Source organism: Salmonella sp. SAL04196, assembly GCF_046550835.1.
GTDB lineage: Bacteria > Pseudomonadota > Gammaproteobacteria > Enterobacterales > Enterobacteriaceae > Salmonella > Salmonella enterica.
Genome location: NZ_JBGDXE010000005.1, coordinates 229,535 through 344,877, shown reverse-complemented (window position 1 = coordinate 344,877; position 115,343 = coordinate 229,535). Strand labels below are relative to the sequence as shown.

Here is a 115,343-nt window from a genome sequence, read left to right as displayed (position 1 = left end):
CATGTTAATACCGAAGGAAACCTGTAGCTGGGTCTGGGAGTAGAGATTATTAAGCACCACCTCGCCCACCGCATCGCGTTTCACTTCAATCACGATGCGCATCCCGTCTTTATCGGATTCGTCACGCAGCGCGCTGATGCCTTCCACGCGTTTATCTTTCACCAGCTCGGCGATTTTCTCGATCAGGCGCGCTTTGTTCACCTGATAGGGAATTTCATGGACGATGATGGTTTCGCGGCCCGTTTTGGCGTCAGCTTCAACTTCCGCGCGGGCGCGGATGTACACTTTGCCACGACCGGTACGGTAGGCTTCTTCGATACCACGACGACCGTTGATGATCGCGGCGGTCGGGAAGTCCGGACCCGGAATATGTTCCATCAGCCCTTCAATGCTGATGTCTTCGTTGTCGATATACGCCAGGCAGCCGTTAATCACTTCCGTCAGGTTGTGCGGCGGGATATTCGTCGCCATACCTACTGCGATACCGGAAGAACCGTTCACCAGCAGATTCGGAATTTTGGTCGGCATGACGTCCGGAATTTTTTCCGTACCGTCATAGTTATCCACGAAATCCACCGTCTCTTTTTCGAGATCGGCCATCAGTTCGTGGGCGATTTTCGCCAGACGGATCTCCGTATAACGCATTGCCGCCGCGGAGTCGCCGTCAATAGAACCGAAGTTACCCTGACCATCCACCAGCATGTAACGCAGCGAGAATGGCTGCGCCATACGAACGATGGTGTCATACACTGCGGAATCGCCGTGGGGATGGTATTTACCGATTACGTCACCAACGACACGGGCAGATTTTTTATAGGCTTTGTTCCAGTCATTGCCCAATACGTTCATGGCGTAAAGTACGCGACGGTGTACCGGCTTCAGGCCATCTCGGACATCCGGCAGCGCACGGCCAACAATGACCGACATCGCATAATCCAGATAGGAGCTCTTCAGCTCTTCCTCAATGTTGACCGGTGTAATTTCTCTCGCAAGGTCGCTCATCTAACCGCTATCCCTCTACTGTATCCCGGATTCAAAGGTCGCAAATTATAACACATTCGCCCACGTACTGGTAAACGGAATGCAGCCAGACAATGCTTTATTCGGGTGCCGCATGCTCTCTTCATTTATAAGCGTGGTCTCGGCGTTTATCGGCGATCGGCTTCAGAGGCGACACAGGGGAGATCGGGGCCTGGCCAGGAAGAGGCTGGAAAATCAATACCTCCCGCGTATACCCGTCATACTTCAAGTTTCATGTGCGTTGGCGGCAAGTTACTCGGCCCATCCCTGGGCCTCGCCCCGTCGGGGTTAGCGCAAGCGCTGTTCAAGACGGTTAACCATTTTATCCTGCAACTCGAATTATTTAGGGGATATGCCGGGAGGCATAAACCATAATCAGTATCACCAGATGCTATTTAATCACATAGGCCAGGTATTCTTTCACTACCTGATCGTTTAATTCCTGACCCAATCCGGGCTGTTCCGGCGCGACATAATAGCCATTTTCCGGCTGATAATCGTGGGTACAAAGTTCCCGAATAGATGCTTTCATCGCATTAGTATGATGCTCATGAATAATAAAGTTGGGAATTGCTGTTTCCATATGCAGCGCGGCTACCGTGGAAACAGGACCGCCGCAAACATGCACCTGTACAGTGGTGTCATAAATATTAGCATAGTCACAGATTTTCTTTCCTTCGGTAATTCCGCCGCAGAGACACAAATCAGGTTGTGCTACGGCAATAGACTGCTTCTCCAGTAATTCCCTGTATCCCCATCTTGTGTAGGAACGCTCGCCAGTGGCGATTGGAATCGTTGTTGAACGGGAAACTTTCTGCATATTATCAGAATTTAATGGATGAATCGGTTCTTCATAAAGAAAGATACGATACTTTTCTATCGCCTTCGCAAATTGAATAGCTGAGTTTGTACCGAGAAGAGAATGGATTTCCACGATAATATCAGCATCATCCCCCATTGCTTCACGCATAGCGGCAATTCGCGCTTCCCCCATTTTTAATTGATCGGCCAGTAACAATCCTGAATAGTTACGATTTTTATTCTGAAAAACACAGTCATCGCCATTACGATCGATTTCGAGTGGATCCACTTTAATCGCATCATATCCATCGTCAAGAGCCGCACGCGCCGCCTCAGCATATTCATCAGGTGTCACTAATATCTGGCGTTTATCCCCCCAGCCAAATTGTAACTGACTAGCATAGGTTCTTAATTTTTCATTAGTTTTCCCACCAAGGAGCTGATAAACAGGTACACCTAAATATTTACCTTTGATATCCCAAAGTGCAATATCAATAGCGCTCATTCCGGCATAAAAAACGTTTCCGCCCCCCATCCCCCAAAAAGTCTTTCTGAAAAAGAACTCCCAAATTTTTTCGATATTTAATGGATCTTCACCCACAATCAATGGCGCCAGATCTCTGATGATCCCTACGCCAGCTTTAGCGCCTGCGCCATAGGCCAGTCCTACTTCGCCAATACCACTTAATCCTGAGTCGGTATTCACCCGAATAAGTACTGGATTATAGGAGGACATCGTTTGATCTCTTTTTTTTAATTCACAGTCAAAAACTTCAATAGACGTAATTTTCATAATTTCTCCATTTTTCAGGTTCGTGATACAACATTTGTTTGTTGGCTTTTTTCTTTTTTCACATCAATTTTCATTAACGCCAGAACGGCTACCGCAGCGAAGCAAAGTATTGCCTCTACAATAAATATTCCTGTCGCACCATAATGAGTAGAAACGAATCCCAGTGATTTATTAATCAGGAATCCGCCAAGACTTGAACATGAGTTAATAAACGCAATGCTGATAGCCAACCCTGACGGCGACAATAATGCAGAAGGCAGCGCCCAGTAAGGTCCGTAATAGCTGAGGATCCCAACACCATAGAACGTTAGCCCCAGCATTCTCAACGACATTGAGGGGACAAGAGCAATCATCAGAAAACCACAGCCCGCCAGAAACATGGGTAATGCAGCATGCCATTTTCGTTCATTCTTTTTATCGGAATGCCAGCCCCACCAGGGCATGCTGAACATAGCGAAAATAAACGGAATACTCATGATTAAACCAACGTCAGTATCCGTAAAATCAGCTGAAAATCCCTTCACCAACCCCGGCAACCAGTAGTTTGCCGCCAGAGCAGCCGCCTGAATCAACATGTAGGCGAAAGAAAGCTGAAGCAAAACTGGATTTTTGATTACGGAAAGAAAGGATGAGTTGGTATTTTTATTTAATGCAGCTGCGGTTTCATTGTCAGTGCGTAATTTATTAACTAAGGCCGATATCTGCTGTGGCGTAAGCCATTTAGCCTTTTCTGGACTGTCAGGCAGTAAATAAAATGTCAGGATGCCAAGGAATACGGTTGGGATACCTTCAATAGCAAAAAGCCAGCGCCAGCCTTCATAATCCGGGGTATTCAAATGCTCGATGATCCAACCAGACATCGGTGCAGCCAATACCGATGCAACAGCAATAGATAACATGAAGAAACTATTGACTTTTCCGCGTTCACGAGCCGGGAACCAGCATGCAAGATAATAAACCATGCCCGGGAAAAAGCCAGCTTCAAATACCCCCAAAAAAATGCGAGCCAGCAAAATATGTTGAGTATCTTTAGCAAAAAAAATCAGCCCAGTTACCGCTCCCCAGCCGATAATAATGGAACTAATCCATTTTCTTGCGCCAAGCTTTTGCAAGCCAATGCTACTCGGAATTTGAAAGATTAAATATGATATGAAGAATATAGAAGAAATATTAGCGAAATCCTCAGGCGTAATACCAAGAGATTCATTCATGCGTAATGCAGCAAACCCAATATTGACACGATCCATATAGTTAAAAAAGTAAAGAATAAAGGCCAAAGGAATGATTTTCCTTTTTACAATACGAATTGCATCGTATAAATTTTCTTGTGGACTACTCATTTTGCATCACCTTTTATGATTCAATGAATAAGGGTATTGACCGGAATCGATGTTACGTAAAAAACAATACAATTCAAAAGCTAATGTGTCATATCTAATATATCAGCAAGCAAACTTAATGAAATATACAATAACAACAATAAAGTATGTAAATTTTCTTATATCTGATATATTAGATCCGTTAATTTTGAATAAATTAATTACAATGGAGCCGGGTTTAACCATGGAGGAGAAGAAAATGAAAAATAGATTAAAGCGTGACTTTAGTCACATATCAATTGAAATACCCAAATCCATCACCCAGGTGATTAAAGAGAAAATAAGGGAGATGATTATCCATGGCGATTTCGATCTTGGGCAAGCGATCAGTGAAAATGAACTATCAAATATTCTGATGGTAAGTAAAACACCAATTCGTGAAGCTTTTATTTGGCTGAGCTATAATGAAAACCTGGTCAACATCATTCCCCGCAGTGGGACATTTGTTTTTTCTGTCACCGACGAGGATATCAATGATCTCATCAAAATGAGAGTTATCCTTGAACAGGGCGCAATTCGTGAAGCGATGGAGAAAAATGCTAACAATGTCATAGTCGAATTAAGCAATATTTTATCGAAGTCAGCAAAAATTAATGCAGAGCGAGATACGCAAGCTTACCTCAAACTGGATCATGATTTTCATTATGTTTTTGTGAAATATGCCGATAATAAATACATTTCGCAAGCACACCTGTTGATCTCAGCACGTTTATTGGCAATTCGCTACAGACTGGATTTTACCGCTGAATATATCACCAGCTCTAACCGGGGACATGCCACTATTTTGGATATGTTAAAAAACAACAACGTCGAGGGCGTCTGTAATTTTATCACGCACCACATCGGTAGCGGTTTTACAGAACGCGCAAGAAAACTTCTTGCGCTGAAAGCGTAATAAAGACGGCAGTAGATATAACGCAGCGACTTTGCACCTGCTATACTGCCCCGATAGATCAATAGCGGAATCTCATGTACTCATGAACACTGAAAAACCGTCGGTAGCTCACAACGTTGACCATAATGAAATCGCCAAATTCGAAGCCGTCGCGTCGCGCTGGTGGGATCTGGAGGGCGAATTCAAGCCATTGCATCGCATCAACCCTCTACGCCTTGGCTACATTACTGAGCGCTCAGGCGGCCTGTTTGGTAAAAAGGTACTCGACGTCGGCTGCGGCGGCGGTATTCTGGCGGAGAGCATGGCGCGTGAAGGCGCAACCGTCACCGGGCTGGATATGGGCTTTGAGCCTTTGCAGGTCGCCAAACTGCATGCGCTGGAAAGCGGCATCGAGGTAGAGTACGTGCAGGAGACGGTTGAGGAACATGCGGCAAAACACGCTCAGCAATACGACGTCGTCACCTGTATGGAAATGCTGGAGCACGTTCCCGATCCGCAATCGGTCGTCCACGCCTGCGCCCAACTGGTTAAACCCGGCGGTGAGGTGTTCTTCTCAACGTTGAACCGCAATGGGAAATCCTGGCTGATGGCAGTCGTCGGCGCTGAGTATATTCTGCGCATGGTGCCAAAAGGCACGCACGACGTGAAGAAATTCATTAAGCCTGCTGAACTGTTAAGCTGGGTAGATGAAACCGTCCTGAAAGAGCAACATATCACCGGGCTGCACTACAACCCGATAACCAATACTTTCAAACTCGGTCCCGGAGTAGACGTTAACTACATGTTGCATACCCGCGCTAAAAAAGCCTGACATCAAAGAATTTTCCTATAAGGGTTGCGTTAGATCATCGGGCGCAACCTTTCTCTTCGATGAAGAAATCAGCATTCGATCAAATTTTGATTTTTTTTTATGAATTGTTGACATCCTCTCCAGGCCTTATCAGACGCGCATTTAGCGATTCTTACGCTTTTACAACCGCAATTTAACGCCAAAATCAACTCTTGTACTCAAAAGAATCCCTACTAGAATACTCACCATATAGCGTTTCACTTATCGATCACCCCCTATATATAGTATTTATCCACAGAGTTAGTCACAACGTGACGTTGTGGATAAGCGGGGGGATATTTTTCTTTCACGGACAGGTAAACAGGTAGAAAACCACATGAATCAGAGTCTGCTGGTGACAAAGCGTGACGGCCGTACTGAGCGCATCAATCTCGACAAAATTCATCGCGTGCTTGATTGGGCGGCAGAAGGACTGAATAACGTATCGGTTTCTCAGGTCGAGCTACGCTCGCATATTCAGTTTTATGATGGGATTAAGACCTCCGATATCCATGAAACTATCATTAAGGCCGCCGCAGACCTGATCTCTCGCGATGCGCCGGATTATCAATACCTGGCTGCGCGTCTGGCGATTTTCCACCTGCGTAAGAAAGCCTTCGGCCAGTTTGAGCCGCCCGCACTTTACCACCATGTGGTAAAAATGGTTGAGCTTGGCAAATACGACAATCATCTGCTGGAAGACTACACGGAAGAAGAGTTCAAGCAGATGGATTCGTTTATCGTTCACGATCGCGATATGACCTTCTCCTACGCTGCCGTTAAGCAGCTGGAAGGGAAATATCTGGTGCAAAACCGCGTGACCGGCGAAATCTATGAAAGCGCACAGTTCCTCTACATTCTGGTAGCGGCCTGCCTGTTCTCGAACTACCCGCGTGAAACGCGTCTTGACTATGTAAAACGTTTTTACGATGCGGTCTCTACGTTCAAAATCTCGCTGCCGACGCCCATCATGTCCGGTGTGCGTACCCCGACCCGTCAGTTCAGCTCCTGCGTACTGATCGAGTGTGGCGACAGTCTGGATTCCATCAACGCCACCTCCAGCGCTATCGTGAAATACGTTTCTCAGCGCGCCGGTATCGGCATCAACGCTGGCCGCATTCGTGCGCTGGGCAGCCCGATTCGCGGCGGCGAAGCGTTCCACACCGGCTGTATTCCGTTCTACAAGCACTTCCAGACGGCGGTGAAATCCTGCTCGCAGGGCGGCGTGCGCGGCGGCGCGGCGACACTGTTCTATCCGATGTGGCACCTGGAAGTGGAAAGCCTGCTGGTACTGAAAAACAACCGTGGCGTGGAAGGCAACCGCGTACGTCACATGGATTACGGCGTACAGATCAACAAACTGATGTATACCCGCCTGCTGAAGGGCGGCGACATTACGCTGTTCAGTCCGTCCGACGTGCCGGGGCTGTATGATGCGTTCTTCGCCGACCAGGACGAATTCGAACGCCTGTACGTGAAATATGAAAACGACGACAGCATCCGCAAACAGCGTGTGAAAGCGGTCGAACTGTTCTCGCTGATGATGCAGGAACGCGCCTCTACCGGTCGTATCTATATCCAGAACGTTGACCACTGCAATACTCACAGTCCGTTCGATCCGGTTGTCGCCCCGGTACGCCAGTCTAACCTGTGTCTGGAGATTGCCCTGCCGACCAAACCGCTGCACGATGTCAACGATGAAAACGGCGAAATTGCGTTGTGTACGCTGTCTGCATTCAACCTGGGCGCCATTAAAACTCTGGACGAGCTGGAAGAACTGGCTATTCTGGCAGTACGCGCTTTGGATGCTCTGCTCGATTATCAGGATTACCCGATTCCGGCTGCCAAACGCGGCGCAATGGGCCGTCGTACGCTGGGCATTGGCGTGATTAACTTCGCCTACTGGCTGGCGAAAAACGGTAAGCGTTATTCCGACGGCAGCGCCAATAATCTGACGCATAAAACCTTTGAAGCCATTCAATACTATCTGCTTAAAGCGTCCAACGAACTGGCGAAAGAGCAAGGCGCCTGCCCATGGTTCAACGAAACCACCTATGCAAAAGGCATTCTGCCGATCGACACCTACAAAAAAGATCTGGATGCGATCGTCAACGAACCGCTGCACTACGACTGGGAACAGCTGCGTGAATCGATCAAAACCCACGGTCTGCGTAACTCCACGCTATCGGCGCTAATGCCGTCGGAAACGTCGTCCCAGATCTCCAACGCCACTAACGGCATTGAGCCGCCGCGCGGCTACGTCAGCATCAAGGCCTCGAAAGACGGTATTTTGCGTCAGGTCGTGCCGGATTATGAGCATCTAAAAGACGCTTACGAACTGTTGTGGGAGATGCCGAACAACGACGGTTATCTGCAACTGGTGGGTATCATGCAGAAGTTTATCGATCAGTCGATTTCCGCCAATACCAACTACGATCCGTCACGTTTCCCGTCAGGAAAAGTGCCGATGCAGCAACTGCTGAAAGATTTGCTCACCGCGTATAAGTTTGGCGTGAAAACTCTGTACTATCAAAATACCCGCGACGGCGCGGAAGATGCGCAGGACGATTTGGCGCCTTCTATTCAGGACGATGGCTGCGAAAGCGGCGCTTGTAAGATCTGATGAATAGTGCCGGGTAGCGCTATGCTTACCCGGCCTACGATTGTACGGTTTGTAGGCCGGATAAGGCGCTTGCGCCGCCATCCGGCGCTCATCCCATAAAGGATTCACTTCAATGGCATACACCACTTTTTCACAGACGAAAAACGATCAGCTCAAGGAACCCATGTTCTTTGGCCAGCCGGTCAACGTTGCACGCTATGACCAGCAGAAATATGACATCTTCGAAAAACTGATCGAAAAACAGCTCTCTTTCTTCTGGCGTCCGGAAGAGGTCGACGTCTCCCGCGATCGTATCGATTATCAGGCGTTGCCGGAGCACGAAAAACATATCTTCATCAGCAACCTCAAATACCAGACGCTGCTGGATTCCATTCAGGGACGTAGCCCGAACGTCGCCCTGCTGCCGCTCATTTCCATCCCGGAGCTGGAGACGTGGGTAGAGACCTGGGCGTTTTCTGAGACGATTCACTCACGATCCTACACCCACATTATTCGTAACATCGTCAACGATCCGGCGGTCGTGTTTGACGATATCGTGACCAATGAGCAAATTCAGAAGCGCGCCGAAGGGATCTCCGCCTACTACGACGAACTTATTGAGATGACCAGTTACTGGCATCTGCTCGGTGAAGGCACCCATACCGTTAATGGCAAAACGGTTGTCGTAAATCTGCGTGAGCTGAAGAAAAAACTGTATCTGTGCCTGATGAGCGTGAACGCGCTGGAAGCCATCCGCTTCTACGTCAGCTTCGCCTGCTCTTTCGCATTTGCCGAGCGTGAACTGATGGAAGGCAACGCCAAAATTATCCGTCTGATCGCCCGTGACGAAGCTCTGCATCTGACCGGCACGCAACATATGCTGAACCTGTTGCGTAGCGGCGTGGACGACCCGGAGATGGCGGAAATCGCCGAAGAGTGTAAACAGGAATGTTATGACCTGTTCGTGCAGGCGGCGCAGCAGGAAAAAGAGTGGGCGGACTATCTGTTCCGCGACGGTTCGATGATCGGCCTGAATAAAGATATCCTGTGTCAATACGTTGAATATATTACTAATATTCGTATGCAGGCAGTAGGGCTGGATCTGCCGTTCCAGACCCGCTCCAACCCAATCCCGTGGATCAATACCTGGCTGGTGTCCGATAACGTTCAGGTCGCGCCACAGGAAGTGGAAGTTAGCTCTTATCTGGTCGGACAAATCGATTCGGAAGTCGATACCGACGATCTGAGTAATTTCCAGCTCTGATGGGACGCGTCACGCTGCGTATCACTGGCACACAGCTGCTGTGCCAGGATGAACACCCTTCTCTGCTGGCCGCGCTGGAATCGCATAACGTTGAGGTGGAGTATCAGTGCCGCGAAGGTTATTGCGGCTCCTGTCGAACCCGGCTGGTTGCCGGTCAGGTTGACTGGATTACGGAACCTTTAGCGTTTATCCAGCCGGGAGAGATTTTGCCCTGCTGCTGCAGGGCAAAAGGCGATATCGAAATCGAGATGTAACTCAGTGCAACTCGCTGGTGGAAACCAAAGGCATCACGCCACGTTTTTTCATCTGCACGGCATACAGTGCGCCAGCGAGTACCACCAGCACCGCGCCAGCAACATAAATCATACGATAGCCAACCGACTCAACCATCATTCCCATGATAAAGGCGCCAATCGCCATTCCGGCGTCCATCGCGTTAAAGAACAGTGAATTCGCCACGCCGATTTTATGCGGTTCAACCGAGCTGATAATTTGCGTCTGGAAAACCGGCGTGACCGAACCGTAGCCGATACCGATGAGACCGCCGGAAATAATCATCATGATGCTGCCATTGGTGTAGCCCAGCGCCACCAGACCGATGGTAAAAGCCAACAGGCATGGGAAAACAACATATTTCGGCCCTTTTTTATCACAAATATTCCCGGTGAAGGTACGGCATATCATCAGGAAAATCGCGTAGCACAGCAGGAAATTACTGGCCGCCGCCATTAAATCCAGCTCACGCGCATACAGCGCCAGGAAAGCCGATACGCCGGCATAGGAGAAAGTCATAAAAAAGGTGACCAGCGCAAAAGGCAAGGCGGCGCGGTCAAACATCGCGGCAAAACCCAGATTCGGCTTCGAACCATCGGCATGACGAATTACCGGAGGGACCGTCACAATCAGGGAAAGCACAATCCCTAACGCCGCTACAGCGGAACAAAGCCAGAATGCGGCAGTGAACGCGTTCCAGCGGGCCATATTCAAACCGATCCACGGTCCTACGACCATCGCCAGGCCCATCGCTAAAGAGAAAAAGCTGGTGCCCTCTCCACGTCGGGAGGCCGGAATTAACCGCGCTGAAATAGTTCCTTTTACCGTGGTAATAACACCAAACGTAATCCCATGAAGTACGCGGATAAAGAGCAGCGACTCGATAGAATGGCAAACCGGATACAGCGCGGTAATCACCAAAAAAGCCAGAGAAGAGAGCACCAGAATCTTTTTATTCGAATATTTTCCCACCCATTGTCCGGCAAATGGCCGAATAACAATTGCCGCGGCCAGGAAACATGTCACTAACAGCCCGGCCTTATCTGCAGAAGCATGCAGGCGGTCAGCGATATAAATGGGTAATAAAGTTAGCAGTACATAAAAAACAAAAAAGATAATAAAACTGACTATGGTGATTGCCCAAAAATCCTTCGTCCATAATTTTTCTTTCATTCTTAACGACCCGTTCAGATGGCGCACGCAGGCAACGCTCAGCTCAACTGAACACCTATCAGGTGCGTCAAATGTGATGTATTCGATAGAATCACAGTATAAACAAGTGCACTCTATTAGAAAAATTAATCGTTTTAATTATATTGATTAGGTTTTACTAATGACGCTAACCCAAATCCACGCCCTGCTTGCCGTACTGGAGTGCGGCGGATTTACCGAAGCCAGCAAACGGCTATACATGACGCAATCCGCCGTCAGCCAGGCCATCTCCGCGCTTGAGGAGGAGCTCGGCGTTGACATATTGATTCGTGAGCGTCGTAAAGAGATTGAGCTTACCGCCGCCGGTAGCCGCATCGTCAGGCACTTACGCGCGATCCAGCGCGACGTCAACGCGGTAAAAGAGATTGCCGAACAAGAAAAAAAGAACCCGGCCCGTACGCTACGGATTGGCTGTTTTCCCAGCGCCTGCGCCTGCATTTTACCCGGCGTCATTCGCTATTTTGAAAGCCATCATCCAAATGTAAAAATTATCCCCTATGAAGAGAATAGTACGGCTATTATTGATTCGCTGCAGGACGGAAGTATTGATGCCGGTTTCGTTCCTTTTCCGGTCAACGGTATGTATTGCGTCCCCATTTACCGGGATAAATTCACCGTAGTGGTGCCTGAAAATCATCCCCTGGCGGCCAATAGTACAGTAACGGTTGAAGAACTGATGGACGAACCCCTTATTGTCAGTAAAGGTCGTTATGAATTAAGCATTATGGCGTTGTTTAAAGAAAAGGGTATTGAGCCGATATTTAAATATGAATTTAACCATCCCGATACTGCGCTGAATTTTATTCGCCAGGGATTAGGTATCGCCTTATTGCCAGAATTAACCTTAAAAGCCACGACAGGAAAATTATGCTCCGTGGCGCTGGAACCCACCTTTTATCGACAAATTTCCCTGTTAGCAAAAGAACCGCCGGTAGAAGGAAGTCCGCTATTTTTATTACAAAAATGTATGGAAACACTGACCGATGAGGGGTTGCTATAAAACAACCCCGCCTGATGGCATTGCGTTTACCAGACTTACGCTGGCAAACGTTGCGCCAGGCCGGATGAGGCGTTTATGCCCTCATCCGGCGCGTCACTTCTACTATGGCAAACCTTTAGTCATTTTTTTGCAGGAACATGACCGCCTTATCCGGGAAGTCAGTGAACAGCCCGTCGACGCCCGCCTTGTTATACAGGATGTCGTACAACTGATTAACGTCTGTGGCATAGTCCGGCAATTGATCGGCACGCACAGTGTAAGGATGCACTACCATCTTATTCTGATGTGCGTCTTGCACCATTCCAGTCAGCTTGATATTCCCTTTCGTTGAGCCTTCCGCGACCAGCATATGGTAATCCGGACCAATACCGTCCGCATATTCCGCCACCTGCTTCATAGCGCCCGGCTTAAACATCCAGTCGTAGTTGTAATTTACCCAACGACCGTCCGGCTGTTTCTGCTGTGTTTCATTCCAGTCGGTATACGCAATAAGTTGAACCAGATTGAGATCCATCCCCATTTTGGGTTCCAGTTCATTCTTAATACGTTTCAGCTCAGCGACATCAAAACACTGCAAATAGACATTGTCCTGCTTGCCGGTGTAACCATACTTCTTCAGCACTTCCAGCGTTTTCGCGGCAATATCTTTCCCTTCCTGATGATGGAACCACGGCGCTTTAATTTCCGGATAAATACCGATATTTTTACCGGTAGAGTGATTTAATCCCTGAACGAATTCAATTTCCTCTTCAAAGGTATGAATGCGGAAATCAGATTTTCCCATCGGGAAACGGCCCGGATAAGTTTGTACTTTTTTGCCGTTTTCAATATCAAACCCTTCGGTAAACTTCAGGGATTTAATTTCATCCAGCGTAAAATCGATAGCGTAATAGCGCCCATCTTTACGCGCCCGGTCCGGAAAACGGTCAGCGACGTCAGTCACCCGGTCAAGGTAGTGGTCATGGAGGACGACCAGATGGTCGTCCTTTGTCATCACTAAATCCTGTTCCAGATAATCTGCCCCTTGCGCATACGCCATCGCTTTCGCTGGTAGCGTATGCTCCGGCAGATAACCGCTGGCGCCACGGTGGGCGATAACGACTTTTTCAGCCGCCACGGCGCCGCTTCCGATGGCCATTCCTGCCAACATCAACGCCACGCTAAGGTTTTTCAGTGTGGTTTTCATGTTATTAGCCTCCGTTGCGTTTTAACTGCAGCTCATCATGATGGCGTTTTTCACCAATCATCACGACCACCAGCAGGATTACCGCCAGAATGCTGCCGCCAATCATCACCATAAAGCCGCCATCCCAACCGAAGAAGTCAACGGTATAACCCACAATGGCACTTGCAGCGACAGAACCGCCCAGGTAACCAAACAGACCGGTAAAGCCCGCCGCCGTACCCGCCGCTTTTTTCGGCGCCAGTTCCAGCGCGTGCAGACCGATCAACATTACCGGGCCGTAGATCAGGAAGCCGATGATAATCATACAAGCCATATCAACGTTCGGGTTTCCTGCCGGGTTCATCCAGTAAACGATGGTCGCGATAGTCACCAGGGTCATAAAGAACACGCCGGTCGCACCGCGGTTGCCGCGGAAGACTTTATCCGACATCCATCCACACAGCAGCGTGCCCGGAATACCCGCGTATTCATACAGGAAGTAGGCCCAGGAGGATTTATCCAGTGCGAAATGCTTCACTTCTTTCAGGTAGGTCGGCGACCAGTCGAGGATGCCGTAGCGCAGCAGATAAACAAACACGTTGGCGATAGCGATGTACCACAACAGTTTGTTTGGCAGTACGTACTGCATGAAGATCTGCTTCGCAGTCAGCTCTTCTTCCGCTTTTTCGTTGTAGTCGTCCGGATAGTCGTTTTTATACTCTTCGATAGGCGGCAGACCGCAGGATTGCGGCGTATCGCGCATCATTGCGAAAGCGAACAGCGCCACCACAATCGCGCCAAAGGCTGGCATATAGAGCGCCGCTTTCCAGTCGTTAAACCACGCCATCCCCAGCAGGAATAGCAGTGGCGGGATCCCGCCGCCGACGTTATGCGCGCAGTTCCAGACCGACACAATGCCGCCGCGTTCTTTCTGCGACCACCAGTGAACCATCGTACGTCCGCACGGCGGCCACCCCATCCCCTGGAACCAGCCGCAAAGGAACAACAGTACAAACATCACGGCGATGCTGGATGTCGCCCACGGTACAAAGCCCATAAACAACATGACTGCTGCGGCCAGAATCAACCCTGCCGGCAGAAAAACGCGCGGATTCGAGCGATCGGACACCGAACCCATTATAAATTTCGAAAAACCATAAGCGATGGAAATCCCGGACAGCGCAAAGCCCAGATCGCCGCGTGAAAAACCCTGTTCTACCAGGTAGGGCATCGCGAGGGCAAAGTTCTTGCGCACCAGATAATACGCGGCATAGCCAAAGAATATCCCCAGGAAAATCTGCCAGCGTAATCGGCGATAGGTCGGATCAATCTCCGCCGCTGGCAAGCGCGCTTTATGCGGCGCTGGTTTAAAAATACTCAACATATTGTAGCCTCCGTGGCCCGTATTTTATTTAGAGGTAAACACCGCAGTTTGTTCAAACAACCCCGCTGCTCCCAGTGTGGCCGCGATGTTAAGTAAAGATACGTCACGTTAATGTGAATTACAGCACATATTGTTACAGTTTTATGACTAATGTTCAGAAAGGCGCACGAAATCACGTTTCATTTTCGAATAGTGAGCGATTATGCGCGAAATCAAACATTCCATATGATTTGTATGGCTAAATGATAAAAAACGAACTGTGAGGAAAAACAATGAAAACTCGCGACTCGCAAGCAAGTGACGTGATTATCATTGGCGGTGGAGCAACAGGCGCAGGGATCGCCCGCGACTGCGCGCTGCGCGGTTTACGTGTCATTCTGGTGGAGCGGCATGATATAGCGACCGGCGCAACCGGGCGTAACCACGGGCTGCTGCACAGCGGCGCTCGTTATGCGGTTACCGATGCGGAATCCGCGCGCGAGTGCATTAGTGAAAACCAGATTTTAAAACGGATCGCCCGCCATTGCGTCGAACCGACGGATGGTCTGTTTATTACGTTACCGGAAGATGATCTTGCGTTTCAGGCCACCTTTATTCGCGCCTGTGAAGCGGCGGGCATTCGCGCTGAAGCCATCGATCCGCAGCAGGCTCGCATCATCGAACCTTCCGTTAACCCTGCGCTCATCGGTGCGGTAAAAGTGCCGGATGGCACCGTGGACCCTTTCCGCCTTACCGCCGCCAATATGCTGGATGCCAGAGAACATGGCGCAATCGTGTTAACGGCGCATGAAGTGACCGGGCTCATTCGTGAAGGCGCAACGGTCTGCGGCGTCCATGTGCGCAACCATCTCACTGGCGAAACCCAGACGCTTCACGCGCCGGTGGTGGTCAATGCGGCTGGTATCTGGGGGCAACGGATCGCCGAATACGCCGACCTGAGTATTCGCATGTTCCCGGCGAAAGGCTCGCTGTTGATCATGGACCATCGGATCAACCAGCATGTCATTAACCGCTGCCGGAAACCATCGGATGCCGACATTCTGGTACCTGGCGATACAATTTCACTGATCGGCACTACCTCTACCCATATTGATTACAATGAGATAGACAGCAACCGCGTCACCGCAGATGAAGTCGATATCCTGCTGCGTGAAGGGGAAAAACTGGCCCCTGTCATGGCGAAGACGCGTATTCTGCGCGCGTATTCCGGCGTCCGCCCGCTGGTGGCCAGCGATGACGATCCCAGCGGTCGTAACGTCAGCCGCGGTATTGTGTTGTTCGACCACGCCGAACGCGACGGGCTTGATGGCTTCATTACCATTACCGGCGGGAAGCTAATGACTTACCGCCTGATGGCGGAATGGGCGACCGACGCCGTGTGCCGCAAGTTGGGCAATACTCGCCCCTGCATCACGGCGGATACGCCGTTGCCTGGCTCAAAAGAGTCTACGGAACATACGCTGAAACGCATTATCTCGCTTCCCGCGCCGCTACGCGGATCGGCGGTTTATCGGCATGGCGATCGCACGCCGGGGTGGCTGAGCGAAGGCCGCCAACACCGTAGCCTGGTCTGTGAATGCGAGGCCGTCACGGCGGGAGAAGTGCAGTATGCCGTCGAAAACTTAACCGTGAATAGCCTGCTGGATCTGCGTCGTCGCACCCGCGTAGGGATGGGCACTTGCCAGGGCGAGCTGTGCGCCTGCCGCGCGGCCGGGCTATTGCAGCGTTTTAATGTGACGACCGCGGCGCAATCTATTACGCAACTCTCTGAATTTCTGAATGAGCGCTGGAAAGGCGTACAACCTGTCGCCTGGGGAGACGCGCTGCGCGAAAGCGAATTCACGCGCTGGGTTTATCAGGGATTATGCGGTCTGGAGAAGGAGCACCAGGATGAAATTTGATACGGTTATTATGGGCGGCGGTCTCGCCGGTTTGCTGTGCGGACTGCAACTCCAGCAGCATGGATTACGCTGCGCCATCGTCACCCGCGGACAAAGCGCACTGCATTTTTCCTCCGGCTCGCTGGATCTACTCAGCGCCCTGCCCGACGGCCAATCGGTGACCGACATTACCGCCGGGCTTGATGCGCTGCGCCGCCAGGCACCTGAACATCCTTATTCACGTTTGGGCGCGCAAAAAGTCCTTACGCTGGCGCAACAGGCGCAAACGCTACTTAACGCCAGCGGCGCGCAGTTATACGGCGACGTACAGCAGGCGCACCAGCGTGTCACGCCGCTTGGCACATTGCGTTCAACCTGGCTTAGCTCGCCGGAAGTACCGGTCTGGCCGTTATCCGCACAGCGAATTTGCGTCGTCGGCGTTAGCGGATTACTGGATTTCCAGGCGCACCTTGCGGCAGCGTCGCTGCGTCAACGCGATCTCAACGTGGAAACCGCAGAAATCGACCTTCCGGAACTGGACGTACTGCGTGATAACCCGACGGAATTTCGCGCGGTCAATATTGCGCGTCTGCTTGATAACGAAGAAAAATGGCCGCTGCTGTACGACGCGCTGTCGCCAATAGCGACAAACTGCGACATGATCATCATGCCCGCCTGTTTCGGGCTGGCGAACGATACGCTGTGGCGCTGGCTTAACGAACGTCTGCCCTGCGCGCTCACGCTGCTGCCGACGCTGCCGCCATCGGTGCTCGGTATTCGTCTGCACAATCAGCTCCAGCGCCAGTTTGTCCGTCAGGGCGGCATCTGGATGCCGGGCGATGAAGTGAAGAAAGTCACCTGCCGTCGCGGTACCGTGAGCGAAATATGGACCCGCAACCATGCCGATATCCCACTGCGCCCGCGTTTTGCCGTACTTGCCAGCGGTAGCTTCTTTAGTAGCGGTCTGGTTGCCGAGCGCGAAGGGATCCGCGAACCTATTTTAGGGCTCGACGTACAGCAAACGGCCACCCGCGCCGAATGGTATCAACAACATTTCTTCGACCCACAGCCCTGGCAGCAGTTTGGCGTCGTGACGGATGACGCTTTCCGCCCCTCCCTTGCGGGCAATACGGTAGAAAATCTGTATGCAATAGGTTCTGTGCTGGCGGGATTCGATCCTATAGCTGAGGGATGCGGCGGCGGCGTCTGCGCAGTCAGCGCCCTCCAGGCCGCGCACCATATCGCTGAGCGAGCAGGAGAACAGCAATGAGCGACACACGTTTTGAAAGTTGTATTAAATGTACGGTGTGCACCACCGCGTGCCCGGTCAGCCGCGTTAATCCAGGCTACCCTGGCCCTAAACAGGCCGGACCGGATGGCGAACGCCTGCGTCTGAAAGACGGCGCCCTGTATGACGAGGCGCTGAAATATTGCATTAACTGCAAACGGTGTGAGGTCGCCTGTCCGTCGGACGTGAAGATTGGCGATATCATCCAGCGCGCCCGCGCGAAATACGATACGACGCGCCCGTCATTGCGTAACTTTATTCTCAGCCATACCGATCTGATGGGCAGCGTTTCAACGCCGTTCGCGCCGGTGGTCAATACCGCCACCGCATTAAAGCCAGTGCGCCAGTTGCTTGATTACGCGCTCAAAATCGATCATCGCCGCACCTTACCAAAATACTCTTTCGGCACCTTCCGCCGCTGGTATCGTAGCGTGGCGGCGCAGCAGGCTAAATACAAAGATCAGGTCGCCTTTTTCCATGGCTGTTTTGTGAATTACAACCATCCGCAGCTCGGAAAAGATCTGATTAAGGTGCTGAACGCAATGGGTACCGGCGTACAGCTACTGAGTAAAGAGAAGTGTTGCGGCGTACCGCTGATCGCTAACGGTTTTACGGATAAAGCTCGCAAGCAGGCTATCAGCAATGTGGAGTCGCTACGCGAGGCGATTGCCGTCAAAGGTATTCCGGTCATCGCCACGTCATCCACCTGTACGTTTGCGTTGCGCGATGAATATCCTGAAGTGCTGGACGTGGACAACGCCGGGCTGCGCGAACATATCGAGTTGGCCACCCGCTGGCTATGGCGCAAACTGGATGCCGGGAAAACGCTGCCGCTTAATCCTTTGCCGCTGAAAGTGGTCTACCATACGCCGTGTCATATGGAAAAAATGGGCTGGACGCTTTACACGCTTGAACTATTGCGGCAAATTCCGGGGCTTGAATTGACGGTACTTGATTCACAGTGCTGCGGCATTGCCGGTACGTATGGATTTAAAAAGGAAAACTATCCGACATCACAGTCCATCGGCGCGCCGCTGTTCCGCCAGATTGAAGAGAGCGGCGCCGACATTGTCGTCACCGATTGTGAAACCTGTAAGTGGCAAATTGAGATGTCTACAAGCAAACGCTGCGAACACCCCATTACGCTACTGGCCCAGGCGCTCGGCTAAGTAAAAAGCGCCGGAGCCCCTCCGGCGCCATTACCCTACTCACCAGGGCCGATTTTCCATCAGACATATACCCTTCATACTTCAAGTTGCTTATGTGTTGGCTACGGATTATTTTGGGTATAAACGCGGATGTCTCTTTGCAATAACCTGCCCTATTTGGTTAACCATGACCGCTAACCCACGGTGGCATGACAGATAACGACGTTACTGTTTATAGAGCAATATCTCTTGTATCGACGCGTTACCAGCCCCCTTTAAATAGGGGGGATAACTGAATATCCCAATAATAATTGAATGTTATGTGAATAATAATAAAATCAGGTCTATGCCTGATTTAATATATCCCCCACTAACAATAATATTTTTACAAATAATTATAAATTACATCATATTCGCTACTTTCACCTACCAGGAAACAGAGCAAAATGAATATATGTGTAAATTCACTTTACCGATTGAGCACACCGCAATTTCACAGTTTATATGCAGAAGAGGTGAGCGATGAGACGCTTGCGTTGTTGATTGGCGAAGTAGAGAATGGTAATCAGAATTGTATTGATCTGTTATGCAATCTTGCGTTACGCAACGATGACCTGGGACATAAAGTTGAGAAATTACTTTTTGATCTCTTTAGCGGAAAAAGATCGGGATCTCCAGATATAGACAAAAAAATCAATCAGGCTTGCCTTGTATTACATCAAATCGCCAATAACGATATAACAAAAAATAATACTGAGTGGAAAAAGCTACATGCCCCTTCCAGATTACTTTATATGGCCGGTTCCGCGACAACCGACCTTTCTAAAAAAATAGAAATAGCACATAAAATTATGGGCGACCAGTTCGCTCAGACAGATCAAGAACAGGTGGGAGTTGAAAACCTTTGGTGTGGTGCGCGAATGATGTCGTCAGATGAGCTAGCAGCTGCAACGCAAGGTCTGGTTCAAGAATCACCTTTTCTCTCGGTAAACTATCCTATTGGGCTGATTCATCCTACCACCAAAGAAAATATATTAAGCACTCAGCTACTTGAAAAGATTGCTCAATCAGGATTATCTCACAATGAAGTCTTCCTGGTAAATACAGGAGATCACTGGCTTCTCTGTTTATTTTATAAACTTGCAGAAAAAATAAAATGCCTTATATTTAATACTTATTATGATTTAAATGAAAATACTAAGCAAGAGATTATAGAAGCAGCAAAAATTGCAGGCATATCAGAAAGCGATGAGGTTAATTTTATTGAAATGAATTTACAGAACAATGTACCCAACGGCTGTGGTCTATTTTGTTACCATACAATTCAACTCTTATCGAATGCCGGACAAAACGATCCTGTTACCACACTACGAGAATTTGCGGAAAATTTCTTAACGCTTTCAGTAGAGGAACAAACACTATTTAACACCCAAACCCGGCGACAAATATATGAATACAGTCTCCAGTAATGGTGAGTACTTAGAGCCTATCCCATTAGGCTATTTTATTCGCCATTTTGGGACCGGGCAGTGCTCAAAATCCTCACGTACTACGTGTACGCTCCGGTTTCTGCGCGCTGGCCGGCCCCAAACTGGCTTTAACAATTACGCCTGGTGGGATAGGCTCTTATTCTGAAATGATGCTCTGCGAAAAATTTATAAGTATATAAGAGTGGGAAGGCCAGGCCTTCCCACTAAAAGTTCTATGCCGTCAATGATTCAACCACGTCTATCCAGCCATGCTCGCTGGTAATGTCCTCGCCATTAAGCCAGCGGCGCAGCATATTTAGCGCCATCATCGCACAGACCTCCTGACGTATTGCCAGACTATACCGATTGGCGCTAAAACGCACGCGTAAGGCATACGTGCCATCCGGCGTCGCCAGCGCGAAATTAAGATGTTCGTTTTCCAGCCCCGACACGGCCAGCGCCAGACCGGCATAATGATTGCTGCGCCGTTCTGTCGTCCAGTGCGCCGTTTGCGCCAGCGTCTCTTCCTGAGAGGGAACGACTTCGCTGGCAAGAACCGGCGCCCCGGCGCGGGAAAGCTGTAGCGCCAGTAAGCCGCTGGTGTATTGCTCGCTCAACGTCAGACTCAACTGCCTTTCCTGCAGGCGGCGGGCTATTTGCGCCGGCAGGTTTTCCGTACCTTCAAAAATCAGGTTCTGCCCGGCAACCCGTTTGACCTCTGGCCATAACGCCAGCATCGCCTCCCGTTGCGTCGCCGGGCCGGTCAACTTCAGTTCAATGATAGGCATTGATGAGCGATACCCCATCGTCACGCCGGGCGGCAACGGCAGTGCGTCGAGACGCTGCGCCAGGTCGCTTTCTGAACGTCCAAAAGTCGTTAACCGCAGGCAAAGCGGCGGCTCCGGCAGCGAAAAACGCGCGCGTAACCGCGGTAAGATTTCCTTCTCCACCATAACCTTAAATTCAGACGGTACGCCGGGGGTGAAAAACATCAGGCAGCGGTTGAGCTGTAGCGCAAATCCACAGGCAGTGCCGACCGGATTATTAATAAACTCCGCGCTGGCAGGCAGTTCCGCCTGTTTACGGTTGCTCGGCGCCATCACACGACCGCGCTGCTGAAAATAACGTTCCATTTCGGTCAGCCACGCCTGGTGCAGTACTAATCCTTCGCCTTTTGCCGTTGCCGCGGCGAGCGCGCTTAAATCATCGCTGGTCGGCCCTAACCCGCCATTAACAATCAAAACATCAGCATGTTGACTGCGTTCACGCAAGATAGCGACCAGACTGTCCAGATTATCGCCTACCGTATTTCGCCGTGATAACGGAACGCCCTGATGAAAGAAAAAATCAGCCAGCCAGGCGGCATTGGTGTCAACGATTTGTCCGTGCAACACCTCATCCCCGGTGGATAGCATTTCCACATTTAGCATTGTGTTCTCCTGCTCTTATGATGAAAACACTATAACGCAAAGACGAATATGACGTGGAAAGAAGAATGACGGGAAAAGGAGGAATATGGCGCGACGATTGCCGCGCCGTTAGCATCAAAAGCTGGCGTTTACGCCAACATAAGGGCCGTCAGCAATCGCATTATCGCGGTTGCCGTCTTTACCCGCCAGGTTCAGGTAACGATAACCGGCTTCAATGCTCAGCGGGCGCATAATGGTGAAACGCGCGCCTGCATTCGCTTCTTCATAACTTTCGATACCGCTGGACAGCGAATCTGGTGAATAATAATACTCGCCGAACAGACGGAAGCTGTCGCCGATTTTCCATTGTAACCCACCGCCGACAGCCGCCGCATAGCCTTCATCACTGTCTTTCGGATTGGTATAAATACCTTTACCGCCGACCGTCGCCAGCAGCGGTCCCACCGGAATGTTCAGCCCCAGGCCCACGCCCGCAGCATCGCCATCATCATCGTTGTGCATCCAGTTACCGCTTAGCGCCAGTCCCGTCGATTCCGTACCAAAACCCACGCCAATGTTGGTGTAATCTTCGCCCGCCTGGCCGCTAATACTGATAGCCTGCGCCGATGCAGAAACGAACAGCATTCCGGCAAAACCTAATAATATGCTTTTTTTCATTTTTACCCTTTCCAGCAAGCACATAAAGAAAAACTCCCCAAAACGGCAGAATTGTACTGCCAGACGCTGAGGAATCAATGCACTAAGAAACCATTCCAAAAACATATTGTAACGAAATACTACTTTCGCCATGACGCATCATTGCGCCATCACATGGCGACGCCTGCATCAACAAAATTAACCAAAAACGCAGTCTGCGTTATCGCTTCCATTTTTCACAAAGAATTTCGCAGAATGATTTGTTAAGCTGATGTCCTGGTGGTTTAAGGAAGCGACTTATGCGTCAACGAACTATAGTTTGCCCATTAATTCAAAATGATGGCTGTTATCTGCTGTGCAAAATGGCCGACAACCGCGGCGTCTTTCCCGGTCAGTGGGCGCTGTCGGGCGGCGGGGTCGAGCCGGGCGAACGCATTGAAGAGGCGCTGCGTCGGGAGGTTCGGGAAGAACTCGGCGAACAACTGATTCTGAGCGATATTACGCCATGGACCTTCCGCGACGATATCCGTGTTAAAACCTACGCTGATGGCAGACAAGAAGAGATTTATATGATTTATCTCATCTTCGACTGTGTTTCCGCTAATCGCGATATATGTATTAACGACGAATTTCAGGACTACGCCTGGGTCAAGCCAGAAGAACTGGCGCTGTATGATTTGAATGTAGCGACACGCTACACATTAGCATTGAAAGGGTTATTATAATGACGACAGCCGCTTCAGGCTGTCTTTACGCTTTTAACATACGGCTAGCCGGGAACAAATTCACCATCTAAAAAGAGTTTTCCGTTTTCCGCATGCATAACGAGCGCATCAAGATAGTCCGGATCAAACTTTACGCCGCGCTTATTTTTTGCAATATACGTCAAACAATGATTATGGGTAAAAATGACTATATTTTTATTCTGCGACTTTTTCAGCAACGTATTGATTGAAGCATAAATACCGCTGCCGCAATCCATCATTTTTTTATCCACCGTAAGCGACCTGCCCGCAGAAAACCAGGTTGCCGACTGGATGGTGCGCACCGTATTACTGGAATAGAGATTGTAATTTTGTATATCGGCACTAAAGGCTTTACCCAGCGCTCTGGCGTCTTGCGCACCGTTGACCGTAATCCCCGTGCTGTCTGACAGGCAGGTATTATCGGAACGATCGCACCGCTCGGCATGGCGGAATAACACGACTACCGGATGCTGTTTCGCCAGCGCCGCCAGCGCTTTACCGTTAATCTGCGGTAGACCGTTACCACTCCAGGCATGTTGTGAGGTCAACCCGGCGATAATAACCAACGCCCCCGCCAGAGTCGCGAGATAGCGTTTGTTTTTAATAAAGCGTAGGGTAAATGCCAGCACATTAACCTCTCAGGCAGACAGTGCAGCTAACTTAATAGCAATACGATTAAAATGAAATTCCGCAACGGAAGACCAGGCCAGAAACATAAAAACAGCTTTTGGGCATGCATAAAATGCCTTAAACTTTCGGCGAAAGCAAAGCATAATTCCGTTAAAAATTATCTTTTTACTTCACCTTAATTTCTTAATGTTAATTTAATATTCATCCAGTAGGGTTCAGTTAAATGCGTTAAAAAATAAGCCCTTTTCTATTCCCGAAATATTTGAAAAGCGGCTTTCAATGGCTGAAGGAAAAATGATGTCGGACTTTTTGCCTTTCTCTCGTCCGGCGATGGGCGCGGAAGAGCTCGCTGCCGTTAAGACCGTACTGGACTCAGGTTGGATAACAACCGGCCCGAAAAATCAGGAACTGGAAGCGGAGTTTTGTCGGCTAACAGGCAATCAATATGCCGTTGCCGTCAGTTCAGCCACTGCCGGTATGCACATCGCGTTGATGGCGCAGGGCATTGGTGAAGGCGACGAGGTCATTACACCGTCAATGACGTGGGTTTCTACGCTAAATATGATCGTTTTACTCGGCGCGAACCCCGTCATGGTCGATGTCGATCGCGATACGCTGATGGTCACGCCTGAACATATTGAAGCCGCGATTACGCCACAAACCAAAGCAATTATCCCCGTCCACTACGCTGGCGCGCCCGCCGATCTGGACGCTATTTACGCTCTTGGCGAGCGTTATGGCATTCCGGTGATTGAAGACGCGGCGCACGCGACAGGAACCAGCTACAAAGGTCGCCACATTGGCGCCCGGGGCACCGCGATTTTCTCCTTCCACGCCATTAAGAACATTACCTGCGCTGAAGGCGGTATCGTCGTCACGGATAACCCGCAATTCGCCAATAAACTGCGCAGTCTCAAGTTTCACGGGCTTGGCGTTGATGCCTGGGATCGACAGAGCGGAGGACGCGCGCCACAAGCGGAAGTCCTGGCGCCGGGCTACAAATATAATTTGCCCGACCTCAACGCCGCTATCGCGCTTGCCCAGTTACAGAAACTGGATGCGCTTAACGCTCGCCGCGCCGCCATCGCAGCGCAGTACCACCAGGCAATGGCAGACCTGCCTTTTCAGCCTCTGAGCCTTCCGTCGTGGGAGCATATTCACGCCTGGCATTTATTCATTATCCGGGTCGATGAAGCTCGCTGCGGTATTACCCGGGATGCTCTGATGGCATCGCTGAAAGCGAAAGGCATCGGCACAGGGCTGCATTTCCGCGCCGCGCATACGCAAAAATATTATCGCGAACGTTTCCCAACGCTCACGCTGCCTGACACCGAGTGGAACAGCGAGCGGATCTGCTCACTGCCGCTCTTCCCGGACATGACCGAGAGTGACTTTGATCGGGTCATTACCGCCCTTCATCAGATAGCAGGACAATAAGCATGTTTGACGCCGCCCCCATAAAAAAAGTCTCGGTGGTTATTCCTGTCTATAACGAACAGGAAAGCCTGCCGGAATTGATAAGACGCACCACCACCGCCTGCGAGAGTCTGGGCAAAGCGTGGGAGATTTTATTGATAGATGATGGTAGCAGCGATAGCTCGGCGGAGCTGATGGTTAAGGCGTCCCAGGAGGCCGATAGCCATATCATCTCTATTTTACTCAACCGTAACTACGGTCAACATGCAGCGATTATGGCGGGGTTTAGCCATGTAAGCGGCGATCTTATCATTACGCTGGATGCCGATCTGCAAAACCCGCCGGAAGAGATCCCGCGCCTGGTGGCGAAAGCCGATGAAGGGTTCGATGTGGTAGGCACCGTGCGACAGAACCGACAGGACAGCCTGTTTCGCAAATCGGCGTCAAAAATCATTAATCTGCTGATCCAGCGCACAACGGGCAAAGCGATGGGCGATTACGGCTGCATGTTACGCGCCTATCGCCGCCCTATTATCGATACCATGTTGCGCTGCCATGAACGCAGCACCTTTATCCCTATTCTGGCCAACATTTTCGCTCGTCGGGCTACCGAAATCCCGGTGCATCACGCTGAACGTGAATTTGGCGACTCTAAATACAGTTTTATGCGTCTCATTAACCTGATGTATGACCTGGTGACCTGTCTGACGACGACGCCGCTGCGCCTGTTGAGCCTGCTGGGCAGCGTTATCGCCATCGGCGGGTTTAGCCTGTCGGTATTGCTTATTGTACTTCGCCTGGCGCTGGGACCGCAGTGGGCGGCGGAAGGCGTATTTATGCTCTTTGCCGTTCTGTTTACCTTCATCGGCGCGCAATTCATCGGTATGGGACTGCTGGGCGAATACATTGGTCGCATTTATAACGATGTCCGCGCCCGCCCCCGCTATTTTGTTCAACAAGTTATCTACCCGGAAAGCACGCCGTTTACTGAGGAAAGTCACCAATGAAAGCCGTTATTTTTGCCTATCACGATATGGGATGTCAGGGCGTGCAAGCCGTACTGGATGCCGGGTATGAGATTGCCGCGATTTTCACTCATGCCGATAATCCTGCGGAAAACACCTTTTTTGGCTCCGTCTCCCGGCTGGCGGCAGAATTAGGTATTCCGGTTTATGCGCCGGATAACGTAAATCATCCTATCTGGGTCGACCGCATCGCTGAACTTGCGCCGGATATTATTTTTTCGTTCTATTACCGTAACCTGTTAAGCGAAGAAATTCTGCACCTCGCCCCGGCTGGCGCGTTCAATCTGCACGGTTCTCTATTGCCTGCCTATCGTGGCCGTGCGCCGCTAAACTGGGTTCTGGTTAACGGCGAAAGCGAAACGGGCGTAACGCTACATCGTATGGTCAAACGTGCCGACGCCGGAGAGATTGTCGCCAGTCAACGCGTCGCTATTGCGCAGGACGATGTTGCGCTTACCCTGCATCATAAGCTATGTCAGGCCGCGCGCCAGTTGCTTAATAGCATCCTGCCCACCATGAAATGCGGCGATATACCTTCTGTTCCTCAGCGTGAGTCTGACGCTACATATTATGGTCGCCGCAGGCCGGAAGATGGCCTTATTGACTGGCACAAACCGGTTTCCACGGTGCATAACCTGGTGCGGGCGGTAGCCGCCCCCTGGCCCGGCGCGTTCAGCTATAACGGCTCGCAAAGATTCACTATCTGGTCTTCCCGAATTTGTCCGGATGCGCAGGGCGCGCTTCCCGGCTCGGTAATTTCGGTCTCTCCGCTGCGGGTCGCCTGCGCCGATGGCGCGCTGGAGATTATTACCGGCCAGGCCGGAGACGGTATTACTGTACAGGGCTCGCAGCTTGCACAGACGCTTGGTCTGATGGCGGGCGCGCGTTTGAACCGTCCACCAGCGACCAGCGGTAAACGTCGCATTCGCGTTCTCATCCTCGGCGTCAACGGTTTTATCGGCAATCATTTGACCGAACGGTTACTGAATGAAGAGAATTACGAGGTCTACGGTATGGATATCGGCAGCAACGCCATTAGCCGGTTCCTGCTCCACCCTCGCTTTCATTTCGTGGAGGGAGATATCAGCATCCACTCAGAATGGATCGAATATCATGTCAAAAAATGCGATGTCGTACTGCCGCTGGTAGCGATTGCTACCCCGATTGAATACACCCGCAACCCGCTGCGCGTCTTTGAACTTGATTTTGAAGAAAACCTGCGGATTATCCGTTATTGCGTGAAATACCGTAAACGCGTGGTTTTCCCGTCTACCTCTGAAGTGTACGGCATGTGTACGGACGCCTCTTTTGACGAGGACAAATCGAATCTGATCGTCGGGCCGGTGAATAAGCCACGCTGGATTTACTCCGTTTCCAAACAGCTTCTCGATCGGGTGATTTGGGCTTATGGCGAAAAAGAGGGATTGCGCTTCACGCTTTTCCGTCCCTTTAACTGGATGGGGCCGCGGCTGGATAGCCTGAACGCGGCGCGTATCGGCAGTTCACGCGCGATAACGCAGTTGATTCTGAACCTGGTAGAAGGGACGCCGATAAAGCTTATCGACGGCGGTCAGCAGAAGCGCTGTTTCACCGATATTCGCGATGGGATCGAAGCATTATTCCGCATTATTGTGAATGATGGCGATCGGTGCGATGGCAAAATCATTAATATCGGCAACCCTGACAACGAAGCCAGTATTCAGGAACTGGCGACGCTGTTGCTCGACAGTTTTGATAAGCATCCGCTGCGCTGCCATTTCCCACCGTTTGCCGGTTTCCAGGTCGTCGAAAGCCGTAGTTATTACGGCAAGGGTTATCAGGATGTCGCACACCGGAAACCCAGTATCGACAATGCCAGGCGCTGTCTGGGCTGGGAACCGTCTATTGCGATGCGTGATACGGTTGAAGAAACGCTGGACTTCTTCCTGCGCAGCGTAGATGTCGCGGAACGCGCATCATGACGAAAGTCGGTTTACGCATTGATGTTGATACCTTGCGAGGAACGCGTGAAGGTGTTCCCCGGCTGCTGGCGACATTGCATCGCCACGGCGTTCAGGCCAGCTTTTTCTTCAGCGTCGGGCCGGACAATATGGGACGCCATCTTTGGCGTCTGATAAGACCGCGATTTTTATGGAAAATGCTACGTTCAAACGCCGCCTCGCTCTACGGCTGGGATATCCTGCTGGCCGGTACCGCCTGGCCGGGAAAAAATATCGGCAACGCCAATGCCGGGATTATTCGTGAAACGGCAACATACCATGAGACGGGACTACATGCCTGGGATCACCATGCGTGGCAGACTCACAGCGGCCACTGGAGTATCCGCCAGCTTGAAGAAGATATTGCGCGCGGCATAACGGCGCTTGAGGCCATTATCGGAAAACCCGTCACCTGCTCAGCCGCAGCCGGCTGGCGAGCGGATGGGCGCGTTGTTCGTGCGAAAGAACCGTTCAACCTGAGGTATAACAGCGATTGCCGTGGAACCACCTTATTCCGTCCGCTACTGATGCCGGGCCAGACCGGGACGCCGCAAATCCCGGTCACCTTACCCACGTGGGATGAGGTTATCGGCCCCGCCGTTCAGGCGCAGTCGTTCAATACCTGGATTATCTCCCGTATGTTGCAGGACAAAGGCACGCCGGTATATACCATCCATGCGGAAGTCGAAGGTATTGTCCATCAGCCGCTGTTTGAAGATTTGCTCGTTCGTGCACGTGACGCGGGGATCACCTTTTGTCCTCTGGGCGAACTGCTGCCGACATCGCCTGAGTCTCTGCCGTTGGGGCAAATTGTACGTGGACACATCCCTGGCCGTGAAGGTTGGCTGGGGTGTCAACAGGCCGCGAGCGCCTCATGATGAAATCGATACGCTATTATCTGGCTTTCGCCGCATTTATCGCGCTCTACTATGTTATTCCTGTCAATAGCCGCCTGCTCTGGCAGCCGGACGAAACGCGCTATGCCGAAATAAGTCGGGAGATGCTGGCGTCTGGCGACTGGATCGTGCCGCATTTTCTGGGATTACGTTATTTCGAAAAACCGATAGCCGGTTACTGGATAAACAGTCTGGGTCAGTGGCTTTTTGGCGCTACCAATTTTGGCGTGCGGGCCGGCGCTATTTTAACGACATTGCTGGCCGCAACGCTGGTGGCGTGGCTGACGTTCCGCTTATGGCGGGATAAACGTACTGCGTTGCTCGCCTCCGTTATATTTCTCTCCCTCTTTGCCGTTTACAGTATCGGGACGTATGCGGTACTCGACCCGATGATCGCCCTTTGGCTTACGGCCGGGATGTGTTGTTTCTGGCAGGGGATGCAGGCCACGACCCGAATGGGCAAGATTGGGATGTTTTTGCTACTGGGCGCAACCTGCGGTCTGGGTGTATTAACTAAAGGCTTCCTCGCCCTGGCCGTACCGGTGGTGAGCGTGTTGCCGTGGGTCATTGTTCAGAAACGCTGGAAGGACTTTTTGCTTTACGGCTGGCTGGCGGTCTTGAGCTGCTTTGTGGTTGTCCTTCCCTGGGCGATCGCCATTGCGCGACGCGAAGCCGATTTCTGGCATTACTTTTTCTGGGTGGAGCATATCCAGCGATTCGCCATGAGCGATGCCCAGCATAAGGCCCCTTTCTGGTACTATCTGCCGGTACTGATCGCGGGAAGTTTACCGTGGCTGGGGTTACTGCCTGGCGCGCTTAAACTAGGCTGGCGCGAGCGAAACGGCGCATTCTATTTGCTCGGATGGACGATCATGCCGCTTCTCTTTTTCAGCATTGCGAAAGGGAAACTGCCTACCTATGTTCTTTCCTGTTTCGCACCGATAGCGATACTCATGGCGCGCTTCGTCCTGCATAACGTAAAAGAAGGCGTCGCCGCGCTACGTGTCAACGGCGGGATCAACCTGGTGTTCGGGTTAGTCGGGATCGTCGCAGCGTTTGTCGTCTCCTCATGGGGCCCGCTGAAATCGCCGGTGTGGACGCATATCGAAACCTATAAAGTTTTTTGCGTCTGGGGCGTCTTTACTGTTTGGGCGTTTGTGGGCTGGTATAGCCTCTGTCATAGCCAAAAATACCTATTACCCGCGTTTTGTCCGCTGGGACTGGCGCTGCTGTTCGGCTTTTCCGTCCCCGACAGGGTGATGGAGTCCAAACAGCCACAGTTTTTTGTCGAAATGACCCAGGCGCCTTTGGCATCAAGCCGCTATATTCTTGTCGACAACGTGGGCGTCGCCGCCGGGCTGGCCTGGAGTCTGAAACGAGACGATATTATGCTCTACGGACACGCGGGCGAACTCAGGTATGGTCTTAGCTATCCTGATGTGCAGGATAAATTCGTTAAAGCCGACGATTTTAACGCCTGGCTCAACCAGCATCGTCAGGAGGGCATTATTACGCTAGTACTTTCAATAGCCAAAGATGAAGACATCAGCGCTCTTTCCCTTCCCCCTGCGGACAATATTGATTATCAGGGGCGTCTGGTGTTAATTCAGTATCGGCCTAAATGATCGGCGTCGTTCTGGTGCTTGCCAGTCTGCTCAGCGTTGGCGGTCAGCTCTGCCAGAAGCAAGCGACACGGCCATTGACGACAGGCGGACGCCGCCGCCACCTGATGCTGTGGCTGGGCCTGGCGCTGATATGCATGGGTGCAGCGATGGTGCTGTGGCTGCTGGTGCTACAAACCCTGCCGGTGGGAATTGCTTACCCGATGTTGAGTCTGAATTTTGTCTGGGTCACGTTGGCGGCATGGAAAATCTGGCATGAACAGGTTCCGCCCCGCCACTGGTTGGGCGTCGCATTGATTATCAGCGGCATTATCATTCTGGGGAGTGCGGCATAATGGGCGTAATGTGGGGACTGATAAGCGTTGCGATTGCCTCCCTCGCCCAGTTGAGTTTAGGATTCGCCATGATGCGGCTGCCATCGATAGCGCATCCACTGGCGTTTATTTCCGGACTGGGCGCATTTAATGCCGCGACCCTGGCGCTATTCGCCGGTTTGGCGGGGTATCTGGTTTCCGTCTTCTGCTGGCAGAAAACATTACACACGCTCGCGCTCAGCAAAGCCTATGCGCTACTGAGTCTCAGCTATGTGCTTGTCTGGGTAGCCTCAATGCTGTTACCCGGTTTGCAAGGCGCTTTCAGCCTAAAAGCGATGCTCGGCGTATTGTGTATTATGGCGGGGGTAATGCTGATTTTTCTGCCCGCCAGATCATGAAGGCTTGCGCGTCAACCGCTGCCATTCGTCGCAGGAATAACAGCGTGCATCAACGATTTTTAAGGTCTGGTGTTTTTCCCGATTAATACAATACTGCGCATCCTGTAAAGGCGACAGGATATCGCCGGGACTCAGTAATATCATGGAATTCGCCTCGGCGATCATTTTTAGCGAACCGCCGCTATCGCACAGCACCAGAACATGGCACGCCCTCTTTTTGACATAATGCGATTTCTTAACCAACCATTCCATAGCGCCCCCGTTTCACGCTGATTGTTCATAACACGTTACACATCAACGGATAAACAAAACGGCAATAGCGATGGAATGGTTGTATATTAACCTAACATTAATTTTTACAGCTCTCACACACCCACTGCTGGAGCGCACGGCGAGATATTTTAATCCCTCCGTTTTTCAGTTCTGACGGCAGCGTCAACCAGCGAACCGGCTGTTGAAAACGCGCCAGCTTATCACGGACCCATTCAGCGAGGTTCACGTCTCCGGCCTGCGATGCATACTCCACAACCGCAACGGGACGATGACCAAACTCTTTATCTTCTACCGGCACGACGAAGGCTTGTTGCACCAGCGGATGCGCGTTAATAACGCGTTCGACTTCCTCCGGCTGAATGCCTTCGCCGCCGCTAAAGAACAGGTTGTCCAGCCGCCCGGCGATGGTTAGCCTGCCGTGGTTCAGCTCGCCGCGATCGCGCGTGGCAAACCAGCCCTCGTCATTAACCAGCGGGATCAGTTTGCCATCACGCCAGTAACCTTCCGCCATACTGGCGGCGCGCAGCCAGACTTCATTATCGACGATCCTGATCTCTCTTCCGGGGAGCGGCGCGCCAACATCATCCGAACCATCGGCCTCTTTGGCGCATACCGTAGACGCGAACTCCGTGAGCCCATACCCGCACCAGCAACGAATCCCTTGTTTGCTGGCCTGGTCGGTGAGTTCAACCGGAATCACCGCGCCGCCGAGCAAAACGGCTTTCAGCGTCACCGCCGCCCGATTCGCCAGCAGCCGCCATAGCTGCGTCGGCACCAGCGAAGCATGAGTACACCCTGCCAGCATCTGCTCCAGCGGTTGCTTATCGCGTACCGTCATGCGCGCCCCGGCGAAGAGCCAACGCCACATAATACCCTGCCCGGATACATGAAACAGCGGCAGCGATAGCAGCCAGTCATCCTGAGGGTCAAACGGCATTAGCGAAAGCACTCCCTGCGCGCTGGCAAGATGCGCCTGGCACGTATGTACAGCCGCTTTTGGCAATCCTGTGGAACCCGATGTCAGCGTCATGGAAACCAGACGCTGCGATTGCCAGGCCACGGCATACGCCGCTGTGCTATTTTGTATCTGCAACGCGGTTAACCCGGAAAATACGTTTTCGCCTTCCAGTGTCAGCGCAAAACGCAGCGTTAACTTCGGCACCAGCGCCTCCAGCAACGTCTGGGGCAACTGCGGGTTGACGGGCAGAACCCGCGCGCCGCACTGCATCAGCGCAAGCCATGCCAACAGAGTGCGCGGCTGATTCCCGGCGCGCAGCAGGACACCGTCGCCCTCCCGTACGCCCTGCGCGGCAAACCCATCCGCCAGCGCATCAATACGCTCACAGAGGGCGCGCCAGCTTAGCACTTCATCGTTCAGGCGCAGAGCGGGCGCCTGACTGCGAACCTGACGCCAGTGGCGCCACGGCCAGTCCGTGAATGTCATAACAGTCGTTCCAGCTCATCACGCTTCAGACAAGGCAACGCGCTACCAGGCCAGGGGCGAACCTGTTGCGCCTGCATCAGATGCAAGGTATCCAGTCCAGGCAGCGTTCCCGGCGTCAACCAGGCGGCAATCCGCGCCAGTTGCGTCAGGCCGAGGCTGGACTCGATCGAAGAGCTGATGACCGCCGTCAGTCCCAACGCATGGGCGGCGGCGACTTGCTCACGCACTTTATCAAGCGATCCGGTCAGCGTAGGTTTGATAACCACAGCCTTGACGCCCTCTTCGGCTTCAAAGGTGAAATCCGCTTCGCGCAGACTTTCGTCCCAGGCAATCGCGATACCGGTTTCACGGGCAAAGGCGCGGGAATCATCCCGCGCCTTACACGGTTCTTCGAGAAAGGCGATACGAGCGCGGTAGTCCGGATTAACATACTTTGCGAACTGTTGGGCTTTTAGCGGCGTCCAGGCGCGATTCGCATCCAGACGCAGATGCAGATCCGGGATCGCCTCCAGCAGCAAATTAACCACCATGCCGTCACGTACCGCTTCATAGAGACCCACTTTGACCTTAGCGATTTTCTCACCGGGCATATCGGCAAGCCGCAGCACCAAATCGTCAGGATCGCCAGTGCATAACGGCGCGGCGCGATAGTCCGCCGCCTCCGGCAAGACGCCAGTCAGTTCCGCCAGCGCGCAGCTTGCACCAAACGCGACCGAAGGCATCTCCGGTAATCCCTCGCTCCCCTGAAGCCAGTCGTTCACCCATGTCAGGAGCGCCGTCTGCGCCTCTTCCCACGTTTCCTGACTGAACCCCGGCAGCGGAGAGATCTCTCCCCACCCTTCACGCTCGCCGTCACGCAGACAAACATACAGCCCGTCGCGAGTTTTTAACCGCCTGTCGCGCAGAACCACCCCCGCGTCCATGGGGATCTGCCAGCGGTATACCTGCGCGCTACGCATTATGGGTTCCGTTTGAATTTGCTGAAGTCAGGCTGACGCTTCTGGTTAAAGGCGTTACGGCCTTCCTGCCCTTCTTCGGTCATGTAGAACAGCATGGTAGCGTTGCCCGCCAGCTCCTGTAGACCCGCCTGACCGTCACAATCGGCATTCAGCGCCGCTTTCAGGCAACGCAGCGCCATCGGACTGTTTTGCAACATTTCGCGGCACCAGCGCACGGTCTCTTTTTCCAGATCCGCCAGCGGCACAACGGTGTTGACCAGGCCCATATCCAGCGCCTGTTGCGCATCGTACTGGCGGCACAGGAACCAGATTTCACGCGCTTTCTTCTGACCAACGATACGCGCCATATATGAAGCGCCCCAGCCGCCGTCAAAGGAGCCGACTTTCGGACCGGTCTGGCCGAAGATGGCGTTTTCCGCCGCGATGGTCAGGTCGCACATCATGTGCAGCACATGACCACCGCCGATGGAATACCCCGCGACCATCGCGACAACCGGTTTTGGACAGGTGCGAATCTGGCGCTGGAAATCCAGCACGTTCAGGTGATGCACGCCGGAGTCATCCTGATAACCGCCGTAATCGCCGCGCACCTTCTGGTCGCCGCCCGCGCAAAACGCTTTATCGCCTTCGCCGGTCAGAATAATCACGCCCACGTTGTCGTCGTAACGGGCATCCGCCAGCGCCTGAATCATCTCTTTGACGGTCAACGGACGAAATGCATTGCGCACCTGCGGACGATTAATAGTGATTTTTGCAATACCGTCGGTGGATTTTTCATAACGAATGTCGGTGTAACCCTCCGAGCAGTCGTGCCATTCTACCGGTGCGTAAAGCATTGTTTCATCAGGATAGATCATAGTGTGTCCTTTAGTCAGAGACGCAGAATCTGAGCCAGACTGTCTACCACGCCAGCGGGGTTTTCCCGATGCGCGTTGTGTCCGGCGTTACGAATAACATGGCATGTCGCCGCCACTTCCTGCGCCAGGGCGCGGAATTTGCTGTCGCGTTCGCCACATAAATAATAAAACGGAAATGCCAGCGCGTTGAGCGCCTCGCGTAAATCCGGCTGGGCGGCAAGCGATGTCGCCTCCAGCATCGCAGCCAGCGTTTCGCCGTTATTCTGGCTACGCAGCGCCGTCAGCGCCTGCCTTTGCTGCGCCGTCAGCGAGGCGAACACCGGCTGCTGATACCAGTCGTGAAAAACCTCAGTCAGGGGTTCACGACGAAAACGCTCTGCCCAGCGCCCGTCGGACAATCGTCTTTCAGCGCGCGCCTGTTCATTTTGCAGCCCCGGATGACCGCCTTCGACCACCAGGCCGCACAGGCCTGGTATTCCCTGGCAGGCTGCCATCATCGCCACCCGGCCTCCAAGAGAGTATCCCACCAACCAGAACTTTAGTATGTTGTAACTAATTAACGTAGCGCGCAGTAATCTGATGACATCGGCAAATCCGCCGACCGGAATAGCCGCAGATCCGCCATGTCCCGGTAAGTCAATATAGAGCCGCGAACAGCCGTGAAACTGTTCGCCAACCGGCTGCCATTCACGGCAATCGCCAGAAAAACCGTGCAGGAAAACCAGCGAGGGCGCCCCAGGCTGTCCGGGCATGTGCTGCGCGTGCAACATCATAGATGGCTTACCTGAGCCAAAAGTTGCTGCAACGTCTGCGCGCCGTCCGTATCGTTTACCACCAGCTCAATCACCGTCGTCGCCGGGGTTCGCCACGCGCCAGCCAGCGCAGACTCCAGTTCTTCCCAGTTTTCCGGGCGATGATAGCGCAGGTTAAACATGGCGGCCGCATGGTCAAAATGGACGTTTTGCGGCATCAAATAAAAGCGCTCACGTTTGCTTTGCGGCGTCGGCAGCAGGGAAAAGATCTGCCCGCCGTTATTGTTGACCACAATCAACACAAACGGCGCGGATACCTGACGTAGTAACGCCAGCGCGTTAAGATCGTACAGCGCGGATAAATCGCCGACGATAGCCAGCGTCGATTTGGCGCTGGCGCGCTGCACGCCCGCCGCTGTGGAAAGCAGGCCGTCAATGCCGCTCGCCCCGCGATTGCTGTATACCGGATAGCCAGCCGGCAACTGCGACAGCGCGTCGATCAGACGCACCACCAGACTATTGCCCACGAACAATTGCCCCTGCTCCGGCAGATAGTCGCGGATACGGTGCGCCAGCTGTGCTTCGCCAAAGGTGTCTCGCTGCGCGACCACCCGTTGCCACGCCAGTTCCGCCAGACGCGGGATCTCTACACACCACGGTTTACGTTTTTCCGCCGGATGCATCTCCAGCCAGTCGGCGATTTTCGCTATCAGTCTGCGTCCACGATGGTGCGCCGGGTCCAGACGACCTTCAATATTGTCGATTACCCAATACTCTTCCGGCTCGCAGGTTGCCTGCCATTGCAGTAAGCGTTTTCCGGTAAGGCTACTGCCAAGCTGGACGACAATTTGCGCCTGCTGCAGTTCGGTCACCGCTTTGGCGTTGCCGAGCCACAGGTCGGCGCACGGCAGCGGCTGCCCGGTTTGCGACAATACGTCGCCAATTAATGGCCATCCCAGAGTTTGCGCCCACTGCGCCACTTTTTTGCCTTCTTCCGCGCTCATACGCCCGGCGACGACGACGCCGCGTTTTTGTCGCCAGAAGAACCAGTCGCGCTGTTTGTCGCTTGCCAGTCGACGCGCTTCGCGCAGCCAGGGTTTTTCATCCTGCCACCAGTCGCCGAGACGCTGCTGCCAGACCAGGCCGGTGTCATTCATATCGCCATACAGCGGTTCGGCAAAAGGACAGTTAATGTGCAGAGCGCCCGCATGAAGCATGGCGAGCGCATTATCGATGGTCGACACCAGCCAGCGCGCCGGAATATCCTGCGTGGGACGCGGCAACGACAGAGTTTGGGAGGGGTGCGAGGAAAACATCCCCGCCTGACGGATCGCCTGGTTGGCGCCGCAGTCAATCAGCTCCGGCGGGCGATCGGCGGTAAGTAAAATAAGCTTCTCGCCCGTCAGCCCCGCCTCAATCAAGGCCGGATAGAGGTTCGCCACGGCGGTACCTGAAGTGACAATAACGGCAACCGGCTGTTGGCTGACTTTCGCCAGCCCTAACGCCAGATGACCAAGCCCACGCTCATCAAAGTGCGTATGGTGAATAAAAGCAGGATTCTCTGCCGCCGCCAACGTGAGCGGCGTGGAACGGGAACCAGGGGCGATACAAACATGCCTGACGCCATGACGGGTTAAGGCTTCCAGGATGACCGCCGCCCAGCGCCGGTTAAATGCACTTACTGACATGAGTTTGTCCGGTATCAATCATTGGGACTAAGTATAAAGAGCTGCAAAAATGGATTATTGATATGGGTCGGGAATATGTGACTCATTACACATCCATCTGCAATAAGGTACGTAACCCGGCCGCTTTATTATCTATTTCCTGCCATTCCTGTTCCGGATCGGAGCCGCGGACGATTCCCGCGCCGGCATACAATCGCACCACATTGGCCGTCACTTTGGCTGAACGTAACGTCACGCAAAACTCACTTTGCCGCGTGGAGAGATAGCCTGCCGACCCGGCATACCATTCACGTTCGAACGGCTCATGTTGTTCTATAAAACAACGCGCGGGTTCACGAGGGATCCCCGCGACCGCTGCGGTAGGCTGTAACTGGTGCAGGCAGAGCGTGTCGTCCGCCTGATTAAGCGCCGTCCAGATACAGCGGCGCAAATGCTGTACCTTGCGCAGTCTGAGCACCTGCGGCGGCAGCACATCCAGCGAGTGGGTGCAGTTTTGCAGTCGCTGGCAGATGTCTTCGACAACCAGCATATTTTCTCGCTGGTTTTTATCGTCTTTCATTAACCATTCGCCAAGCTGCCAGGCTTTATGGTTATCCGGATGGTTCGCCACCGTCCCGGCCAGCGCTTCGGTACGTAGCGCCGTTTCACGCCGCCGCCAGAGCCGCTCCGGCGATGATCCCAGAAAGGCGGTATCGGCGGAAAAGGCCATAAAAAAGTGGTAGCAGTTGAGATTTAAACGACGACTGGACGCCATCATCGCGGCGGCATTGACCGGACGGGAGAATTGTAAGTCGGTGGCCCGCGCCAGCACAACTTTATCAAACGCCTCTTGCGCAATGGTGTGGGTGGCCTGCTGAATCAGCTTCACCCAACCGTCTTTGTCCGGCCAGTGCTGTTCGCTCGTGAGCGAAAGGCGCAGCGCCGGAACAGGCTTAATACCGACCAGAGAAGCGAGAAACGCTTTCGCCTGGCGCGCATCATCGCGTAGCGAAACGTCACTGTGCAGATGTAAGCGTAAGGTCGCCGTACCACCGCTACGTCGCCACTCCAGCCGCGGCAGCAATAAGTAGCCCTCTTTCGGCTCGAACGCATTCAGCCCCCAAATACGCAGGTCAGGCTGCGCGTGCTGACGTAAAAACCGTTGCGCCAGATCGAGCGATGAAAAAACGGTGATTGCCCCGAGAACGGCAGCTTCTTCGTCGCCATTGCGCTGTTGCCAGTAGAATTGCGGAAAGGATGACTGGCTGGCCAGCCAGCTCAATGCATCGAAGGCATCGTTTAAAGGGAAAGGCGCATCGAAAACGCAAAGCCCTGGCGTCGCCGGTATCTCTTGCGATAGCTGACGCGTCAGATTTTCCAGCGCAGTAGTAATAGAATGCACGCGGACCCTCCCTGTTAAAAACCCCACATTATACGGGGTACTGCCCTAAAAAAGCAGTACCTCATTTAGGGAGGGTTGCAATTCTGTTCAGTGGGAGGGATTTAGCGCCGCGCCAGCAGCAGTCCAAGTACCAGTCCTACCGCCGCGCCTACGCCAATACCCTGCCAGGGTTTTTCATGAACGTAGTCATCCGCTTTATAAACGGCCTGCTTTGCCCGGTAATAATAGCTATCCGACGCGTGGCTTACGCGGTTTTTCACCTCTTCCAGCGCTTGTTCCGCGCGGGCTTTCAGCTCAATGTATTTTTGATCGGCGGGATCGCCTGAGGAACGTAAAACCTCTTCCAGCGTTTCGCTGAGCAAAGTCAGATCATCATCAACACGTGATTCACCAAATTGATATGACATTCTCATTCTCCGTTGTGTTAACACCTGCTCCTAACTATAGTCAACGGTTTCGGTTTATGCCTGATGAACCTCCCGCGCCATTCCCCGGTGCGGAATGCCATCTTCGTCATAAACATCGGTGACCGGAATAAAACCAAACCGCGCATAAAAAGGTTGCAGATGCGCCTGCGCCCCCAGATATAGCGGCTTATCCGGCCAGTGCCGCCCACAAGATTCCAGCGTTTTCGCCATTAATTGCTGGCCCAGTTTCGCCCCTCGCCAGGCATCGCTGACGATCACCCGGCCAATAACAACCGGGTCTGATTCGTTATCGCTTTTCAGAATCCTCGCATACGCCACCAGCTCATCCTGATGCCAGCCCAGAATATGCCGATTGTCGCCGACTAAATCATCGCCATCCACATCCAGGTAAGGACAGCGCTGTTCTACCACAAAGACCGCGCAGCGCAATTTGAGTAACGCGTAAAGTTGAGGAACGGTAAGTTCGCTATGGTGGAGATCCTGCCAGTCAATCATGATGCGCTCCTGTGTTGTGGTAATCTTGGGTTAAACGATAACCAAACGTGTATGGACAAGATGGAATTAATTTTTTTAGGTACGTCCGCAGGCGTTCCCACGCGCTCACGCAATGTAACGGCAATTTTATTACATCTGCAACATCCAACGCAGCCGGGAGTATGGCTTTTTGATTGCGGCGAAGGGACACAGCATCAAATGCTTAATACCGCGTTTCATCCCGGTAAGCTTGAGCGCATTTTTATCAGCCATCTTCACGGAGATCATCTGTTTGGCCTGCCGGGTCTGCTATGCAGCCGGTCGATGGCGGGGAATCCTCATCCGCTAACCGTATACGGGCCTCAAGGCGTGCGTGAGTTTATTGCAACCACACTGCGCCTTAGCGGTTCATGGACCGATTTTCCGTTGCAAATTGAAGAAATTAGCGCAGGCGATATTCTTGACGACGGTCTGCGAAAAGTGACCGCGTTCAGGCTGGAGCATCCACTGGAGTGCTACGGATATCGCGTTGTTGAACATGACAAGCCTGGCGCGCTGAATGCCAGGGCGTTAAAAGCCGCAGGCGTTACACCCGGCCCGCTGTTTCAGGCGTTGAAGGCAGGAAAAACCGTCACGCTTGCCGATGGAAGGCAGATCAATGGCGCCGACTACCTTGCTCCCGCCGTGGCCGGGAAATCAGTGGCGATTTTCGGCGATACCGCGCCCTGCGAGGCCGCCCTCGCGCTGGCGCAAGGTGTGGATGTGATGGTACATGAAACCACGCTGGATGCGTCAATGGAGGAGAAAGCCAACGCTCGCGGACACAGCTCCACCCGCCAAACCGCGACGCTGGCGCGGGAAGCTGACGTCGGTCGGCTGATCATGACCCATATTAGCTCACGCTATGACGATAAAGGCTGTCAGCGCTTACTGGCGGAATGCCGCGCTATTTTCCCGGCGACGGAGCTGGCTTACGATTTTTCTGTTTTCCCGGTTTAGCGCTCCATTTTTTGTCCTCATTGCCGATAACACTAAAAAAGGCAGGCTTTCATAATGAGGTGAGGATGGACAATTTTCAGAAAGATATTGATGACAGGGCCAATTTAACCCTGTCAAACCGTTTTGAGCTGCTGTTATTCCGTCTTGGTACATCGCTGCATGAACAGAAGTCAGAGCTGTTCGGCATCAATGTATTTAAGCTGCGCGAAATCGTACCGATGCCCGCCTTTACGCGCCCGGCAGGCATGAAAGCGCCGCTATTGGGCATGGTCAATATTCGGGATCAGGTCATTCCGGTGATTGATTTGCCAGCGGTAGCGGGCTGCAAGCCGGAAACCGGGCTGAATATTTTGCTGATCACCGAATATGCGCGCAGCGTACAGGCATTTGCCGTCGAGTCGGTAGAAAATATTATGCGTCTTGACTGGCAGCAGGTGCATACCGCCGAGAAAGCCGTCAACGGTCGCTACATCACCAGTATTGCCTGCCTGGATGACAACAAAGAAACCAACAACCTGGCGCTGGTGCTCGACGTTGAGCAGATCCTTTATGATATTGTCCCCTCCAGCCACGATCTGCGCGCCACCAATCTGAAGACCAATAAATTTTATATTACCCCAGGCGCGGTAGCCATTGTGGCGGAAGACTCCAAAGTCGCCCGCGCGATGCTGGAAAAAGGGCTGAACGCAATGGGAATTCCGCATCAGATGCATGTGACCGGCAAGGATGCATGGGAGAGAATCCAGCAACTGGCGCAGGAAGCGGAGGCCGAAGGTAAGCCAATTAGCGAGAAAATCGCGCTGGTCCTGACAGATCTTGAGATGCCGGAGATGGATGGCTTTACGTTAACGCGTAAAATTAAAACCGATGAACGGCTGAAAAAGATCCCGGTCGTTATTCACTCTTCCCTTTCCGGCAGCGCCAACGAAGATCATGTGCGTAAGGTGAAGGCCGACGGCTACGTCGCCAAATTTGAAATCAATGAACTCTCTTCAGTGATACAGGAAGTGATGGAGCGCGCGGCGCAAAACGTCAGCGGCCCGTTGGTAAGCCGGCAGTTGCTAAGTTAAATTCCGGTCGCTGAGACCTTACCTGCCGGATGGCGGCGCAAGCGCCTTATCCGGCCTACAATCCATAGTTATTTCAACGCATTACATCAGATAATAAAAAACCCGCTTCGTGAAGCGGGTTTTTCGTTTTTACTTATTGCTTACATCAACGGCGTCGCTAACTGCACAAGGCTAATCAGCGGCTGCGGCCAGACGCCCAGTACCAACACCAGCAACGCGGAGATCAGCACCACGATCCCGCCTGCGCTGTACTGCCAGTTTGTCGGCGCGTCGCGTCCCGGTTGCTGCGGCGCGTGCAGGTAGAGACTCACCGCAACGCGAAGGTAGTAGTACAAACCAATCGCGGAACCCACCACCACGGCGGCGACCAGCCACCACAGACTGGCCTGAACGCCGACCGCCAGCACGTAGAATTTGCCGATAAAGCCCAGCGTCATCGGGATACCTGCCAGCGACAGCATCATCACCGTCATCACCGCGGCAAGAACCGGACGGTGCCAGAACAGACCACGGTAAGAGTACAGGGAATCGGCATCCGGGCCGCGGAACGGGCTGGACATCAGGCTGACCACGCCAAACGCGCCGAGGCTGCTGAACAGATAACCGGCCAGGTAAACGCCAACCGCTTCCATCGACATCTCGCCGCTCTGCAGGGCAATCAGCGCCACCAGCAAGTAGCCGAGGTGAGAGATAGAAGAGTAACCGAGCAGACGTTTGATGTTGGTCTGGCTCAGCGCCATCAGGTTACCAAAGATGATAGAGGCAAAGGCGATAATGCCCAGCACCACGCGTACCGCTTCGCTGTCGCCTACCGGCGCATAGAGGAACAGACGCATCACCACGCCGAAGATAGCGATTTTGCTCGCCGTCGCCAGGAAGGTGGAAACCGGCGCAGGCGCGCCCTGGTATACGTCTGGCGTCCACAGGTGGAACGGCACCAGAGAGAGTTTAAAGCCCAGACCGACAATCATCAGGCCAAAGCCCGCCAGCAGCAACGGCTCGTGCAGCATACCATCGCCGAGGCTCTTACCGAGCGCTTCGAAAGACAGGTTGCCGGACTGCGCATAGACCAGCGCCATCCCGAACAGCAGGAAAGACGAGGCGGCGGCGGAGAGGATGGTGTATTTGATACTGGCTTCCAGCGAGCGTTTCTGGCGGAAAGCATAACCAATCAGGCCGAACAGCGGCAGCGAGATCAGTTCAATACCGAGGAACAGCGCCGCCAGGTGGTTGGCGTTCGCCAGCAGAATTCCCCCCAGGCTGGCGATTAACACCAGCAGGTAGAACTCTTCCTGGTTATCGTTATAGCCTTCCAGCCACGGGTAGGCAAAGGTGCAGGTGGCGAGGCTCGCCAGCAGCACCAGCCCGGTGTAGAGCATCGCAAAGCCGTCAACGCGCATCAGCGGCGTGACGTCCATTGCCCCGGCCTGGCCGACAAACCAAAGCGAAACCAGAGCAGCGTTAAGCCCAATGACCGACAGCGTGGCATTGAGGAAGTGATTGCGTCGCCACGCAATGGAGAGCATCACAACCACCACCGTCAAGCCGACGATCAGCAGCGGTAGCAGCGCAATCAGGTGTTGTGGAGTTATTGTCATGGCGATTTACGGCCTTGTAGTAGTAACAGAATTAACAAACCACTGCTGGATGTTGCTCATCGCAGAATGCGAGGTATCCAGAATCGGCTGCGGATAGAAGCCAAGCAGTACCAGAAGCACCACCAGCAACAGAATGATAAACAGCTCGCGCAGCGACATCCCTGGCAGTTCCTGGCTGGCAATCTGGCTCTTCGCTTTACCAAAGTAAGCGCGATGCAGCATCGCCAGCGAGTATACAGAGGCGAATACCAACCCAAAGGTGGAGATCACGGTAATCACCGGCACCACCTGGTAGCTGCCGAACAGAATCATAAATTCGCCGACAAAGTTACCGGTGCCCGGCATCCCGAGCGTCGCCACCGCAAAGAACATGGAGAGCGCAGGCAACCACTTCATCTTGCCCCACAGGCCGCCCATCATACGCATGTCACGCGTATGCAGACGTTCGTACAACTGGCCACACAGAATGAACAGACCGGCTGCGGACAAACCGTGCGCAATCATCTGAATCACCGCGCCCTGGTACGCCAGTTGGCTGCCGGTGTAGATAGCGATCAGCACGAAGCCCATATGCGAAACGGAGGTATAGGCAATCAGGCGCTTGATGTCGTATTGGGTAAAGGCCATCCACGCGCCGTAGAAAATGCCGATAACGCCCAGCCACATGGCGATCGGCGCAAACTCCGCCGACGCGTTCGGGAACAATGGCAGGGAGAAACGCAGCAGACCGTAAGCGGCGGTTTTCAGCAAGATACCGGCCAGGTCGACGGAACCGGCGGTCGGCGCCTGGGAGTGCGCATCTGGCAGCCAGCCATGCAGCGGCACCACCGGCATTTTCACCGCGAAGGCGATGAAGAAGCCCAGCATCAGCAGATATTCCACACCGTGGGACATCGGCGTGTTCAGCAGCTCTTCATAGTTGAAAGTCCACACGCCGGTCGCGTTGTAGTGCACAAAGACCAGCGCCAGGATGGCAATCAACATCACCAGACCACTCGCCTGGGTATAAATGAAGAACTTGGTTGCCGCCGTGATACGCGTTTTCCCGTCAGAAGCTTTATGCCCCCACAGCGCTATCAGGAAGTACATCGGCACCAACATCATTTCCCAGAAGAAGAAGAACAGGAACATGTCGATAGCCAGGAACACGCCGATAACGCCGCCTAAGATCCACATCAGGTTCAGGTGGAAGAAGCCCTGATATTTTTCGATTTCTCGCCAGGAGCAAAGCACCGCCAGAACGCCGAGCAGGCCGGTCAGCACCACCATTAGCAGCGACAGTCCGTCGAGCGCCAGATGGATAGAGATGCCAAAACGCGGGATCCACGGCAGGACAAATTCAGATTGCCACTGTGGAATACCGGCGGATTGCGTCAGTGAGTAGCCGCCCTGCAACCACAATTGCAGACCGAGCGCCAGCGTCAGCCCCATGGTAATCAGCGCTATCCAGCGCGGCACCTTCACGCCAAAGCGTTCGGTCTGCCAGCACAGAAAGCCGCCGATAAAGGGGATTAATATCAACCAGGGTAATAACATAGCTAAGTATGTCCCTTATATTTACTCCTGCTCAGGCTATCTCACTCGTCAGCCCGAATCCTGCCAGTGCTCACACAAAACGCAGCGCGTTTTGAACGTCCGTAAGGACGGCCCCGTAGGGGTGAGCTTCGCGAATCATCCTCACGTACTTCAGTACGCTCCGGTTGCTCCGCACTGGCGAGATTCGGTCTGACTTCGCCGATGACGCCTGTACTTCAGGAACAGATTTTCAACGAATTCTAAAAATTATTTTTGGGTTTGTAGGCCGGATAAGCACTGCGCCATCCGGCAGTCGTTCATCCAGCCAACAAACTCAACGCAGTACCATCAACAGCGCCAGCACCACGACCGCGCCGATGCTCATGGATGCCACATACCAGCGCAAATAACCGTTCTCGCTCAGTACCAGGCCTTTGCCTGCAAAACGGGAAAGGATAGCCGGAATGTTCATCAACGCATTAAGCGGGTCGCGCTTCAGCAGCCAGGCGATACCGAGGAATGGCTTGACGAATACTTTGTCGTACAGCCAGTCAAAGCCCCAGGCGTTATACCACCAGGTCCCCAGCAGACGGCCCGGCGCGCTGTTGGCGATCGACGTCACCAGCGTGCGTTTACCCAGCCACAGCCATGCGGCAATCAGGATGCCGGCAATCGCCACTACGCCAGAGGTAATTTCCAGCGTCATGACGCGACCATGCGCCAGTTCAGTTGTCTGCGGCAGCACTCCCTGCAGCGGCGGCACAATCAGCGCGCCAACAAAGGTAGACAGAATCATCAGGACAATCAGCGGCAGATGGTGGGTAATCCCCTTCCCTGCATGAGCGTGAATTTGTTCTTTACCGTGGAAGACGATGAAAATCATCCGGAAGGTGTACAGGGAGGTCATGAACGCGCCGACCAGACCCGCCACCATGAGATTGATATGACCGTTCGCCATCGCGCCAGCCAGGATCTCATCCTTACTGAAGAAGCCCGCAGTGACCAGCGGCAGCGCCGACAGCGCCGCGCCCCCCACCAGGAAGCAGGCATACACCAGTGGAATCGACTTACGCAGACCGCCCATCTTAAAGATGTTCTGTTCGTGATGGCAGGCCAGAATGACCGAGCCGGAGGCCAGGAACAGCAGCGCTTTAAAGAAGGCGTGCGTCATCAGATGGAAAATCGCCGCATCCCACGCCTGCACGCCAAGCGCCAGGAACATGTAGCCAATCTGGCTCATGGTGGAATAGGCCAGCACGCGTTTGATGTCGGTCTGCACCAGCGCGGCGAAACCCGCCATGACCAGCGTAATCGCCCCGATAATGCCCACCAGATGCAGAATTTCCGGGGTCATCAGGAACAAACCATGGGTACGAGCGATCAGGTAGACACCGGCGGTCACCATGGTAGCGGCGTGGATCAGCGCGGAGACCGGCGTCGGGCCGGCCATCGCGTCGGCAAGCCAGGTCTGCAACGGAAGCTGCGCAGATTTACCGACCGCGCCGCCCAGCAGCATCAGCGTCGCCCACATCAGCATGTTGTTGCCGTCAGCAAAGTGCGCTGGCGCCAGCTCGACCATTTCGCGGAAGTTCAGCGTGCCCAGTTCGTTGTAGAGGATGAACAGCGCGAAGGCGAGGAATACGTCACCGACACGGGTCACCACGAAGGCTTTCATTGCCGCTGCGCCATTCTTCGGATCGCTGTAATAGAAGCCGATCAACAGATAAGAGCACAGGCCCACGCCTTCCCAGCCGAGGTACATCAACAGCAGGTTATCGGACAGCACCAGAACAACCATGCTGGCGATAAACAGGTTGGTATAAGCGAAGAAGCGGGAGTAACCCTCTTCTCCACGCATGTACCAGGACGCGAACATGTGGATCAGGAAGCCGACGCCGGTGACCACAGAGAGCATGGTCAGCGACAGGCCGTCCAGCACCAGGTTAAAACCGATGTTGAAGTTACCGACCGACATCCACGTCCACAGCGGCTGGCTGAACGCCTGTTTGCCGTTGGCGAAGAAATCCATCCCGACAAACGCTGTCACCAACGCCGCCAGACCAACGGAGCCCACGCCAATGGTCGCGGAGAGATTTTCCGACCAGCGTCCGCGAGAGAACGCCAGCAGTACAAAGCCAATCAATGGCAGAATAATGGTTAAGGCAAGCATGTTCATCCACGCATCTCACTTACTGAATCGATGTTCAGGTTCTGGCGACGGCGATGGAGTTGCAGCAACAGCGCAAGTCCAATACTCGCTTCCGCAGCCGCAAGGCTGATGGCGAGAATGTACATCACCTGACCATCGGTCTGGCCCCAGTAGCTCCCGGCGACCACAAAGGCCAGCGCGGAGGCGTTAATCATGATTTCCAGCCCGATCAGCATAAACAGCAGATTGCGGCGGATAACCAGACCGGTTAAACCCAGGACGAATAAAATCGCAGCGAGGATCAGTCCGTGTGTTAAGGGGATCATGCGCGCTCCTCCGTTTTTCTTTTCGCGCGGTCATCGGCGCGGTTGCTTAGCACTTCACCCGCACGCTCTTCACGACCGACGTGGAACGCCACCACCAGGCCTGCCAGCAGCAGCATAGACGCCAGTTCGACCGCCAGAACATAAGGCCCGAACAGCGTAATGCCCACCGCTTTCGCGCTAATCGGCGTGCCGTCGATGCCCTGGTCGTTAACGCCCAGAATGGCGTACACAATAACCGCCAGCATAATGGCCGACAAAACCGCCGGACCAATCCACACCTGCGGTTTCAGCCACTGGCGTTCCTGTTCGATTTCGCTGCCGCCGAGGTTGAGCATCATCACCACGAACACAAACAGCACCATGATGGCGCCTGCGTAGACGATAATTTCCAGCGCACCGGCAAAATAAGCGCCCAGCGAAAAGAACACCCCGGAAATCGCCAATAGCGATATCACCAGATACAACAGCGCGTGTACCGGATTGGTATGGGTGATCACTCGCAGGGTCGCGAGGATGGCTATCAGGCCACAGATATAAAAAGCGAATTCCATTGCCCTCTCCTTACGGTAACAGGCTCTTGACGTCGATAGGCTTGGCTTCGTTCTCTGCTTCGCCTTTATCTTTGCCGTCGATTGCCATACCCGCCATCCGGTAGAAGTTATATTCCGGGTATTTGCCCGGACCGGAAATCAGCAGATCCTCTTTTTCGTACACCAGATCCTGACGTTTGTATTCGCCCAGTTCGAAGTCCGGGGTCAACTGAATCGCCGTGGTCGGGCACGCTTCTTCGCACAGGCCGCAGAAGATGCAGCGTGAGAAGTTAATGCGGAAAAATTCCGGATACCAGCGGCCATCTTTGGTCTCCGCTTTTTGCAGAGAGATACAGCCTACCGGACAGGCTACCGCACACAGGTTACAGGCAACGCAGCGCTCTTCACCGTCCGGGTCGCGCGTGAGCACGATACGGCCACGGTAACGGGGCGGTAAATAGACCGGCTCTTCCGGATACATCCGCGTTTCGCGTTTGGCGAACGCATGCAGGCCGATCATCCAGATACTGCGTACCTGAGTGCCGAAACCTACTAATAATTCTTTTAAGGTCATGGTCTTTGTGTCCCTTATTGCGCCTGCCACAGAATGACAGCCGCCGTTACCAGCAAGTTGATGAGCGTCAGCGGCAGGCAAACTTTCCAGCCGAAGGACATTACCTGGTCATAACGCGGACGCGGTAACGACGCACGAATCAAAATGAACATCATCATGAAGAACGCGGTTTTCAGCGCGAACCAGACGAATGGCGGTAAGAACGGGCCATGCCAGCCACCGAAGAACAACGTTACCATCAGCGCGGAAACGGTGACGATGCCGATGTACTCCCCCACAAAGAACAGACCGAATTTCATACCGGAATATTCGATGTGGTAACCGTCCGCCAGTTCCTGCTCGGCTTCCGGCTGGTCAAACGGGTGACGGTGACAGACCGCTACGCCCGCGATGGCGAAAGTAACAAACCCAAAGAATTGCGGAATCACGTTCCACAGATGCGCCTGGTTATTGACGATATCGGTCATATTAAATGAACCGGCCTGCGCCACCACGCCCATCAGGGAAAGACCAAGAAACACTTCGTAGCTCACCGTCTGGGCAGACGCACGCATCGCGCCCAGCAGCGAGTATTTGTTGTTGCTCGACCAACCGGCGAACAGCACCGCGTAAACCGCCAGACCGGCCATCATCAGGAAGAACAGAATCCCGATGTTTAAATCGGCCACCACCCAATTAGGGCTAACCGGCACAATGGCGAAGGAGAGCAGCAGCGAAGTAAACGCGATCATCGGCGCCAGGGTAAAGATGACGCGATCCGAGAATTTCGGGATCCAGTCTTCTTTAAAGAACATCTTGATCATGTCCGCGACCAGCTGGAGCGAGCCGCCCCAGCCAACGCGGTTTGGTCCATAACGGTTCTGGAACAGACCCAACAGACGACGTTCGCCAAAGCTCATGAAGGCCCCGCAGGTGACGACCACCAGCAGAATCACCACCGCTTTGAGAATGCTCAGCAGGATCTCAATCAGATCCGGTGTAATCCAACTCATTGTTGCGCCTCCCGCAGATCCTCAAGACGCGCGCCAGCCAGAACCGGCGCGATGCCAGGCATACCCATCGGCAGCCCTACCTGCCCTGCCGCTAACCCTTCAGAGATTTCAACCGGCAGCGTCACCGTATTGCCATCGTAGCTAAAGGAGACGCGCGTCCCGGCATTGACACCCAACTTCGCGGCATCCGCCGGGTTAAGTTTGATATACGGCTGCGGCATACGGCTCTGGAAGACCGGAGAACGCTGAGACAATTCGTCGCTGCCAAACAGGTGGTAATACGGCGCAATACGCCACTGACCGTCCTGCGCCTGGAAGCTTGCCGGCACGGTAGTGAAATAATCCAGACCGCCCTCAGTCGCTTCAATCAAACGCACGCCCGGATCGCCGTGACGCAGTTTGCCGCCCACTTCATCCTGGAATTTGTTCCACGCCTGCGGGGAGTTCCAGCCCGGCGCCCAGGCGAACGGAATTTCAGATCGCGGGGCAGTCGGTTGGTTATTCCCTTCCATTGAGAAGGCGAACATGGTGTCTTTATCCTGCGGCTGACGTGGTTCGTGCACGCTGATATTGGCGCGCATTGCGGTACGACCGCTGTAACGATGCGGTTCGCGCGCCAGCTTCTGCCCACGAATGCGGAAGGTCGCATCCGGCGCGGCGTCTTTAATACCGGCAAATTGCGGCATGGCGGCAATGACCGCGTCGATCACGTGGTCAAGCTGAGTCCAGTCCACTTCGCGGTTTTCGACGGTGCTGTGCAGTGAATGCAGCCAGCGCCAGCTTTCCAGCATAATCGTCTTGTTATCGTAGTAGGCCGGATCATAAACCTGGAAGAAGCGCTGCGCGCGCCCTTCGTTGTTGATGACCGTACCATCGCTTTCGGCGAAGCTTGCCGCGGAAAGCACCAGATGCGCGTTTTCCATAATCGCCGTGCGCTGATGGTCAACCACCATCACCAGCGGCGCTTTGGCGAGCGCAGCGTTCACGCGCGTAGCGCTTGCATGACGGTGGAGATCGTTTTCCAGCACCACCACCGCGTCCGCACTGCCGGTTTCCAGCTCGCCCAACGCATCATCAAGCGAACCGCCGCCCATCATACCCAGCCCCATGCTGTTCACGGAGCGGGCAATCATAGTAATACCGACGTCGGCGCCACGGCCTTTCAGCGCTTTCGCCACGTTGGCGGCCGCCTGAATCACCTCACTGCTACCGGCGTTAGTGCCGGAGATAATCAGCGGTTTTTTCGCGCCGGCCAACGCCTGCACAATGACATCAATTTTGTTTTGTAAGTCGCTGTCGATACCGTCAACCGCAGGCGCTGTATTGTCCAGCGCATGAGCAATCGCAAAGCCCAGGCGCGCCTGATCTTCCACCGGCGCGCGATAGGTCCAGGCGGCGATATCATCCAGACGGGTGCCGTCCACGTTGGTCACGAACAGCGGATGTTTGGCACGCTGGCCGATGTTAAGGATGGCCGCAATCTGCCAGTCGGCTACTTTCTGCGCCGCCGCCATTTCACGCGCTTTACCTTTCACCGCCTGGCGTACCGCCAGCGCAACGCGCGCGCCGGTCTGGGTAACGTCTTCGCCCAATACCAGTACCGCGTCATAAGATTCGATTTCCCGCAGCGCCGGGGTGTAAATTCCGCCTTCACGCAACACTTTCAGCGCCAGTTGCAGACGTTCCTGCTCGCCGCGCGCGATACCGGTGTAGAAGTTTTCCGCACCAACCAGCTCACGCAGCGCAAAGTTGCTCTCAATGCTGGCGCGTGGCGAACCGATACCGATCACTTTCTTCGACTGGCGCAGAATATCCGCCGCGCCCTGCATCGCCTGCTCGGCGTTGAGAGTAATAAAGTCATCACCACGGCGCTGAACCGGCTGACGCGGACGGTCTTTCAGGTTCACATAGCCATAGCCGAAACGACCGCGGTCGCAGAGGAAGTAGTGGTTAACGGTACCGTTGTAACGGTTTTCGATACGGCGCAGTTCGCCATAGCGCTCGCCCGGGCTGATGTTACAGCCGATGGAACACTGCTGGCAGATGCTCGGCGCAAACTGCATGTCCCATTTACGGTTGTAACGCTCGGAATGCGTTTTATCGGTGAAGACGCCGGTCGGGCAAATCTCGACCAGGTTACCGGAGAATTCGCTTTCCAGCGTACCGTCTTCCGGACGCCCGAAGTAGACGTTGTCATGCGCGCCATAGACGCCCAGATCGGTGCCGTCGGCATAATCTTTGTAGTAACGCACACAACGGTAGCAGGCGATGCAGCGGTTCATTTCGTGAGAGATGAACGGCCCCAGATCCTGGTTGCGGTGGGTACGTTTGGTGAAACGGTAGCGACGGAAACTGTGACCCGTCATCACGGTCATATCCTGAAGATGGCAGTTACCGCCCTCTTCACAAACCGGACAGTCGTGCGGGTGGTTAGTCATCAGCCACTCCACCACGCTTTCACGGAACTGTTTCGCTTCTTCGTCGTCAATAGAGATAAAGGTACCGTCGGTGGCTGGCGTCATACAGGACATCACCAGGCGACCACGCGTATCTTCCGCGTTTTGGTATTGCTTCACCGCACACTGGCGGCAAGCACCGACGCTTCCCAGCGCCGGGTGCCAGCAAAAATACGGAATATCAAGGCCGAGGGACAGACATGCCTGTAGCAGGTTGTCCGCGCCGTTGACCTCGTATTCTTTGCCGTCTACATGAATCGTAGCCATTAGCATGCTTCCAAATTAAAAATCGTTAACTCACCAGCGCTCTTTGAGCAGGTTCGGCTGAATACCATTGATTAAATGGGTATTACTGAACGGCTGCTTGATGCCAGCTTCGAATTCTTCGCGGAAATACTTAATTGCGCTTTGCAGTGGCTCAACCGCGCCCGGCGCATGCGCGCAGAAGGTTTTACCCGGTCCGAGGAAACGACACAGTTGCTCAAGTGTCTCGATATCCCCCGGCTGGCCTTCGCCACGCTCCAGCGCGCGTAGAATTTTCACGCTCCACGGCAACCCGTCGCGGCATGGCGTACACCAGCCGCAGGATTCGCGGGCAAAGAACTCTTCCAGGTTACGCACCAGCGATACCATGCCGATTTCGTGGTCTACCGCCATCGCCAGCGCGGTGCCCAGACGGCTGCCTGCTTTACCGATGCTTTCGAACTCCATCGGCAGGTCAAGATGCGCCTCGGTCAGGAAGTCGGTTCCCGCCCCGCCCGGCTGCCAGGCTTTGAATTTCAGGCCATCGCGCATACCGCCCGCGTAGTCTTCGAGGATCTCGCGCGCGGTGGTGCCGAACGGTAATTCCCACAGGCCCGGATTCTTCACGCGGCCTGAGAAGCCCATCAGCTTGGTACCCGCATCTTTGCTTTTCGAAATGTTCTGGTACCACTCCACGCCGTTGGCGAGGATTGCCGGGACGTTGCACAACGTTTCGACGTTATTCACACAGGTCGGTTTGCCCCATACGCCGGAGGTCGCAGGGAAGGGCGGCTTGGAGCGTGGGTTCGCGCGGCGGCCTTCGAGGGAGTTAATCAGCGCCGTTTCTTCACCACAGATGTAACGCCCTGCCCCGGTGTGGACAAACAGTTCAAAGTCGAACCCGGTGCCCATGATATTTTTGCCAAGCAGCCCGGCCTCGGTTGCTTCAGCAATCGCACGGCGCAGATGTACAGCCGCTTCGATATATTCGCCGCGCAGGAAGATGTAACCACGATACGCTTTCAGCGCGAACGCGGAGATCAGCATACCTTCCACCAGCAGGTGCGGCAGCTGTTCCATCAGCAGACGGTCTTTATAGGTGCCCGGCTCCATTTCATCGGCGTTACACAGCAGGTAACGGATGTTCATGGATTCATCTTTCGGCATCAGGCTCCACTTCAGACCGGTGGAAAAGCCCGCGCCGCCGCGCCCTTTCAGACCGGCGTCTTTTACCTGGCTGACGATTTCATCCGGAGACAGGCCGGTCAGCGCCTTACGCGCGCCTTCGTAGCCGTTTTTGCTACGATATTCATCCAGCCAGACCGGCTGTTTGTCATCGCGCAGACGCCAGGTCAGCGGGTGGGTTTCGGGAGTACGGATAACGTTTTTCATTTATACCGCTCCAGTAGTTCAGGAATGGCTTCCGGGGTCAGATGGCTGTGAGTATCCTCATCAATCATCATGTTCGGCCCTTTATCGCAATTCCCCAGGCAGCAGGTCGGCAGCAGCGTAAAGCGACCATCAAAGGTCGTCTGCCCCGGTTTGATGTTGAGATTTTTTTCCAGCGCGGCCTGAATCCCCTGATAGCCGGTGATATGGCACACCACGCTGTCGCAGTAGCGAATCACGTGGCGACCGACCGGCTGACGGAAGATCTGGCTGTAGAATGTGGCGACGCCTTCGACGTCGCTCGCCGGAATACCCAGCACATCGGCAATAGCGTAGATCGCGCCGTCCGGCACCCAGCCACGCTGCTTCTGAACGATTTTCAGCGCTTCAATGGACGCCGCACGCGGGTCTTCGTAGTGGTGCTTCTCGTGCTCTATCGCTTCACGCTCTGCCGCACTCAGCTCAAAAGCCTCGGTTTGTGGTTGTTGATTCTCGTGCATAATTAGCGGTCCACATCTGACATAACAAAATCGATACTACCCAGATAGACAATCAGGTCGGAAACCAGGCTACCGCGGATCGCCGAGGGAATCTGCTGCAGGTGCGCAAAGCTCGGCGTGCGCACGCGGGTACGGTAGCTCATAGTGCTGCCGTCGCTGGTCAGGTAGTAACTGTTAATCCCCTTCGTCGCTTCCACCATCTGGAAGGACTCCTGCGCCGGCATCACCGGGCCCCAGGAGACCTGCAGGAAGTGGGTGATCAGGGTTTCGATATGTTGCAGCGTGCGCTCTTTCGGCGGCGGCGTGGTCAGCGGGTGATCCGCTTTGAACGGGCCTTCCGGCATGTTATCGAGGCACTGCTGAAGAATGCGCAGACTCTGGCGCAGCTCTTCCACTTTCAGCATCACGCGGGTATAGCAGTCGGAAACGCCGCCGCCCACCGGCACTTCAAAGTCAAAGTTTTCGTAGCCAGAGTATGGACGCCATTTACGCACGTCGAAGTCGATCCCGGTCGCGCGCAGCCCTGCGCCGGTGGTGCCCCACTCCAGCGCCTCTTTCGCGCCGTAAGCGGCAACGCCCTGCGAACGCCCTTTCAAAATGGTGTTACGCAGCGCGGCTTTCTCGTAAGAATCCAGACGCTTCGGCATCCACTCAAGGAACTCTCGCAGCAGGCGATCCCAACCGCGCGGCAAGTCGTGCGCGACGCCGCCGATACGGAACCAGGCCGGGTGCATACGGAAACCGGTAATGGCTTCCACCAGGTCATAAATTTTCTGCCGGTCGGTAAAGGCAAAGAAGACCGGCGTCATCGCGCCGACGTCCTGAATAAAGGTCGAGATGTACAGCAGATGACTGTTAATGCGGAACAGTTCGGAGAGCATCACGCGGATGACGTTCACACGATCCGGGACGGTGATCCCTGCCAACTTTTCTACCGCCAGCACGTACGGCATTTCATTGACGCAACCACCGAGATATTCGATACGGTCGGTATAGGGAATGTAGCTATGCCAGGACTGGCGCTCGCCCATTTTTTCGGCGCCGCGGTGGTGATAACCGATATCCGGCACGCAGTCGACGATTTCTTCACCGTCAAGTTGCAGGATAATACGAAACGCACCGTGCGCGGACGGGTGGTTCGGGCCGAGGTTGAGGAACATAAAGTCCTCGTTGTCAGTCCCGCGCTTCATCCCCCAGTCTTCCGGCTTAAAGGTCAGCGCTTCCATCTCCAGATCCTGCTTAGCTTTGGTCAGCTCAAACGGGTCGAATTCGGTCGCGCGCGCCGGATAATCTTTACGCAGCGGATGGCCTTCCCAGGTTTGCGGCATCATGATGCGCGTCAGGTGCGGGTGGCCTTCGATATCAATGCCAAACATCTCCCAGGTCTCACGCTCGTACCAGTTGGCGTTAGGGAAAAGTTTAGTGAAGGTCGGCACGCGCAGGTCGTTTTCAGACAACGCCACCTTGAGCATGATATCGCGATTACGCTCAATGGAAATCAGGTGGTAGAAAACGGAAAAATCCGCGGCGGGTAACCCGTCACGGTGCGTACGCAGGCGTTCATCCATGCCGTGTAAGTCAAACAGCATGACGTAAGGTTTCGGCAGTTTCTTTAAGAAATCGCCAACCTCCAGTAGTTGTTCACGCTTGACCCAAACAACGGGGATACCGGTGCGGGTCGCCTGAACGGTAAAGGCATCCGGCCCAAAACGGTTGCGCAGTTCGCCGATAACCGGATCATCAAGATGATCGCGGGTACTCCATGCAGCGTCTTGCGCGGTTAAGTCGGTCATATTGTTCACCATTGCAAATGGTCCGTGGTGGTCGGCAGTGCTTCGCGCTATTAAAATAGTGGTTAGCGAAGTGAAGTGCTGCTGCCGACAGGCGCAAATTAAATCTCGTCCGGGGTACGCAGGTTCGTGACGGCAATACGCTCGCCGCGTTTACGTTCGCGTTCTGGCTGCATATTGGCGCGATACACGCCCTGATCGCCCACCACCCATGAGAGCGGACGGCGCTCTTTGCCAATAGATTCTTGCAGCAGCATCAACGCCTGCATATACGCTTCCGGACGCGGCGGACAGCCAGGGATATACACATCCACCGGGATAAACTTATCAACGCCCTGCACTACCGAATAAATATCGTACATGCCGCCGGAGTTGGCGCAGGCGCCCATAGAAATGACCCATTTTGGCTCCAGCATTTGGTCATACAGACGCTGAATAACCGGGGCCATTTTGGTAAAGCAGGTACCGGCCACCACCATCAGGTCAGCCTGACGTGGCGACGCACGCAGCACTTCCGCGCCGAAACGGGCGACGTCATGCACTGCGGTAAAAGAGGTCACCATCTCTACATAGCAGCAAGAAAGGCCGAAGTTGTAGGGCCAAATTGAGTTTTTACGGCCCCAGTTAACCATGTCATGCAGTTTGCCCATGAACACGTTTTTGTTAACTTCCTGCTCCAGGGGGTCAGTTACGATCTCCTGTTTTTGCAGGGGGTAACGGTCATTCTCACCGTTAGGATCTATGCGGGTGAGCGTATAATCCATCTTAATGCCTCGCGGTTAGCGTTGACGATTAGCGATACTGTTCGTTTCCGGGTTCATACGCTCGCGGCGTGAACGCGCGGGCGTCCAGTCCAACGCGCCAATACGCGCCAGATAAACCAGACCAGCCAGTAACACAAAAATAAAAATTGCAGCTTCCACAAAGCCAACCCAGCCGCTTTCGCGGATAGAAGTCGACCATGCGAACAGATACAGCGCTTCAACGTCGAAGATAACGAAGAACATGGCTACCAGGTAAAACTTGGCAGACAAGCGTAAGCGGGCGGTGCCGACCGAGTCGATACCTGATTCAAACGGAACGTTCTTGTGCCTCGCGCGTGCGCGACCGCCCAAAAACCAACCGCCTACCAGCATCAGGCAGCACAGGCCAATGGCAACGATAAGAAAGATAGCGAATGCCCAGTGATGAGCGATGACTTCAGTGGATGTTGACATACTCATTGCTTACTCATCAAAAGTAGCGCCAGTTTCTCTGCTCTTTACGGCAGATGGGCGCCACATCGATTCATGGGGAGGAATAAAAAAAACCCTACAATTACTGTAGAAAATGATAAAAACAGCTAATTGATGTGGTTTTTTACTCCTTTCTATAACCTTTTGTCAACTTTAACAAAAGTTCCTTCACATTAATTTACATCAATTCATCATCATTAACATTAAGTGCCATCCTGGAGAAAATGACTCTTCGACCAGGGGGGATTTTATGTTGTTGAATCGTGTCCGTTGTGAAGCAAAAGAAATAACACACACCTATTTTGACAGGAATTTGTGAAGATGCCTCCCCCTAAATGGGAGTATTTTCTTGATCTGTGACACGCTTTTGTTAATTCACCCCCTAAAACAGCAACAATTTCTCTAGTTTTTTAACATGCAAATTCATAAAATGGATGTTCTGGTTATTTTTTACCCACATTGAACTGCGAATCGCTACTGGCTGATTTACCGCAACTTTTACAATTTGTGCGGTTAAGCGCGTACAGATGGGCACAAAAAAAGAGCCACTGAGCGTTTTTTCATCGCCAGCGGCTCTTTTTTACATTTACGACTTAGCGCCTTTTGCCTGCGAGCTACTCAAAACCCCCTTCCACCATCAGCGGATCATCTCCGCCCTCTGCAGAAAACTGGTTGTAATGCCATGGGTTTTGATAGCTTTCCATCGCATGGAAAATCACCATCGCCAGCTCGTTCTGGCTATTGGGATCGCGGCACAACAGATATTCCGTATCCGGCAAAGGCGGTAATCCGTCTGCGGCGCCCAGCACGCGAAGGTCGGGACTCATCATTTCGACAGGTCGAGCCGTTACGCCAAGACCGGCTTTAACGGCCGCGCGTACCGCCGGTAATGTAGACGCCACATAGGCCAGCCGCCAGGGAATACCCGCTGCATTTAGCATCTCCAGCACCATATCGCGGAATGGGCTGGGATCGTCCAGCAGGACTAATGGTACGGGCTCTCCCCTTTGCAAAACATACTCAGCCGCACAATACCAATGGGTGGGCGAGGTCCGCAAATTCAGACAGTCCAGCGAATGAGGTTGGTTAGTCGTCACCACCAAATCTACTTCCTGCGATTTAACCATGTCCACCATATAGGCATTGCGTTTTACCCGTACATCAAGCGCGAGTTTCGGATAAACCGAGCTGATTCGGCTAAGCAAAAAAGGCAGGATAGTATCAGCTGATTCATCAGAAGCGCCGATTGTTAACACTCCCTGAAGATTACTGAACATTAATGATGAACACGCCTCATCATTAAAACGCAGGATTTTTCTGGCGTACCCCAGAAGCTGGATACCGTGTTCGGTCAAAAGTTTGTTACGACCATGGCGGGCGAACAATTCCTTTCCCACGAGTTGCTCAAGACGCTGCATTTGCTGACTGACCGCAGACTGAGTACGACATACCGCCGCCGCCGCCGCGGCGAAGGTGTTCAGATCGGCAACGGCCACGAACGTTCTCAGCAGATCGAGATCGAGGTTAATTATCGGACGATTTGCATTTATCATAATTTTTCACTTACTGGCGGGTCATATCGGGCTGACCTGGTTAATGCTGTGCATTCAGAAACAAGCAATTCCATTTGTAATGTGCATCCTTCGCAGTACCGCCTGGTTACCCAGGTAAATGTTAGAATGTAATTGAAAATACGACCAAAACACTTCTCTTACTTACTGATATAATACCAAATGCAACTGATCGGGATATATCAAAGAGAATGTGTCATACCTTTAGGCGTCTACAGATTTCTGCTAATGATGGACGTGTAAATCTTGTAACAGCGTCAAATAGTTTACCGAGACGCACAGATACAAAAACAATATATTGAACAATAGGTTATGTATAAAATCGCGTCATGATAATTAGCAGACAACGCAGACTACGCCCCCGTTTCGGATCATTATCTTAACCTAAAACCGCTATATTTATAAGTATTATTACGAATAATCTTAACCTGGGATATGTTATACTAATCGGACCAGAAAGATATTATTACGACTTTAGTAAATGCTTTTTAAATATTAAATAATAATTAATTAAGATTTCTACCATTCATTAATTATACTTAACAATAGTTTCACACCCCCCGCCGCCGGAAAGGTCTAACCTTCTCATTTTACCTTTAATACTCAGTATTTCCGAAATAGCCAGCGCGACACTAATGATGAATGCTTATCTCTCATAAAACAGATAATTTCTAACAACATAAAAAACCACAGTACGAGCAACCACATAGAATAAAACACTACACATACAGACAAAAATAGAAAATACATCTAACCAAATGATTTTATGAAGTTTTAAACAGTACGAAAGCGCGTTAAAAATAAACAAAATCTTCTTCTGTTCACTCTTCAAAACTCACCGTCGTGGGAGTACATTGTTTCGTGCTGACTTCCACGGCAGGGAGTGGCAATAACAGCTAAAAGGTCAAGATTCATGTCCCCCATTGAAAAATCCAGCAAACTCGAAAATGTCTGTTATGACATTCGTGGCCCCGTTCTGAAAGAAGCGAAACGCCTTGAGGAAGAAGGTAATAAAGTTCTTAAACTGAATATCGGCAACCCCGCCCCCTTCGGATTCGAAGCGCCGGACGAAATTCTGGTCGATGTCATTCGTAATTTGCCGACGGCGCAAGGATATTGCGACTCGAAAGGGCTTTATTCCGCCCGTAAAGCAATTATGCAGCATTATCAGGCCCGTGGAATGCGCGATGTAACCGTGGAAGATATCTATATCGGTAACGGCGTTTCCGAGCTGATCGTTCAGGCGATGCAGGCGTTGCTTAACAGTGGCGATGAAATGCTGGTTCCCGCGCCCGATTATCCGTTATGGACAGCGGCGGTATCGCTCTCCAGCGGCAAGGCGGTACATTATCTTTGCGATGAATCTTCCGACTGGTTCCCGGACCTTGACGATATCCGCGCCAAAATCACCCCACGTACGCGTGGTATTGTCATTATTAATCCAAACAACCCTACTGGCGCCGTCTATTCTAAAGAATTGTTGATGGAAATTGTCAACATTGCGCGCGAGCATAATCTCATCATCTTCGCCGATGAAATTTATGACAAGATTCTCTATGACGATGCCGAGCATCACTCTATCGCCGCACTGGCGCCTGATCTGCTGACCATCACCTTTAATGGGTTGTCTAAAACCTATCGCGTCGCCGGCTTCCGCCAGGGCTGGATGGTGCTGAACGGGCCGAAAAAACATGCGAAGGGCTATATTGAAGGACTGGAGATGTTAGCCTCAATGCGCCTGTGCGCCAACGTCCCGGCGCAACATGCTATTCAGACCGCGCTCGGCGGCTATCAAAGCATTAGCGAATTTATTCTGCCGGGCGGCCGACTGTATGAACAGCGTAACCGCGCCTGGGAGTTGATTAACGATATCCCCGGCGTTTCCTGCGTAAAACCGCGCGGCGCGTTGTACATGTTCCCCAGGATCGACGCTAAACGTTTTAATATTCACGATGACCAGAAGATGGTGCTGGACTTCCTGCTACAGGAAAAGGTGCTGCTGGTGCAAGGTACCGCCTTTAACTGGCCGTGGCCGGATCACTTCCGCATTGTGACGCTACCGCGTGAAGATGACCTGGAGATGGCCATCAACCGTTTTGGGCGTTTCCTCTCAGGTTACCATCAATAATCTTAAATTCAGGCTACTTCGGTAGCCTGAATTGCATCTTCATCTCCCTCCCCGCACAATGAAGTCTGCCGCAGTGAAAACAAAAGGTAATCTATGAAGCAGAGCCATTTTTTCGCCCATCTCTCCCGCATGAAGTTGATTAACCGCTGGCCGCTGATGCGTAACGTGCGTACGGAAAACGTCTCCGAACATAGTCTGCAGGTGGCGATGGTCGCCCATGCGTTGGCGGCGATAAAAAACCGTAAATTTGGCGGTCAGCTCAATGCTGAACGCATCGCGCTTCTGGCGATGTATCATGATGCCTCGGAAGTACTGACCGGCGATCTGCCGACGCCGGTAAAATATTTTAATTCCCAGATAGCCCAGGAATATAAAGCGATCGAAAAAATCGCCCAGCAAAAGCTGGTTGATATGGCGCCGGATGAATTGCGCGATATTTTCGCACCGCTTATTGATGAGAATGCCTGGAGCGAAGAAGAACAGGCAATCGTAAAACAGGCCGATGCGCTTTGCGCCTACCTGAAATGCCTGGAGGAGCTCTCAGCGGGAAACAATGAGTTTGGACTGGCAAAAACGCGGCTGGAAAAAACGCTGGAATTACGTCGCAGCCAGGAGATGGACTATTTTATGGCGGTGTTCGTACCAAGTTTCCATCTCTCTCTTGACGAGATAAGCCAGGATTCACCGCTTTAAACGGTTGTGCCGGATGACGACGTCAACGTCTTATCCGGCCTGGACGTAGCGTGATATCCGTAGGCCTGATAAGCGCAACGCCATCAGGCCTTTTCCTGTCTGGGGTTAAAACGGAAACAACATCGGAATCATCACAATACAAACCGCCATCACAATAAGCGTGAACGGCACACCAAGCTTCACAAAATCGCTAAAGCTATAGTTTCCCGGCCCCAGAACCAGAGTATTGACCGGCGATGAAACCGGCGTCATAAAGGCGGCGGATGCCGCCATCGCCACCGCCATCGCAAACGGATAGGGCGACACCCCCATCGATTTCGCCGCCGCCAGCGCAATCGGCGCCATCAGCACCGCCGTTGCCGTGTTAGAAATGAACAGTCCTATGACGGCGCACAGCACAAACAGGCATCCCAGCATCATATACGGCCCATAGCCACCGCCGATATTCATTAACCCTTGCACGACCAGAGAGACGCCGCCGGTTTTTTGCAACGCCAGCGCAAACGGCATCATACCCACAATCAAGATAATACTCGGCCAGTGGATCGCTTTATACGCGCTTTCAGCATCAATACAGCGAAATTTTCCCATCAGCAAGCAGGCGATAATCGCCGCGATCGGGTTGGGAATTTCATCGGTCAACATCAGCGCCACCATCAGTACCAGGCAGAAAATGGCGTGCGGCGCCTGGCTGTGCGCCGGCGAGGCTTCGCTGACCTCGACCGGCATATTCAGCACCACAAAGTCGCGGCCTTTTTGCCCCAGCAGGCTGATTAACTTCCAGTTCCCCACGACCAGAATGATATCGCCCATCAATAACGGCTCATCGGCCAGCGACCCTTCCAGAGCGACGCCGTCGCGTTTCAGGCCGACCACATTCAGCCCGTAACGTGTACGGAAGGCGATTTCACGCACCGACTTGCCAATCAGTTCCGACTCCGGAATAAGTGAAATTTCCGCCATCCCGACATCCAACGCCTGATCGGAAAAATATTCTCCACGCAATACCATCGGTTCCAGCAGTTGCTCGGCGCAGAACTCTCTGAGGTCAACCTCCGCCGCCGACATATCAATCAACAGAACGTCGCGAGCGCGAAACTCCGATACGCCGTTCACATTGACGATAACCCGCCGAAAGCGCCGCCAGCGTTCAACGCCGATAACATTGGCGCCGTAACGTTCGCGCAGTTTAAGGTCGTCCAGCCGCTGTCCTACCATTGGCGAACCGGGGCGAATCGCCAGACGACGAGCGCGCCCCGTCAGACGGTACTCGCGGATAAGATCGCGGAAAGTGCGCCGCTTACCGGCCTGTTGTCCGGGCGCATCGCCTTTTAGCATGAAGCGCATCACCAGCATATAAACAATGCCGAGCGCCAACACCACTACCCCCAGCGGCGTCACGCTAAAAAAGTTGAACCCGTGCAGGCCTTCACGCAGCAGTTCACTATTAACCACCAGGTTCGGCGGCGTCGCCACCAGCGTCATCATTCCGCTGATAAGCCCGGCAAAACTCAGCGGCATCATCAGGCGCGAAGGCGAGGTCTGCATATGCATAGAAACGCTAAGAACAACGGGGATAAAAATCGCCACCACGCCGGTTGAACTCATGAAAGCGCCAAGTCCGGCGACAGTGATCATCAGTAAAACCAGCATTTTGATTTCACTGCTGCCCGCCATTTTAACCAGCCAGGTACCGACCACCGTCGCAACGCCGGTGCGCACGAGGCCGTCGCCAATAATAAATAAGGCGGCGATAAGAATGACATTCGGATCGCTAAAGCCGGAGAAGGCTTCCGGAAGGGTCAAGGTACCGCTAAGGACAAAAGCAACAATGACGAATAAAGCCACCGCATCCATACGTACTTTGCCCGTCGCAAACAACACGACGGCAATCGCCAGTAAAGAGAGAACCCAAATCAATTCACCGTTCACAACATATCCTTGTCAGATGAGAAGATAACGAGATTCTGCCATAAATATGCCCCGCCAAAGCGGGGCGATATCATGATCAGGTCTTTCTTAACACCACCACATCGCCGTTTGGTTGTTTAGCGACCGATAATTGCGTCAGGCTATCCAACGCAAAATCAACATCCGCCAGACGCGGCGTGTCGGCCGGCGCATTGACCGCAATGACGTGGCAGCCCGCAGCCAGTCCGGACAGCACGCCAGCCGGGGCATCTTCTACTACGACGCACTCCTGAGGGGCCAGGCCAAGCAGTTGTGCGCCCAGCAAATACGCATCCGGCTCCGGTTTGCCGCGTTTGACTCGTTCGGCGGTGACAAACACCTCTGGCGCTGGAAGGCCCGCGACCTGATGGCGCGCACGCGCGACCGGCATTGAACCGGAGGTGACGATAGCCCACGGAATGCCCGCTTTATTCAGGTGATTGAGTAAATCGACTGCCCCCGGCAACGCGGTGATCCCTGCGGTTTCAGTGGCTTCTATTTGCTCCAGGCGCGTAAACTCAGCGGCAATTTCCGCCTCCGATTTACCCGCCATAAAATGCCGCAACGAGGTGATCGCCTGTTTACCATGAATAAAGCCCAGCACCTCATCATGAGCAAGGTTAAAACGATCGGCCCAGCTACACCACGCGCGTTCGACGGCAGGTAATGAGTCAACCAACGTTCCATCCAGATCAAACAGAAAACCTTTACACTGCACGCGAGCCTCCTCAGGCATTAATGATTTGATTGATTTCATTCGCGCTCAGGTGGTACTGACGCGGGCAGGCATGCCAGACATTCAACATCCGCTGGTATTTTTCCCACATCGGCGTCTGGGCATTAAAGCCGTGCGTCCCGGCGTCAAAGTGAGTGTAGCGTCCTTCTATATTCACCATAAAACGGACATAGCCGAGGTAACGCGCTTCCGTCGCGGCGTCAAACCCCAGGAAGGTGACGCGACGTTCGTCGATGGCTTGCGTATCTTTGAGGTTGGTCCAGGAGACGTGCAGCGCATGGTACATCTCCATAATATCGATGATGGTACGACAGGTCTCTTCCGTCAGCTCGCCAAACTCGCGATCCAGCTCGCGCATCTGCAGGCCGTAGCCGCGTTCAATAATTGTTTGTAAGCGACGGTAACGCTCGGCGTTGGTGGGATCGAGCATCGTCATCATTTTGTACTGGTTAGACAAAATCAGACGTTGCGCGTTGGTCATTTCCATTTTGAACTCCTGTATCACGCTATAGCGATGAAAAAAAGAAGGCATTGGTATGCCTTCTTTTATATGCGTAATCCGGGGTCAATTACAAATCATCCAGGAAAGTTTTATCCAGTTGTTTGAAGGCGCGCTTAAGCGTGTCAGCTAATGCCTGGTAATCCGGCTTTCCTTCTACCGGCGCCAGCGCTTGTCCAGCCTCCTGCAATTTACCGCGAACTTCGTAAAACCAGTTAAGGATTAAAGGCGGCAACGGCGTCACGGAACGTTTCCCTAACCACCATAATCCCTGCATAGGTAAGCTCAGGGCGAACAGGGCGGTCGCCACGGCCGGACCTAACTGACCGCCCAGCGCTATCTGCCAGCATAACGTAAAGACGGCGACAGGCGGCATAAATCGTATGGCATAGCGCGTCATACGAATGACGCGGTTTTCGACGAAAACGGGCGCCAGCCGTTTTTCCATCGGCCACGTCTTCGCGTAGTGTTGCCCCCGGCGAAATAAGCTAAAAAAATTTACGGAGCGATTATCCGGTGTCGACATGGCCTACCTCAACTTCACATATAAAATTTAAAAAATTTGTGCAAAACAACAACTGCGAGGGACAACGTTCAAAACATTTTGTCTTCGATACCCACTATCAGGTATCCTGTGTCGGCCTGTCAAAGGCCGGTAGTTTAAAATCATTGAGTCGTCAATATTACACATAGTATGCCATTGGCTGAAAAATACGCAAAATGGCATAGACTCAAAGGTATTTCTTCCATCATGCCCAAAAAAACTCCTGCGCATGATGTTAATCATAAATGTCAGGGCTATCATGCGCTACGCTCTATGGCTCACTGACGTTTTTTTAGCCACGTATCATAAATAGGTACTTCCATGTCGAGTAAGTTAGTACTGGTTCTGAACTGCGGTAGTTCTTCACTGAAATTTGCAATTATTGATGCAGTTAATGGTGATGAATACCTTTCTGGTTTAGCCGAATGTTTCCATCTGCCAGAAGCACGCATCAAATGGAAAATGGACGGCAGTAAACAAGAAGCGGCTTTAGGTGCAGGCGCCGCTCACAGTGAAGCGCTGAACTTTATCGTTAACACTATTCTGGCACAAAAACCAGAACTGTCTGCGCAGTTAACTGCAATTGGTCACCGTATCGTACACGGCGGCGAGAAGTATACCAGTTCCGTAGTCATTGATGAGTCCGTCATTCAGGGCATCAAAGATTCCGCCTCTTTCGCACCGCTGCATAACCCGGCTCACCTGATTGGTATCGCCGAAGCGCTGAAATCTTTCCCGCAGCTGAAAGATAAAAACGTTGCAGTATTCGACACCGCCTTCCATCAGACCATGCCGGAAGAATCTTACCTGTATGCCCTGCCGTACAGCCTGTATAAAGAACACGGCGTTCGTCGCTATGGCGCACACGGCACCAGCCACTTCTATGTAACTCAGGAAGCGGCAAAAATGCTGAACAAGCCGGTAGAAGAACTGAACATTATCACCTGCCACCTGGGCAACGGCGGTTCTGTTTCCGCTATCCGTAACGGTAAATGCGTGGATACCTCTATGGGTCTGACCCCGCTGGAAGGCCTGGTCATGGGTACCCGTTCCGGCGATATCGACCCTGCGATTATCTTCCACCTGCACGACACTCTGGGCATGAGCGTAGATCAGATCAACAAAATGCTGACCAAAGAGTCCGGTCTGCTGGGTCTGACTGAAGTGACCAGCGACTGCCGTTATGTTGAAGACAACTACGCCACCAAAGAAGACGCAAAACGTGCGATGGACGTTTACTGCCACCGCCTGGCGAAGTACATCGGTTCTTACACCGCTCTGATGGACGGTCGTCTGGATGCAGTCGTGTTCACCGGCGGTATCGGTGAAAACGCCGCGATGGTTCGCGAACTGTCTCTGGGTAAACTGGGCGTGCTGGGCTTTGAAGTCGACCACGAACGTAACCTGGCGGCCCGCTTCGGCAAATCTGGTTTCATCAACAAAGAAGGTACCCGTCCGGCGGTGGTGATCCCAACCAACGAAGAACTGGTTATCGCGCAGGACGCGAGCCGTCTGACTGCCTGATTTGACACCGCCAGCCTCGCTGGCGGTGCTGTTTTGTAACCCGTCTCCAAAAGACGGTAACGAAAGAGGATAAACCGTGTCCCGTATTATTATGCTGATCCCTACCGGAACCAGCGTCGGCCTGACCAGCGTCAGCCTCGGCGTCATCCGTGCTATGGAACGCAAAGGCGTTCGTCTGAGCGTCTTTAAGCCTATCGCCCAGCCTCGCGCTGGCGGCGATGCGCCTGACCAGACCACCACTATCGTTCGCGCGAACTCTACCCTGCCGGCGGCTGAACCGCTGAAGATGAGCCACGTTGAATCTCTGCTCTCCAGCAACCAGAAAGACGTGCTGATGGAAGAGATCATCGCGAACTACCATGCGAATACCAAAGACGCGGAAGTGGTGCTGGTTGAAGGTCTGGTTCCGACCCGTAAACATCAGTTCGCTCAGTCTCTGAACTATGAAATCGCGAAAACGCTGAATGCGGAAATCGTTTTTGTCATGTCTCAGGGGACCGACACGCCAGAACAGCTGAACGAGCGTATCGAATTGACGCGCAGCAGCTTCGGCGGCGCGAAAAACACCAACATCACCGGCGTTATCATCAACAAACTGAATGCGCCGGTTGATGAACAAGGCCGTACTCGCCCGGATCTGTCGGAGATCTTTGACGACTCTTCCAAAGCGCAGGTGATCAAAATCGATCCTGCTAAACTGCAGGAATCCAGCCCGCTGCCGGTTCTGGGCGCGGTGCCGTGGAGTTTCGACCTGATTGCGACCCGCGCTATCGATATGGCGCGTCACCTGAACGCCACCATCATTAACGAAGGCGATATCAAAACCCGCCGCGTTAAATCCGTCACGTTCTGCGCGCGTAGTATTCCGCATATGCTGGAACATTTCCGCGCAGGATCGTTGTTAGTGACCTCCGCTGACCGTCCGGACGTACTGGTCGCAGCTTGCCTGGCCGCGATGAACGGCGTAGAAATCGGCGCCCTGCTGCTGACCGGCGGCTATGAAATGGACGCGCGCATTTCTAAACTGTGCGAACGCGCATTCGCCACCGGTCTGCCGGTCTTTATGGTGAACACCAACACCTGGCAGACTTCACTGAGCCTGCAAAGCTTCAATCTGGAAGTCCCGGTTGATGACCATGAGCGCATTGAGAAAGTTCAGGAATACGTCGCGAACTACGTTAACGCTGACTGGATCGAGTCGCTGACCGCCACTTCCGAGCGTAGCCGTCGTCTCTCTCCGCCGGCGTTCCGCTACCAACTGACTGAGCTGGCGCGTAAAGCCGGTAAACGCGTAGTGCTGCCGGAAGGCGACGAACCGCGTACCGTCAAAGCGGCGGCAATCTGCGCTGAACGCGGCATCGCCACTTGCGTACTGCTGGGCAACCCGGATGAAATCAACCGTGTCGCGGCATCTCAGGGCGTTGAGCTGGGCGCAGGTATTGAAATCGTCGATCCGGAAGTGGTGCGTGAAAGCTATGTCGCTCGCCTGGTTGAGCTGCGTAAGAGCAAAGGCATGACCGAACCGGTTGCCCGCGAACAGCTGGAAGACAACGTGGTGCTCGGCACGCTGATGCTGGAGCAAGACGAAGTCGACGGCCTGGTTTCCGGCGCGGTTCATACCACCGCCAACACCATCCGTCCGCCGCTGCAGCTTATTAAAACGGCGCCGGGTAGCTCCCTGGTCTCTTCTGTGTTCTTTATGCTACTGCCGGAACAGGTTTACGTTTACGGCGACTGCGCAATCAACCCAGACCCGACTGCAGAGCAGCTGGCAGAAATCGCGATTCAGTCTGCGGATTCCGCCATTGCCTTCGGCATCGAACCGCGTGTGGCAATGCTCTCCTACTCCACCGGCACCTCTGGCGCAGGCAGCGACGTAGAGAAAGTACGTGAAGCGACGCGTCTGGCGCAGGAAAAACGTCCTGACCTGATGATCGACGGTCCGTTGCAGTACGACGCCGCGGTCATGGCTGACGTAGCGAAATCTAAAGCGCCGAACTCGCCGGTTGCGGGTCGCGCTACCGTGTTCATTTTCCCGGATCTGAACACAGGTAACACCACCTACAAAGCGGTACAGCGTTCTGCCGACCTGATCTCCATCGGGCCGATGCTGCAGGGTATGCGCAAGCCGGTGAACGACCTGTCCCGTGGCGCGCTGGTTGACGATATCGTCTACACCATCGCCCTGACGGCGATCCAGGCTTCTCAACAGCAGCAGTAACAGTAAAAGCCAATGCCGGATGGCGGCGTGAACGCCTTGTCCGGCCTACAGGGGAAATACCGTTGTAGGCCGGATAAGACGCGTTAGCATCGCCATCCGGCATTCTGCTATTTACCCTGCAAAGCGGAATTTTTTGCTTAACTGCGCTGCATCAATGAATAACTATTCCCTTCTTCTCATACTTAGCCTCTTTGCTTTGCAACAGGGATAGTCTGTCATGTCTGTCGTTACAGAATCAAAAACAGCCAGAAAATGGGCAATGCCCGATACGCTGGTCATCATCTTTTTTGTCGCCATTTTAACCAGTATCGCCACCTGGGTCGTCCCCGTTGGGATGTTTGATAGCCAGGAAGTGCAGTATCAGGTCGATGGCCAGACAAAAACCCGCAAAGTCGTCGACCCGCACTCTTTTCGCATTGTGACCAATGAGGCCGGGGAAGCGCAGTATCATCGCGTACAATTTTTCACTACCGGCGATGAAAGACCAGGGCTGATGAATTTTCCGTTTGAAGGGTTAACATCCGGATCGAAATTCGGCACTGCCGTCGGCATTATTATGTTTATGTTGGTGATTGGCGGCGCATTCGGCATCGTGATGCGTACCGGCACCGTGGATAACGGCATTTTGGCGCTTATTCGCCACACGCGGGGCAACGAAGTCCTGTTTATTCCGGTGCTATTTGTCCTCTTTTCGTTAGGGGGCGCCGTATTTGGCATGGGCGAAGAGGCGGTCGCCTTTGCAATTATCATAGCCCCGCTGATGGTCAGGCTGGGCTATGACAGCATTACCACCGTCCTGGTGACCTATATCGCCACCCAAATTGGCTTTGCCAGTTCGTGGATGAACCCTTTCTGCGTAGTCGTCGCCCAGGGGATTGCCGGCGTGCCGGTACTTTCCGGCTCCGGGCTGCGTATTGTGGTCTGGATTGTCGCCACGCTGATTGGGCTGGTTTTTACGCTGGTCTACGCCTCACGCGTGAAAAAGAATCCGCTGCTTTCCCGCGTCCACGAATCCGATCGCTATTTCCGCGAACAGCAGGATGAAGTCGTCCAGCGCCCTTTCACCTTCGGTGACTGGCTGGTACTGCTGGTCCTGACCGGCGTAATGATTTGGGTCGTCTGGGGTGTGATTGTCCACGCCTGGTTTATTCCGGAGATCGCCAGCCAGTTTTTCACCATGGGCGTGGTGATCGGCCTCATCGGCGTTATCTTCCGCCTCAACGGTATGACGGTCAACGTGATGGCGTCCTCATTCACCGAAGGGGCGAGGATGATGATCGCGCCCGCCTTGCTGGTGGGTTTTGCCAAAGGCATTCTGCTGCTGGTCGGCAACGGCGAAGCCGGGGAACCCAGCGTGCTCAATACGCTGCTTAACAGTATCGCGCATGGCATCAGCGGGCTTAATAATGCTATCGCCGCCTGGTTTATGCTGCTCTTCCAGGCGGTATTTAATTTCTTTGTCACGTCCGGTTCGGGTCAGGCGGCATTAACCATGCCATTACTGGCGCCGCTCGGCGATCTGGTCGGTGTTAACCGTCAGGTGACTGTTCTGGCCTTCCAGTTTGGCGATGGCTTCAGCCATATTATCTATCCGACATCAGCTTCGCTGATGGCCACGCTGGGCGTGTGCCGGGTCGATTTTCGCAACTGGCTGAAAGTGGGAGCGTCGCTGCTGGGACTACTGTTTATTATGTCCAGCGTGGTCGTCATTGGCGCGCAGATGATGGGATATAATTGATCCAAAATGCCGGATGAGCATCAGCGCCATCCGGCAATATCTCCATGATTAAAGCAGTGATTTCGCGGCTTCTACAATCGCTGCGGCGGTGAGTCCGTACTCTTGTTGTAAGAAATCCTGCGTTCCTACCTGCCCATAACGCTCTTTGACGCCAACACGGCGCATCGGCACCGGGCAGTTTTCCACCAGCACTTCCGCCACCGCTGATCCCAGTCCATTATGGATGCTGTGGTTTTCACACGTGACGATACGCCGCGTTTTTTCCGCGTAGTTTTTCACCAACATGCGATCGATAGGCTTTAAGGTGAACATATCAATGACTGCGGCGCTCACGCCTTCCTGCTCCAGTTGGCGCGCCGCCTCCAGCGCCTCCGCCACCATAATGCCGTTGGCGATAAGCGTAATATCATCGCCCTCGCGCAGTACGTTGCCCTTGCCAATGGTAAAGGTAGAGCCTGGCGCATAGATACTCCGCGCCTGCTTACGGATGGTACGCAGCCAGTAAAAACCGTCCAGGTCCATTAGCTGGCGTAAAATATCCGCGAACATCACCGCATCCGTCACCTCCAGTACTACGGAGTGCGCCAGCCCGCGAACAATGCCCATATCTTCAAAAGACATATGGGTGCCACCGTTATGGCACGCTGTCACTCCGGCATCGGAGGCGATCACTTTGACGTTGTTACGCTGATAATCCAGCGCCATAAAGAGCTGATCAAAACAGCGACGGCTGGCAAAAGCGGTAAAGGTATGCACAAACGGTTTACGACCGGTCAGCGCCAGCCCCGCCGCAGTGCCAATCACATTCGCCTCCATAATACCGCAGTTAATGACATGCTGCGGGTAGTCACGCGCCACGCTGTCCATCGCCATTGAGCTCATTAAATCAGCCTCAAGCGCAATAATTGGGCTTCCGGCCTCAATCTGCCCGGCGACAAAACCGGCGTAAACTTTGCGCATTTCGATATCGTCTTTAAGCCCTGCGGGCGCAAGCTTAATCATGCATGACCTCCAGTTGATGAATGGCCTCATTGAGCGTCTGCTTCATGCCATCCGTCAGGCGTAAGTGGTGAGAATTCGTTAACTGCTCCAGGCATGGCACCCCCTGCCCTTTAATGCTGTCAAGGATCACTACCCTTGGCCGGGCATCAGCGGGCGGCACTGGCTGAACCACCGCCAGTAGTCCGGCGATATCATCGCCTTTGACGGTGACGACATCGAAACCAAACGCGCGGAATTTCCCTTCCAGATCGAATGGATTGATAATCTCCTCCAGTTCGCCGTCAAGCTGCTGTTTATTCCAGTCAATGAAAACGGTCAGATTATTCAGGCGGTGGTGGGCAATAAACTGAAACGCCTCCCAGCACTGCCCTTCATTGAGCTCGCCATCGCCGACAATGCAAAATACCCGGTTGGATCGCCGCGCCAGTTTATGCGACAGCGCCATACCGCCCGCAATAGAGATGCCCTGTCCCAGTGAGCCGGTCGTGGCGTCCACGCCGCGCGTTTTTAGCCGATCCGGATGGCTGGGAAGACGGGTGCCGTTCTGGTTAAGCGTATTCAGCTCTTCGCGCGGGAAATAGCCTTTAATCGCCAGGGTACTGTACAACGCGGGGCCCGCATGGCCTTTCGACAGCACGAAGTAATCGCGCTCCGGCCAGTCCGGGTCGGCAGGATCGATTTTCATCACCGCGCCGTACAGAACCGCCAGAGTTTCCACTACCGACATGCTGCCGCCATAGTGACCAAAGCCAAGATGGTTTAAGGATTTGAGCGTGGCGACGCGAATGTCGCGCGCCAGTTGGGTGATTTCGGTTACGTTCATTCTTTCGCTCCGCTATTTTCCTGCACTTCGGCAGTCGCTTTTTTGTTTTTGGCCAACACGTTGTACGCCACCAGTAGCGCGAATAGCGCCACCACCAGCCCCGTGATAGCCATTGGCGACAGATAACGCGCCAGGTTGCCCAGCAAAATACCGATTACGCCAAAGTCAGCATCCGAGAACGTGGTATTGGCGAAGCCGATCGCGCCGAGAACCGGCAGTAACAGCACTGGCAGGAAAGTGATTAATAGACCATTAGCAAATGCGCCGATCATCGCCCCGCGGCGACCGCCGGTGGCATTGCCAAAGACGCCTGCGGTCGCGCCGGTAAAGAAGTGCGGCACAACGCCTGGCAGGATTAACACAAGCTTCATCTGTCCAAGCAGGAACAGCCCCACCAGCCCGCCGAGAAAACTGAACAGGAAGCCAATCAGTACCGCGTTAGGGGCATAGGGATACACCACCGGGCAGTCCAGCGCCGGACGCGCGTTTGGCACCAGTTTTTCTGAAAATCCGGTAAAGGCCGGAACAATTTCCGCCAGAATCAGACGGACGCCTTGCAGAATGATGAATACGCCGGCGGCGAAGGTGATTGCCATGATGATGGCGTACACCAGATAGTTTTGCCCGCCGCTAAACGTCGCTTCAACATACTCACGCCCTGCGCTGACTGCCATGATCAGATAGATAATCATCATGGTCAGCGAAATCGAGATAGAACTGTCGCGTAAAAAACTGAGGTTTTTCGGCAGGTTCATCTCTTCCGTGGAGCGGGAACCTTTACCACACAGGCTGCCAATCCAGCCGGAAAGCACATATCCCAGGGTACCGAAGTGACCAAACGCAATGTCATCGGTACCGGTAATCCGCCTCATATAACGTTGGGCCAACGCCGGGAAGAAGGCCATCACCAGCCCCAGGATCAGCGATCCGGTGAAGACCAGCCCTACGCCCTCAAACCCCGCCACGGTCAGGATTACGCCAATCATACAGGCCATGTAAAAGGTGTGATGCCCGGTCAAAAAGATATATTTAAGACGCGTAAAGCGCGCCACGACAATATTGGCCACCATACCAAATGCCATAATTAACGCCGTGGACGCGCCATATTTCTCCAGCGCGATTGAAACTATCGCTTCATTATTAGGAATAATGCCCTGAATATTAAAAGCGTGTTCAAACATACCCCCTAGCGGGTTTAATGAACCCACCAGTACGGTTGCGCCGCCGCCAAGCACAATAAAACCTAAAATGGTTTTAATCGTGCCTTTTACCACATCGGAAAACGCTTTTTTCTGCGCCACCAGACCAATCAGCGCAATTAATCCTACAAGCACCGATGGCACTTTTAAAATATCAACAACAAAATTCAGCGTTTCAAGGATAAACATATCCACCTCGCTAGCAATAATTATTGTTTAGCGAACCATGCGCGCAGCTGCGTTTCCAGTTCGTTGATGTCGATGATGTTATTGATCACCACCAGTTGGCTTTCCGGCACGCTGGCGCTGGCCGCAATATCTTTGGCCATTACAAAAAGATCGGCGGCCCCGGGCGTGGCCGATGAGAGATCGGAGTGTTCCACTTCAGCGTCAATATTGAGTTTCTTTAATACTTTTTTAATGTTCATTTCTACCATAAAACTACTACCCAGGCCGGAACCGCAAATTGCCATGATTTTCATTATTGTCACCTTTTAAAAGTAGAGTTGGTCTGCATCACGCACGGGCGTAATGTTATTTACCGCAAGAAAATGGAATAAAATCAAAAACGGTCAATAATCGCTTTAATGTCCTCCAGGTTTTTTGCCTGATGTAATTTTTCCATATCTACATCACTGGAAAATAATTCCGCCAGCGCCGATATCATTTCGATATGACTGTGCTTATCAGGCGCCGCCAGCATAATAATGATGTCAACCGGATCGAATTCGTCTGCGCCAAATGGAACGCCGCGCTGTAGTTTCAGTAACGATAAACCTAACCCTTTCGCCCCCTCTTCCGGCCTCGCATGCGGCATCGCTAACCCTGGCGCTAATACATAATACGGCCCAAGCTTTTGGTGCTGCTGAACAATCGCCGTAATGTATTCCGGTGCGATAACACCTGCGTCCAGCAGGGGTTTGCCGCAAATTTCCAGCGCCTGCGGCCACGTTTCCACGCTCTCCTGTAGCGCGATGGTTGCGTCAGATAACCAGGTTCCCAGCATGTTATTCGCCCCCACGGTGTATGAAATTATGAACAAACTTTATTCAAGCCATTCGATATTAGCTGCGATCGTTATCACAAAGATAGCGCTACCAGCGACTATTACTCAGAATTGTGATAGCGCTATCAAATTAAAATCATGGTGTGAAATCACAGCAAAAAAGCGGATTTAAGGCGTATACTGCCAATTATGCGAAGCAAAGAACGACAATAAAAAAGCATCTCAACATGTTGTAATGACGCAGGAATTTGTATGTCGATACCCCGTAAACGGCGCAGTACCGGTAAAGTGACTATCGCCGATGTAGCCCAACTTGCCGGTGTAGGCACGATGACCGTATCACGAGCCTTACGCACGCCGGAACAGGTCTCTGATAAACTCCGGGAAAAAATCGAAGCGGCAGTGCATGAGCTGGGCTATATGCCTAATCTCGCCGCCAGCGCGCTGGCGTCTGCCTCCTCGCACACCATCGCGATGGTCGTACCGAACCTTGCGGAAGCGGGGTGTTCTGAAATGTTCGCCGGGCTGCAACAAATTTTACAGCCTGCAGGCTACCAGATAATGCTGGCGGAATCGCAGCATCGCGTGGAACAAGAGGAGAAGCTGCTCGAAACGCTGCTGGCCTCCAACATTGCCGCGGCGATTCTGCTTAGCGTCGAACATAGCACTACCGTGCGCCAGTGGCTGAAAAATGCCTCTATCCCGGTGATGGAGATGGGCGCGATTCGCAGCGATCCTATTGATATGAATATAGGTATTGATAACGTTGCGGCAATGTATGAGCTGACGGAAATGCTGATTCAGCGCGGTTATCAGAATATCGGGCTACTATGCGCCAATCAGGAGCAGTGGATTTTTCAGCAACATCTGCACGGTTGGTACAAAGCGATGCTTCGCCACCATATGTCGCCAAACCGGGTGATTAATGCCGCCTTGCCGCCCAATTTTTCTACCGGCGCGTCGCAACTGCCGGAGTTTTTACTGGCGTGGCCGGAACTGGACGCGCTGGTATGCGTATCGGATGAGCTGGCCTGCGGCGCGTTATACGAGTGCCAACGACGGCGGATCAAAGTTCCGGACGATTTAGCGGTTGTCGGGTTTGGCGATAGCGATGTCAGCCGGGTCTGCCAGCCGCCGTTAACCACAATGGCCGTACCGCACCGTAAGATTGGCAGTGAAGCCGGACGGGCGCTGTTGGAAAGGTTAAATCAGGGAAACTGGAGCGATCGAAAATCCATCGCCTCCAGTTTATGTATGCGGGAAAGCTGCTAAAACGCTTATTCCGTCTCTTCCGGTTTCTCCTGGAGCGCGGCTTCGTTTTTGGCGTTGCGGGTCATCCACAGCGCCAGCGCTTTGAGCGAGTCCGGCGTAAATTCATCACAGCGCGCGGTGATCTCCTCCGGGGTCAGCCAACACACTTCGCTGACTTCATCTTCCTGAAGCGCGAAAGGCCCGTGGGAAACGCAGCTAAACAGCGCGCCCCAAACCCGGCAATGTTGGTCTTCAAAGTAAAACAGACCGTGTTCGGCAAACGGCACGCCTGCAATACCCAACTCTTCTTCCGCTTCGCGGCGGGCAGATTCCAGTAGCTGCTCATCAGCCTGGACCACGCCGCCTGCGGTAGCATCTAACATACCGGGCAAAAAATCTTTTGTTTCGGTACGACGCTGCACCAGAATTTTACCCATACCATCATGAACGACGATATACGTCGCACGATGCCGTAAGCGTTGCGCACGCATCTGTTCCCGGCTGGACTGTGCAATGACTTCATTGTCTTCATTCACAATATCCACCCATTCCGTACTTGCCAAACGACGCTGTTCCACCATCAGGAAACCTTCTTATTTCTGGCGCTCTTACGGCGCATTTACGTTTGTGAGGTAAATTACGAGTTAATTGCAACCTGCGCAATGATACTTTGATCATTGAGTGCGATTACGCTCAACACATTATCATCCAGAATACCGTAGCTTGCCGCATACCCGCCTTTCGGGATGCTAACTGACCCAGGATTAAAGTGATACAGTCCTTCCTGCTGTTGCGCCACCGGCAGATGCGTATGACCATAGACCAACACATCGCCAGTATGCAGAGCGGGCAGATTCGTCGGCCCGAAGAGGTGCCCATGCGTTAAAAATAGCCGCCTCTCTTGCGTCAATATTTGCTGCCACGGCGCTGTTATCGGGAAATGCAGCAGCATCTGATCCACTTCGCTATCGCAGTTGCCGCGCACGGCAATGATTTGCGTCGCCACCGCGTTCAGGCGTTCGGCGACCTGGGCGGGCGCATAGCCTTCAGGCAGCGCATTGCGCGGCCCGTGGTTAAGGACGTCGCCTAATATCACCAGCCAACGCGCGCCGCTTTGCGCGAACCGCTCAAGCACGCGTTCCGTGGCGGGTAAAGAACCATGAATGTCCGATGCGAACATCAGTTTCATCGCTCACTCCTCGTTGTGAAAAACGGCGTTATGATACTGGAATATGAATAGATTTTCAGCCTGAACGCTTCGAGGAAAGCGCAATAAAACGCTGTACGGAAGCACGTTGCCACTGGAATGTCGCATACGCCGCCAGCGACGCCGGCACGTCATCGCCATGCAGCGCCAGACGATTGATCATCAATGCCAGATCGGTATCGGCAATGCACCATTCACCAAATAAATTTTGCGTCCCCTGCCCCAATAGCGCTTCAGCCGTCGCAAACAGTTTTGCCGCGCTGGCTTTTCCAGCCTCGCTTAGCGGCGCTTTTTTCGCCCCGGCAAACACCACGTCGGTAGGCCGTTCTTCGCGAAGCGGCAGTAAATCGCTGCGTAGCCACGCCTGAATCTGTCGCGCGCGGGCGCGTTTTTGTAAATCGTGCGGGTAGATACGCTCCCACTGCGGCGGCGCGAAACGCTCCTCCAGGTATTCCGCAATAGCGGACGACTCGCTCAGCTCAAAATTGTCGGTCTCAAGCACCGGTACGCGCTGCGTCAGCGCATATCCCCGCCAGCCAGGTTGCAGATGTTCTCCCTGGTCCAGATCGCGAGTTTTCAGAGTAAAGGAAAGCCCTTTTTCTTGTAATGCCACCCAGGCGGACAATACGTAGGGAGAGAAAAAGTTCGCATCCGACCACAGCACAATAACAGGCTTACTCATAATGTCCTCTTGAGGGCGTATTAGGTTTCTTCCCAAAATATAGCGTCTTTCGCCTGCTGTCACCTGATGAAAACTCACACACATCAGGAGGCTTTCTATACTTAATTCAGCCCAGACTCTTTACGCATATGCAGGAGCCAAAATGATTGACCTTTACTACGCCCCCACGCCCAACGGGCATAAAATAACGCTGTTTCTGGAAGAGGCGGAGCTGGCGTATCGTTTGCTAAAAGTAGATATCAGCAAGGGCAATCAGTTTCGCCCTGATTTTTTGGCTATCTCTCCCAATAATAAAATTCCTGCCATCGTCGATCACGCCCCGGCAGACGGCGGTCAACCGCTTAGTCTTTTTGAATCCGGCGAAATTCTTCTCTACCTGGCGGAAAAAAGCGGCAAACTGCTTAGCGGGGAGCTGCGTGAACGCCATACAACGCTGCAATGGCTGTTCTGGCAGGTCGGCGGGTTAGGGCCGATGCTGGGCCAGAATCACCACTTTAACCACTTTGCGCCGCAGACCATCCCCTATGCGATTGAACGCTATCAGGTTGAAACGCAACGCTTATACAACGTCCTGAATAAACGCCTGGAAACCTCCCCGTGGCTGGGCGGCGACCACTACAGTATTGCGGATATCGCCAGTTGGCCGTGGGTTAACGCACATCAGCGTCAGCGAATCGATCTTGATACCTACCCGGCGGTGTATAACTGGTTTGAACGCATTCGCACGCGTCCTGCGACAGCGCGCGCACTGTTACAAGCGCAACTGCACTGTAACAGTACGAAAGCGTAACGCGGTAGCATACATCATGTATGATGTAGAGGTGTATACACGGAAAAAACCTGCGTCCGGCACCCTTATTCGTATTAAAAACCTGACATTAGGGAAGAGGAAATCCTCCCTACTCTGGAGGTCATATGCAGATTCTGATTACCGGCGGTACGGGCCTGATAGGGCGTCATCTCATTCCCCGGCTGTTAACACTGGGGCACCAGGTGACGGTCGTTACGCGCAATCCCGATAACGCGCGTCAGATTCTCGATTCCAGAGTGACATTATGGAAAGGGCTGGCGGAACGTGAGCACCTCAATGAGATTGATGCCATCATCAATCTGGCGGGCGAACCGATTGCCGACAAGCGCTGGACGTCGCAACAAAAAGAACGGTTGTGCCAAAGCCGCTGGGCTATCACGCAAAAGTTGGTGGATTTAATTCATGCCAGCGCAACGCCGCCCTCGGTGTTGATATCCGGCTCCGCCACGGGCTATTACGGCGATCTGGGCGACGTTGTCGTCACTGAAGATGAGCCGCCGCACAACGAATTTACGCATAAACTTTGCGCCCGCTGGGAACAGATTGCCTGTCGTGCGCAGAGCGACCAGACCCGCGTCTGCCTGCTGCGTACCGGCGTTGTCCTGGCGCCGCAAGGCGGGATTCTGGGGAAAATAGTTCCGCCGTTTCGCCTCGGACTCGGCGGTCCGGTGGGTAATGGTCGGCAATATCTGGCCTGGATTCACATCGACGATATGGTCAACGGCATTCTGTGGCTGCTGGATAACGATCTTCGCGGTCCCTTCAATATGGTCTCGCCGTATCCCGTCCATAATGAGCATTTTGCTCATGCGCTGGGTCGCGCGCTGCGCCGTCCAGCGATTATTCGCATTCCGGCGACGGCAATTCGCTTATTGATGGGAGAGTCGTCAGTGCTGGTGCTGGGCGGACAGCGGGCGCTGCCAAAACGGCTTGAAGCCGCCGGATTCGCATTTCGCTGGTATGATTTAGAAGAGGCGCTGGCGGATGTGATTCGCTAGTTCCCAAAGCGCCGTATCCTGCCCGGTAAGCGATGCGCCGCCGGGCTTCTTTTATTTCAGCGAGCCTTTCAGGAATTGCTGTAAACGCGGGCTTTGCGGATTGCCGAACACCTGCTCCGGATCGCCCTCTTCTTCAATTTTCCCCTGATGCAGAAAAATAACGTGCGAAGAGACATGGCGAGCGAAGCCCATTTCATGCGTGACCACCACCATCGTTTTGCCTTCTTCCGCCAGTTGTTGCATGATGCGCAACACTTCGCCGACCAGTTCAGGATCGAGTGCCGATGTGGGTTCATCGAACAGTAAAACGTCAGGTTCCATCGCCAGCGCGCGCGCAATAGAAACGCGCTGCTGTTGGCCGCCGGAGAGATGGACGGGATATTTGCCCTGAGCGCGCTCATCAATCCCCACCTTCGCCAGATATTTCAACGCCCGCTCGCGCGCGTCATGCTTGCTTAATCCCAGTACCTGAATCGGCGCTTCCATCACATTTTCCAGCACCGTCATGTGGCTCCAGAGGTTAAAGTGCTGAAACACCATCGTCAGACGGGTACGCAACAAGCGTAGCTGATTTTTATCCGCCACTTTGAGCTGCCCGTCTTTGTCGCGCACCAGATTAATGTTCTGACCGTTCACGATAATCGCGCCTTCGCTCGGTTTTTCGAGGAAGTTAATACAGCGCAAAAAAGTGCTTTTACCGGAGCCGGACGAGCCGATGATGCTAATCACATCTCCGGCGCGGGCCTGCAGCGATACCCCTTTCAGCACTTCATGACCGCCGTAGCGTTTGTGCAAATCGATAACGTGTAATTTATTTTCTGACATCATGTTACTCGAATTATTTAGAGGACACGTGCTGCAACCAGCGTCTTTCCGCCCGACGGAACAGGCTTATCAGGACATACGAAATGAGTAAATACAACACGGCGGCAATGCCAAACGCGGTAAACGGCTGGTAAGTCGCTGAGTTAATATCGCGGGCGATTTTCAACAAATCCGGCACCGTCGCGGTAAACGCCAGCGCCGTAGAGTGCAGCATTAAAATCACTTCGTTGCTGTAGGCAGGCAAGGCGATGCGTAATGCCGACGGCAAAATAATGCAGCGATACATTTTAAATGACGAGAAGCCATAGGCCCGTGCCGCTTCAATTTCACCGTGCGGCACCGAGCGAATCGCCCCGGCGAAAATTTCCGTGGTGTACGCGCAGGTATTCAGCGTCAGCGCCAGTACGGTACAGTTCAGTCCGCTGCGGAAAAACGCGTTAAGAAGATCGGTGCCTTTGACTATCTCCAGCGTATACATCCCCGAATAGAACACCAGTAGCTGTACGTACAGCGGCGTGCCGCGAAAAATATACGTAAACAGCCAGATGGGAAAACGGATGAATTTATTACTGGAAACGCGACCTACCGCCAGAACCACCGCCAGAAGACCGCCCATCACCACCGATGAAATTAACAACCACAGCGTAATCGCCACGCCGGTAAAACGATAGCCATCCGTCCACAGCAGGGATTTCCAGTACTCCTCAATGATCTCAATCACAAATCGGCCCTCTTCACGCCCACGGAATAGCGACGCTCAAGTAAGAGCAGCACACCATTGGAAACGGTGGTAAATACCAGGTAGATAAGTCCACAGACCACGGCAAAATAGAAAGGCTCCCAGGTGCTTTTACCGGCAAGCTGCGTGGCTTTGACGACATCTTCCAGGCCCAGCAGCGACACCAGCGCCGTCGCTTTGAGTATCACCTGCCAGTTATTGCCGATCCCCGGCAGGGCGTAACGCATCATCGCCGGGAACATAATCCGCCGGAAGGTTTGCCCGTGGGTAAAACCAAAAGCCGTCGCCGCCTCGATATGGCCTTTCGGCACCGCCATAAACGCGCCGCGAAAGGTTTCGGTAAAATAGGCGCCGTAGATGAAACCAAGGGTGATAATACCGGCCACCATCGGATCAATATCTATCTGGTCGATACCCAGCGAATCGGTCACCACGTTAAGCGCGATTTGCAATCCGTAAAATATCAGCAGCATTAAGACCAGATCAGGCACCCCGCGAATCAGGGTGGTGTACCCTTCAAAAATAAGCCCCGTTACCCGGTTTTGCGAAAGCTTCGCCCCCGCGCCGACGAGACCAATAAGCACGGCCAGCACAACGGAACTGAGCGCCAGTTCCAACGTGACGATCGCGCCCTGTAAAATTACGCCTGAAAACCCGTACAACATGCAGCCTGTCCTGTTGTGTGTGGTGAAGTAAGAAGCCTCTTTTGCATTTTTGCCTCACATCACGCCGGATGGCGGCTGTGCCTTGCCCGGCCTACGATGCTCCCCGTAGGCCTGACACGCACAGCGCCATCAGGCAATGCAGACAGTCAACATTCTTTGGGCTTTATCTGCACCGACGGTGATTAACCGCCATAAACATCAAAATCAAAGTACTTTTTCGCCAGCTTTTCGTAAGTACCGTCAGCACGCATTTCAGCAAAGGCTTTGTTCAGCGCTTCGCGCAGCTCGTTATCCTCTTTGCGCAGCCCCATACCGGTTCCTACGCCGAATAACTTCTCATCTTTCACCGCCGGGCCGCCGAATTTATAGTCTTTTCCGACAGGCTGTTTAAGGAAACCTTCGCTGGCCGCGACCTCATCCTGGAACGCCGCATCAATACGGCCAGCCATCAGATCGGAATAAATGTTGTCCTGCCCCTGGTAAGAGACGATCTCAATCCCTTTCGGCGCCCAGTGCTCATTGCCGAAGGTCTCCTGCGTCGTCCCCTGTAGCACGCCGACGCGCTTGCCTTTCAGCGACGCGACGGTTGGCTGAATATCAGAGTTCTTCGCCACCACCAGACGGGAATCAGCGGCGTAAAGCTTGTCGGTAAACGCGATTTCCTGCTGGCGCTTTTCAGTGATGGACAGCGAGGACATGATGGCATCAATTTTCTTCGCTTTTAAAGACGGAATCAGCGCATCCAGCGGGTTTTCCACGAACGTACACTGTGTGTTGATACGTTTGCACAGCTCTTTGGCCAGATCGATATCAAAGCCGACCAATTCACCTTGTGCATTTTTGGATTCAAACGGCGCGTATGTAGGATCGGTACCGATACGAATCTTTTGTGGAATAGCGGCAAATGCTGCGGTAGCGCTGGAAAATGCCAGCACCAGAGAAAGGGATAACGCCAGTTTTTTCATAACTATCCTCAACAGACTGTCTTTCCAGGAGATCTTTACAGATCCGATGCGACTATCGTGCCATTAATCAGGCCGACAAGGCAAAGCATTCTACCTTGTCAGCCGGTTTATTTTGCATAAAAATCGATTAAGTATGCATTTATGCGCCTGTTCCGCAACGGCTTATGCACCAAAAAGGTGCAAAACATCTATTTTGCACCGTGATAGTTCCCCAGCGCGGCGCGTTATCCCCTTCCCTCAATCGCCGTAGACATTAAAATCGAAGTACTTTTTGGCCATTTTGTCGTAAGTTCCGTCCTGGCGCAGTTCGGTCAGCGCTTTATCAAACGCGGCTTTTAGCTCGGTATCGTCTTTACGCAGCCCAACCCCCGTCCCGTCGCCAAAATATTTTTTATCCTTCACGGAAGGACCGGCAAACGCATACTCTTTGCCCGCTGGCTGCTTCAGGAAACCTTCGCTGGCGGCGACTTCATCCTGTAATGCGGCATCCAGACGACCGGCAGTTAAATCGGAATAGATAAGATCCTGGTTGGCATAAGCCACCACATCCACACCTTTTGTGCGCCAGTTATCATTGGCGTAAGCCTCTTGCGTGGACCCTTGCAGCACGCCGACATGCTTGCCTTTCAGCGATTCCAGCGTCGGCTGAATGGGAGACCCTTTTGCCGCAATCAGGCGTGAATCCGCAGCGTAAAGTTTGTCGGAAAACGCAATTTCTTGCTGGCGTTTATCGGTGATAGAGAGCGATGAAATAATGGCATCAATTTTTTTCGCTTTTAGTGAGGGAATAAGCGCATCAAAGTCGCTGGCGACCCAGGTACATTTCACCTGCATACGCTTACACATTTCATTACCGAGATCGATATCAAAGCCAATAAACTCGCCTTTGGCATCTTTTGATGAGAAAGGCGCGTAGGTGGTATCTGTTCCAATACGAACCGTTTGCGGGAGCGCGGCGTAAGTGGCCGCCGTCGCACCCAAACCTATCAGCAAAGACAAAGCGAGAACGGTCTTCTTCATACATACCCCTCAAGTGGCGTCATTTTCTTATGTTTTACGTGGTGTTGTGTGTTTGCAGACTTTTTCATGCAGGTCTTATGCCATTTTCACGTCAGCAAAACGATTCGACGTTAAATTTGTTAATAAAACGTTGCAATATTGTCCTGATGTTGAAGATAGCAGGTATGACGGTTGAACCGCAGCGTTTCGGCGGCTTTTAACGAATTAAATGTTGAGGATATGATCGCGGTTACAAAATTGCCCTGAAACAGGGCAACAGGGACAATAATGCACGCTAAACAGACAACGCTATGCGCCCTGCCAGCGAACAAAAAGATCGTGCGGAAGGGGGATATCAAACTGATCCAAAACTCGGTTAACCGTTTGATTTATAACATCATCTAACGTCTGAGGAAGATGATAAAAAGCCGGAACCGGCGGCATAATCACCGCGCCTATCTCAGCGGCCTGGGTCATTAAACGCAAATGCCCGATATGCAGCGGCGTTTCGCGCACACACAGCACCAGAGGTCGCCGCTCTTTTAATATCACATCCGCCGCGCGGGTAAGCAGTCCGTCAGTATAACTGTGGACAATCCCAGACAGCGTTTTAATCGAACAGGGCAAGATAACCATTCCCGCCGTCGGGTAAGAGCCCGAGGAAATGCTGGCGGCAATGTCGCGCGCATCGTGCGTCACATCGGCCAGCGCCTGCACCTCGCGCAGCGAAAAATGGGTCTCCAGCGCCAGCGTTTGCCGGGCCGCCTGGCTCATCACCAGATGCGTTTCCACGCTATCGACATCGCGCAAAATTTGTAATAAGCGCACGCCATAAATCGCTCCGCTGGCGCCGCTAATTCCTACAATGAGTCGTTTCATGTTCTCTTACCGTTTACGAGCGCCGTTCATCCCACTGTGTTACGTAATCGGCTCAAAGTGGGTCTGAAGAGATACCATGACAAAAGAATCCCTATCATAAAAGCCAGCTCAACCAACATTATCACTACCCCTTGCTCACTAAACCAGGTGCCGACCATAATGGCAAAATTGGTGATAATGACAAATCGGGCCGTCCAGGGGAAAAGCGGCGATCGATAGCGTAGCAAATCGCTGGCGTACGTTCCATTACGCACCGATTGTCGGAAGCGATACTGGCACCATCCGATGGTTATCCATGCCAGGCAACCCACCTGCCCGGTACTGGCGATCAGATATAAATAAAATTGCTGTGCGGGAATATAGCGGGTCAGCAACGACACCAACGCCAGCAAGGCCGTGATTAAAATAGCATACACCGGCACGCCGCCGCCGTTCGTTTTACCAAAGCAGGCTGGCGCAAAGCGATCGCCCGCCATAGACCACAGCATACGCGAACTGGCGTAAATGGCCGAGTTAGCGGCAGAAACCGCGGCGGAAAAGATCACCAGCGTCATCAGCGTATCCGCCCCCGGAATGCCCGCGTGGGAGAATACCCATACAAAGGGACTTTGTCCATTTGGCGTCAGTTCATGCGGATAGACCAGCGCCAGCACCGCAATCGCCAGGCCGTAAAACAAAATGATTCTGAGACCGATCCCCAGGATCACTTTCGGTAAAATAATGTGCGGCGATTCGGTCTCCCCTGCCGCATTTCCTACCAGTTCCACCCCCTGGAAGGAGTAAATCACGATCGTCATACAGACCACAATTTGCTCCCAACCGTGGGGAAACCACATTCCGTCTATTTTTAACGTCGGGTGCCAGTCACTATGGCCCATTAGCGAGTAGATCATGACCCCGCCCGCGCAGATAAACAGCACGATCGCGAAGACCTTAATGGCCGAAAGCCAGTATTCGCATTCGCCAAAACTTTTTGCGGAGGTGAGATTGATAGCCGTCAGGATGAGCAGAATCGCCAGGCAGAACATATATACCGGAACCGCGGGGAAAAACTGGTGAGCAATAAACCCTGCGGCAGTGAGGTCGGCTGCCAGGGAAAAGACCCAGCTAAACCAGTAAAGCCAGCCAATGGTATAGCTCCAGCAAGGTGACGGCATAAACATCAGCGCGTAATGTTGAAATGAACCGGAGTGAGGAAAAGCGCATGATAATTCGCCAAGACACATCATCGTCGCCAGCATAATGGTTCCGGCAAACAGATAGGCCAGTAAGGTTCCCGCCGGCCCGACGCTGCTTAACGGTTCGGCAATGCCGATAAATAAGCCGGTGCCAATCGTGCCGCCCAGCGACATCATCAGCAGGTGCCGCTTCTTCAGGTTACGCCGCAGACCGCCTTCAGGCTCTGCTGGCGGAGATTGTTGCAGGGTATCCATCGTTACTCCCTGTCTTTCGTGAGGTCAAAGATGCCGCCGCGACATAGCCGCGGCGGTTATGCGTTAACGCGTAAACCTCCAGGCGACGCCTTTGGTCTGGCAGGCCATTAACAGGCCCGTATAATCCAGCTCAAAGCGAACCACATCGCCTACTTTTAGCGACTGACGACAATCTTCAATATCCACCAGCGTATGATCGCTGGTTTGCCCTAAGATAGTGATAGCGTCGTCGCATGGCACACAGTTATCCGACGGCACATCCTGGCGCCCAAACGCCAGCAATGCGCGTCGGCGTATGCCACGATCGACAAAGGTTTTACTTTGCAAAAAGGCATCGACGCCCAGCTCCCCAACCGGGACGGTCGGTTTACTGTTCAGTTCGATGATTTCCGCTTCCAGGATATACATATCGGAACAGGCTTTATCGACTGGTTTTGCGGAGTGGTGAAATTCATTCAGGTATTTCATGTCCACATATTCAATGCCGAATTCATGCAGTCCGCCGATGCGCAGATGATTCAGCCCCTGCGGCCAAATACCTTTATCCAGCAGGTGATAGCTGGTGCAGTTTCCCGCAGAAAGCCGCCGGACAGGAATACCGCTGTCGGCTTCCAGCCGGGCGGCCAGCGCCAGAAAATCCTCGCCATTTTTTACCGTTGGCAACACGGTGCCGTAACAATTAAAGTTGGTGCCCAGTCCATATAATTCCAGACCGGGCAGACCAGTAATCAGAGTCACGGTCTCAAGAATGCGTTGATATTCACCAAACCAGATACCCTCGCGTAAATCGCCCATATCCACCATCAGTAATACCTGATGCGTTTTCCCCTGGCGTTGGGCTTCCTGCGATAATGCCCGTAATACCACCGGCTCGCTATTTAAACTAATATCCGCGTAGCGCACCACATCTTCGATTTCACTCAGACACGGGCTGCGTAACAGGCAGGTCGTACATCCTGTCTCGCGTATTTTTTTCAAATTATAGGTTCGTGATTCAGCAATAACGGTAATTCCGCCGTTGAACACCGCCTGCGCAGTTTCCACGCAGCCGTCAAAAACTTTATTGACAGCCATCACGTCAATACCGCTGCTTGCCAGCAGAGCTTTTTCCGTGCGGGCGTTTTCTTCCAGCTTGCGTAGATTTATTTCCAGAACTGGCATATACATTTTATTTTCCTCCCGCCATGCTTAAACGGGCATTACGTTTCTGCGCCCGATGGTAAATATACTCCGCGACGACAACCGCCAGCACGGCTCCGCCAATAATTTTCCCGGCGTACTGGAAATATCCGCCCATATCAATTTGAGAAGGCGGAATAAATAACAGCGCAACGGCAAAGGCGATAGAAAGAAAGCCCAGCGCGGGTAAAATAGCCGGTAAAACCTTGCCCGGAATTTTAAAACTTCTTGGCGTATCCGGCTGAGTCTTACGTAAACGCCAGAACGCCGGGAACATCACCAGATAAGGAATAAAATAGGTGATGGTCGTTAGCGCCGTTAACATCCAGTAAGCCGCCGCAACGCTTGGCGAAATAAAAGTCGAAAAACACAGGACCGTGACAATAATCGCCTGTACAGTCAAGGCAAAGGCGGGCGTTTTCCACACCGGATGTAATTTGCCGATTCGGTCCCCCAGCAGATTATCTTCACGCGAGGCTTCCTGGAGCATATAAATCGGCCCCACCAGCCAGGAGTTAATCTGCCCGAGAGCGCCAAAAAACATACAGATGGCCATAACAGGAATTAACCACGGCATATGTAGCGTGTCCGCAGCAGCATGCATAGCCTGCATGACGCCTGCCACGATGTCGGTTTTCCCTGCGGGTAAAAGCGTGTTTAGCGCCCAGGTACCGACCATATAGATCCCAACGATAACGGCGGCGGAGACGGCCATCGCTCGCGGAAAATCACGCTGTGGATTACGGGTACGCCCGGCAATCATCGGGGCGACCTCCAGTCCGGCAAACGCAAACATCATGCTGGATAAGAAAACGATCGTATCCCAGTGCCCGAGATCCGGAATCCAGTTTTTCGCTGTAGTGTAGTCCGTCTGCATCTGGTGTCCGGTACATAGCCATACCACCGCCAGTAAAATGAGGATGGCGGAGGGAATAAATACGCCGCACCAGGCGCTGATGCTATTAATAATTTTTGTCCATTCCATCCCGCGGATATTCATCAGCGTTAATAGCCAGAAAATTACCGCGGAACCAATACCGATAAATGCTTTATTTTCCGCCAGGCCGCCGCCGATCATATAGCCCAACGCGGTAAAGCCGAATTGCAGCATTAATGGGAAAAACAGTACGCAGGAAAAGAGAAAACAAACCACGACAATCCATGCAATACGTTTACCAAATGCCTCTTTAATCCAGACAAATATCCCGCCATCTTTCGGCCAGCCGGTTGACAGCTCGCCGCATACCATCGCTAAAGGAAAAAACAAGCAGAATGCGGCTATCACCCATAACAACATGGCCGATGCCCCGTAAGGCGCCACGTTAGGGATTTGCCGCAAACTCAGAATAGCGATGACATTCATAAAGACAATGTCTTTGATGCCAAGTAAGCCAGAATTCGTGTTACTCATGGCCATCTCCTGTTATGCATTCAGGCATCACTGCCCTCTTCTTATCATCTGACGACGGGCTTCAGCATAAAACTGAAGCCCAAAACAGTATTAATAAATGTCGTACTTGACCATATCTTCGTAACTGTCTTCCCGACGAATCAGACGCGTTTCACCATTTTTATCGATCATCACCACGCCCGTGCGCGGACGGTTGTTATAAACGGTTTGACTTTCAATGGTGTATGCCCCGGCATCAAGAAACGCGACAATATCGCCAACATGAGTCTCCTTCGGCAGTAAAAACTCTTCGCCTTTCACCCCCATGTGGAAATAATCTCCGCCATCACACAGCGGCCCGGCTAATTTTATCCAGGCGTCGTGCGCTGCCGTCATGCGAGAGGCGTTATAGACATAAAAGAACCAGTCAAAATGCTGGCTGTCAGAGAGTACGCTGTAACCAGCGTCGACAAATTTCCATTCAACGTGGCATTCCACATTGCCGTTAAGATCGTAATTTGTTTTACGTTTTTCGCAGGAGACTTCCGTCAGTAACACCGCCGCCGACCCGGTCACTTTACGTCCCGGTTCAATACATATTTCCACATCGGTACGCCATTTATGCACTTCGCGAATGACCGCATCGGCAAAATCCTGGGCGGTAATACCGGCATACATATTATCTTTTAACGGGTCGCCATTCTCGTCGTCATATTTATAGGGAACCGGAATTCCGCCGCCCACGTTGATCAAATCAAATTTAATACCGAGCACCTCTTCCAGGCGACGGGATTCATCCACCAGCACTTTAGTCGCTTTTGCGAAAGGCTCTGACTCCGGCACCTGATCGCCCACATGCATATGCAAGCCGCGCAAATGCACATAAGGCATCGCCAGAATGCGACGGCAGGTTTCTTCCGCCTGTTCCAGGTCAAGACCCGACTTCGCATGGAAAGCGGTAACCAGTTCCGCATGCGTCGCCGAGGGAACATTCGGCTCTACGCGGACGCAAACATTGGCGACTTTCTTCAGCTTGCGAGAGATGGCATCAATATGTTCCAGCTCATACAGGCTATCAACATTAATAAGATACAGATCGTTGGCGATGGCATATTCCAGATCGGCAGGCTTTTTCACCACGCCGTTGAAGACGATCTGATCGCCGCGAAAGCCTATCTCCAGACACTTGCGAACCTCATATTGTGAGTTTGCCTCCGCGCAAATTCCGGCGTCACGAATGGCTTTCAACACCCCCATGACCGAGCAGGTTTTTGACGCAAAGAAGGTTTTGGTATTTTTATGCGCCGCAAATGCCTGCTGGATTTCATGAATGTTACGAATGATCTCCGGCTCAGAAAACACATAGAACGGCGTGGGGTACTGGCGCGCCAGAGCGTCCAGATCGACCCCTTCAAAACACAAATGACCGTCTTTGTGCTGGAAACGGCGATCGCCGTTGATTACCTGCTCACGTAGCTGGTTGTAATTCTGCATAATCGAGTCAGTCATAACGCCCTCTGCTTAATGTTTATGGTAAAAATCCGCATTCTTTACAGGGATAAAGCAAAAGGCATGCCACTATTTTTTATCAAAATAATCAATTATTTATAAAAATAAGCTGTTTCTCATTTTCGTCATTGAGTTTGCTATTCATCACAACGACGAAAATTCGTAACTTTTATAATGGCAACATGAACAATAGATATGAGGAATACATGTATGGCATCCACCAATCAGGAACTGGCCTCGGCGCTCAGGATGTTTTCCCGCTTTTTCGATTTGATTCATCAGCCGTTGGCCGTCATTAATGAGCGTGGTGAATACGTTTACTACAATCAGGAAAGCGCGGATCTGGACGGCTACAGTATTGAACGGGCAATGGGAAAACATATGCTGGATGTCTATCCGGGCATGAAAGAGACCCAAAGTACGATGCTTTCATCGTTAAAAAAAGGCGTGGAATACATTGGCCATTATCAAATTTATTACAATGCGCGAGGCCAGGCCGTTGACTATCAGCACACCACCGCGCCGCTCTATGCAAGCGATGGCGGCATGGTCGGCGTTATCGAAATCGGCAGGAATATGTCCGGCGTCAGGCGGCTCCAGGAGCAGGTGGTAGAACTGAACCAACTGCTGTATGCCGATCACCATGAGAAGCACCATGCCATTATTACCGAAAACCCGGAAATGCTCAGTAATATCGCCAAAGCCAAACGGCTGGCCGCCAGTAATATTCCGGTGACGATTGTCGGGGAGACGGGAACGGGTAAGGAGCTATTTTCCCGCCTGATCCATCAATGCAGCAAGCGGGCGAATAAACCATTTATCGCCCTGAACTGCGGCGCTCTACCGCCTACGCTTATCGAAAGTACGCTTTTCGGCACCGTGCGCGGCGCCTATACCGGCGCGGAAAATAGCCAGGGCTATCTGGAACTGGCAAACGGGGGAACGCTCTTTCTTGATGAGCTGAACGCCATGCCGATAGAGATGCAAAGTAAGCTGCTGCGATTCTTGCAGGATAAAACCTTCTGGCGGCTCGGCGGACAACAGCAGCTCCACTCTGATGTCAGGATCGTTGCCGCCATGAACGAAGCGCCCGTCAAATTAATTCAACAAGAACGTCTGCGGGCAGATCTTTTTTATCGGTTGAGCGTCGGAATGTTGACGTTACCGCCGCTGCGCGCCCGCCCGGAAGATATTCCCTTACTGGCGAATTATTTTATTGATAAATACCGTAATGACGTGCCGCAGGACATTCACGGATTAAGCGAGACGGCGCGTGCTGATCTGCTCAATCACGCCTGGCCGGGTAATGTCAGGATGCTGGAAAACGCGATTGTACGCAGCATGATCATGCAGGAAAAAGACGGGCTGCTCAAACACATCATTTTTGAACAGGACGAGTTAAATTTAGGCGTACCGGAAACCGCGCCGGAAAATCCCCTTCCCTCGTCACCCGATCCTCAGTATGAAGGGTCGCTGGAGGTACGGGTTGCCAACTACGAAAGGCATTTAATAGAAACCGCGCTGGATACGCATCAGGGGAATATTGCCGCCGCGGCCCGCAGCCTTAACGTATCGCGCACCACGTTACAGTACAAAGTACAAAAATACGCTATTCGCTTCGGCGTGGTGCGTAATTGACATCGGCCAGCGGCATTGCGCCGCTGGCAAAGCCATTAGCCTTCGTTATGCATTTCCAGGTTTTCCATTTCGTTCTGGAACAGCACCGCTTTGGCGTCGTCATTACGTAATGAATCCAGGAAGTCGAGGTATTGCTGGTCTACGTCTTTGGTGACATATACCCCGTTAAATACCGAACATTCAAACTGCTGGATATCCGGGTTTTCCGCGCGTACGGCTTCGATCAGATCGTTCAGATCCTGGAAGATAAGCCCGTCTGCGCCGATGATCTGACGAATCTCATCCACCTCGCGACCATGCGCGATCAGCTCATTGGCGGTCGGCATATCAATGCCATAGACGTTAGGGAAACGAATTTCCGGCGCGGCGGACGCCAGATAAACCTTCTTCGCGCCGGCTTCCCGGGCCATCTCGATGATCTGCTCTGATGTGGTGCCACGCACGATGGAATCATCCACCAGCAGGACGTTCTTATCGCGGAATTCCGCACGATTAGCATTGAGCTTACGGCGCACGGATTTACGGCGTAGCTGTTGGCCCGGCATGATAAAGGTACGTCCCACGTAACGATTTTTGACAAATCCCTGGCGGTACGGCTTGCCGAGAATACGGGCAATTTCCAGTGCGATATCGCAGGAGGTTTCCGGGATAGGGATCACGACGTCGATGTCCAGATCTTCCCATTCACGAGCGATTTTTTCGCCAAGTTTGGTGCCCATATTCACACGAGCGCTGTAGACGGAGATCTTGTCGATAAAGGAGTCCGGGCGAGCAAAATAAACGTACTCAAACAGACAGGGGTTACTGACCGGGTTATCCGCGCACTGGCGCGTGAACAGTTGCCCCTTTTCGGTAATATAGATAGCTTCGCCCGGCGCGACATCGCGCAGAAACTCAAAGCCCAGCGTATCCAGCGCCACGCTTTCAGAAGCGACCATATACTCCGTACGACCATCGCCAACGTCACGCTTACCCAGCACTAACGGGCGAATGCCGTGCGGATCGCGAAAAGCCACCATGCCGTGGCCGATAATCATCGCCACGCAGGCATAGGCGCCGCGGATTTGACGGTTAGTCGCGGCAATCGCGGCAAAAATATTGTCGGCTTCCAGCGGATAGTGACGGAAGTTGTCGAGCTCGCTGGCGAAAATATTGAGCAGGATTTCGGAATCGGAGGTGGTGTTGATATGACGGCGCTTTTCTTCAAACAGCTTTTTACGTAGCTCGTGCGCGTTAGTCAGGTTGCCATTATGGGCCAACGTGATGCCATACGGCGAGTTAACGTAAAAAGGTTGCGCTTCCGAAGCGCTGGAGCTGCCTGCGGTAGGGTAGCGCACATGGCCGATCCCCATGTTGCCCTGCAAACGCTGCATGTGGCGAGCTTCAAAAATATCGTTCACCAGTCCGTTTGCCTTACGCAAGCGGAAGCAGTTATTCGCATCAATGGTGATGATACCGGCAGCATCCTGACCACGATGCTGGAGCACTGTTAACGCGTCATAAATCGACTGGTTGACCGGCATAACACCGGCGATACCGACAATACCGCACATACGTCATTTTCCTCGTTAAGCCACATCTCAGAACCTGTTACGTCCTGGGCAAGAAACTCGACGAGCTTTGCAGATAGTCAAAGAACCATCTGATGATGAAGCTGAACTGCGGGATGAGCTGCGATTTGCTCCAGTCTTCGCTTTTCGACAAGCCGGTAAAGGTATCAAGGAAGAACAGAATGGCGGCGACAATCAGCGCGCCTCGCAGTGCGCCGAAACAGATCCCCAACACCCGGTCAGTTCCCGACAGGCCGGTCTTTTCTACTAGCTGACCTATCACAAAATTCACGATAGCGCCGACGATAAGCGTCGCGATAAACAGTACCGCGATAGCAATCCCATTACGAACCAGTTCGTCTTCAAAGCCCGTAAACCAGACAGACAGGTAAGTGTAGTAGTGACTGGCGACAAAGAAAGCACAACCCCACGTCACCAGCGATAACGCTTCACGAACAAAGCCGCGGATCAGGCTAACCAGACAGGAAAAAGCAATCACCGCGATAATGGCGTAATCAATCCAGACCATAGATGTCCCACGATTTTACGCCCTGTCGTCCTGTTCGGGGCGCATTCTAACAGAAAAAGAAAACGTTTGCGTAGGGATTTCCTTCCCACGCGTAAATAAAAATGGCGCTGAAAAAATATTCAACGCCATCACACTTTTTATCTCTTCGGGCACGACCAGAAGAGCTGCCATCGGCCTGATAAGCGCAGGATACCAGGTTCATTCCTTCTGCCGGATGGCGGCGTAAACGCCTTATCCAGCCTACAGAACTTCGGCTATTACCAGATGAACACCGTAGGCCTTAACGCTGCGCAGTCGGGCAAAACGCGCCTTAGTTCGGGCTATATCCCATCACCACGCCGCTTAACCCGGAAATCTGCTTGAGCTCGCCAAGCGATCCTTTCATCTTATCTTTCGACGCATCCGGCCCGACGAGAATACGGGTTATTTTACCCTGTACCGGCGTTGAGGGGGAAGTATAAACCCGGAACCCGGCGGAACGAAGCTTGCCGACTATCTCGTTGACTTTATCCGCGTTTTTCAGCGCGCCCAACTGTACGACATAAGCTTTGCCGGTCGGCGCAGGTTTATCGTCGGCGGCCGGTTTCGGCGCGGGCGTCGGCGTGGAAGCGACGACAACCGGCTGTTGCGGTTTAGGCTGCGGCTTCGGTTTTTCAACCGGCTTCGGTTTAGGCGTCTCCACCGGTATCGGATCAAGCTCGACATTGTTAGACGCCATGCGCGACGGGTCCAGAGATGGCGCTGCCGCATCTCCCGCCCGCACCTCTTCAGCCGCCCCTTCCGGCGGCTGTGTCGGCAGCGCCTGCGTTGCGGCAGGCATCATATCCGGCTCATCACGGTCGCCAGGCTTCGGTACCAGTGGAATCGCAGCAAATTCATCCTGATAATGCTTTTTCTGTCCGTCCAGCAGACCGGGAAGCACAATAACCCCCAGCGCGACTAACACAATCGTGCCGACTAAACGATTCTGAAACTTACTCGCCACCGATTCTCCCCGCGTCTATCACTTCCATAACATGTGCGACGGTGTGGAACGATCCGCACACCAGCACGGTATCTTCTGGCTGCGCCGCGTCGATAGCGGCCTGCCATGCCTGCGCGACGCTATCATAGACATTCCCTTTCCCCAGATGTTCCAGAAGTTGTTCCGCCGTCGCGCCGCGCGGCCCCTCTAACGGAGCACAATACCAGTCGTCAACCACGCTTTTCAACCAGGCTAACGTGCCGGCGATATCTTTATCATGCAGCATACCAATCACCGCAAGCACGCGCCCGCGTTTCGGCAACATTTTCAGACGACCCGTCAGGTATTCCGCCGCGTGAGGATTATGGGCGACATCAAAGATAACGCGCGGCGACTCACTCACGATTTGAAAACGTCCCGGCAAAGTAGCCTGCGCAATACCGTCGCGAATCGCCTGCTCGTCAATGTTCAACCTGCTGGCGCGCAGCGCGGCCAGGGCGGTGGCGGCATTCGGCTGGGGAACCTGCGGCAACGGCAGTCCGGCAAGCGTGCCGTCACCATCGGTAAACGCCCACTGGGTCGCTGTCACCTCATAACGCCAGTCAACGCCGCGACGCCGCAACAGCGCGCCGGTCTCCTGCGCGACATCCGCGATGGTTGCCGGCATTTCCGGTTCGCCGACGATAGCGGGTTTTTCCGCACGAAAAATCCCGGCCTTCTCGCGGCCGATACTTTCGCGATCCGGCCCCAGCCAGTCAGTATGGTCAAGCGCGATGCTGGTAATTACCGCTACATCGGCATCCACAATGTTCGTGGCGTCCAGGCGGCCACCCAACCCGACCTCCAGAATCACCACGTCAAGGTTAGCCTGTTTAAACAGCCACAATGCCGACAACGTACCATATTCAAAATAGGTCAATGAAATATCGCCGCGCGCCGCTTCTATTTCCGCAAAGGACGCGGTATGCGCGGATTCCGCTAATTCTTTCCCCTGCACGCGCACGCGCTCGGTGTAACGTACCAGATGAGGCGAACTATAGACGCCCACACGGTATCCCGCCGCGATTAACACCGACTCCAGCGTTCGACAGGTCGTACCTTTACCGTTGGTTCCCGCCACGGTAAAAACGAACGGCGCAGGCTTGAGGATGTCCAGACGAGCTGCCACCTGGCTTACGCGCTCAAGGCCTAAATCGATACTCTTGCTGTGCAGGTTTTCCAGATAAGAAAGCCACGAGGCCAGGGGCGACGCAGCTTGAGGTATAGATTTGTTTTTCATTGATTCCGCTGCTTCTTTACGGTGAAAAGCAAAAGGGCAGAGCCTGCGGCCCTGCCCTTTTCAGTTATCAGGCCTCAGACTCCTGATCCGGCGCCGGAGGCACCACCACGCCTTCACGCGGGGCGTCCGGGTTCGGCGCGGGCAGATTCATCAGCTTCGCCAGAATGCTCGCCAGCTTCAGGCGCATTTCCGGGCGGCGGACGATCATATCAATAGCGCCTTTTTCGATCAGGAACTCACTGCGCTGGAATCCCGGCGGCAGTTTTTCGCGAACGGTTTGTTCGATAACGCGCGGGCCGGCGAAGCCAATCAGGGCTTTTGGCTCGGCGATGTTGAGATCGCCCAGCATCGCAAAACTGGCGGAAACGCCGCCCATTGTCGGATCGGTCAATACCGAGATGTAGGGCAGACCACGTTCCTGCATTTTAGCCAGCGCCGCCGAGGTTTTCGCCATCTGCATCAGCGACATCAGCGCTTCTTGCATACGCGCGCCGCCGGAAGCAGAGAAACACACTAACGGACAGTTGTCTTCCAGCGCCTGTTCAACGGCACGAACGAAGCGTGCGCCAACGACAGACCCCATTGAGCCGCCCATGAACGCGAATTCAAACGCGGCGGCGACAACCGGCATACCGTGAAGCGTCCCTTTCATGACCACCAGCGCGTCTTTCTCGCCGGTTTCTTTCTGCGCGGACGCCAGTCTGTCTTTATATTTTTTGGAGTCGCGGAACTTGAGCACGTCTTTTGGCTCCAGCTCGCTACCCAACTCCACAAGGGAACCTTCATCTAACAGGCTATGCAGGCGATTGCGCGCCGACATGCGCATATGATGGTCACACTTAGGACAGACCTCAAGATTACGTTCCAGCTCAGCGCGGTATAAAACCTGACCGCAGCTATCACACTTGGTCCACACCCCTTCAGGAATGCTTGCCTTGCGGGTGGGAGTAATGTTGCTTTTAATTCGTTCAATCCAGCTCATTGGTGACCTTTCTGCCTGAACCTTAGTCAGCTTTATTATAAGGGGCGCATAATGCCATTTTTGCCCCCAACAGACCATGAATGTTGCACATTAAAACATAACAGCCCGAAACTTTGGATAAAAAAGTGGTCGAACCGCTGAGTTACTTTCTATTTTGCGGCACGCGACGCAGCGCGCTTATGCCGGACAATCTCAATGACGCCAGGTAATATCGAAACCACGATAATCCCCACAATCAGCAGCTTAAGGTTATCCTGAATCAACGGTATCGTACCGAAGAAATAACCGGCGTAGGTAAAGAGCAGCACCCACAGCAGCGCGCCGATGACGTTATAAGCGGCAAAATGCCGATAGGACATGTGCCCCATCCCTGCCACAAACGGCGCAAAGGTTCTGACGATCGGCACGAAGCGAGCGAGAATGATAGTTTTACCGCCGTGTTTTTCATAAAACTGGTGGGTTTTATCCAGATAACTGCGGCGGAAAATTTTCGAATTCGGATTACTGAACAGTTTTTCGCCGAACAGTCGACCAATCGTGTAATTTACCGCATCGCCGACAATTGCGGCGATCAGCATTAACGCCACCATGACATGCACATTGAGATCGTTGGTTTCCAGCGAAGCCAGCGCCCCGGCGACAAACAGCAGCGAGTCGCCCGGCAGGAACGGCGTGACGACCAGGCCGGTTTCACAAAACAGAATCAAAAACAAAATAGCGTACACCCAGACGCCGTACTCCGCGACCAGCTCCGCCAGATGCACATCGATGTGCAGAATAAAATCAATAATAAAGTAGATCAGGTCCATATTTGTCTTTGCCTTTCTACCCGACACGTTTCGGGTGTGCGATTCGGATTAGTCCGCAAGAAATAGCGGGCCCATTGGCGGTTTTGGAAGGTCAAACCGGTCAGGGTAATCTACCGCAACCAAATATAGCCCTTCCGCCTTCGCCGTTGCCGCCGCCAGCGTTCTGTCCCTGGCCGCTAACAGCTCTGCGATCCAGCTCTCCGGCTGGTTGTGAGCGCCTACTTCCAGCAGGCTGCCGACAATATTCCTGACCATATGATGAACAAAGGCATTCGCTTTGATATCGACCACCACATAAGGGCCGTGGCGGGTAACGTTGATGTGCATCACATTACGCCACGGCGTGCGCGACTGGCACTGCACCGCACGAAACGAGGTAAAATCATTTTCGCCAAGCAGACACTGCGCCGCGCGATGCATCCGCTCTGCATCCAGCGGCTCATAGTAATGCGTCACGCCTTTTGCTAATACCGCGGGACGCAGTCGATGATTGTAGATGATATAGCGATAACGGCGAGCCGTAGCGCTAAATCGCGCGTGAAAATCATCCGGTACAGTTTTCACCCAGCGCACGGCAATGTCACCAGGCAAATTCGCATTTACCCCCAGCGTCCATGCCGCATCTTTGCGCAATGCGGTCGTTTCGAAATGGACAACCTGCCCGGTGCCGTGAACGCCGGCATCGGTACGCCCGGCGCAGAACACGTTAATAGGTTCATTTGCCACCTGCGAGAGCGCTTTTTCCAGCTTTTCCTGCACGCTGCGCACTTCATTCTGACGCTGCCAGCCATAATACTTGCTGCCGTCGTACTCAATACCCAGCGCAATTTTATAGACCGGCGATGATTGCTGTCCGGACATCAGTACAGATACTCCTGCACCAGCTTCTCCGCAATTTTAACGGCCATCAGCGCGCCGCCGAAACGCACGTTGTCCGCCACTGACCAGAACTGAATTTGTTCCGGCATACCGTAATCATTATGCACACAGCCAATAGAAAGCTGTGGATTGCCGGAAGCGTCGCCCACCTGCGTCGGGTAATCCGTCTCTTCTGACAGTACGATATCTTCACCGCGGGAAAACGCCTCGCGCGCCTCTTCCGCCGCCAGCGGACGGAGCGCTTCAAAGCTCACCATCTGCGCATGGCCATAGAACACCGGCGACTGCACGACACTGGCGGAGATCATCACGCCATCGTCCTGCAAAATTTTACGCACTTCATCGACGATACGACGTTCCTGGCGCACGCTGCCTTCACGATCCGGCAGCAGCGGCAGCATATTGAACGCCAACTGGCGGCCAAAGAAATCATCTTCATCAATCGGTATGCCGTTAAGCAGCTTCGCACTCTGTCCGGCCAGCGCATCGACCGCTTTTTTCCCCTGTGCGGACGCTGATAACATACTGGTGACGGCGATGCGCGACAGTCCCCCCTGATCGATTAACGGCTTGAGCGCCGCGAGCAGTTGACTGGTCAGACTATCGGCGACCGCAATCACGTTACGGTTACGGTAATCCGCCAGTACATACGGGTTAACTTCCGGCACGACCAGCGGCACATCAGGCTCCAGCGCGAACAGACCGCTGGAATCTATCACCAGGCAGCCTGCATTGGTCGCGTCGTCTATCCAGGCAGCCGATGCCTCTGCGCCGGCAACGAAAAACGCCAACTGCGCCTGCGTCCAGTCAAAGTCCGCCGCATCCTGGACAATGACCGACTTGCCACCAAAACGGAGGTGCTCGCCCGCGCTTTCATGACGCGCCAACGCATAAATTTCACCGACCGGGAACTGGCGTTCAGCCAGTGTTTCAAGCAGGGCTTCGCCTACGGCGCCCGTTGCGCCCAGAATGGCAATGTTCCAGCCTTCAGACATGGTGATTTACTCCAGAAATACATAAGCGTCCCTGTCGCATTATTCGACAGGGAGCATTAAGAAGACATTAATGTGCCGGGTGATGAACAGCGTTAAAACCTAGCTTACACAGCAAGGCGGCTGCCGTTTCGTCGTCACACATCACGTATAAAGACGACCATTCACGGCGCTCAAGATAATTTTTACGCAATTTATCAAATTCACCCGGAATTCCAGCGACTTTACGCAGTGGCGCATCGTCGCGGCGCACATCATACACCAAATGCGCCAGTCTTTTCAGCGTCGGTTGATCCAGCGGGCCGTGAAGCGTAATACGACCAAACTCAGGCGCAGGCAGTAATGTCTCCAGCGCGACATGCTGCTCGCGACCGATAAACGCGCTATACGCCTCAAAGACCTGGGTGGTGCCGCGCGCTTTGCCTTCCAGCGTATAGCCGGCAATATGCGACGTGCCGATATCCACGGCTTCCAGTAGCGCGACGTTAAGATCCGGTTCGCCCTCCCACACATCAAGCACCACGCTCAGCGGCTGCCCGGCATTAAGTCGCGCCAACAACGCGGCGTTATCCACCACCGGACCGCGGCAGGCGTTAATGAGAATGGCGCCGGGTTTCAGTCGACGGATCAGCGTCTCATCGGCCAGATGCAGCGTTTTGTACGGTCCGTCTTTATAAAGCGGCGTATGGAAAGTCAGGACATCCGCTTCCTGCACCAGCTCATCCAGCGTACGAAAATCACCCTCGTCCCCGCGTGCGGCGCGTGGCGGATCGCACAGCAACGTGCGGATACCCAACGCTTCAAGCCTGGTCTGTAGCCGGCTTCCGACGTTACCCACGCCGACAATCCCTATAGTGCGATCGCGTAACGAAAAGCCGTCACGTTCGGCCAGCATCAACAGCGCGGAAAACACATACTCCACCACGGCGATAGCATTACAGCCGGGCGCGGCTGAAAAACCGATGCCCGCCTGCTTCAGCCATGCCTCATCCACATGATCGGTGCCTGCCGTAGCAGTACCAACGAAGTTAATCGGCGTGCCGCTCAGCAGCGATTCATTCACTTTCGTGACCGAACGCACCATTAACGCATCGGCATGGTTCAATTCTTCAACGGGGATCGGGCGACCCGGCACTGCCTTTACCTCACCCAGGCGGCTAAATAATTCGCGGGCGTAAGGCATATTTTCATCAACGAGAATTTTCACGACTGTCGTACCTGTTTGAGAACGAGAGTTAACCGAACAAGTGTGCCATAATCTGGCCGCCAGGCATATATTGCTCAGATTTATGGTTAAAGGATAATTAATTATGCATCCCATCTCCGGTGCCCCTGCACAGCCTCCAGGCGAAGGGCGTAATCCTCTTTCCGCTGCGAGCGAGCAGCCGCTTTCCATGCAACAGCGTACGGTACTGGAAAGGCTGATCACGCGCCTGATTTCACTGACCCAGCAGCAAAGCGCGGAAGTATGGGCCGGAATGAAACACGATCTGGGGATAAAAAATGACGCGCCGCTACTGTCGCGCCACTTCCCCGCCGCTGAACAGAATCTTACCCAGCGTCTGGGCGTAGCGCAGCAAAATCACGCCAATCGTCAGGTGCTTTCACAGCTAACAGAGCTGCTTGGCGTCGGGAATAATCGTCAGGCCGTCAGCAATTTTATCCGTCAGCAATACGGTCAAACCGCGCTTAGCCAGCTTACGCCCGATCAACTCAAAAACGTGCTGACGCTCCTGCAACAGGGGCAGCTTTCCATTCCGCAGCCGCAGCAACGTCCGGCAACGGATCGGCCATTATTGCCTGCTGAACATAATACGTTGAATCAGTTGGTGACGAAGCTGGCGGCCGCGACCGGCGAGTCAAACAAACTTATCTGGCAATCAATGCTGGAACTCTCCGGCGTGAAAAGCGGCGAGCTCATTCCGGCAAAGCAGTTTACCCATCTGGCGACATGGCTACAGGCGCGGCAGACGCTGTCACTACAACACGCGCCTACGCTACATACGCTGCAGGCTGCGTTAAAGCAACCGCTTGAGCCAGACGAGCTCACAGCGATCAAAGAGTATGCCCAACACACTTATCAAATTCAGCCGCAAACGGTGCTGACCACCGCCCAGGTGCAGGACTTACTTAACCATATTTTCCTGCGTCGCGTAGAGCGGGAGGCGAATGAGCTGGAACCGCTCTCTATTCAACCCATCTACCGCCCGTTCGCGCCGATGATTGAAACCGTGAAAAATCTGTCTGCGCGACCAGGCCTGTTGTTTATCGCGCTAATAATTGTACTGGCGCTTTTCTGGCTGGTTTCTTAACCACGCCGGAACGATAATATCGTCACCAGGATGCCAACCACCGCGGAGATCGCTCCCGCGAGGAATACGGAAGGATAGCCGCATGACGTGGCCAGCATGCCCGCCAGCGGGCCGGTAACGCCGTAGGAGATATCCTGAAACGCGGCGTAGCCGCCGAGCGCCGTACCGCGTACCTGTGCAGGTACGCGTTTCACAACCTCCACGCCCAGCGCCGGGAAAATCAGTGAACACCCTGCCCCGGTGAGCGCCGCGCCTACCAGCGCTATCCAGGCCGTCGGCGCCAGCCACAAGAGCAGCAGTCCTGCCGTCTCAACCAGCAATGAGACAACGGCGACCTTCACGCCGCCAAAGCGGTCCGGCATCCAACCGAACAACATGCGCATCAGTACAAACGCACCGCCAAACGCGGTCAGGGTGAATCCCGCCATCGTCCAGCCATTGCTGACAAAATAAAGTGAAATAAACGTACCGATGACGGCAAAGCCCACGCCCTGCAATGCCAGGCCCAGGCCCGGTTTCCAGATAAGCCCGACCACGCTCCACAGTGAAGGTCGCTCCCCCGTATACGCAGGCACTTTACGCACGGTGCCGTTGAATGCCCAGGCCAGCAGCGGTAAAACCATCGTCGTTCCCGCCAGCGCCGCGAAGCCAAAGTGGCTATGGATCAGCAAGCCCAACGGCGCACCGGCCGCCAGCGCGCCGTAAATCGCCATTCCGTTCCACGACATCACCTTACCCGAACGCGTTGGGCCAACCAGCCCCAGTCCCCAGGTCAGGGTTCCGGTCAGCAGCTGGCTTTCGCCGAAACCGAGAATTAAGCGCCCGACAATAAGCAGCGCGAATTTTACCGGCGCGGAAACCGGCAACAGCGCGGCCAGGAGCCAGGCGGCGCCCGCCAGCCCGCAGGCAAACATCCCCTGTAACGCCGATCGTTTAGCGCCATATTGATCCGCCAGCCGTCCGGCATAGCCGCGCGTCAGTACCGTCGCAAAAAACTGAATGCCCACGGCGATCCCAACCATCGTATTGCTATAGCCCAGTTCGTGATGGACAAAAAGCGGGATGACGGGTAACGGCAGGCCGACCGTCATATAGGTCAGGAAAACCGCAAAGGCGATGCGGAACAGCGAAAAATTCGCAGACGGGGTCGTTGTTTTTTGGCTAACTGCTGTCATGCATTACTCCAGAATGCAGAGTAAGGCGGGGAAAGGCCACGCCCCCCTCTACCTGAACGTCAGGATTAAGGTGCGTTGGATAACGTTAAACGCTTACGCATTATCGGAAGGATAATGTAGAGAGTGAAGTCTGCCTGTGAGACGCGAAACTTGTCAACCTTGAAATTGCAGCCAGGGTATCAACGCGGCGGCGTGTCATCAAACAGAAAGGGAAAGACCGCTTTCATCCCTCTCACCTTAAACCGTCCGGTCACCTGCTTGCGCTGTTCTGGCGTCAGTAACCTGAACATCATCTCCCAGATATCTTCAGGCTCCGCTTCCTGTAAGGAAATGGGTTCTGGCGTCGGTTCCTCTCCGCTGTCGTCCAGATAACGATGAACATAAAGAGGGAAAACAGATATATGAAACTCCTCGGCCTTTGATTTAACACGCTTACGCCTGACACCCTCTTTCCCTTCGCTGTACTTATACAAACGTTCGCGAACCGCAGGCTCGCTTCCCGGAAACCCCGGTAAGCCAAGACATTCCTTAACCGTGAACCATTCCTTTGCCATCGGTTTCTTTCCTTTCCTCTGATGAAATAAAAATATTTCTTCTTTTGCGCGAAATTTTGCTTTCTTTCTGGCACTATTCTTAGAGTGAAAAAGAAAGTAACTTTCTTTTTCTCACGCTAATTTTCACTTTAAAAATATCGGTGCCGATAACACATCTTCTTAGGATTACAGAATGGAACCAAAAAGCCAAGACTGGCATCGTGCAGATATTAAAAGTGCACTGGAAAAAAGAGGTATTACGCTCAGAGATCTTTCTCGTCAGGCCGGTTTATCACCTGATTCACTGCGCAATGTCTTTACCCGCTCCTGGCCGAGAGCCGAACGGATTATTGCGGACGCGCTTGGCATCACGCCCCAGGAGATCTGGCCGTCGCGCTATGGCGATATGCAAATAAAAAATGATGCCAATACCGCAGAATAATAATTAATGTTGAATAAATTGGCCCTAACTTATCAATCTCAACAATTAATAAATATTTAAACTTATTCTATTGAAAATAGTAATAGCACTATTTGTCATGCTTCCCGAATTAAATACTGTTAAAGCATTACGTCATTGCTATTATGTATTTTATTAACAGGAATCATTATGAGTTGGGATAAAAGAATGGCGGTTAATTATGCCAAAACGCATGCAGGTTCTCATTCTCAAGGCCGGTGTGCGGAATTTACCCGAAAGGCAATTCAGGCGGGCGGTATCACGCTGGGGCATACATATCATGCGAAAGATTATGGCCCAATGTTAAGAAGCGCCGGATTCACCGCTATTGGTACCTATGAAATGCCGCGCGAGGGTGACGTCATCATTATTCAACCTTACGCTGGCGGAAACCCGAGTGGTCACATGGCGATATATGATGGCACAGAGTGGTATTCAGATTTTAAACAACGCGATATGTGGGCCGGCCCGGGCTACCGGGCAGCCAGGCCCTCATATACCATCTACAGGAAGAATTAATGAAAACGTTCTCCCTTGTCGCGCTTATCCTGTTGCTTTGTAGTTGCTCTGCGCCTCATCACGACAGTACGCAGGCCGTGAAGCAGTTCTATACCTCATGGATGACGACGTTCACGAACGATGTGAATCCCCCTGACGACACCACCGCCTTAATGCAACGTTACGTCGCTAAAGAGGTTATTCATCGCCTGGCGCTAATACAGTCCCTTTATGAACAGGAGATTGTGGGGGCTGATTATTTTATGTATGCGCAGGACTATGCGCCAGAGTGGATTCCACAGTTACGGGTTGGGAAGGCACACCCTTTCCTCGGCGGAGAAAAAGTGGATGTTCTGTTGGCTACAGAGTCAACGCCCATCCACCTGGAAGTTTATACCCGTTGGGAAGAGGGACGCTGGAAAATTTACCGCGTTCGGGATGCTGATAAAGGTTATGAACAGCCGATTTATGACGCAGGCGCCATCACCCAGGCTGAGGCCTGGTCAGCGAAAGTCGCGCCGGAATATAAGAGGCATTAAAAAAGGGAACCGCCATCGGTCTCTTGTTCGTACCGGAGAGGTTAAAGCGCCTATTGCATCAGGCGCTTATTCCGTCGCTGAAAACAGTAAGCCGAAAATAACCCAGGCATTATTTAAAATATGAAGTATTATCGGTATCATTAGCCCACGGCTTCTCATTCGAACAACGCATAATATCGATGAAAAAACAAACAGATAAACAAAAGTCACCGCAAAGAGATATTGTGTATGCATAAATGCAAAAGCGAGTGAGGTAATAATAATACCGGAAACTCTTGAGTACCGACCCCAACCGATACTGCTGTTTAATAAAAACCCTCTGAATATAATTTCCTCCGCCACAGGAGCCAGAAAGCACATCGCCAGCGTGTTAAGAAATTTATGAAGAAAAAATTGCCTTGATAACTCGGCCATCCAGGGTTCCGGGCCACTAAAAGCATTGTAGAGAACGGTAAGGCACACCAGGGCCAACGCCGGAAAAAAACATTCCACAAATGATAAGCGGCCCAATGATAAAAACGGATAATACTTTGAATAAATACTCCAGGCGGCAATCGCATAGACAAAAACAATACTATATATAAAAGGCGCAGCCAGACCTGCCAAATAAAGCCAGGCATAGGAAGGCGAAAATGAGGCAAAAACAAAAATGCCAAGCAAACCAAATAAAACAGCCACACAACTCAAACTATGCCTAATTTTATCTAATGTATTAGTTGGCATTTATAGAATATCCATATAATTTGTTGTTCCCTGAATGAAAAAACAGGTCGCATTAGCGACCTGTTTCATTATTGATACTACAACGTAATAGTCAGGCTTACAACTTACGCATCACCAGCGTGGCGTTGGTGCCGCCAAAACCGAAGCTGTTAGACATTACAGTAGTCAGTTCACGCTCGGTCGTTTCGGTCACGATGTTCAGGCCCGCGGCCTGCTCATCCAGCTCTTCGATGTTGATACTCGGCGCGATAAAACCGTGCTCCAGCATCAGCAGAGAGTAGATAGCTTCCTGCACGCCTGCGGCACCCAGCGAGTGGCCGGTCATCGCTTTGGTCGCGGAGATAGCCGGGCTGTTATCGCCAAACACTTCACGGATTGCACCGAGTTCTTTCACGTCGCCTACCGGAGTAGAGGTACCGTGAGAGTTCAGGTAGTCGATCGGCGTGTCTACGCCGTGCATCGCCATCTGCATGCAACGTACTGCGCCTTCACCAGACGGAGCAACCATGTCTGCGCCATCGGATGTTGCGCCGTAACCGACGATTTCCGCATAGATATGCGCGCCGCGCGCCAGAGCGTGTTCCAGCTCTTCGACAACAACCATACCGCCACCGCCTGCGATGACAAACCCATCACGGTGCGCATCATAGGTACGGGACGCTTTTTCAGGCGTATCGTTATATTTGGTGGACAGCGCGCCCATCGCGTCGAACTCACAGGCCATTTCCCAGCACAGCTCTTCGCCGCCGCCAGCAAAAACGATGTCCTGTTTGCCCAGTTGGATCTGTTCAACCGCATTGCCGATACAGTGTGCGGAGGTCGCGCAAGCGGAGCTAATGGAGTAGTTCACGCCATAAATTTTAAACGGCGTAGCGAGGCAGGCGGAAACGCCGGATGCCATTGCTTTCGTCACCACATACGGGCCCACGGCTTTCAGACCACGCGGGCTACGCATGGCGTCTGCGCCAAAGACCTGGAATTTCGGGGAGCCGCCGCCGGAACCTGCAATCAGGCCGACACGCGGGTTATTCTGATAGACTTCCGGCGCCAGACCGGCGTCGGCCACTGCCTGCTCCATAGACAGATAAGCATAGATGGAGGCGTCGCTCATAAAGCGCACGACTTTGCGGTCAATGAGGCCAGTGGTATCCAGTTTTACGTTGCCCCATACCTGGCTACGCATGCCGGCGTCCTTCAGCTCCTGAGAGAAAGTGATCCCTGAACGTCCTTCACGCAGAGATGCCAGGACTTCCTGCTGGTTATTACCGATGCTGGAAACGATGCCCAGGCCAGTAATCACTGCACGTTTCATTCAATACCTCTGTAATTCGCACTATTTTTAAGTTTCGATTGGCACAATAGCGTACACTTGTACGCCGAACAAGTCCGATCAGCCATTTAGTACGGAAATTTGCGCCGTCAGGCACACATCGTTAAGATCGCGATACCGCCCGTCAGACGAGTAACTTACGTGAAACAATACGCCATACAACCCGCCACACTCGAATTTAACGCTGAGGGTACACCTGTTTCCCGAGATTTTGATGATGTCTATTTTTCTAATGACAATGGACTCGAAGAGACACGCTACGTTTTTCTTGGCGGCAATCGTCTTGAGGAGCGATTTCCCGTACATTCACATCCATTATTTATAGTCGCGGAAAGCGGTTTTGGCACCGGACTCAACTTCCTGACGCTGTGGCAGGCGTTTGACAGCTTTCGTTCTGCGCACCCACAGGCGATGCTGCAAAGGTTACATTTCATCAGTTTTGAGAAATTTCCGTTAACGCGCGGCGATCTGGCGCTGGCGCACCAACACTGGCCGGAGCTCGCGCCCTGGGCAGAGCAACTGCAGGCGCAATGGCCGCTGCCGCTCCCGGGGTGCCACCGCCTATTGCTGGATCGGGGTCGGGTGACGCTGGATTTGTGGTTTGGCGATATTAATGAACTGACCGACCAACTGGACGCCACGCTGAATCAAACAGTCGACGCCTGGTTCCTCGACGGTTTTGCCCCGGCGAAAAATCCGGATATGTGGACGCCAAACCTGTTTAACGCGATGGCTCGGCTGGCGCGGCCCGGCGCAACGCTGGCGACGTTTACCTCGGCGGGTTTCGTCCGTCGGGGATTGCAGGAAGCCGGTTTTACCATGCAAAAACGCAAAGGCTTCGGACGTAAACGCGAGATGCTTTGTGGAGTGATGGAACAACACCTCATGCCGACTCTTTCCTCGCCCTGGTTTTACCGCAGTGGAAGCGAAAAACGTGAAACGGCGATCATTGGCGGCGGCATCGCCAGCGCGCTGTTATCACTGGCGTTACTGCGTCGCGGCTGGCAGGTGACCCTCTATTGCGCGGACGACCAGCCCGCCCAGGGCGCTTCCGGTAATCGACAGGGCGCGCTTTATCCGCTCCTTAGCAAACATGACGCCGCCATTAATCGCTTTTTCCCGACCGCATTCACCTTTGCCCGTCGCCTGTATGATGCCCTGCCCGTCTCTTTTGATCATGACTGGTGCGGCGTGACGCAGCTCGGATGGGATGAGAAAAGCCAGCAGAAAATTGCCCAGATGCTGTCCATGGCGCTGCCCGCCGGACTGGCCTCGGCGCTCAATGCCGAAGAGGCGGAACAGGCGGTTGGCGTGACGACACGCTGCGGAGGAATTACCTATCCGGCAGGCGGCTGGCTGTGCCCGGAACAATTAACTCGCGCAGTCATCGCACTGGCGACCGAACAAGGTTTACAAACGCGCTTTTGCCATACGCTCACGTCGCTCGTTGCGCAGGAGTCGCGCTGGCAACTGCGCTTTACGTCAGGTGAAACCGCCAGCCATGAGACCGTCGTCCTGGCGAACGGCCATCAGATTAACCGTTTTGATCAGACCCGGCCGCTGCCGGTTTATGCCGTCGGGGGGCAGGTCAGTCATATTCCCACCACCCCCGCCCTCTCGGCGTTGCGTCAGGTGTTATGCTACGACGGCTATCTGACGCCGCAAAATCCGCATAATCAGCAGCACTGTATTGGCGCCAGCTATCACCGGGGCGACGAAAGCACCGTCTGGCGCGAAGAAGATCAGCGTCAGAACCGACAGCGTCTGCTTGACTGTTTTCCGGATGCGAAATGGGCCACAGAGGTTGACGTTAGCGACAACAGCGCCCGTTGCGGCGTGCGTTGCGCAACCCGCGACCATCTGCCGATGGTGGGCAATGTCCCGGATTACCACGCCACGCTGACGCATTACGCCGATTTAGCCGATAATAAAACGTCGGCGGCGCCTGCGCCTGTGTATCCGGGTTTATTTATGCTCGGCGCGCTGGGATCGCGCGGTTTGTGCTCAGCGCCATTATGCGCAGAAATTCTGGCGGCGCAGATGAGTAACGAGCCGATTCCACTGGATGCCGGTACGCTGGCGGCGTTAAATCCGAATCGGTTATGGGTGAGAAAGTTATTGAAGGGAAAAGCGGTGAAGTAATGGGCCTGTCAATAGCGGAAGGCGGCAAGCGTCGCCTTCCGGCCCACGGCGTTATTGTTTTGCCTTGTCGAACAAATTGTCCCACATCGCTTTGACTAACGCCTGATCGCGCGGCGACAGTTCACCGGCGCCGATCGCTTTTTCCAGACTTTGGCTAACGTTGGCATAGACCGCCTCGACGGAGTGGTCATCACCGCTCTCCAGCTCGGCAATGGCTAACGTCAGGTGGCCACGCAGGTATCCACTGGCAAAAAGCTCATCGTCGCTGGCGTGCTCTACCATATCGTCAATTAATGCCAGAATGCGTGATTCAAACTCCGCGATCATCTTCTTTCCTCATTGTAAACGTGGCGCTGGCTTTAATTAAGCGCTTCCGGCCACGGGAACTGTTCCGCCTTAAGTTCGGGCGTGTGATAGTAATTCTGTAGCGCTTTGATGAAGCGGGCCGGACGTTCAGGAATGCCCTGCTCCAGATACGCCATTACCTGCGCATGAACCCGGCGCTGAAACGCCACGCGATCCGGCTCAATATCGCCTTCCAGATTGTCGCAACTGACGTTAAAGGGATACCCCGCCGCCACGCAAAATAACCAGTCGAAAGCCTGTGGCTTCACCTCCACGTCTTCGAATTGACTTTGAGTCTGCGCGTCGCGTCCGTCCGGGCAGTACCAGTAACCAAAGTCAACCAGTTCGCGGCGCGCCTTACCGGCGATACACCAGTGAGAAATCTCATGCAGCGCGCTGGCGTAAAACCCATGCGCAAAGACGATACGGTGGTACGGTACCTGCGCGTCAGCAGGAAGATAGATCGGTTCGTCGTCGCCTTTAATCAGACGGGTATTAAATTCTTCGGCAAAGCAGCCGTTAAAAATCTCAATTAACTGTTCGTAATGGTGCGTACTGTTCATTAATTCATCCCCAACCAGTGGAGGATCTCCTGTCCGTGGCTATCATAAAGTAACCTGGCGCTCATTACCGCCGAGACAATAACGATCATCGGTCTGATAAGTTTTTGGCCTTTGCTCAACACCAGACGCGCCCCCATTCGCGCCCCTAAAAACTGACCAACCAGCATCACGAAGCCCGTCGCCCAGATCACTTTGCCGCCGATGATAAATAACAGCAGGCCGCCAACGTTGGAGGTAGCGTTAAGCACTTTGGCATGTGCCGTGGATTTCGCCAGGTTATAGCCACATAAGGTGACAAACGCCAGAGCGTAAAACGACCCGGCGGCAGGCCCGAAAAAACCGTCGTAAAACCCGACGCATCCCCCGGCTATCAGCGCGAACGGTAATCCATACAGGCGGCGCTGGCGATCTTCCTCGCCCAGCTTCGGCATCAATAAAAAATAGAGGCCGATGAAAATCACCAGGATAGGCAAGATCTGGCGCAAAATATCCGCCTGCACGTGCTGCACCAGTAGCGCACCGCTCATCGAGCCAATGAACGTCATCAGAATATTGAGCTTTTGCTCCGCCAGGTTTACCACTTTACGGCGAATAAAATAGAGCGAAGATGAGAGGGAGCCGCCACACGCCTGTAATTTATTGGTCGCCAGCGCATTTGCCGGCGACATCCCGGCGGCCATCAGCGCAGGGATAGTGAGCAGCCCTCCGCCCCCGGCGATAGAATCAATAAATCCTGCCAGTACGGCGACAAAAAACAGCACCACCAGCAGCAGCGGGGAGACCATAAACAGATCATAAAAATTGTCCATCAGAGTACATGCTCATCCAGTAGCGCCTGGCAGGAAGGCGGCAACGGCGGCGGTGTCTTCTTCTCAGGCTTTGTGGTGCCAGGTTTTGGCGGTTCGAACCAGCTTTGCAGTTCAGCGCCGCATCCATCGCCCGGCGGGGGTAAAGGTTGATCTTCGCACTCCAGGCTGTCGGCAGGGCAGCGTAAACGCACGTGCATATGCGCGCGATGCTGGAACCAGGGGCGTACTTTACGTAGCCAGTCACGATCGCTTCCGGCATCGAGGCAAAGCTGTTGTTTAATGGCCGGATTGACGAAAATACGGGTGACGTCATTGTCTTGTGCCGCCAGTTTGATCAGACTGGCGATATCCGACGACCAGCGCGACGGCACGACATGTTTACCGTCGCGGGACACCAGATCTAACGCCTGCGGGCGCAATAGCTGCGCCTGGCTCCAGCGCGTTTTCGGCAACTGCAAGAAAATATCCACATCAAGCCCGGTCTGATGACTGGCGTGTCCGCCATTAAAGCGGCCTCCGGCAGGCATCCCCATGTCGCCTATCAGGACGGTTCCGAGCCCCCGTTGCTGCGCCTGATGACTCAACCGCTGGATAAACATGACCAGATCCGGGTGGCCGAAATAACGGCGCTGATCGGTGCGCATCACCTGATAATTATCGGACTGTACCGGCAACGTGTCGGCGCCAATGATGCATCCGTTGGCAAAGCTACCGATAGACTGGGCTGCGCCGGGGACAGGATGAGTTATTTTCTGCCACGGCGTCGCCGCCAGGCTGGCGCTACTGACAAACCATGCCAGCAGCGCAATCGCGGTTTTTTTCATTTCTTACCAGCGTGGAATCTCTGTCTTTACATCCGCATTCTGTGCCCGATGGCGCAGCAGGTGATCCATCAGCACGATCGCCAGCATGGCTTCTGCGATCGGCACTGCGCGAATCCCCACACACGGATCGTGGCGCCCTTTGGTGATCATCTCGACTTCTTCACCCATCCGGTTGATCGTACGTCCCGGCACGGTAATGCTGGAGGTAGGTTTCAGTGCCATATGCGCCACAATGTGTTGCCCGCTACTGATGCCACCGAGGATGCCGCCAGCGTGGTTGCTCTGAAAACCCTGCGCCGTGATTTCATCGCGATTCTGGCTGCCGCGCAGCGCCACCACGTTAAATCCTTCGCCGATCTCCACGCCTTTCACCGCATTGATGCTCATCAGCGCATGGGCGATGTCCGCATCCAGTCGGTCAAACACCGGTTCGCCAAGCCCTGCCGGCACGCCGCTCGCCATCACCGTTACTTTCGCGCCGATGGAGTCGCCCTCTTTTTTCAGCGCGCGCATCAGTTCGTCCAGCGCGTCAAGTTTGTCCGCATCGGGACAAAAGAACGGATTAAGCTCAACCTGACGCCAGTCTTTAATCTCCAGCGGAATGTCGCCCATCTGGCTCAGGCAGCCGCGGATTTCGATACCGAACTTTTCCGCCAGGTATTTCTTGGCGATCGCCCCTGCCGCTACGCGCATCGCGGTTTCACGCGCGGAAGAACGTCCACCGCCACGGTAATCGCGCAGGCCGTATTTCTGCTCATAGGTGTAATCCGCGTGTCCCGGACGAAAAACATCTTTAATCGCGCTGTAGTCCTGCGAGCGCTGATCGGTGTTTTCAATCAGCAGGCCAATGCTGGTGCCGGTCGTCACGCCATCAAACACGCCGGAGAGAATTTTTACCTGGTCCGGTTCGCGGCGCTGGGTAGTATAGCGCGAGGTGCCGGGGCGGCGTCTGTCGAGATCGTGCTGCAGATCGGCCTCCGTCAACGGGATGCCGGGCGGTACGCCATCGACGATACACCCAAGCGCCAGCCCGTGTGATTCGCCGAAAGTGGTTACGCGAAAGAGTTGTCCAATTGTGTTTCCTGCCATCACGGCTCCGTTATCGTTGTTGTCGTTTGCGTGTTTTAATCTTTATAAATATTGAAATGTTCACGGGCCGCGAGCAACTGCGCTTTGGTCAACATAAAGACGCCATCGCCGCCGTTGTCAAACTCCAGCCAGGTGAACGGCACATCCGGATACTGCTCCATCAGATGTACCATGCTGTTTCCGACTTCACAAATCAGAACGCCGTCATCGGACAGATAATCCGGCGCATTTCCCAGGATACGGCGGGTCAATTTTAGGCCGTCAGTGCCGGACGCCAGCCCCAGCTCAGGTTCGTGGCGATATTCGTTCGGCAGATCGGACATATCCTCCGCATCGACATAAGGCGGGTTAGTGACAATCAGATCGTACTGAACTTTCGGCAGATCGCGGAACAGATCGGAACGGATTGGCGTCACGTGATGGATAAGACCGTGTTCTTCAATGTTATGCTCGGCGACAGCCAGCGCATCCGGCGAAATATCGACCGCATCAACCTCTGCGTCCGGGAAAGCATAAGCACAGGCGATGGCGATGCAGCCGCTACCGGTACACATATCCAGAATATATTTCGGCTGTTGACTAATAAGGCCGGCGAAGTGGTTATTAATCAGCTCGCCAATCGGCGAACGCGGCACCAGCACGCGCTCATCGACATAAAATTCGTGGCCGCAGAACCAGGCTTTATTGGTCAGGTAGGCGACCGGGATACGCTCGTTAATGCGACGAATCACTCGCTCGACAATGCGGTGTTTTTCGCTGGACGTCAGCCGCGCGGTCCGCATATCTTCCGGAATATCCAGCGGCAAATAAAGAGACGGCAACACCAGTTGTACCGCTTCATCCCACGGGTTATCGGTACCGTGTCCATACCAGATATTCGCCGCGCTAAAGCGGCTTACCGCCCAGCGCAACATGTCCTGAATGGTATGCAGTTCACTTACTGCTTCATCGACGAAAATTTTATCCACGTATTCCTCCAGGGCATGCTCGCATTAAATTCGGCGGCTAGTTTGCCACGAAGACAGGGATAAATCAGCATTGACGCGGCGGGAGAATACGAAAAATCCGTTTTGACCGTTCGGATATCCTCCGGGTCGGGTAAACTAAGGCAAAAGATCAGACGAGACCCACGAATGAAAAAGAAAACATCGCTCAGCGAGGAGGACCAGGCGCTGTTCCGTCAGCTGATGGTCGGCACCCGAAAGATTAAACAGGATACTATCGTCCATCGGCCACTGCGCAAGAAAATCACGGAAGTCCCTACCCGAAGGTTAATTCAGGAACAGGCGGACGCCAGCCACTATTTTTCTGATGAGTTCCAGCCGCTGCTCAATACGGAAGGGCCGGTAAAGTATGTCCGTGAAGATGTCAGCCATTTCGAGCTAAAAAAAATGCGCCGCGGCGACTATTCGCCAGAACTGTTTCTGGATTTACACGGCTTAACGCAGCTTCAGGCCAAGCAGGAACTGGGGGCGCTGATTGCCGCCTGCCGTCGGGAACATATTTTTTGCGCCTGCGTCATGCATGGACACGGTAAACATATTCTGAAACAGCAAACGCCGTTATGGCTGGCGCAGCATCCGCATGTGATGGCCTTTCATCAGGCGCCGAAAGAGTACGGCGGCGACGCCGCGCTGCTGGTGTTGATTGAAGTGGAAGAGTGGCAACCGCCCGAATTACCCTGATGCGGAATTGCCGGATGGCGGCGCAAGCGCCTTATCCAGCCTACGAACAGCCAGCGCTGTCGTAGGCCTGATAAGCGAAGCGCCATCAGGCAGCAAAGATTAAATCGCTTTCGCCATTTTCAGATTGCAGGGACTCATTTGCCAGTTGAATGTCCCCTTGCCGCTTTCATCAAGCGTAACGTTGGCAATTGCGGACGTCGTGAACATCGGCGGCGTTTCGCCCGGACAAAGCTCAGATACCAGGTATCCGACCAGAGGTAAGTGAGAGATCACCAGCACCGATCCGATCTCTTCATTAGCCAGCGCCTGGAGGTAGGCGCTGACCAGACCGACATCGCCACAGGGCGTTAGCTCCGGCAGGACATCCACCTGAGCCGGCAGATTCATACAATCGCCGACCACATCTAACGTC

110 protein-coding genes (2 of these 110 running past the window's edge) are annotated in these 115,343 nt (G+C 53.3%); 35 read left to right on the top strand and 75 right to left on the bottom strand.

Annotation, left to right across the window (positions count from 1 at the left end):
- The 3 genes from gyrA to ACLJPE_RS18480 all read right to left on the bottom strand — a co-directional run.
- A protein-coding gene (gene gyrA, locus ACLJPE_RS18490; protein ID WP_001281271.1) for a DNA topoisomerase (ATP-hydrolyzing) subunit A crosses the window boundary here: on the bottom strand, positions 1-1,002 show its 5' portion. 1,635 nt of this gene lie to the left of the window's left edge; 1,002 of the gene's 2,637 nt are visible here — the first part of the coding sequence; the start codon lies at positions 1,000-1,002; its stop codon lies beyond the left edge, outside the window.
- Between the two features lie 409 nt (positions 1,003-1,411).
- Complete coding sequence (locus ACLJPE_RS18485; protein WP_031601994.1) at positions 1,412-2,614, bottom strand: mandelate racemase/muconate lactonizing enzyme family protein; 1,203 nt, start codon at positions 2,612-2,614, stop codon at positions 1,412-1,414.
- 14 nt (positions 2,615-2,628) lie between these two features.
- Positions 2,629-3,954 (bottom strand): MFS transporter, encoded by a 1,326-nt coding sequence (locus ACLJPE_RS18480; protein ID WP_000098078.1) that lies wholly within the window; start codon positions 3,952-3,954, stop codon positions 2,629-2,631.
- A 49-nt stretch (positions 3,955-4,003) separates the two neighbouring features.
- Here ACLJPE_RS18480 and ACLJPE_RS18475 point away from each other — a divergent pair, with 49 nt between their 5' ends.
- The 5 genes from ACLJPE_RS18475 to yfaE all read left to right on the top strand — a co-directional run bounded on the left by ACLJPE_RS18475 (position 4,004) and on the right by yfaE (position 9,837).
- On the top strand, positions 4,004-4,888 hold the full coding sequence (locus ACLJPE_RS18475) for a GntR family transcriptional regulator (RefSeq protein ID WP_000944714.1): 885 nt from the start codon (positions 4,004-4,006) through the stop codon (positions 4,886-4,888).
- 82 nt (positions 4,889-4,970) lie between these two features.
- Entirely contained in the window at positions 4,971-5,699 is a 729-nt protein-coding gene (ubiG, locus tag ACLJPE_RS18470) for a bifunctional 2-polyprenyl-6-hydroxyphenol methylase/3-demethylubiquinol 3-O-methyltransferase UbiG (RefSeq protein WP_001091009.1), read from the top strand.
- A 355-nt stretch (positions 5,700-6,054) separates the two neighbouring features.
- The gene (gene nrdA, locus ACLJPE_RS18465; RefSeq protein ID WP_001076491.1) at positions 6,055-8,340 is read left to right on the top strand and encodes a class 1a ribonucleoside-diphosphate reductase subunit alpha; all 2,286 of its coding nucleotides are present in this window, start codon (positions 6,055-6,057) and stop codon (positions 8,338-8,340) included.
- Positions 8,341-8,452: 112 nt separating this feature from the next.
- Positions 8,453-9,583: a class Ia ribonucleoside-diphosphate reductase subunit beta gene (gene nrdB, locus ACLJPE_RS18460; protein WP_000332026.1), complete on the top strand. Its 1,131-nt coding sequence runs from the start codon at positions 8,453-8,455 to the stop codon at positions 9,581-9,583.
- Positions 9,583-9,837, top strand: a complete 255-nt coding sequence (yfaE, locus tag ACLJPE_RS18455) for a ferredoxin-like diferric-tyrosyl radical cofactor maintenance protein YfaE (RefSeq protein ID WP_000533921.1) — start codon at positions 9,583-9,585, stop codon at positions 9,835-9,837. Before nrdB ends, yfaE begins: the two co-directional genes overlap by 1 nt.
- A 1-nt stretch (position 9,838) precedes the next feature.
- On the opposite strand, the gene ACLJPE_RS18450 is transcribed toward yfaE, so the two are convergent.
- A complete protein-coding gene (locus ACLJPE_RS18450) occupies positions 9,839-11,029 on the bottom strand; it encodes an MFS transporter (RefSeq protein ID WP_052893976.1) in 1,191 nt (396 codons plus the stop codon).
- A gap of 160 nt (positions 11,030-11,189) precedes the next feature.
- On the opposite strand from ACLJPE_RS18450, the gene ACLJPE_RS18445 reads away from it, so the two are divergent.
- Positions 11,190-12,068, top strand: a complete 879-nt coding sequence (locus ACLJPE_RS18445) for a LysR family transcriptional regulator (protein WP_023225813.1) — start codon at positions 11,190-11,192, stop codon at positions 12,066-12,068.
- Between the two features lie 115 nt (positions 12,069-12,183).
- Here the strand turns inward: ACLJPE_RS18445 and glpQ are convergent, their stop codons facing one another.
- Positions 12,184-13,254: a glycerophosphodiester phosphodiesterase gene (gene glpQ / locus ACLJPE_RS18440; protein WP_000858946.1), complete on the bottom strand. Its 1,071-nt coding sequence runs from the start codon at positions 13,252-13,254 to the stop codon at positions 12,184-12,186.
- Positions 13,255-13,258: 4 nt separating this feature from the next.
- Positions 13,259-14,617: a glycerol-3-phosphate transporter gene (gene glpT / locus ACLJPE_RS18435; protein ID WP_000948739.1), complete on the bottom strand. Its 1,359-nt coding sequence runs from the start codon at positions 14,615-14,617 to the stop codon at positions 13,259-13,261.
- 272 nt (positions 14,618-14,889) lie between these two features.
- Between glpT and glpA the strand changes: the two genes are divergently transcribed.
- From glpA to sseL, 4 genes are all read left to right on the top strand, one after another.
- The gene (gene glpA, locus ACLJPE_RS18430) at positions 14,890-16,518 is read left to right on the top strand and encodes an anaerobic glycerol-3-phosphate dehydrogenase subunit A (protein ID WP_000857205.1); all 1,629 of its coding nucleotides are present in this window, start codon (positions 14,890-14,892) and stop codon (positions 16,516-16,518) included.
- On the top strand, positions 16,508-17,767 hold the full coding sequence (glpB, locus tag ACLJPE_RS18425; protein ID WP_000667156.1) for a glycerol-3-phosphate dehydrogenase subunit GlpB: 1,260 nt from the start codon (positions 16,508-16,510) through the stop codon (positions 17,765-17,767). Before glpA ends, glpB begins: the two co-directional genes overlap by 11 nt.
- Positions 17,764-18,954, top strand: a complete 1,191-nt coding sequence (gene glpC / locus ACLJPE_RS18420; RefSeq protein ID WP_001285726.1) for an anaerobic glycerol-3-phosphate dehydrogenase subunit GlpC — start codon at positions 17,764-17,766, stop codon at positions 18,952-18,954. The genes glpB and glpC overlap by 4 nt, the downstream gene beginning before the upstream one ends.
- A 425-nt stretch (positions 18,955-19,379) precedes the next feature.
- Positions 19,380-20,402: an SPI-2 type III secretion system effector deubiquitinase SseL gene (sseL, locus tag ACLJPE_RS18415; RefSeq protein ID WP_023233013.1), complete on the top strand. Its 1,023-nt coding sequence runs from the start codon at positions 19,380-19,382 to the stop codon at positions 20,400-20,402.
- A 233-nt stretch (positions 20,403-20,635) separates the two neighbouring features.
- Here sseL and ACLJPE_RS18410 read toward each other — a convergent pair whose 3' ends face one another.
- The gene (locus tag ACLJPE_RS18410; protein ID WP_023207568.1) at positions 20,636-21,832 is read right to left on the bottom strand and encodes a nicotinamide mononucleotide deamidase-related protein YfaY; all 1,197 of its coding nucleotides are present in this window, start codon (positions 21,830-21,832) and stop codon (positions 20,636-20,638) included.
- A 114-nt stretch (positions 21,833-21,946) separates the two neighbouring features.
- On the bottom strand, positions 21,947-22,489 hold the full coding sequence (locus ACLJPE_RS18405; RefSeq protein ID WP_001562414.1) for a YfaZ family outer membrane protein: 543 nt from the start codon (positions 22,487-22,489) through the stop codon (positions 21,947-21,949).
- Between the two features lie 278 nt (positions 22,490-22,767).
- Between ACLJPE_RS18405 and nudI the strand changes: the two genes are divergently transcribed.
- A complete protein-coding gene (gene nudI / locus ACLJPE_RS18400) occupies positions 22,768-23,193 on the top strand; it encodes a nucleoside triphosphatase NudI (RefSeq protein ID WP_023233014.1) in 426 nt (141 codons plus the stop codon).
- Between the two features lie 44 nt (positions 23,194-23,237).
- Here the strand turns inward: nudI and pmrG are convergent, their stop codons facing one another.
- A complete protein-coding gene (gene pmrG / locus ACLJPE_RS18395) occupies positions 23,238-23,843 on the bottom strand; it encodes a lipopolysaccharide core heptose(II)-phosphate phosphatase PmrG (protein WP_000879257.1) in 606 nt (201 codons plus the stop codon).
- A 298-nt stretch (positions 23,844-24,141) separates the two neighbouring features.
- Here pmrG and arnB point away from each other — a divergent pair, with 298 nt between their 5' ends.
- From arnB to arnF, 7 genes are read left to right on the top strand one after another with little or no spacing between them, the layout of a single operon-like run.
- Positions 24,142-25,281, top strand: coding sequence for a UDP-4-amino-4-deoxy-L-arabinose aminotransferase (gene arnB, locus ACLJPE_RS18390; RefSeq protein ID WP_023233015.1), 1,140 nt, complete (start codon positions 24,142-24,144; stop codon positions 25,279-25,281).
- A 2-nt stretch (positions 25,282-25,283) separates the two neighbouring features.
- A complete protein-coding gene (gene arnC / locus ACLJPE_RS18385; RefSeq protein ID WP_000458893.1) occupies positions 25,284-26,267 on the top strand; it encodes an undecaprenyl-phosphate 4-deoxy-4-formamido-L-arabinose transferase in 984 nt (327 codons plus the stop codon).
- On the top strand, positions 26,264-28,246 hold the full coding sequence (gene arnA, locus ACLJPE_RS18380; RefSeq protein ID WP_039514283.1) for a bifunctional UDP-4-amino-4-deoxy-L-arabinose formyltransferase/UDP-glucuronic acid oxidase ArnA: 1,983 nt from the start codon (positions 26,264-26,266) through the stop codon (positions 28,244-28,246). The genes arnC and arnA overlap by 4 nt, the downstream gene beginning before the upstream one ends.
- Positions 28,243-29,142: a 4-deoxy-4-formamido-L-arabinose-phosphoundecaprenol deformylase gene (gene arnD / locus ACLJPE_RS18375; RefSeq protein ID WP_000169766.1), complete on the top strand. Its 900-nt coding sequence runs from the start codon at positions 28,243-28,245 to the stop codon at positions 29,140-29,142. The genes arnA and arnD overlap by 4 nt, the downstream gene beginning before the upstream one ends.
- Complete coding sequence (arnT, locus tag ACLJPE_RS18370) at positions 29,139-30,785, top strand: lipid IV(A) 4-amino-4-deoxy-L-arabinosyltransferase (protein ID WP_023233017.1); 1,647 nt, start codon at positions 29,139-29,141, stop codon at positions 30,783-30,785. The genes arnD and arnT overlap by 4 nt, the downstream gene beginning before the upstream one ends.
- Positions 30,782-31,117, top strand: coding sequence for a 4-amino-4-deoxy-L-arabinose-phosphoundecaprenol flippase subunit ArnE (gene arnE / locus ACLJPE_RS18365; RefSeq protein ID WP_000580688.1), 336 nt, complete (start codon positions 30,782-30,784; stop codon positions 31,115-31,117). The genes arnT and arnE overlap by 4 nt, the downstream gene beginning before the upstream one ends.
- Positions 31,117-31,494: a 4-amino-4-deoxy-L-arabinose-phosphoundecaprenol flippase subunit ArnF gene (gene arnF, locus ACLJPE_RS18360; protein WP_000538694.1), complete on the top strand. Its 378-nt coding sequence runs from the start codon at positions 31,117-31,119 to the stop codon at positions 31,492-31,494. The genes arnE and arnF overlap by 1 nt, the downstream gene beginning before the upstream one ends.
- Here arnF and pmrD read toward each other — a convergent pair.
- The 9 genes from pmrD to ACLJPE_RS18315 form a co-directional block, all read right to left on the bottom strand.
- On the bottom strand, positions 31,489-31,746 hold the full coding sequence (pmrD, locus tag ACLJPE_RS18355; RefSeq protein ID WP_000455132.1) for a signal transduction protein PmrD: 258 nt from the start codon (positions 31,744-31,746) through the stop codon (positions 31,489-31,491). The two genes, arnF and pmrD, sit on opposite strands and share 6 nt — an antisense overlap.
- Positions 31,747-31,843: 97 nt before the next feature.
- Positions 31,844-33,211 (bottom strand): o-succinylbenzoate--CoA ligase, encoded by a 1,368-nt coding sequence (gene menE / locus ACLJPE_RS18350; RefSeq protein WP_023233018.1) that lies wholly within the window; start codon positions 33,209-33,211, stop codon positions 31,844-31,846.
- Positions 33,208-34,170 (bottom strand): o-succinylbenzoate synthase, encoded by a 963-nt coding sequence (gene menC, locus ACLJPE_RS18345; RefSeq protein WP_001255555.1) that lies wholly within the window; start codon positions 34,168-34,170, stop codon positions 33,208-33,210. The genes menE and menC overlap by 4 nt, the downstream gene beginning before the upstream one ends.
- A complete protein-coding gene (gene menB / locus ACLJPE_RS18340; RefSeq protein ID WP_000640013.1) occupies positions 34,170-35,027 on the bottom strand; it encodes a 1,4-dihydroxy-2-naphthoyl-CoA synthase in 858 nt (285 codons plus the stop codon). The genes menC and menB overlap by 1 nt, the downstream gene beginning before the upstream one ends.
- 14 nt (positions 35,028-35,041) lie before the next feature.
- Positions 35,042-35,800, bottom strand: coding sequence for a 2-succinyl-6-hydroxy-2,4-cyclohexadiene-1-carboxylate synthase (gene menH / locus ACLJPE_RS18335; protein WP_000979134.1), 759 nt, complete (start codon positions 35,798-35,800; stop codon positions 35,042-35,044).
- On the bottom strand, positions 35,797-37,467 hold the full coding sequence (gene menD / locus ACLJPE_RS18330; RefSeq protein WP_000116398.1) for a 2-succinyl-5-enolpyruvyl-6-hydroxy-3-cyclohexene-1-carboxylic-acid synthase: 1,671 nt from the start codon (positions 37,465-37,467) through the stop codon (positions 35,797-35,799). The genes menH and menD overlap by 4 nt, the downstream gene beginning before the upstream one ends.
- Positions 37,468-37,552: 85 nt before the next feature.
- The gene (menF, locus tag ACLJPE_RS18325; RefSeq protein ID WP_000555675.1) at positions 37,553-38,848 is read right to left on the bottom strand and encodes an isochorismate synthase MenF; all 1,296 of its coding nucleotides are present in this window, start codon (positions 38,846-38,848) and stop codon (positions 37,553-37,555) included.
- A 101-nt stretch (positions 38,849-38,949) separates the two neighbouring features.
- Positions 38,950-39,255 (bottom strand): stress response protein ElaB, encoded by a 306-nt coding sequence (gene elaB, locus ACLJPE_RS18320; protein ID WP_001522308.1) that lies wholly within the window; start codon positions 39,253-39,255, stop codon positions 38,950-38,952.
- Between the two features lie 54 nt (positions 39,256-39,309).
- Positions 39,310-39,771 (bottom strand): GNAT family N-acetyltransferase, encoded by a 462-nt coding sequence (locus ACLJPE_RS18315; protein ID WP_000568155.1) that lies wholly within the window; start codon positions 39,769-39,771, stop codon positions 39,310-39,312.
- A 60-nt stretch (positions 39,772-39,831) separates the two neighbouring features.
- On the opposite strand from ACLJPE_RS18315, the gene rbn reads away from it, so the two are divergent.
- Positions 39,832-40,749, top strand: a complete 918-nt coding sequence (gene rbn, locus ACLJPE_RS18310) for a ribonuclease BN (RefSeq protein WP_000419094.1) — start codon at positions 39,832-39,834, stop codon at positions 40,747-40,749.
- A gap of 65 nt (positions 40,750-40,814) precedes the next feature.
- The gene (locus ACLJPE_RS18305) at positions 40,815-41,819 is read left to right on the top strand and encodes a chemotaxis protein (RefSeq protein WP_000368564.1); all 1,005 of its coding nucleotides are present in this window, start codon (positions 40,815-40,817) and stop codon (positions 41,817-41,819) included.
- A gap of 140 nt (positions 41,820-41,959) precedes the next feature.
- Here ACLJPE_RS18305 and nuoN read toward each other — a convergent pair whose 3' ends face one another.
- The 15 genes from nuoN to lrhA form a co-directional block, all read right to left on the bottom strand.
- Positions 41,960-43,417 (bottom strand): NADH-quinone oxidoreductase subunit NuoN, encoded by a 1,458-nt coding sequence (gene nuoN, locus ACLJPE_RS18300; RefSeq protein WP_000156669.1) that lies wholly within the window; start codon positions 43,415-43,417, stop codon positions 41,960-41,962.
- A gap of 6 nt (positions 43,418-43,423) precedes the next feature.
- Positions 43,424-44,953, bottom strand: coding sequence for an NADH-quinone oxidoreductase subunit M (nuoM, locus tag ACLJPE_RS18295; RefSeq protein ID WP_000926430.1), 1,530 nt, complete (start codon positions 44,951-44,953; stop codon positions 43,424-43,426).
- Between the two features lie 313 nt (positions 44,954-45,266).
- A complete protein-coding gene (gene nuoL / locus ACLJPE_RS18290) occupies positions 45,267-47,108 on the bottom strand; it encodes an NADH-quinone oxidoreductase subunit L (protein WP_001056582.1) in 1,842 nt (613 codons plus the stop codon).
- Complete coding sequence (nuoK, locus tag ACLJPE_RS18285) at positions 47,105-47,407, bottom strand: NADH-quinone oxidoreductase subunit NuoK (protein ID WP_000612687.1); 303 nt, start codon at positions 47,405-47,407, stop codon at positions 47,105-47,107. Before nuoK ends, nuoL begins: the two co-directional genes overlap by 4 nt.
- Positions 47,404-47,958 carry an NADH-quinone oxidoreductase subunit J gene (gene nuoJ, locus ACLJPE_RS18280; RefSeq protein WP_000393522.1) on the bottom strand — a complete coding sequence of 185 codons (555 nt, stop codon included), beginning with the start codon at positions 47,956-47,958 and terminating at the stop codon, positions 47,404-47,406. Before nuoJ ends, nuoK begins: the two co-directional genes overlap by 4 nt.
- A gap of 10 nt (positions 47,959-47,968) precedes the next feature.
- On the bottom strand, positions 47,969-48,511 hold the full coding sequence (gene nuoI, locus ACLJPE_RS18275) for an NADH-quinone oxidoreductase subunit NuoI (protein ID WP_000172747.1): 543 nt from the start codon (positions 48,509-48,511) through the stop codon (positions 47,969-47,971).
- Positions 48,512-48,525: 14 nt separating this feature from the next.
- A complete protein-coding gene (nuoH, locus tag ACLJPE_RS18270; RefSeq protein WP_000118515.1) occupies positions 48,526-49,503 on the bottom strand; it encodes an NADH-quinone oxidoreductase subunit NuoH in 978 nt (325 codons plus the stop codon).
- Positions 49,500-52,226, bottom strand: coding sequence for an NADH-quinone oxidoreductase subunit NuoG (gene nuoG / locus ACLJPE_RS18265; RefSeq protein WP_001528469.1), 2,727 nt, complete (start codon positions 52,224-52,226; stop codon positions 49,500-49,502). The genes nuoH and nuoG overlap by 4 nt, the downstream gene beginning before the upstream one ends.
- A gap of 30 nt (positions 52,227-52,256) precedes the next feature.
- Entirely contained in the window at positions 52,257-53,594 is a 1,338-nt protein-coding gene (gene nuoF / locus ACLJPE_RS18260; RefSeq protein WP_000800048.1) for an NADH-quinone oxidoreductase subunit NuoF, read from the bottom strand.
- On the bottom strand, positions 53,591-54,091 hold the full coding sequence (gene nuoE / locus ACLJPE_RS18255) for an NADH-quinone oxidoreductase subunit NuoE (RefSeq protein WP_000545038.1): 501 nt from the start codon (positions 54,089-54,091) through the stop codon (positions 53,591-53,593). The genes nuoF and nuoE overlap by 4 nt, the downstream gene beginning before the upstream one ends.
- A 2-nt stretch (positions 54,092-54,093) precedes the next feature.
- Positions 54,094-55,896 (bottom strand): NADH-quinone oxidoreductase subunit C/D, encoded by a 1,803-nt coding sequence (nuoC, locus tag ACLJPE_RS18250; protein ID WP_000247855.1) that lies wholly within the window; start codon positions 55,894-55,896, stop codon positions 54,094-54,096.
- An 86-nt stretch (positions 55,897-55,982) separates the two neighbouring features.
- Positions 55,983-56,645: an NADH-quinone oxidoreductase subunit NuoB gene (gene nuoB, locus ACLJPE_RS18245; RefSeq protein ID WP_000386728.1), complete on the bottom strand. Its 663-nt coding sequence runs from the start codon at positions 56,643-56,645 to the stop codon at positions 55,983-55,985.
- Positions 56,646-56,660: 15 nt separating this feature from the next.
- Positions 56,661-57,104: an NADH-quinone oxidoreductase subunit NuoA gene (gene nuoA, locus ACLJPE_RS18240; RefSeq protein WP_000062993.1), complete on the bottom strand. Its 444-nt coding sequence runs from the start codon at positions 57,102-57,104 to the stop codon at positions 56,661-56,663.
- 394 nt (positions 57,105-57,498) lie between these two features.
- Positions 57,499-57,651, bottom strand: coding sequence for a hypothetical protein (locus ACLJPE_RS18235; protein ID WP_001121022.1), 153 nt, complete (start codon positions 57,649-57,651; stop codon positions 57,499-57,501).
- A gap of 79 nt (positions 57,652-57,730) precedes the next feature.
- The gene (gene lrhA / locus ACLJPE_RS18230; RefSeq protein WP_023232859.1) at positions 57,731-58,669 is read right to left on the bottom strand and encodes a transcriptional regulator LrhA; all 939 of its coding nucleotides are present in this window, start codon (positions 58,667-58,669) and stop codon (positions 57,731-57,733) included.
- Between the two features lie 931 nt (positions 58,670-59,600).
- Here lrhA and alaA point away from each other — a divergent pair.
- Entirely contained in the window at positions 59,601-60,815 is a 1,215-nt protein-coding gene (gene alaA / locus ACLJPE_RS18225) for an alanine transaminase AlaA (RefSeq protein ID WP_000074540.1), read from the top strand.
- A 93-nt stretch (positions 60,816-60,908) separates the two neighbouring features.
- Positions 60,909-61,508: a 5'-deoxynucleotidase gene (gene yfbR, locus ACLJPE_RS18220; protein WP_000813882.1), complete on the top strand. Its 600-nt coding sequence runs from the start codon at positions 60,909-60,911 to the stop codon at positions 61,506-61,508.
- A 105-nt stretch (positions 61,509-61,613) separates the two neighbouring features.
- Here yfbR and ACLJPE_RS18215 read toward each other — a convergent pair whose 3' ends face one another.
- The 4 genes from ACLJPE_RS18215 to yfbV all read right to left on the bottom strand — a co-directional run bounded on the left by ACLJPE_RS18215 (position 61,614) and on the right by yfbV (position 65,219).
- The gene (locus tag ACLJPE_RS18215; protein WP_023232858.1) at positions 61,614-63,440 is read right to left on the bottom strand and encodes an SLC13 family permease; all 1,827 of its coding nucleotides are present in this window, start codon (positions 63,438-63,440) and stop codon (positions 61,614-61,616) included.
- A 76-nt stretch (positions 63,441-63,516) separates the two neighbouring features.
- The gene (locus tag ACLJPE_RS18210; protein ID WP_001555201.1) at positions 63,517-64,194 is read right to left on the bottom strand and encodes a sugar phosphatase; all 678 of its coding nucleotides are present in this window, start codon (positions 64,192-64,194) and stop codon (positions 63,517-63,519) included.
- Positions 64,187-64,681, bottom strand: coding sequence for a YfbU family protein (locus ACLJPE_RS18205; RefSeq protein ID WP_000426135.1), 495 nt, complete (start codon positions 64,679-64,681; stop codon positions 64,187-64,189). The genes ACLJPE_RS18210 and ACLJPE_RS18205 overlap by 8 nt, the downstream gene beginning before the upstream one ends.
- A gap of 82 nt (positions 64,682-64,763) precedes the next feature.
- Positions 64,764-65,219, bottom strand: coding sequence for a terminus macrodomain insulation protein YfbV (gene yfbV, locus ACLJPE_RS18200; protein ID WP_023232857.1), 456 nt, complete (start codon positions 65,217-65,219; stop codon positions 64,764-64,766).
- Positions 65,220-65,558: 339 nt separating this feature from the next.
- Here yfbV and ackA point away from each other — a divergent pair, with 339 nt between their 5' ends.
- From ackA to yfcC, 3 genes are all read left to right on the top strand, one after another.
- On the top strand, positions 65,559-66,761 hold the full coding sequence (gene ackA, locus ACLJPE_RS18195) for an acetate kinase (protein WP_000095689.1): 1,203 nt from the start codon (positions 65,559-65,561) through the stop codon (positions 66,759-66,761).
- Positions 66,762-66,837: 76 nt separating this feature from the next.
- Complete coding sequence (gene pta / locus ACLJPE_RS18190; protein WP_000086690.1) at positions 66,838-68,982, top strand: phosphate acetyltransferase; 2,145 nt, start codon at positions 66,838-66,840, stop codon at positions 68,980-68,982.
- Positions 68,983-69,199: 217 nt separating this feature from the next.
- Positions 69,200-70,720 (top strand): putative basic amino acid antiporter YfcC, encoded by a 1,521-nt coding sequence (yfcC, locus tag ACLJPE_RS18185; RefSeq protein WP_039514291.1) that lies wholly within the window; start codon positions 69,200-69,202, stop codon positions 70,718-70,720.
- 48 nt (positions 70,721-70,768) lie between these two features.
- Here the strand turns inward: yfcC and ACLJPE_RS18180 are convergent, their stop codons facing one another.
- The 5 genes from ACLJPE_RS18180 to ACLJPE_RS18160 all read right to left on the bottom strand — a co-directional run bounded on the left by ACLJPE_RS18180 (position 70,769) and on the right by ACLJPE_RS18160 (position 74,750).
- The gene (locus ACLJPE_RS18180; protein WP_000593025.1) at positions 70,769-71,722 is read right to left on the bottom strand and encodes a transketolase family protein; all 954 of its coding nucleotides are present in this window, start codon (positions 71,720-71,722) and stop codon (positions 70,769-70,771) included.
- Positions 71,715-72,545, bottom strand: coding sequence for a transketolase (locus tag ACLJPE_RS18175; protein ID WP_001103272.1), 831 nt, complete (start codon positions 72,543-72,545; stop codon positions 71,715-71,717). The genes ACLJPE_RS18180 and ACLJPE_RS18175 overlap by 8 nt, the downstream gene beginning before the upstream one ends.
- Positions 72,542-73,933 (bottom strand): PTS ascorbate transporter subunit IIC, encoded by a 1,392-nt coding sequence (locus tag ACLJPE_RS18170; RefSeq protein ID WP_001522266.1) that lies wholly within the window; start codon positions 73,931-73,933, stop codon positions 72,542-72,544. The genes ACLJPE_RS18175 and ACLJPE_RS18170 overlap by 4 nt, the downstream gene beginning before the upstream one ends.
- A gap of 20 nt (positions 73,934-73,953) precedes the next feature.
- Entirely contained in the window at positions 73,954-74,226 is a 273-nt protein-coding gene (locus ACLJPE_RS18165; protein ID WP_000699818.1) for a PTS sugar transporter subunit IIB, read from the bottom strand.
- An 80-nt stretch (positions 74,227-74,306) separates the two neighbouring features.
- A complete protein-coding gene (locus tag ACLJPE_RS18160) occupies positions 74,307-74,750 on the bottom strand; it encodes a PTS sugar transporter subunit IIA (RefSeq protein WP_001656758.1) in 444 nt (147 codons plus the stop codon).
- A gap of 252 nt (positions 74,751-75,002) precedes the next feature.
- Here ACLJPE_RS18160 and ACLJPE_RS18155 point away from each other — a divergent pair, with 252 nt between their 5' ends.
- Entirely contained in the window at positions 75,003-76,022 is a 1,020-nt protein-coding gene (locus ACLJPE_RS18155; RefSeq protein WP_000026949.1) for a LacI family DNA-binding transcriptional regulator, read from the top strand.
- A gap of 5 nt (positions 76,023-76,027) precedes the next feature.
- Here the strand turns inward: ACLJPE_RS18155 and yfcD are convergent, their stop codons facing one another.
- Genes yfcD through yfcF form a run of 3 tightly spaced genes read right to left on the bottom strand, consistent with a single transcriptional unit; the run spans position 76,028 to position 77,890 of the window.
- Positions 76,028-76,582 (bottom strand): NUDIX hydrolase YfcD, encoded by a 555-nt coding sequence (gene yfcD / locus ACLJPE_RS18150; RefSeq protein WP_000230215.1) that lies wholly within the window; start codon positions 76,580-76,582, stop codon positions 76,028-76,030.
- A gap of 56 nt (positions 76,583-76,638) precedes the next feature.
- On the bottom strand, positions 76,639-77,190 hold the full coding sequence (yfcE, locus tag ACLJPE_RS18145; protein ID WP_000772458.1) for a phosphodiesterase: 552 nt from the start codon (positions 77,188-77,190) through the stop codon (positions 76,639-76,641).
- Positions 77,191-77,245: 55 nt separating this feature from the next.
- Positions 77,246-77,890, bottom strand: a complete 645-nt coding sequence (yfcF, locus tag ACLJPE_RS18140; protein ID WP_023197584.1) for a glutathione transferase — start codon at positions 77,888-77,890, stop codon at positions 77,246-77,248.
- Positions 77,891-78,032: 142 nt separating this feature from the next.
- Between yfcF and yfcG the strand changes: the two genes are divergently transcribed.
- Both yfcG and ACLJPE_RS18130 read left to right on the top strand, forming a co-directional pair.
- Positions 78,033-78,680 (top strand): GSH-dependent disulfide bond oxidoreductase, encoded by a 648-nt coding sequence (yfcG, locus tag ACLJPE_RS18135; RefSeq protein WP_001528404.1) that lies wholly within the window; start codon positions 78,033-78,035, stop codon positions 78,678-78,680.
- 125 nt (positions 78,681-78,805) lie between these two features.
- Positions 78,806-79,699, top strand: coding sequence for a TIGR01777 family oxidoreductase (locus ACLJPE_RS18130; protein ID WP_039514295.1), 894 nt, complete (start codon positions 78,806-78,808; stop codon positions 79,697-79,699).
- Positions 79,700-79,750: 51 nt separating this feature from the next.
- On the opposite strand, the gene hisP is transcribed toward ACLJPE_RS18130, so the two are convergent.
- The 10 genes from hisP to ACLJPE_RS18080 form a co-directional block, all read right to left on the bottom strand.
- Positions 79,751-80,524: a histidine ABC transporter ATP-binding protein HisP gene (gene hisP, locus ACLJPE_RS18125; protein WP_001293591.1), complete on the bottom strand. Its 774-nt coding sequence runs from the start codon at positions 80,522-80,524 to the stop codon at positions 79,751-79,753.
- A 13-nt stretch (positions 80,525-80,537) separates the two neighbouring features.
- Positions 80,538-81,245 carry a histidine ABC transporter permease HisM gene (gene hisM, locus ACLJPE_RS18120; protein ID WP_000569757.1) on the bottom strand — a complete coding sequence of 236 codons (708 nt, stop codon included), beginning with the start codon at positions 81,243-81,245 and terminating at the stop codon, positions 80,538-80,540.
- Positions 81,242-81,928, bottom strand: a complete 687-nt coding sequence (locus ACLJPE_RS18115; RefSeq protein WP_000965498.1) for a histidine ABC transporter permease HisQ — start codon at positions 81,926-81,928, stop codon at positions 81,242-81,244. Before ACLJPE_RS18115 ends, hisM begins: the two co-directional genes overlap by 4 nt.
- A 182-nt stretch (positions 81,929-82,110) precedes the next feature.
- Positions 82,111-82,893, bottom strand: coding sequence for a histidine ABC transporter substrate-binding protein HisJ (gene hisJ, locus ACLJPE_RS18110; RefSeq protein WP_039514297.1), 783 nt, complete (start codon positions 82,891-82,893; stop codon positions 82,111-82,113).
- A 237-nt stretch (positions 82,894-83,130) separates the two neighbouring features.
- Complete coding sequence (gene argT, locus ACLJPE_RS18105; protein ID WP_039514299.1) at positions 83,131-83,913, bottom strand: lysine/arginine/ornithine ABC transporter substrate-binding protein ArgT; 783 nt, start codon at positions 83,911-83,913, stop codon at positions 83,131-83,133.
- A 288-nt stretch (positions 83,914-84,201) separates the two neighbouring features.
- Positions 84,202-84,771 carry a UbiX family flavin prenyltransferase gene (locus ACLJPE_RS18100; RefSeq protein WP_000825682.1) on the bottom strand — a complete coding sequence of 190 codons (570 nt, stop codon included), beginning with the start codon at positions 84,769-84,771 and terminating at the stop codon, positions 84,202-84,204.
- Between the two features lie 26 nt (positions 84,772-84,797).
- Positions 84,798-86,204 (bottom strand): amino acid permease, encoded by a 1,407-nt coding sequence (locus ACLJPE_RS18095; protein ID WP_000380353.1) that lies wholly within the window; start codon positions 86,202-86,204, stop codon positions 84,798-84,800.
- A 63-nt stretch (positions 86,205-86,267) separates the two neighbouring features.
- Positions 86,268-87,371, bottom strand: a complete 1,104-nt coding sequence (locus ACLJPE_RS18090) for an alanine/ornithine racemase family PLP-dependent enzyme (protein WP_000281907.1) — start codon at positions 87,369-87,371, stop codon at positions 86,268-86,270.
- A gap of 1 nt (position 87,372) precedes the next feature.
- The gene (locus tag ACLJPE_RS18085; protein ID WP_000072512.1) at positions 87,373-88,794 is read right to left on the bottom strand and encodes an APC family permease; all 1,422 of its coding nucleotides are present in this window, start codon (positions 88,792-88,794) and stop codon (positions 87,373-87,375) included.
- A gap of 90 nt (positions 88,795-88,884) precedes the next feature.
- Positions 88,885-90,282: a diaminopimelate decarboxylase family protein gene (locus tag ACLJPE_RS18080; protein ID WP_000132306.1), complete on the bottom strand. Its 1,398-nt coding sequence runs from the start codon at positions 90,280-90,282 to the stop codon at positions 88,885-88,887.
- 210 nt (positions 90,283-90,492) lie between these two features.
- On the opposite strand from ACLJPE_RS18080, the gene ACLJPE_RS18075 reads away from it, so the two are divergent.
- The gene (locus ACLJPE_RS18075; RefSeq protein ID WP_000168925.1) at positions 90,493-91,920 is read left to right on the top strand and encodes a sigma-54 interaction domain-containing protein; all 1,428 of its coding nucleotides are present in this window, start codon (positions 90,493-90,495) and stop codon (positions 91,918-91,920) included.
- A gap of 35 nt (positions 91,921-91,955) precedes the next feature.
- Here ACLJPE_RS18075 and purF read toward each other — a convergent pair whose 3' ends face one another.
- The 9 genes from purF to pdxB all read right to left on the bottom strand — a co-directional run bounded on the left by purF (position 91,956) and on the right by pdxB (position 101,111).
- Positions 91,956-93,473, bottom strand: coding sequence for an amidophosphoribosyltransferase (gene purF, locus ACLJPE_RS18070; protein ID WP_000334205.1), 1,518 nt, complete (start codon positions 93,471-93,473; stop codon positions 91,956-91,958).
- Between the two features lie 37 nt (positions 93,474-93,510).
- Entirely contained in the window at positions 93,511-93,999 is a 489-nt protein-coding gene (gene cvpA / locus ACLJPE_RS18065) for a colicin V production protein (RefSeq protein ID WP_000262102.1), read from the bottom strand.
- A gap of 310 nt (positions 94,000-94,309) precedes the next feature.
- The gene (gene dedD, locus ACLJPE_RS18060) at positions 94,310-94,984 is read right to left on the bottom strand and encodes a cell division protein DedD (RefSeq protein WP_000157041.1); all 675 of its coding nucleotides are present in this window, start codon (positions 94,982-94,984) and stop codon (positions 94,310-94,312) included.
- Positions 94,974-96,242 (bottom strand): bifunctional tetrahydrofolate synthase/dihydrofolate synthase, encoded by a 1,269-nt coding sequence (gene folC / locus ACLJPE_RS18055; RefSeq protein WP_000792278.1) that lies wholly within the window; start codon positions 96,240-96,242, stop codon positions 94,974-94,976. The genes dedD and folC overlap by 11 nt, the downstream gene beginning before the upstream one ends.
- Positions 96,243-96,309: 67 nt before the next feature.
- On the bottom strand, positions 96,310-97,224 hold the full coding sequence (gene accD, locus ACLJPE_RS18050) for an acetyl-CoA carboxylase, carboxyltransferase subunit beta (protein WP_000118383.1): 915 nt from the start codon (positions 97,222-97,224) through the stop codon (positions 96,310-96,312).
- 149 nt (positions 97,225-97,373) lie between these two features.
- Positions 97,374-98,033 (bottom strand): DedA family protein, encoded by a 660-nt coding sequence (locus ACLJPE_RS18045; RefSeq protein ID WP_000364318.1) that lies wholly within the window; start codon positions 98,031-98,033, stop codon positions 97,374-97,376.
- 48 nt (positions 98,034-98,081) lie between these two features.
- On the bottom strand, positions 98,082-98,894 hold the full coding sequence (truA, locus tag ACLJPE_RS18040; RefSeq protein ID WP_000016631.1) for a tRNA pseudouridine(38-40) synthase TruA: 813 nt from the start codon (positions 98,892-98,894) through the stop codon (positions 98,082-98,084).
- Positions 98,894-99,907 carry an aspartate-semialdehyde dehydrogenase gene (locus ACLJPE_RS18035; protein ID WP_001289141.1) on the bottom strand — a complete coding sequence of 338 codons (1,014 nt, stop codon included), beginning with the start codon at positions 99,905-99,907 and terminating at the stop codon, positions 98,894-98,896. Before ACLJPE_RS18035 ends, truA begins: the two co-directional genes overlap by 1 nt.
- Positions 99,908-99,974: 67 nt before the next feature.
- Positions 99,975-101,111, bottom strand: coding sequence for a 4-phosphoerythronate dehydrogenase PdxB (gene pdxB, locus ACLJPE_RS18030; protein WP_000699176.1), 1,137 nt, complete (start codon positions 101,109-101,111; stop codon positions 99,975-99,977).
- 103 nt (positions 101,112-101,214) lie between these two features.
- Between pdxB and flk the strand changes: the two genes are divergently transcribed.
- Positions 101,215-102,216 (top strand): flagella biosynthesis regulator Flk, encoded by a 1,002-nt coding sequence (gene flk, locus ACLJPE_RS18025; RefSeq protein ID WP_410966017.1) that lies wholly within the window; start codon positions 101,215-101,217, stop codon positions 102,214-102,216.
- Here flk and ACLJPE_RS18020 read toward each other — a convergent pair.
- Together ACLJPE_RS18020 and ACLJPE_RS18015 are read right to left on the bottom strand one after the other, a co-directional pair.
- A complete protein-coding gene (locus tag ACLJPE_RS18020; protein WP_000127731.1) occupies positions 102,213-103,391 on the bottom strand; it encodes an MFS transporter in 1,179 nt (392 codons plus the stop codon). The genes flk and ACLJPE_RS18020 overlap by 4 nt on opposite strands.
- A 179-nt stretch (positions 103,392-103,570) precedes the next feature.
- Entirely contained in the window at positions 103,571-103,945 is a 375-nt protein-coding gene (locus ACLJPE_RS18015) for a hypothetical protein (protein WP_001051266.1), read from the bottom strand.
- Positions 103,946-104,117: 172 nt separating this feature from the next.
- Here ACLJPE_RS18015 and ACLJPE_RS18010 point away from each other — a divergent pair, with 172 nt between their 5' ends.
- The 3 genes from ACLJPE_RS18010 to ACLJPE_RS18000 all read left to right on the top strand — a co-directional run bounded on the left by ACLJPE_RS18010 (position 104,118) and on the right by ACLJPE_RS18000 (position 105,421).
- Positions 104,118-104,366: a transcriptional regulator gene (locus ACLJPE_RS18010; RefSeq protein WP_000433429.1), complete on the top strand. Its 249-nt coding sequence runs from the start codon at positions 104,118-104,120 to the stop codon at positions 104,364-104,366.
- A gap of 168 nt (positions 104,367-104,534) precedes the next feature.
- Entirely contained in the window at positions 104,535-104,903 is a 369-nt protein-coding gene (locus tag ACLJPE_RS18005) for an NlpC/P60 family protein (protein ID WP_000118256.1), read from the top strand.
- The gene (locus tag ACLJPE_RS18000) at positions 104,903-105,421 is read left to right on the top strand and encodes a YbjP/YqhG family protein (protein ID WP_023212346.1); all 519 of its coding nucleotides are present in this window, start codon (positions 104,903-104,905) and stop codon (positions 105,419-105,421) included. The genes ACLJPE_RS18005 and ACLJPE_RS18000 overlap by 1 nt, the downstream gene beginning before the upstream one ends.
- A gap of 66 nt (positions 105,422-105,487) precedes the next feature.
- On the opposite strand, the gene ACLJPE_RS17995 is transcribed toward ACLJPE_RS18000, so the two are convergent.
- Positions 105,488-106,144 carry a CPBP family intramembrane glutamic endopeptidase gene (locus ACLJPE_RS17995; RefSeq protein WP_001142909.1) on the bottom strand — a complete coding sequence of 219 codons (657 nt, stop codon included), beginning with the start codon at positions 106,142-106,144 and terminating at the stop codon, positions 105,488-105,490.
- A 97-nt stretch (positions 106,145-106,241) separates the two neighbouring features.
- Entirely contained in the window at positions 106,242-107,456 is a 1,215-nt protein-coding gene (gene fabB, locus ACLJPE_RS17990; RefSeq protein ID WP_000817161.1) for a beta-ketoacyl-ACP synthase I, read from the bottom strand.
- A gap of 159 nt (positions 107,457-107,615) precedes the next feature.
- On the opposite strand from fabB, the gene mnmC reads away from it, so the two are divergent.
- Complete coding sequence (mnmC, locus tag ACLJPE_RS17985) at positions 107,616-109,616, top strand: bifunctional tRNA (5-methylaminomethyl-2-thiouridine)(34)-methyltransferase MnmD/FAD-dependent 5-carboxymethylaminomethyl-2-thiouridine(34) oxidoreductase MnmC (protein ID WP_039514300.1); 2,001 nt, start codon at positions 107,616-107,618, stop codon at positions 109,614-109,616.
- Positions 109,617-109,667: 51 nt separating this feature from the next.
- On the opposite strand, the gene ACLJPE_RS17980 is transcribed toward mnmC, so the two are convergent.
- The 6 genes from ACLJPE_RS17980 to prmB are packed head-to-tail and all read right to left on the bottom strand — an operon-like array spanning position 109,668 to position 114,214.
- The gene (locus tag ACLJPE_RS17980) at positions 109,668-109,943 is read right to left on the bottom strand and encodes a YfcL family protein (protein WP_000559749.1); all 276 of its coding nucleotides are present in this window, start codon (positions 109,941-109,943) and stop codon (positions 109,668-109,670) included.
- Positions 109,944-109,975: 32 nt separating this feature from the next.
- Complete coding sequence (locus ACLJPE_RS17975) at positions 109,976-110,524, bottom strand: elongation factor P hydroxylase (RefSeq protein WP_001089211.1); 549 nt, start codon at positions 110,522-110,524, stop codon at positions 109,976-109,978.
- A complete protein-coding gene (locus ACLJPE_RS17970) occupies positions 110,524-111,333 on the bottom strand; it encodes a sulfite exporter TauE/SafE family protein (RefSeq protein WP_000368596.1) in 810 nt (269 codons plus the stop codon). The genes ACLJPE_RS17975 and ACLJPE_RS17970 overlap by 1 nt, the downstream gene beginning before the upstream one ends.
- Positions 111,333-112,157, bottom strand: a complete 825-nt coding sequence (gene mepA / locus ACLJPE_RS17965) for a penicillin-insensitive murein endopeptidase (RefSeq protein WP_000750429.1) — start codon at positions 112,155-112,157, stop codon at positions 111,333-111,335. Before mepA ends, ACLJPE_RS17970 begins: the two co-directional genes overlap by 1 nt.
- Positions 112,158-112,160: 3 nt before the next feature.
- Positions 112,161-113,246, bottom strand: coding sequence for a chorismate synthase (gene aroC / locus ACLJPE_RS17960; protein ID WP_000918451.1), 1,086 nt, complete (start codon positions 113,244-113,246; stop codon positions 112,161-112,163).
- Between the two features lie 35 nt (positions 113,247-113,281).
- On the bottom strand, positions 113,282-114,214 hold the full coding sequence (prmB, locus tag ACLJPE_RS17955; RefSeq protein WP_001542329.1) for a 50S ribosomal protein L3 N(5)-glutamine methyltransferase: 933 nt from the start codon (positions 114,212-114,214) through the stop codon (positions 113,282-113,284).
- 165 nt (positions 114,215-114,379) lie between these two features.
- Between prmB and smrB the strand changes: the two genes are divergently transcribed.
- Entirely contained in the window at positions 114,380-114,931 is a 552-nt protein-coding gene (gene smrB, locus ACLJPE_RS17950) for an endonuclease SmrB (RefSeq protein WP_000730794.1), read from the top strand.
- Between the two features lie 99 nt (positions 114,932-115,030).
- On the opposite strand, the gene sixA is transcribed toward smrB, so the two are convergent.
- A protein-coding gene (gene sixA, locus ACLJPE_RS17945; protein WP_001195805.1) for a phosphohistidine phosphatase SixA crosses the window boundary here: on the bottom strand, positions 115,031-115,343 show its 3' portion. The gene runs 173 nt beyond the window's last position; the window shows 313 of its 486 coding nt (coding positions 174-486); the start codon falls outside the window, past its right edge; the stop codon is at positions 115,031-115,033.

What these genes read in the sequence shown, in the direction of transcription:
- hisP (WP_001293591.1), bottom strand. Translation starts at nt 80,524, where the DNA reads ATGTCAGAAAATAAATTACACGTTATCGATTTGCACAAACGCTACGGC.
- yfcG (WP_001528404.1), top strand. Translation starts at nt 78,033, where the DNA reads ATGATTGACCTTTACTACGCCCCCACGCCCAACGGGCATAAAATAACG.
- ACLJPE_RS18035 (WP_001289141.1), bottom strand. Translation starts at nt 99,907, where the DNA reads ATGTCTGAAGGCTGGAACATTGCCATTCTGGGCGCAACGGGCGCCGTA.
- nrdA (WP_001076491.1), top strand. Translation starts at nt 6,055, where the DNA reads ATGAATCAGAGTCTGCTGGTGACAAAGCGTGACGGCCGTACTGAGCGC.
- smrB (WP_000730794.1), top strand. Translation starts at nt 114,380, where the DNA reads ATGAAAAAGAAAACATCGCTCAGCGAGGAGGACCAGGCGCTGTTCCGT.
- ACLJPE_RS18305 (WP_000368564.1), top strand. Translation starts at nt 40,815, where the DNA reads ATGGACAATTTTCAGAAAGATATTGATGACAGGGCCAATTTAACCCTG.
- argT (WP_039514299.1), bottom strand. Translation starts at nt 83,913, where the DNA reads ATGAAGAAGACCGTTCTCGCTTTGTCTTTGCTGATAGGTTTGGGTGCG.
- accD (WP_000118383.1), bottom strand. Translation starts at nt 97,224, where the DNA reads ATGAGCTGGATTGAACGAATTAAAAGCAACATTACTCCCACCCGCAAG.
- menD (WP_000116398.1), bottom strand. Translation starts at nt 37,467, where the DNA reads ATGTCAGTAAGTGCATTTAACCGGCGCTGGGCGGCGGTCATCCTGGAA.
- elaB (WP_001522308.1), bottom strand. Translation starts at nt 39,255, where the DNA reads ATGTCATATCAATTTGGTGAATCACGTGTTGATGATGATCTGACTTTG.
- ACLJPE_RS18160 (WP_001656758.1), bottom strand. Translation starts at nt 74,750, where the DNA reads ATGCTGGGAACCTGGTTATCTGACGCAACCATCGCGCTACAGGAGAGC.
- yfcD (WP_000230215.1), bottom strand. Translation starts at nt 76,582, where the DNA reads ATGGTGGAACAGCGTCGTTTGGCAAGTACGGAATGGGTGGATATTGTG.
- nuoA (WP_000062993.1), bottom strand. Translation starts at nt 57,104, where the DNA reads ATGAGTATGTCAACATCCACTGAAGTCATCGCTCATCACTGGGCATTC.
- ACLJPE_RS18165 (WP_000699818.1), bottom strand. Translation starts at nt 74,226, where the DNA reads ATGAAAATCATGGCAATTTGCGGTTCCGGCCTGGGTAGTAGTTTTATG.
- nuoI (WP_000172747.1), bottom strand. Translation starts at nt 48,511, where the DNA reads ATGACCTTAAAAGAATTATTAGTAGGTTTCGGCACTCAGGTACGCAGT.
- ACLJPE_RS18180 (WP_000593025.1), bottom strand. Translation starts at nt 71,722, where the DNA reads ATGATTAAGCTTGCGCCCGCAGGGCTTAAAGACGATATCGAAATGCGC.
- ACLJPE_RS18130 (WP_039514295.1), top strand. Translation starts at nt 78,806, where the DNA reads ATGCAGATTCTGATTACCGGCGGTACGGGCCTGATAGGGCGTCATCTC.
- ubiG (WP_001091009.1), top strand. Translation starts at nt 4,971, where the DNA reads ATGAACACTGAAAAACCGTCGGTAGCTCACAACGTTGACCATAATGAA.
- arnB (WP_023233015.1), top strand. Translation starts at nt 24,142, where the DNA reads ATGTCGGACTTTTTGCCTTTCTCTCGTCCGGCGATGGGCGCGGAAGAG.
- ACLJPE_RS18080 (WP_000132306.1), bottom strand. Translation starts at nt 90,282, where the DNA reads ATGACTGACTCGATTATGCAGAATTACAACCAGCTACGTGAGCAGGTA.
- fabB (WP_000817161.1), bottom strand. Translation starts at nt 107,456, where the DNA reads ATGAAACGTGCAGTGATTACTGGCCTGGGCATCGTTTCCAGCATCGGT.
- ACLJPE_RS18445 (WP_023225813.1), top strand. Translation starts at nt 11,190, where the DNA reads ATGACGCTAACCCAAATCCACGCCCTGCTTGCCGTACTGGAGTGCGGC.
- ACLJPE_RS18475 (WP_000944714.1), top strand. Translation starts at nt 4,004, where the DNA reads ATGTTACGTAAAAAACAATACAATTCAAAAGCTAATGTGTCATATCTA.
- purF (WP_000334205.1), bottom strand. Translation starts at nt 93,473, where the DNA reads ATGTGCGGTATTGTCGGTATCGCCGGTGTTATGCCGGTCAACCAGTCG.
- glpC (WP_001285726.1), top strand. Translation starts at nt 17,764, where the DNA reads ATGAGCGACACACGTTTTGAAAGTTGTATTAAATGTACGGTGTGCACC.
- ACLJPE_RS18010 (WP_000433429.1), top strand. Translation starts at nt 104,118, where the DNA reads ATGGAACCAAAAAGCCAAGACTGGCATCGTGCAGATATTAAAAGTGCA.
- ACLJPE_RS18020 (WP_000127731.1), bottom strand. Translation starts at nt 103,391, where the DNA reads ATGACAGCAGTTAGCCAAAAAACAACGACCCCGTCTGCGAATTTTTCG.
- ACLJPE_RS18075 (WP_000168925.1), top strand. Translation starts at nt 90,493, where the DNA reads ATGGCATCCACCAATCAGGAACTGGCCTCGGCGCTCAGGATGTTTTCC.
- nuoN (WP_000156669.1), bottom strand. Translation starts at nt 43,417, where the DNA reads ATGACAATAACTCCACAACACCTGATTGCGCTGCTACCGCTGCTGATC.
- menE (WP_023233018.1), bottom strand. Translation starts at nt 33,211, where the DNA reads ATGACATTCACGGACTGGCCGTGGCGCCACTGGCGTCAGGTTCGCAGT.
- ACLJPE_RS18045 (WP_000364318.1), bottom strand. Translation starts at nt 98,033, where the DNA reads ATGGACCTGATCTACTTTATTATTGATTTTATTCTGCACATCGATGTG.
- nuoE (WP_000545038.1), bottom strand. Translation starts at nt 54,091, where the DNA reads ATGCACGAGAATCAACAACCACAAACCGAGGCTTTTGAGCTGAGTGCG.
- cvpA (WP_000262102.1), bottom strand. Translation starts at nt 93,999, where the DNA reads ATGGTCTGGATTGATTACGCCATTATCGCGGTGATTGCTTTTTCCTGT.
- nuoF (WP_000800048.1), bottom strand. Translation starts at nt 53,594, where the DNA reads ATGAAAAACGTTATCCGTACTCCCGAAACCCACCCGCTGACCTGGCGT.
- mepA (WP_000750429.1), bottom strand. Translation starts at nt 112,157, where the DNA reads ATGAAAAAAACCGCGATTGCGCTGCTGGCATGGTTTGTCAGTAGCGCC.
- nuoG (WP_001528469.1), bottom strand. Translation starts at nt 52,226, where the DNA reads ATGGCTACGATTCATGTAGACGGCAAAGAATACGAGGTCAACGGCGCG.
- yfcC (WP_039514291.1), top strand. Translation starts at nt 69,200, where the DNA reads ATGTCTGTCGTTACAGAATCAAAAACAGCCAGAAAATGGGCAATGCCC.
- alaA (WP_000074540.1), top strand. Translation starts at nt 59,601, where the DNA reads ATGTCCCCCATTGAAAAATCCAGCAAACTCGAAAATGTCTGTTATGAC.
- ACLJPE_RS17995 (WP_001142909.1), bottom strand. Translation starts at nt 106,144, where the DNA reads ATGCCAACTAATACATTAGATAAAATTAGGCATAGTTTGAGTTGTGTG.
- ACLJPE_RS18085 (WP_000072512.1), bottom strand. Translation starts at nt 88,794, where the DNA reads ATGAGTAACACGAATTCTGGCTTACTTGGCATCAAAGACATTGTCTTT.
- arnD (WP_000169766.1), top strand. Translation starts at nt 28,243, where the DNA reads ATGACGAAAGTCGGTTTACGCATTGATGTTGATACCTTGCGAGGAACG.
- ACLJPE_RS17975 (WP_001089211.1), bottom strand. Translation starts at nt 110,524, where the DNA reads ATGAACAGTACGCACCATTACGAACAGTTAATTGAGATTTTTAACGGC.
- ACLJPE_RS18450 (WP_052893976.1), bottom strand. Translation starts at nt 11,029, where the DNA reads ATGAAAGAAAAATTATGGACGAAGGATTTTTGGGCAATCACCATAGTC.
- arnT (WP_023233017.1), top strand. Translation starts at nt 29,139, where the DNA reads ATGATGAAATCGATACGCTATTATCTGGCTTTCGCCGCATTTATCGCG.
- ACLJPE_RS18115 (WP_000965498.1), bottom strand. Translation starts at nt 81,928, where the DNA reads ATGTTGTACGGGTTTTCAGGCGTAATTTTACAGGGCGCGATCGTCACG.
- arnF (WP_000538694.1), top strand. Translation starts at nt 31,117, where the DNA reads ATGGGCGTAATGTGGGGACTGATAAGCGTTGCGATTGCCTCCCTCGCC.
- yfcE (WP_000772458.1), bottom strand. Translation starts at nt 77,190, where the DNA reads ATGAAACTGATGTTCGCATCGGACATTCATGGTTCTTTACCCGCCACG.
- ACLJPE_RS18155 (WP_000026949.1), top strand. Translation starts at nt 75,003, where the DNA reads ATGTCGATACCCCGTAAACGGCGCAGTACCGGTAAAGTGACTATCGCC.
- ACLJPE_RS18095 (WP_000380353.1), bottom strand. Translation starts at nt 86,204, where the DNA reads ATGGATACCCTGCAACAATCTCCGCCAGCAGAGCCTGAAGGCGGTCTG.
- ACLJPE_RS18210 (WP_001555201.1), bottom strand. Translation starts at nt 64,194, where the DNA reads ATGCCTGAGGAGGCTCGCGTGCAGTGTAAAGGTTTTCTGTTTGATCTG.
- pmrD (WP_000455132.1), bottom strand. Translation starts at nt 31,746, where the DNA reads ATGGAATGGTTGGTTAAGAAATCGCATTATGTCAAAAAGAGGGCGTGC.
- ackA (WP_000095689.1), top strand. Translation starts at nt 65,559, where the DNA reads ATGTCGAGTAAGTTAGTACTGGTTCTGAACTGCGGTAGTTCTTCACTG.
- rbn (WP_000419094.1), top strand. Translation starts at nt 39,832, where the DNA reads ATGGAATTAATTTTTTTAGGTACGTCCGCAGGCGTTCCCACGCGCTCA.
- yfbR (WP_000813882.1), top strand. Translation starts at nt 60,909, where the DNA reads ATGAAGCAGAGCCATTTTTTCGCCCATCTCTCCCGCATGAAGTTGATT.
- nuoB (WP_000386728.1), bottom strand. Translation starts at nt 56,645, where the DNA reads ATGGATTATACGCTCACCCGCATAGATCCTAACGGTGAGAATGACCGT.
- ACLJPE_RS18410 (WP_023207568.1), bottom strand. Translation starts at nt 21,832, where the DNA reads ATGCTAAATGTGGAAATGCTATCCACCGGGGATGAGGTGTTGCACGGA.
- nuoC (WP_000247855.1), bottom strand. Translation starts at nt 55,896, where the DNA reads ATGGTGAACAATATGACCGACTTAACCGCGCAAGACGCTGCATGGAGT.
- sseL (WP_023233013.1), top strand. Translation starts at nt 19,380, where the DNA reads ATGAATATATGTGTAAATTCACTTTACCGATTGAGCACACCGCAATTT.
- nudI (WP_023233014.1), top strand. Translation starts at nt 22,768, where the DNA reads ATGCGTCAACGAACTATAGTTTGCCCATTAATTCAAAATGATGGCTGT.
- folC (WP_000792278.1), bottom strand. Translation starts at nt 96,242, where the DNA reads ATGAAAAACAAATCTATACCTCAAGCTGCGTCGCCCCTGGCCTCGTGG.
- truA (WP_000016631.1), bottom strand. Translation starts at nt 98,894, where the DNA reads ATGTCCGGACAGCAATCATCGCCGGTCTATAAAATTGCGCTGGGTATT.
- arnE (WP_000580688.1), top strand. Translation starts at nt 30,782, where the DNA reads ATGATCGGCGTCGTTCTGGTGCTTGCCAGTCTGCTCAGCGTTGGCGGT.
- nuoH (WP_000118515.1), bottom strand. Translation starts at nt 49,503, where the DNA reads ATGAGTTGGATTACACCGGATCTGATTGAGATCCTGCTGAGCATTCTC.
- flk (WP_410966017.1), top strand. Translation starts at nt 101,215, where the DNA reads ATGCATCCCATCTCCGGTGCCCCTGCACAGCCTCCAGGCGAAGGGCGT.
- glpB (WP_000667156.1), top strand. Translation starts at nt 16,508, where the DNA reads ATGAAATTTGATACGGTTATTATGGGCGGCGGTCTCGCCGGTTTGCTG.
- arnC (WP_000458893.1), top strand. Translation starts at nt 25,284, where the DNA reads ATGTTTGACGCCGCCCCCATAAAAAAAGTCTCGGTGGTTATTCCTGTC.
- menC (WP_001255555.1), bottom strand. Translation starts at nt 34,170, where the DNA reads ATGCGTAGCGCGCAGGTATACCGCTGGCAGATCCCCATGGACGCGGGG.
- ACLJPE_RS18480 (WP_000098078.1), bottom strand. Translation starts at nt 3,954, where the DNA reads ATGAGTAGTCCACAAGAAAATTTATACGATGCAATTCGTATTGTAAAA.
- yfcF (WP_023197584.1), bottom strand. Translation starts at nt 77,890, where the DNA reads ATGAGTAAGCCTGTTATTGTGCTGTGGTCGGATGCGAACTTTTTCTCT.
- ACLJPE_RS18100 (WP_000825682.1), bottom strand. Translation starts at nt 84,771, where the DNA reads ATGAAACGACTCATTGTAGGAATTAGCGGCGCCAGCGGAGCGATTTAT.
- aroC (WP_000918451.1), bottom strand. Translation starts at nt 113,246, where the DNA reads ATGGCAGGAAACACAATTGGACAACTCTTTCGCGTAACCACTTTCGGC.
- ACLJPE_RS18205 (WP_000426135.1), bottom strand. Translation starts at nt 64,681, where the DNA reads ATGGAAATGACCAACGCGCAACGTCTGATTTTGTCTAACCAGTACAAA.
- ACLJPE_RS18315 (WP_000568155.1), bottom strand. Translation starts at nt 39,771, where the DNA reads ATGATTGACTGGCAGGATCTCCACCATAGCGAACTTACCGTTCCTCAA.
- nuoJ (WP_000393522.1), bottom strand. Translation starts at nt 47,958, where the DNA reads ATGGAATTCGCTTTTTATATCTGTGGCCTGATAGCCATCCTCGCGACC.
- yfaE (WP_000533921.1), top strand. Translation starts at nt 9,583, where the DNA reads ATGGGACGCGTCACGCTGCGTATCACTGGCACACAGCTGCTGTGCCAG.
- ACLJPE_RS17980 (WP_000559749.1), bottom strand. Translation starts at nt 109,943, where the DNA reads ATGATCGCGGAGTTTGAATCACGCATTCTGGCATTAATTGACGATATG.
- ACLJPE_RS18090 (WP_000281907.1), bottom strand. Translation starts at nt 87,371, where the DNA reads ATGTATATGCCAGTTCTGGAAATAAATCTACGCAAGCTGGAAGAAAAC.
- arnA (WP_039514283.1), top strand. Translation starts at nt 26,264, where the DNA reads ATGAAAGCCGTTATTTTTGCCTATCACGATATGGGATGTCAGGGCGTG.
- ACLJPE_RS18015 (WP_001051266.1), bottom strand. Translation starts at nt 103,945, where the DNA reads ATGGCAAAGGAATGGTTCACGGTTAAGGAATGTCTTGGCTTACCGGGG.
- ACLJPE_RS18175 (WP_001103272.1), bottom strand. Translation starts at nt 72,545, where the DNA reads ATGAACGTAACCGAAATCACCCAACTGGCGCGCGACATTCGCGTCGCC.
- nrdB (WP_000332026.1), top strand. Translation starts at nt 8,453, where the DNA reads ATGGCATACACCACTTTTTCACAGACGAAAAACGATCAGCTCAAGGAA.
- ACLJPE_RS18000 (WP_023212346.1), top strand. Translation starts at nt 104,903, where the DNA reads ATGAAAACGTTCTCCCTTGTCGCGCTTATCCTGTTGCTTTGTAGTTGC.
- nuoM (WP_000926430.1), bottom strand. Translation starts at nt 44,953, where the DNA reads ATGTTATTACCCTGGTTGATATTAATCCCCTTTATCGGCGGCTTTCTG.
- ACLJPE_RS18005 (WP_000118256.1), top strand. Translation starts at nt 104,535, where the DNA reads ATGAGTTGGGATAAAAGAATGGCGGTTAATTATGCCAAAACGCATGCA.
- menB (WP_000640013.1), bottom strand. Translation starts at nt 35,027, where the DNA reads ATGATCTATCCTGATGAAACAATGCTTTACGCACCGGTAGAATGGCAC.
- nuoK (WP_000612687.1), bottom strand. Translation starts at nt 47,407, where the DNA reads ATGATCCCCTTAACACACGGACTGATCCTCGCTGCGATTTTATTCGTC.
- ACLJPE_RS18170 (WP_001522266.1), bottom strand. Translation starts at nt 73,933, where the DNA reads ATGTTTATCCTTGAAACGCTGAATTTTGTTGTTGATATTTTAAAAGTG.
- glpQ (WP_000858946.1), bottom strand. Translation starts at nt 13,254, where the DNA reads ATGAAAACCACACTGAAAAACCTTAGCGTGGCGTTGATGTTGGCAGGA.
- glpA (WP_000857205.1), top strand. Translation starts at nt 14,890, where the DNA reads ATGAAAACTCGCGACTCGCAAGCAAGTGACGTGATTATCATTGGCGGT.
- menH (WP_000979134.1), bottom strand. Translation starts at nt 35,800, where the DNA reads ATGATGTTGCACGCGCAGCACATGCCCGGACAGCCTGGGGCGCCCTCG.
- hisJ (WP_039514297.1), bottom strand. Translation starts at nt 82,893, where the DNA reads ATGAAAAAACTGGCGTTATCCCTTTCTCTGGTGCTGGCATTTTCCAGC.
- ACLJPE_RS18405 (WP_001562414.1), bottom strand. Translation starts at nt 22,489, where the DNA reads ATGAAAAAAAGCATATTATTAGGTTTTGCCGGAATGCTGTTCGTTTCT.
- glpT (WP_000948739.1), bottom strand. Translation starts at nt 14,617, where the DNA reads ATGTTGAGTATTTTTAAACCAGCGCCGCATAAAGCGCGCTTGCCAGCG.
- ACLJPE_RS17970 (WP_000368596.1), bottom strand. Translation starts at nt 111,333, where the DNA reads ATGGACAATTTTTATGATCTGTTTATGGTCTCCCCGCTGCTGCTGGTG.
- nuoL (WP_001056582.1), bottom strand. Translation starts at nt 47,108, where the DNA reads ATGAACATGCTTGCCTTAACCATTATTCTGCCATTGATTGGCTTTGTA.
- yfbV (WP_023232857.1), bottom strand. Translation starts at nt 65,219, where the DNA reads ATGTCGACACCGGATAATCGCTCCGTAAATTTTTTTAGCTTATTTCGC.
- ACLJPE_RS18485 (WP_031601994.1), bottom strand. Translation starts at nt 2,614, where the DNA reads ATGAAAATTACGTCTATTGAAGTTTTTGACTGTGAATTAAAAAAAAGA.
- lrhA (WP_023232859.1), bottom strand. Translation starts at nt 58,669, where the DNA reads ATGATAAATGCAAATCGTCCGATAATTAACCTCGATCTCGATCTGCTG.